Annotated in this window: 105 protein-coding genes, 1 tRNA gene and 1 pseudogene (1 of these 107 only partly in view); 63 read left to right on the plus strand and 44 right to left on the minus strand. The window is 45.9% G+C overall.

The features are described 5' to 3' along the window. From H8S84_RS11325 to hemE, 3 genes and pseudogenes are all read left to right on the plus strand, one after another. A protein-coding gene (locus H8S84_RS11325) for a MarC family NAAT transporter (protein ID WP_230407150.1) crosses the window boundary here: on the plus strand, positions 1-414 show its 3' portion. Its footprint begins 231 nt before the window's first position; 414 of the gene's 645 nt are visible here — the last part of the coding sequence; the start codon falls outside the window, past its left edge; the stop codon is at positions 412-414. Positions 415-764: 350 nt separating this feature from the next. Further along, positions 765-1,312 (plus strand): annotated as a pseudogene (locus tag H8S84_RS11330) (MarC family protein). A gap of 87 nt (positions 1,313-1,399) precedes the next feature. Beyond that, entirely contained in the window at positions 1,400-2,440 is a 1,041-nt protein-coding gene (gene hemE / locus H8S84_RS11335) for a uroporphyrinogen decarboxylase (protein WP_187067459.1), read from the plus strand. Positions 2,441-2,514: 74 nt separating this feature from the next. Here hemE and H8S84_RS11340 read toward each other — a convergent pair whose 3' ends face one another. The 6 genes from H8S84_RS11340 to H8S84_RS11365 form a co-directional block, all read right to left on the minus strand. Further along, the gene (locus H8S84_RS11340) at positions 2,515-4,314 is read right to left on the minus strand and encodes a TrkH family potassium uptake protein (RefSeq protein WP_187067460.1); all 1,800 of its coding nucleotides are present in this window, start codon (positions 4,312-4,314) and stop codon (positions 2,515-2,517) included. Beyond that, positions 4,295-5,314, minus strand: coding sequence for a bifunctional heptose 7-phosphate kinase/heptose 1-phosphate adenyltransferase (locus tag H8S84_RS11345; RefSeq protein WP_187067461.1), 1,020 nt, complete (start codon positions 5,312-5,314; stop codon positions 4,295-4,297). Before H8S84_RS11345 ends, H8S84_RS11340 begins: the two co-directional genes overlap by 20 nt. Next, on the minus strand, positions 5,314-6,528 hold the full coding sequence (locus H8S84_RS11350; protein ID WP_187067462.1) for a pyridoxal phosphate-dependent aminotransferase: 1,215 nt from the start codon (positions 6,526-6,528) through the stop codon (positions 5,314-5,316). The genes H8S84_RS11345 and H8S84_RS11350 overlap by 1 nt, the downstream gene beginning before the upstream one ends. A 25-nt stretch (positions 6,529-6,553) precedes the next feature. Next, on the minus strand, positions 6,554-6,724 hold the full coding sequence (locus H8S84_RS11355) for a hypothetical protein (RefSeq protein WP_187067463.1): 171 nt from the start codon (positions 6,722-6,724) through the stop codon (positions 6,554-6,556). A gap of 225 nt (positions 6,725-6,949) precedes the next feature. After that, positions 6,950-7,558, minus strand: coding sequence for a recombination mediator RecR (recR, locus tag H8S84_RS11360; protein ID WP_187067464.1), 609 nt, complete (start codon positions 7,556-7,558; stop codon positions 6,950-6,952). Positions 7,559-7,571: 13 nt separating this feature from the next. Next, positions 7,572-7,859 carry an ATP-dependent Clp protease adaptor ClpS gene (locus H8S84_RS11365; protein WP_187067465.1) on the minus strand — a complete coding sequence of 96 codons (288 nt, stop codon included), beginning with the start codon at positions 7,857-7,859 and terminating at the stop codon, positions 7,572-7,574. A gap of 256 nt (positions 7,860-8,115) precedes the next feature. On the opposite strand from H8S84_RS11365, the gene H8S84_RS11370 reads away from it, so the two are divergent. From H8S84_RS11370 to H8S84_RS11380, 3 genes are all read left to right on the plus strand, one after another. Beyond that, entirely contained in the window at positions 8,116-10,278 is a 2,163-nt protein-coding gene (locus H8S84_RS11370) for a S9 family peptidase (protein WP_187067466.1), read from the plus strand. Positions 10,279-10,380: 102 nt separating this feature from the next. After that, positions 10,381-10,992 (plus strand): hypothetical protein, encoded by a 612-nt coding sequence (locus tag H8S84_RS19990; protein WP_222621647.1) that lies wholly within the window; start codon positions 10,381-10,383, stop codon positions 10,990-10,992. Between the two features lie 3 nt (positions 10,993-10,995). Then, positions 10,996-11,541 carry a hypothetical protein gene (locus H8S84_RS11380; protein WP_187067467.1) on the plus strand — a complete coding sequence of 182 codons (546 nt, stop codon included), beginning with the start codon at positions 10,996-10,998 and terminating at the stop codon, positions 11,539-11,541. Between the two features lie 49 nt (positions 11,542-11,590). Here H8S84_RS11380 and H8S84_RS11385 read toward each other — a convergent pair whose 3' ends face one another. The 4 genes from H8S84_RS11385 to H8S84_RS11400 form a co-directional block, all read right to left on the minus strand. Further along, positions 11,591-12,355: a DUF6503 family protein gene (locus H8S84_RS11385; RefSeq protein WP_187067468.1), complete on the minus strand. Its 765-nt coding sequence runs from the start codon at positions 12,353-12,355 to the stop codon at positions 11,591-11,593. 120 nt (positions 12,356-12,475) lie between these two features. Beyond that, on the minus strand, positions 12,476-13,126 hold the full coding sequence (locus H8S84_RS11390) for a YceI family protein (RefSeq protein WP_187067469.1): 651 nt from the start codon (positions 13,124-13,126) through the stop codon (positions 12,476-12,478). A gap of 46 nt (positions 13,127-13,172) precedes the next feature. Continuing rightward, complete coding sequence (locus H8S84_RS11395) at positions 13,173-13,622, minus strand: MarR family winged helix-turn-helix transcriptional regulator (protein WP_187067470.1); 450 nt, start codon at positions 13,620-13,622, stop codon at positions 13,173-13,175. Positions 13,623-13,782: 160 nt separating this feature from the next. Beyond that, positions 13,783-14,772: an enolase C-terminal domain-like protein gene (locus tag H8S84_RS11400; protein ID WP_187067471.1), complete on the minus strand. Its 990-nt coding sequence runs from the start codon at positions 14,770-14,772 to the stop codon at positions 13,783-13,785. A 288-nt stretch (positions 14,773-15,060) separates the two neighbouring features. Here H8S84_RS11400 and H8S84_RS11405 point away from each other — a divergent pair, with 288 nt between their 5' ends. The 6 genes from H8S84_RS11405 to H8S84_RS11430 all read left to right on the plus strand — a co-directional run bounded on the left by H8S84_RS11405 (position 15,061) and on the right by H8S84_RS11430 (position 22,954). Further along, positions 15,061-16,500 carry a dicarboxylate/amino acid:cation symporter gene (locus H8S84_RS11405; protein WP_187067472.1) on the plus strand — a complete coding sequence of 480 codons (1,440 nt, stop codon included), beginning with the start codon at positions 15,061-15,063 and terminating at the stop codon, positions 16,498-16,500. 113 nt (positions 16,501-16,613) lie between these two features. Then, positions 16,614-17,837, plus strand: coding sequence for a hypothetical protein (locus H8S84_RS11410; protein WP_187067473.1), 1,224 nt, complete (start codon positions 16,614-16,616; stop codon positions 17,835-17,837). 215 nt (positions 17,838-18,052) lie between these two features. Next, positions 18,053-19,411: a M16 family metallopeptidase gene (locus H8S84_RS11415; RefSeq protein ID WP_187067474.1), complete on the plus strand. Its 1,359-nt coding sequence runs from the start codon at positions 18,053-18,055 to the stop codon at positions 19,409-19,411. A 42-nt stretch (positions 19,412-19,453) separates the two neighbouring features. Continuing rightward, a complete protein-coding gene (locus H8S84_RS11420) occupies positions 19,454-21,103 on the plus strand; it encodes a M16 family metallopeptidase (RefSeq protein WP_187067475.1) in 1,650 nt (549 codons plus the stop codon). 177 nt (positions 21,104-21,280) lie between these two features. Then, on the plus strand, positions 21,281-22,282 hold the full coding sequence (locus H8S84_RS11425; protein ID WP_187067476.1) for a c-type cytochrome: 1,002 nt from the start codon (positions 21,281-21,283) through the stop codon (positions 22,280-22,282). Between the two features lie 240 nt (positions 22,283-22,522). Further along, positions 22,523-22,954: an RDD family protein gene (locus H8S84_RS11430; protein ID WP_187067477.1), complete on the plus strand. Its 432-nt coding sequence runs from the start codon at positions 22,523-22,525 to the stop codon at positions 22,952-22,954. Here H8S84_RS11430 and H8S84_RS11435 read toward each other — a convergent pair. From H8S84_RS11435 to H8S84_RS11460, 6 genes are all read right to left on the minus strand, one after another. Beyond that, on the minus strand, positions 22,951-24,231 hold the full coding sequence (locus H8S84_RS11435) for a DUF389 domain-containing protein (RefSeq protein ID WP_187067478.1): 1,281 nt from the start codon (positions 24,229-24,231) through the stop codon (positions 22,951-22,953). The genes H8S84_RS11430 and H8S84_RS11435 overlap by 4 nt on opposite strands. Before the next feature lie 130 nt (positions 24,232-24,361). Continuing rightward, positions 24,362-24,949, minus strand: coding sequence for a SixA phosphatase family protein (locus tag H8S84_RS11440; RefSeq protein ID WP_187067479.1), 588 nt, complete (start codon positions 24,947-24,949; stop codon positions 24,362-24,364). Between the two features lie 45 nt (positions 24,950-24,994). Beyond that, positions 24,995-27,871 (minus strand): tetratricopeptide repeat protein, encoded by a 2,877-nt coding sequence (locus H8S84_RS11445; RefSeq protein ID WP_187067480.1) that lies wholly within the window; start codon positions 27,869-27,871, stop codon positions 24,995-24,997. A gap of 168 nt (positions 27,872-28,039) precedes the next feature. Further along, positions 28,040-28,732: a phosphatase PAP2 family protein gene (locus tag H8S84_RS11450; RefSeq protein ID WP_187067481.1), complete on the minus strand. Its 693-nt coding sequence runs from the start codon at positions 28,730-28,732 to the stop codon at positions 28,040-28,042. Between the two features lie 191 nt (positions 28,733-28,923). Next, a tRNA-Leu gene (locus H8S84_RS11455) sits at positions 28,924-29,005 on the minus strand. Positions 29,006-29,119: 114 nt separating this feature from the next. Then, the gene (locus H8S84_RS11460) at positions 29,120-29,833 is read right to left on the minus strand and encodes a phosphatase PAP2 family protein (protein WP_187067482.1); all 714 of its coding nucleotides are present in this window, start codon (positions 29,831-29,833) and stop codon (positions 29,120-29,122) included. A gap of 94 nt (positions 29,834-29,927) precedes the next feature. Here H8S84_RS11460 and thpR point away from each other — a divergent pair, with 94 nt between their 5' ends. The 7 genes from thpR (at position 29,928) to H8S84_RS11495 (ending at position 37,195) form a co-directional block, all read left to right on the plus strand. Further along, positions 29,928-30,473 (plus strand): RNA 2',3'-cyclic phosphodiesterase, encoded by a 546-nt coding sequence (gene thpR / locus H8S84_RS11465; RefSeq protein ID WP_187067483.1) that lies wholly within the window; start codon positions 29,928-29,930, stop codon positions 30,471-30,473. Positions 30,474-30,539: 66 nt separating this feature from the next. Next, the gene (locus tag H8S84_RS11470) at positions 30,540-31,034 is read left to right on the plus strand and encodes a CinA family protein (RefSeq protein ID WP_187067484.1); all 495 of its coding nucleotides are present in this window, start codon (positions 30,540-30,542) and stop codon (positions 31,032-31,034) included. 34 nt (positions 31,035-31,068) lie between these two features. Then, the gene (locus H8S84_RS11475; protein WP_187067485.1) at positions 31,069-31,722 is read left to right on the plus strand and encodes a class I SAM-dependent methyltransferase; all 654 of its coding nucleotides are present in this window, start codon (positions 31,069-31,071) and stop codon (positions 31,720-31,722) included. Positions 31,723-31,905: 183 nt separating this feature from the next. Next, positions 31,906-33,744, plus strand: a complete 1,839-nt coding sequence (locus H8S84_RS11480; protein WP_187067486.1) for a M61 family metallopeptidase — start codon at positions 31,906-31,908, stop codon at positions 33,742-33,744. Between the two features lie 94 nt (positions 33,745-33,838). Next, positions 33,839-34,489 carry a hypothetical protein gene (locus H8S84_RS11485; RefSeq protein WP_187067487.1) on the plus strand — a complete coding sequence of 217 codons (651 nt, stop codon included), beginning with the start codon at positions 33,839-33,841 and terminating at the stop codon, positions 34,487-34,489. A 143-nt stretch (positions 34,490-34,632) separates the two neighbouring features. Next, complete coding sequence (locus H8S84_RS11490; protein ID WP_187067488.1) at positions 34,633-35,649, plus strand: MBL fold metallo-hydrolase; 1,017 nt, start codon at positions 34,633-34,635, stop codon at positions 35,647-35,649. Between the two features lie 79 nt (positions 35,650-35,728). Then, complete coding sequence (locus H8S84_RS11495) at positions 35,729-37,195, plus strand: sodium:solute symporter (RefSeq protein WP_187067489.1); 1,467 nt, start codon at positions 35,729-35,731, stop codon at positions 37,193-37,195. Between the two features lie 45 nt (positions 37,196-37,240). Here the strand turns inward: H8S84_RS11495 and H8S84_RS11500 are convergent, their stop codons facing one another. Beyond that, positions 37,241-37,666 (minus strand): hypothetical protein, encoded by a 426-nt coding sequence (locus H8S84_RS11500; RefSeq protein ID WP_187067490.1) that lies wholly within the window; start codon positions 37,664-37,666, stop codon positions 37,241-37,243. 297 nt (positions 37,667-37,963) lie between these two features. On the opposite strand from H8S84_RS11500, the gene H8S84_RS11505 reads away from it, so the two are divergent. The 4 genes from H8S84_RS11505 to H8S84_RS11520 all read left to right on the plus strand — a co-directional run bounded on the left by H8S84_RS11505 (position 37,964) and on the right by H8S84_RS11520 (position 42,420). Then, the gene (locus tag H8S84_RS11505) at positions 37,964-39,781 is read left to right on the plus strand and encodes an ABC transporter ATP-binding protein (RefSeq protein WP_187067491.1); all 1,818 of its coding nucleotides are present in this window, start codon (positions 37,964-37,966) and stop codon (positions 39,779-39,781) included. Positions 39,782-39,923: 142 nt separating this feature from the next. Continuing rightward, positions 39,924-40,451, plus strand: a complete 528-nt coding sequence (locus H8S84_RS11510) for a hypothetical protein (RefSeq protein WP_230407151.1) — start codon at positions 39,924-39,926, stop codon at positions 40,449-40,451. A gap of 100 nt (positions 40,452-40,551) precedes the next feature. After that, the gene (locus H8S84_RS11515; RefSeq protein WP_187067492.1) at positions 40,552-41,421 is read left to right on the plus strand and encodes a DUF2911 domain-containing protein; all 870 of its coding nucleotides are present in this window, start codon (positions 40,552-40,554) and stop codon (positions 41,419-41,421) included. 96 nt (positions 41,422-41,517) lie between these two features. Beyond that, on the plus strand, positions 41,518-42,420 hold the full coding sequence (locus H8S84_RS11520; RefSeq protein WP_230407152.1) for a class I SAM-dependent methyltransferase: 903 nt from the start codon (positions 41,518-41,520) through the stop codon (positions 42,418-42,420). A gap of 549 nt (positions 42,421-42,969) precedes the next feature. Here the strand turns inward: H8S84_RS11520 and H8S84_RS11525 are convergent. The 3 genes from H8S84_RS11525 to H8S84_RS11535 all read right to left on the minus strand — a co-directional run bounded on the left by H8S84_RS11525 (position 42,970) and on the right by H8S84_RS11535 (position 47,456). Beyond that, entirely contained in the window at positions 42,970-44,670 is a 1,701-nt protein-coding gene (locus H8S84_RS11525) for a sodium:solute symporter (protein WP_187067494.1), read from the minus strand. Next, the gene (locus tag H8S84_RS11530) at positions 44,667-44,813 is read right to left on the minus strand and encodes a hypothetical protein (RefSeq protein ID WP_187067495.1); all 147 of its coding nucleotides are present in this window, start codon (positions 44,811-44,813) and stop codon (positions 44,667-44,669) included. Before H8S84_RS11530 ends, H8S84_RS11525 begins: the two co-directional genes overlap by 4 nt. Positions 44,814-44,912: 99 nt before the next feature. Continuing rightward, complete coding sequence (locus H8S84_RS11535; protein ID WP_187067496.1) at positions 44,913-47,456, minus strand: PIG-L family deacetylase; 2,544 nt, start codon at positions 47,454-47,456, stop codon at positions 44,913-44,915. A gap of 449 nt (positions 47,457-47,905) precedes the next feature. Between H8S84_RS11535 and H8S84_RS11540 the strand changes: the two genes are divergently transcribed. From H8S84_RS11540 to H8S84_RS11565, 6 genes are all read left to right on the plus strand, one after another. Beyond that, entirely contained in the window at positions 47,906-48,601 is a 696-nt protein-coding gene (locus tag H8S84_RS11540; protein ID WP_187067497.1) for a hypothetical protein, read from the plus strand. Positions 48,602-48,787: 186 nt separating this feature from the next. Then, on the plus strand, positions 48,788-49,453 hold the full coding sequence (locus tag H8S84_RS11545; protein ID WP_187067498.1) for a DUF2461 domain-containing protein: 666 nt from the start codon (positions 48,788-48,790) through the stop codon (positions 49,451-49,453). Next, on the plus strand, positions 49,450-49,830 hold the full coding sequence (locus H8S84_RS11550) for a DUF3221 domain-containing protein (protein ID WP_187067499.1): 381 nt from the start codon (positions 49,450-49,452) through the stop codon (positions 49,828-49,830). Before H8S84_RS11545 ends, H8S84_RS11550 begins: the two co-directional genes overlap by 4 nt. A 201-nt stretch (positions 49,831-50,031) precedes the next feature. Continuing rightward, positions 50,032-50,511: a hypothetical protein gene (locus tag H8S84_RS11555; protein WP_230407153.1), complete on the plus strand. Its 480-nt coding sequence runs from the start codon at positions 50,032-50,034 to the stop codon at positions 50,509-50,511. 105 nt (positions 50,512-50,616) lie between these two features. Then, complete coding sequence (locus tag H8S84_RS11560; RefSeq protein ID WP_187067500.1) at positions 50,617-52,101, plus strand: APC family permease; 1,485 nt, start codon at positions 50,617-50,619, stop codon at positions 52,099-52,101. 213 nt (positions 52,102-52,314) lie between these two features. After that, positions 52,315-53,691 carry an SPW repeat domain-containing protein gene (locus tag H8S84_RS11565; RefSeq protein WP_187067501.1) on the plus strand — a complete coding sequence of 459 codons (1,377 nt, stop codon included), beginning with the start codon at positions 52,315-52,317 and terminating at the stop codon, positions 53,689-53,691. A gap of 242 nt (positions 53,692-53,933) precedes the next feature. On the opposite strand, the gene H8S84_RS11570 is transcribed toward H8S84_RS11565, so the two are convergent. After that, positions 53,934-54,131 (minus strand): hypothetical protein, encoded by a 198-nt coding sequence (locus H8S84_RS11570; protein ID WP_187067502.1) that lies wholly within the window; start codon positions 54,129-54,131, stop codon positions 53,934-53,936. A 48-nt stretch (positions 54,132-54,179) separates the two neighbouring features. Continuing rightward, on the minus strand, positions 54,180-54,344 hold the full coding sequence (locus H8S84_RS11575; protein ID WP_187067503.1) for a hypothetical protein: 165 nt from the start codon (positions 54,342-54,344) through the stop codon (positions 54,180-54,182). A gap of 322 nt (positions 54,345-54,666) precedes the next feature. On the opposite strand from H8S84_RS11575, the gene H8S84_RS11580 reads away from it, so the two are divergent. The 6 genes from H8S84_RS11580 (at position 54,667) to H8S84_RS11605 (ending at position 58,664) form a co-directional block, all read left to right on the plus strand. Beyond that, a complete protein-coding gene (locus tag H8S84_RS11580) occupies positions 54,667-55,614 on the plus strand; it encodes an alpha/beta fold hydrolase (protein ID WP_187067504.1) in 948 nt (315 codons plus the stop codon). Positions 55,615-55,709: 95 nt separating this feature from the next. Beyond that, complete coding sequence (locus H8S84_RS11585; RefSeq protein ID WP_187067505.1) at positions 55,710-56,381, plus strand: alpha/beta fold hydrolase; 672 nt, start codon at positions 55,710-55,712, stop codon at positions 56,379-56,381. Further along, on the plus strand, positions 56,365-56,619 hold the full coding sequence (locus H8S84_RS11590) for a hypothetical protein (protein WP_187067506.1): 255 nt from the start codon (positions 56,365-56,367) through the stop codon (positions 56,617-56,619). Before H8S84_RS11585 ends, H8S84_RS11590 begins: the two co-directional genes overlap by 17 nt. Before the next feature lie 7 nt (positions 56,620-56,626). Next, a complete protein-coding gene (locus H8S84_RS11595; RefSeq protein WP_187067507.1) occupies positions 56,627-57,766 on the plus strand; it encodes an NAD(P)/FAD-dependent oxidoreductase in 1,140 nt (379 codons plus the stop codon). A gap of 341 nt (positions 57,767-58,107) precedes the next feature. Then, the gene (locus H8S84_RS11600; RefSeq protein ID WP_187067508.1) at positions 58,108-58,458 is read left to right on the plus strand and encodes a DUF2975 domain-containing protein; all 351 of its coding nucleotides are present in this window, start codon (positions 58,108-58,110) and stop codon (positions 58,456-58,458) included. Further along, entirely contained in the window at positions 58,458-58,664 is a 207-nt protein-coding gene (locus H8S84_RS11605) for a helix-turn-helix domain-containing protein (RefSeq protein ID WP_187067509.1), read from the plus strand. Before H8S84_RS11600 ends, H8S84_RS11605 begins: the two co-directional genes overlap by 1 nt. 67 nt (positions 58,665-58,731) lie before the next feature. Here the strand turns inward: H8S84_RS11605 and H8S84_RS11610 are convergent, their stop codons facing one another. The 4 genes from H8S84_RS11610 to H8S84_RS11625 all read right to left on the minus strand — a co-directional run bounded on the left by H8S84_RS11610 (position 58,732) and on the right by H8S84_RS11625 (position 62,505). After that, the gene (locus tag H8S84_RS11610) at positions 58,732-58,941 is read right to left on the minus strand and encodes a hypothetical protein (RefSeq protein WP_230407154.1); all 210 of its coding nucleotides are present in this window, start codon (positions 58,939-58,941) and stop codon (positions 58,732-58,734) included. Positions 58,942-59,134: 193 nt separating this feature from the next. Then, a complete protein-coding gene (locus H8S84_RS11615) occupies positions 59,135-59,830 on the minus strand; it encodes an OmpA family protein (RefSeq protein WP_187067511.1) in 696 nt (231 codons plus the stop codon). 242 nt (positions 59,831-60,072) lie between these two features. Further along, positions 60,073-61,731 (minus strand): dipeptidyl-peptidase 3 family protein, encoded by a 1,659-nt coding sequence (locus H8S84_RS11620; protein ID WP_187067512.1) that lies wholly within the window; start codon positions 61,729-61,731, stop codon positions 60,073-60,075. A gap of 159 nt (positions 61,732-61,890) precedes the next feature. Next, positions 61,891-62,505 (minus strand): deoxynucleoside kinase, encoded by a 615-nt coding sequence (locus tag H8S84_RS11625; protein ID WP_187067513.1) that lies wholly within the window; start codon positions 62,503-62,505, stop codon positions 61,891-61,893. Positions 62,506-62,701: 196 nt separating this feature from the next. Between H8S84_RS11625 and H8S84_RS11630 the strand changes: the two genes are divergently transcribed. Beyond that, positions 62,702-62,878 carry a hypothetical protein gene (locus H8S84_RS11630; RefSeq protein WP_187067514.1) on the plus strand — a complete coding sequence of 59 codons (177 nt, stop codon included), beginning with the start codon at positions 62,702-62,704 and terminating at the stop codon, positions 62,876-62,878. Positions 62,879-62,934: 56 nt separating this feature from the next. On the opposite strand, the gene H8S84_RS11635 is transcribed toward H8S84_RS11630, so the two are convergent. After that, on the minus strand, positions 62,935-63,576 hold the full coding sequence (locus H8S84_RS11635) for a hypothetical protein (RefSeq protein ID WP_187067515.1): 642 nt from the start codon (positions 63,574-63,576) through the stop codon (positions 62,935-62,937). 268 nt (positions 63,577-63,844) lie between these two features. On the opposite strand from H8S84_RS11635, the gene H8S84_RS11640 reads away from it, so the two are divergent. From H8S84_RS11640 to H8S84_RS11655, 4 genes are all read left to right on the plus strand, one after another. Beyond that, positions 63,845-66,286: a GAF domain-containing protein gene (locus H8S84_RS11640; RefSeq protein ID WP_187067516.1), complete on the plus strand. Its 2,442-nt coding sequence runs from the start codon at positions 63,845-63,847 to the stop codon at positions 66,284-66,286. Positions 66,287-66,564: 278 nt separating this feature from the next. After that, positions 66,565-67,365, plus strand: a complete 801-nt coding sequence (locus H8S84_RS11645) for a hypothetical protein (protein ID WP_187067517.1) — start codon at positions 66,565-66,567, stop codon at positions 67,363-67,365. Between the two features lie 139 nt (positions 67,366-67,504). Next, positions 67,505-67,726, plus strand: coding sequence for a CDGSH iron-sulfur domain-containing protein (locus H8S84_RS11650; RefSeq protein WP_187067518.1), 222 nt, complete (start codon positions 67,505-67,507; stop codon positions 67,724-67,726). Between the two features lie 11 nt (positions 67,727-67,737). Further along, positions 67,738-68,181, plus strand: a complete 444-nt coding sequence (locus tag H8S84_RS11655) for a putative signal transducing protein (protein ID WP_187067519.1) — start codon at positions 67,738-67,740, stop codon at positions 68,179-68,181. Positions 68,182-68,226: 45 nt separating this feature from the next. Here H8S84_RS11655 and H8S84_RS11660 read toward each other — a convergent pair whose 3' ends face one another. The 3 genes from H8S84_RS11660 to H8S84_RS11670 all read right to left on the minus strand — a co-directional run bounded on the left by H8S84_RS11660 (position 68,227) and on the right by H8S84_RS11670 (position 73,054). Continuing rightward, a complete protein-coding gene (locus H8S84_RS11660; protein ID WP_187067520.1) occupies positions 68,227-69,573 on the minus strand; it encodes a RagB/SusD family nutrient uptake outer membrane protein in 1,347 nt (448 codons plus the stop codon). A gap of 17 nt (positions 69,574-69,590) precedes the next feature. Continuing rightward, positions 69,591-72,560 carry a SusC/RagA family TonB-linked outer membrane protein gene (locus H8S84_RS11665; protein WP_187067521.1) on the minus strand — a complete coding sequence of 990 codons (2,970 nt, stop codon included), beginning with the start codon at positions 72,558-72,560 and terminating at the stop codon, positions 69,591-69,593. Between the two features lie 239 nt (positions 72,561-72,799). Then, positions 72,800-73,054: an acyl-CoA-binding protein gene (locus H8S84_RS11670; RefSeq protein ID WP_187067522.1), complete on the minus strand. Its 255-nt coding sequence runs from the start codon at positions 73,052-73,054 to the stop codon at positions 72,800-72,802. A gap of 153 nt (positions 73,055-73,207) precedes the next feature. On the opposite strand from H8S84_RS11670, the gene H8S84_RS11675 reads away from it, so the two are divergent. Beyond that, positions 73,208-75,415 (plus strand): S9 family peptidase, encoded by a 2,208-nt coding sequence (locus H8S84_RS11675; protein ID WP_187067523.1) that lies wholly within the window; start codon positions 73,208-73,210, stop codon positions 75,413-75,415. Positions 75,416-75,571: 156 nt separating this feature from the next. Here H8S84_RS11675 and H8S84_RS11680 read toward each other — a convergent pair whose 3' ends face one another. After that, positions 75,572-76,570 carry a quinone oxidoreductase family protein gene (locus H8S84_RS11680; RefSeq protein ID WP_187067524.1) on the minus strand — a complete coding sequence of 333 codons (999 nt, stop codon included), beginning with the start codon at positions 76,568-76,570 and terminating at the stop codon, positions 75,572-75,574. 117 nt (positions 76,571-76,687) lie between these two features. Between H8S84_RS11680 and H8S84_RS11685 the strand changes: the two genes are divergently transcribed. Together H8S84_RS11685 and H8S84_RS11690 are read left to right on the plus strand one after the other, a co-directional pair. Continuing rightward, on the plus strand, positions 76,688-77,203 hold the full coding sequence (locus H8S84_RS11685; protein WP_230407155.1) for a GNAT family N-acetyltransferase: 516 nt from the start codon (positions 76,688-76,690) through the stop codon (positions 77,201-77,203). A 69-nt stretch (positions 77,204-77,272) separates the two neighbouring features. Next, positions 77,273-78,040, plus strand: coding sequence for a peptidylprolyl isomerase (locus H8S84_RS11690; protein WP_187067525.1), 768 nt, complete (start codon positions 77,273-77,275; stop codon positions 78,038-78,040). Between the two features lie 66 nt (positions 78,041-78,106). Here the strand turns inward: H8S84_RS11690 and H8S84_RS11695 are convergent, their stop codons facing one another. Continuing rightward, a complete protein-coding gene (locus H8S84_RS11695; protein WP_187067526.1) occupies positions 78,107-80,185 on the minus strand; it encodes a M13 family metallopeptidase in 2,079 nt (692 codons plus the stop codon). Positions 80,186-80,322: 137 nt separating this feature from the next. Then, positions 80,323-81,009: a TIGR04283 family arsenosugar biosynthesis glycosyltransferase gene (locus H8S84_RS11700; RefSeq protein WP_187067527.1), complete on the minus strand. Its 687-nt coding sequence runs from the start codon at positions 81,007-81,009 to the stop codon at positions 80,323-80,325. Between the two features lie 101 nt (positions 81,010-81,110). Here H8S84_RS11700 and H8S84_RS11705 point away from each other — a divergent pair, with 101 nt between their 5' ends. Beyond that, positions 81,111-81,959, plus strand: a complete 849-nt coding sequence (locus H8S84_RS11705) for a zinc-dependent peptidase (protein WP_187067528.1) — start codon at positions 81,111-81,113, stop codon at positions 81,957-81,959. Positions 81,960-82,306: 347 nt separating this feature from the next. On the opposite strand, the gene H8S84_RS11710 is transcribed toward H8S84_RS11705, so the two are convergent. Next, positions 82,307-84,775, minus strand: coding sequence for a S9 family peptidase (locus H8S84_RS11710; RefSeq protein WP_187067529.1), 2,469 nt, complete (start codon positions 84,773-84,775; stop codon positions 82,307-82,309). Positions 84,776-85,114: 339 nt separating this feature from the next. On the opposite strand from H8S84_RS11710, the gene H8S84_RS11715 reads away from it, so the two are divergent. The 4 genes from H8S84_RS11715 to H8S84_RS11730 all read left to right on the plus strand — a co-directional run bounded on the left by H8S84_RS11715 (position 85,115) and on the right by H8S84_RS11730 (position 88,464). Next, positions 85,115-85,807, plus strand: coding sequence for a hypothetical protein (locus H8S84_RS11715; RefSeq protein ID WP_187067530.1), 693 nt, complete (start codon positions 85,115-85,117; stop codon positions 85,805-85,807). A gap of 58 nt (positions 85,808-85,865) precedes the next feature. Beyond that, on the plus strand, positions 85,866-87,425 hold the full coding sequence (locus tag H8S84_RS11720) for a M20/M25/M40 family metallo-hydrolase (RefSeq protein WP_187067531.1): 1,560 nt from the start codon (positions 85,866-85,868) through the stop codon (positions 87,423-87,425). 248 nt (positions 87,426-87,673) lie between these two features. Continuing rightward, positions 87,674-88,096, plus strand: a complete 423-nt coding sequence (locus H8S84_RS11725; protein WP_187067532.1) for a hypothetical protein — start codon at positions 87,674-87,676, stop codon at positions 88,094-88,096. Positions 88,097-88,173: 77 nt separating this feature from the next. Continuing rightward, entirely contained in the window at positions 88,174-88,464 is a 291-nt protein-coding gene (locus H8S84_RS11730) for a (2Fe-2S) ferredoxin domain-containing protein (RefSeq protein ID WP_187067533.1), read from the plus strand. A gap of 61 nt (positions 88,465-88,525) precedes the next feature. On the opposite strand, the gene H8S84_RS11735 is transcribed toward H8S84_RS11730, so the two are convergent. Both H8S84_RS11735 and H8S84_RS11740 read right to left on the minus strand, forming a co-directional pair. Beyond that, a complete protein-coding gene (locus H8S84_RS11735) occupies positions 88,526-89,059 on the minus strand; it encodes a ferritin (protein WP_187067534.1) in 534 nt (177 codons plus the stop codon). A 180-nt stretch (positions 89,060-89,239) separates the two neighbouring features. After that, complete coding sequence (locus H8S84_RS11740; protein ID WP_187067535.1) at positions 89,240-89,590, minus strand: hypothetical protein; 351 nt, start codon at positions 89,588-89,590, stop codon at positions 89,240-89,242. A gap of 103 nt (positions 89,591-89,693) precedes the next feature. Between H8S84_RS11740 and H8S84_RS11745 the strand changes: the two genes are divergently transcribed. Continuing rightward, the gene (locus H8S84_RS11745; RefSeq protein WP_187067536.1) at positions 89,694-90,065 is read left to right on the plus strand and encodes a cupin domain-containing protein; all 372 of its coding nucleotides are present in this window, start codon (positions 89,694-89,696) and stop codon (positions 90,063-90,065) included. A gap of 122 nt (positions 90,066-90,187) precedes the next feature. Here the strand turns inward: H8S84_RS11745 and H8S84_RS11750 are convergent, their stop codons facing one another. The 3 genes from H8S84_RS11750 to H8S84_RS11760 form a co-directional block, all read right to left on the minus strand. Beyond that, positions 90,188-91,237: a hypothetical protein gene (locus tag H8S84_RS11750; RefSeq protein ID WP_187067537.1), complete on the minus strand. Its 1,050-nt coding sequence runs from the start codon at positions 91,235-91,237 to the stop codon at positions 90,188-90,190. 206 nt (positions 91,238-91,443) lie between these two features. Then, positions 91,444-92,199 carry a LytR/AlgR family response regulator transcription factor gene (locus H8S84_RS11755; RefSeq protein ID WP_187067538.1) on the minus strand — a complete coding sequence of 252 codons (756 nt, stop codon included), beginning with the start codon at positions 92,197-92,199 and terminating at the stop codon, positions 91,444-91,446. 74 nt (positions 92,200-92,273) lie between these two features. Continuing rightward, positions 92,274-93,377, minus strand: a complete 1,104-nt coding sequence (locus H8S84_RS11760) for a sensor histidine kinase (RefSeq protein WP_187067539.1) — start codon at positions 93,375-93,377, stop codon at positions 92,274-92,276. A 490-nt stretch (positions 93,378-93,867) separates the two neighbouring features. Between H8S84_RS11760 and H8S84_RS11765 the strand changes: the two genes are divergently transcribed. The 9 genes from H8S84_RS11765 to H8S84_RS11805 all read left to right on the plus strand — a co-directional run bounded on the left by H8S84_RS11765 (position 93,868) and on the right by H8S84_RS11805 (position 103,756). After that, on the plus strand, positions 93,868-94,641 hold the full coding sequence (locus tag H8S84_RS11765; protein WP_187067540.1) for a PKD domain-containing protein: 774 nt from the start codon (positions 93,868-93,870) through the stop codon (positions 94,639-94,641). 184 nt (positions 94,642-94,825) lie between these two features. After that, positions 94,826-95,281, plus strand: a complete 456-nt coding sequence (locus H8S84_RS11770; protein WP_187067541.1) for an SRPBCC family protein — start codon at positions 94,826-94,828, stop codon at positions 95,279-95,281. A gap of 345 nt (positions 95,282-95,626) precedes the next feature. Beyond that, the gene (locus tag H8S84_RS11775) at positions 95,627-96,208 is read left to right on the plus strand and encodes a YceI family protein (protein ID WP_187067542.1); all 582 of its coding nucleotides are present in this window, start codon (positions 95,627-95,629) and stop codon (positions 96,206-96,208) included. A 7-nt stretch (positions 96,209-96,215) separates the two neighbouring features. After that, positions 96,216-97,511: a hypothetical protein gene (locus tag H8S84_RS11780; RefSeq protein ID WP_187067543.1), complete on the plus strand. Its 1,296-nt coding sequence runs from the start codon at positions 96,216-96,218 to the stop codon at positions 97,509-97,511. A 26-nt stretch (positions 97,512-97,537) separates the two neighbouring features. Then, positions 97,538-98,101, plus strand: a complete 564-nt coding sequence (locus H8S84_RS11785; protein ID WP_222621648.1) for a hypothetical protein — start codon at positions 97,538-97,540, stop codon at positions 98,099-98,101. A 431-nt stretch (positions 98,102-98,532) separates the two neighbouring features. After that, positions 98,533-99,081 (plus strand): RNA polymerase sigma-70 factor, encoded by a 549-nt coding sequence (locus H8S84_RS11790; protein ID WP_187067545.1) that lies wholly within the window; start codon positions 98,533-98,535, stop codon positions 99,079-99,081. Positions 99,082-99,200: 119 nt separating this feature from the next. Continuing rightward, positions 99,201-100,184, plus strand: coding sequence for a FecR family protein (locus H8S84_RS11795; RefSeq protein WP_187067546.1), 984 nt, complete (start codon positions 99,201-99,203; stop codon positions 100,182-100,184). 24 nt (positions 100,185-100,208) lie between these two features. Then, entirely contained in the window at positions 100,209-102,887 is a 2,679-nt protein-coding gene (locus tag H8S84_RS11800; protein ID WP_187067547.1) for a TonB-dependent receptor, read from the plus strand. 11 nt (positions 102,888-102,898) lie between these two features. Further along, positions 102,899-103,756 carry a DUF4249 domain-containing protein gene (locus H8S84_RS11805; protein WP_187067548.1) on the plus strand — a complete coding sequence of 286 codons (858 nt, stop codon included), beginning with the start codon at positions 102,899-102,901 and terminating at the stop codon, positions 103,754-103,756. Between the two features lie 45 nt (positions 103,757-103,801). Here the strand turns inward: H8S84_RS11805 and H8S84_RS11810 are convergent, their stop codons facing one another. Then, on the minus strand, positions 103,802-104,143 hold the full coding sequence (locus H8S84_RS11810) for an MGMT family protein (RefSeq protein WP_187067549.1): 342 nt from the start codon (positions 104,141-104,143) through the stop codon (positions 103,802-103,804). A 232-nt stretch (positions 104,144-104,375) separates the two neighbouring features. On the opposite strand from H8S84_RS11810, the gene H8S84_RS11815 reads away from it, so the two are divergent. The 5 genes from H8S84_RS11815 (at position 104,376) to H8S84_RS11835 (ending at position 112,765) form a co-directional block, all read left to right on the plus strand. Next, positions 104,376-105,455 carry an efflux RND transporter periplasmic adaptor subunit gene (locus H8S84_RS11815; protein ID WP_187067550.1) on the plus strand — a complete coding sequence of 360 codons (1,080 nt, stop codon included), beginning with the start codon at positions 104,376-104,378 and terminating at the stop codon, positions 105,453-105,455. A 246-nt stretch (positions 105,456-105,701) separates the two neighbouring features. Continuing rightward, a complete protein-coding gene (locus tag H8S84_RS11820; RefSeq protein ID WP_187067551.1) occupies positions 105,702-108,833 on the plus strand; it encodes an efflux RND transporter permease subunit in 3,132 nt (1,043 codons plus the stop codon). 50 nt (positions 108,834-108,883) lie between these two features. Further along, on the plus strand, positions 108,884-110,221 hold the full coding sequence (locus H8S84_RS11825) for a TolC family protein (protein WP_187067552.1): 1,338 nt from the start codon (positions 108,884-108,886) through the stop codon (positions 110,219-110,221). A gap of 100 nt (positions 110,222-110,321) precedes the next feature. After that, entirely contained in the window at positions 110,322-111,590 is a 1,269-nt protein-coding gene (locus tag H8S84_RS11830) for an MgtC/SapB family protein (protein ID WP_187067553.1), read from the plus strand. Positions 111,591-111,778: 188 nt separating this feature from the next. Then, on the plus strand, positions 111,779-112,765 hold the full coding sequence (locus H8S84_RS11835) for a porin family protein (protein WP_262890236.1): 987 nt from the start codon (positions 111,779-111,781) through the stop codon (positions 112,763-112,765). 16 nt (positions 112,766-112,781) lie between these two features. Here the strand turns inward: H8S84_RS11835 and H8S84_RS11840 are convergent, their stop codons facing one another. The 4 genes from H8S84_RS11840 to H8S84_RS11855 are packed head-to-tail and all read right to left on the minus strand — an operon-like array spanning position 112,782 to position 115,090. Continuing rightward, complete coding sequence (locus tag H8S84_RS11840) at positions 112,782-113,114, minus strand: hypothetical protein (protein WP_187067555.1); 333 nt, start codon at positions 113,112-113,114, stop codon at positions 112,782-112,784. A gap of 41 nt (positions 113,115-113,155) precedes the next feature. Continuing rightward, positions 113,156-113,878: a 7-carboxy-7-deazaguanine synthase QueE gene (locus H8S84_RS11845; RefSeq protein WP_187067556.1), complete on the minus strand. Its 723-nt coding sequence runs from the start codon at positions 113,876-113,878 to the stop codon at positions 113,156-113,158. Between the two features lie 18 nt (positions 113,879-113,896). After that, positions 113,897-114,571, minus strand: coding sequence for a 7-cyano-7-deazaguanine synthase QueC (queC, locus tag H8S84_RS11850; protein ID WP_230407156.1), 675 nt, complete (start codon positions 114,569-114,571; stop codon positions 113,897-113,899). Between the two features lie 39 nt (positions 114,572-114,610). Beyond that, the gene (locus H8S84_RS11855) at positions 114,611-115,090 is read right to left on the minus strand and encodes a 6-pyruvoyl trahydropterin synthase family protein (protein WP_187067558.1); all 480 of its coding nucleotides are present in this window, start codon (positions 115,088-115,090) and stop codon (positions 114,611-114,613) included. Positions 115,091-115,343: the final 253 nt, after the last annotated feature.

The following is a 115,343-nucleotide window of genomic DNA, read 5'->3' on the forward strand; positions in this document are numbered from 1 at the left end:
GACCTACGTATTGCCGGTGGTCTGATGATCATGCGAGCAGGTTTCGACTTGTTAACGCCTGGCGCCAATAAAAAGAAAATATCCCCGGAAGTAGTAGAGGAAGGGCAGCAGAAAGAAGACATTTCGTTTACGCCGCTTGCCATGCCCATGCTCTCTGGTCCGGGTGCCATTGCGATAAGTATAGGATTGTTTACTACTTCCCTGTCTTACCTCGACATGGTTTTTATACTTATCGGGATCATTATGCTGGCAATCGTAAGCTATATTATTCTGCGCTTCTCGCACCAGCTTACCCGCTATATGGGTAAATCCGGCCTGGCAGCCCTCTCCAGAATTATGGGCTTTATAGTGCTTTCCATTGGAGTTAATTTCATCGTCTCTGCCCTGTTTGCACTGTTCTTTACAGAGCGGTAATAAAAGAATAATCACCCTTCGTAGGGACAGGTCGCGACCTGTCCGAGCTATGGTCTGTAAAAGAAGTAAGGGCCTTTGATATGGCAGAATATCTATAACATTCATGTTAATCATGAAAATTCTGGTCCATCCCGCAAATCCTGATTCGGACAATGATTCATGCACGATTAGGACAGGTCGCGACCTGTTCCTACAAATTATTCACGACATATTTAACCAATCCACAACAGCAGCTTAACCCACAGATAACAGTAAGGCTATACTTTTGCCGGCGAGTACAGCATAAAACTATGGAAATCTTACTGGCCACTTTCTCGGCGCTCTTTACGGTGGTAAACCCTTTTGGCGCAATGCCGGTTTTTCTCACCCTTACCCACGACGGCTCCCCTGCCAGCCGCAACGAACAAGCCCTTACATGGCACTTATACTCTCTGTGTTCTTCCTTGCCGGGCAGTATTTGCTTAACTTCTTTGGCATCAGGTTATCGGATATTCGCATTGCAGGTGGTCTGATGATCATGCGTGCAGGTTTTGAGTTGCTAACCAGCAAGGCCCATCGCGGCAAAAGAATGTCGAAGGGAGTGCTGCGGGAGGGCCTGCAGAAAGAGGATATCTCGTTTACGCCACTGGCCATGCCAATGCTCTCGGGACCCGGCTCTATAGCGGTAAGTATAGGCATGTACTCCAGCACCCTCTCCTATACTGGTTTAAGCCTCATTATACTTGCTATTATACTTGTAGCCGCCGCCTCCTTTGTTATCCTAACTTTTTCTCACCAGTTGGTGTCGTATATGGGTAAGTCCGGCCTGTCGGCCTTGTCGCGTATCATGGGCTTTATCGTGCTTTCTATTGGCGTAAACTTTATTTCTACGGGCATACTTTCTTTACTTAACAGCTAACTTTCTACCCGCTACTAGCGTTCAGCCAGACTATTGATGACAACAATCATCTTCTGACTATCGGCAATTTTGTCTTATCTTTGCGCCATGCAATTAAAAAACGATCTTCTTATCAGAGCTGCCAAAGGCGAGGTGGTAGAGCGCACCCCGGTTTGGCTAATGCGCCAGGCAGGGCGAATTTTACCAGAGTACAGAGCAGTACGCAACAGCCTGAGTGGCTTTAAAGAGCTTGTAGAAACACCTGAACTGGCCGCAGAGGTTACCATTCAGCCAGTGGATATTCTGGATGTGGACGCTGCCATTATTTTCTCTGACATCCTGGTGGTGCCGGAGGCAATGGGTTGTACTTACGAGATGGTTGAAAAACGCGGACCATTGTTCCCAAAAACTGTTCGAAACGAAGAAGATCTGAAGCAACTGCGCGTTGCCGACCCGCACGAGCATCTGAACTACGTGCTGGAAGCTATTAAAGTAACTAAAAGAGCACTAAACGGACGTGTGCCGCTAATTGGCTTTGCCGGTGCACCCTGGACCATACTTGCCTACATGGTAGAAGGCAGCGGCTCCAAAACGTTTTCGCAGGCGCGTGGCATGTTGTACACCAACCCAACATTAGCACACCAGTTGCTGCGCATGATAACCGATACTACTACTGCCTACTTAAAAGCACAGGTAGAAGCAGGCGCCAATCTTATCCAGATTTTTGACTCGTGGGCAGGTATACTTTCTCCGGCGCATTACCGTGAGTTTGCTTTGCCTTACATCTCTGAGATTTGCGATGCTATTAACGAAGTGCCTGTAACGGTGTTTGCCAAAGGCGCTTTCTTTGCACTGGAAGACTTTAGCAAACTCAACTGCGAAACCATTGGCCTTGACTGGAACATGGATATAGCAAAGTCGCGCAAAGATGTAGGACCAAATAAAACGCTGCAAGGCAACATGGACCCATGCCTGCTCTACAGCTCGTTCGAGACCATTGAGCGTGAGACGAAAAACATGCTAAAGGAGTTTGGCCCTTACCGCCACATTGCCAACCTGGGCCACGGCGTTTACCCGGACACAGACCCTGAAAAAGTAAAATGCTTTGTACAGACGGTGAAGGAATACAGCCACACCATGAACAAATAGCTTTTACCGGCTGCATATAAAAAAGGAGGGCCTGCTATACTTTAGCAGGCCCTCCTTTTTTATACTTACACCTTTTATCCCACTGCCAGATGCGTATCAGGATATCTATGGTTAATAGATGGCGCTTTGGTACTAAGTGCAAGGGCCAGGGTTAGCGTACCTACCCTACCAATGTACATCGACATGATAATAACAGACTTTCCTCCATCAGACAAACCTGCTGTTATACCTGTACTTAGTCCAACTGTAGCAAATGCCGACACCTGTTCAAAGGCAAGACGCATAATATCAAACTGCGCATCAGTAATAGATAGCACAAATATGAAGAAGATATTAAGCACTGCCGCGAACGTGAAAATGGAGAAAGCCTTGTAAGACACATAGTGCGGAATAGTGCGGTGCCCAATTTCCATATTGCGCTTGTTCCGGATGGTGGCCAGCACCGAGATAAGTATAACTGTAAACGTTGTCGTTTTTATACCACCGGCTGTTGACCCCGGCGAGCCACCTATAAACATCAAGAAGATGAACATCAGCAGCGTAGGCACATTAAGTGCGGATATGTCTACACTATTAAAACCTGCTGTTCGGGTTGTTACGGATTGAAAGAATGAAGTAACCAGTGCCTCCGCAAAGTTTAACTCAGACAGTGTGTTGTAGTACTCCAACAGGAAAAAGCCTACTGTACCTAAAAAGATAAGAGCCGCAGAAGTATAAATGGTTATCCGTGAAAGCATCTTCCAGTTCTTCCAGGGAGCATTTAAGCGTTCCCGCATAGCTTTCGGCGACAGCACATCCAGTATGGTAGGGAAACCGATACCCCCAAAGATGATAAGCATAGCCACCACCAGGTGCAACACATAGGCGAATCTTACCGGCTCTGTATAAAGCCCCATCGGGTAAAGTGAGAACCCGGCATTACAGAACGCAGACACGGAGTGGAAAATTGAGTAGAACAGCTTTGTGCCCAGATTCTGAAATTCTGCCGATGGCCCCCAGGATGCGAAAATAACGGCAGCCCCGATAGCCTCTATGGTAAAAGTCAGGAAAATAAGCTTTTGAAGCAGGCCTTTTGTAGAGTAAAGCGACTCACTCTCCAGCAACTCGTGCATGGCTACGTGCTGCCTTACTCCCACTCCCTGGCGCATAAGCGAGGCAAAGAACGTGGCAAAGGTTAGAATACCCAAACCACCCATTTGTATGAGCATCAGCAACACCACCTGCCCGCCAAACGTGAAGTAAGTACCCGGATCAACAACTGCAAGACCGGTTACGCAGGAGGCGCTGGTAGCCATGAACAAGGCATCAATAAAACGCATCCCCTCCGGCGCATTCGTCATTTTGGGTAGCATAAAAAGGCCTGTACCCAGCAAAACAAGAAAGACAAAGCTTAGCAGGAACGTGATGGAAGGTTTGATCTGTACTGCCTTCAGGTGCACCCTTGTTTCGAGCAACTCTACGATCAGCAGCACCAGCATGTACAGCGATACCATTACCCGGTACAGCTCCACAGAAAGCGGAATACCTATACTTTCGAACACATTGTACACCACAGGTATACCCAGCATGTAGGTACCCACCTGGTTTATGAATACAATGGCCATCAGCATCCCTTCAAACCAGGTGCGTTTCAGGAACTTTACCCGCTCAAAAGCATAAAGTATGCGCAGGAAGTAGATAATAACAAAGATGGCAAGTATACCATCGATGGCATAGTACAGGTTATGTAACCTTACTGGGCTTTCTACCACACCGTGGGCATAGATAAGCAGGCCTACTGCCAGGAACGCCATCACATAGGTAGTGCGGCGCATAATGGCGTAGGCTGTTAGCTTACTGCCGTAAAGTATGCGGTTAAGCGTTTCTGTATTCATGCTTTTCGAAAAGCTGGATATGTTTAGCCTCCTCAAACAGGCGCTTTTTATCTACTGGTACCACCCCTACTTGTTCGCACACTAAGCCTCCGCCCAGGTTGCTAAGGCCCGCCAGAAACTGCGGAGATGTACCCAACGCCATACACAGTGCAGCTATACTTATTACCGTATCTCCTGCACCAGACACATCTGAAATGGCTCTGCGATGCGCTTCAATGTAAGTTTTTTCGTTGCCGTCGGCTATAAATACACCTCTTTCTGAAAGGGTTACCAATACCTGCTCGGTTTGCAAAGATTTCTGCAAAGTAGCTACGGCACTTTCAAAAGCATGCAGGTTTTCGTCGGCGAAGTCAACTTTAAGTCCTTCGCGCAGCTCTTTCAGGTTTGGTTTGAAAAGCGTGCAACCCACAAAGCTTAAGAAGTTCTTCTTTTTAGGATCTACCACACTTGGGATACTCTGCTCGTTGGCCAGTTCTATAAAGCGTTTTATGTTGGCTTCGGAGAATACGCCTTTGTCATAGTCTTCAAAAATCACTACATCAGCCTTTTCCAACAGCTGTATAAAACGTTCTTCCAGATGGCGTTCTTCGTGCTCTACCAGGTTGTGCTCTATCTCGGAGTCAACGCGCAGCAGTTGCTGTGCGCCTGCAATAATACGGTGCTTGATGGTAGTTACCCGCTCCGGGCTCTGTACAATGCCTTCCGTAGAAAGTCCTTTATCTTCCATTAACCGGATGTAGTCAGCACCATCCTGGTCGTCGCCGATAACAGAGCAAAGCAGCGGCGTAGCTCCCAATGCCTGAATGTTTAGCGCCACGTTGGCAGCGCCACCCAGGCGTTTTTCCCGCTTTACAACGTTTACAATCGGCACAGGTGCTTCCGGCGAAATGCGTGTAGATTTACCCCACAGATAGGAGTCAATCATCACATCCCCTACTATCAGAACTGTAAGCTTATCAAAGGCAGAAAACAGTTCTTCTATATTATTGATCTGATTCATTACTGAAGTTTTGCCAGGCTGTTTTTAATGCGGCGTAGCGCCTCAACCAATTTCTCATCGGAAGTGGCATAAGAAAAACGAATACACTGCGGAGCTCCGAAAGCCTCTCCGCTAACTACTGCCACATGCGCATCCATCAGGATAAACATGCTTAGGTCAAGTGCAGAGTTGATCACTTTGCCATCGTAGCTCTTGCCGAAGTACGCGCTTACTTCCGGGAAAATATAAAAGGCACCAGAAGGCACATAGGTTTTAAAACCCGGGATGTCCTGCATCAGGTCCAGCACCAAGCTGCGACGGCGACGATATGCCTCTGCCATCTCCAGCGAAGACTCATTGCCACCTTTTAATGCAGCAGCAGCTGCTTTCTGGGCAATGGAGCAGGTACCGGAAGTAATTTGGCTCTGCATTTTATCGCAGGCAGCGGCAATATCTTTGTGCGCTGCCAGGTAACCAACGCGCCAGCCCGTCATAGCGTAGCCTTTAGAAAATCCGTTGATAGTGATTACTCTGTCACGAACAGATTCGATGCTGGCTATACTTGCATGCTTGCCTTCAAAGTTGATGTACTCATAGATCTCATCAGCAATAACATATACGTTTGGATGCTTCTCCAGCACCTTACCAATCTCTTCCAACTCCTCTTTGCTGAACACAGCACCTGTCGGGTTGCATGGTGAAGAATACATGATCAGCTTTGTGTTAGACGTGATCGCTTTCTCCAGTTGCTCTGCTGTTACTTTGTAGTCGTTCTCAAGGCGGCCCATCAATGGCACCGGCGTACCTTCTGCCAACTTCACGATCTCCTCATACGATACCCAGTAAGGCGAGAAAATAATTACTTCATCTCCAGGATTTACTAGGCACAGCACCGCATTGGCTATACTTTGCTTGGCACCAGTTGATACCACAATGTTCTCCGGAGCAAAGTCCAGGTTATTATCACGCTTAAATTTCTTGGCGATCTCCTGGCGTAGCTCTGGGTAACCAGCTACCGGTGTGTAAAAAGTAAAGCCCTCATCAATAGCCTGTTTGGCAGCATCTTTTATGTATTGCGGCGTCTGGAAATCAGGTTCGCCAAAGCTCAGGTTGATCACATCATGCCCTTGTGCCGCCAGCTCACGTGCTTTTTTGGCCATGGCAATAGTCTGTGACTCCGACAAAGCAGAGATTCTATCTGAAAGTATGGTATTTACCTCTTCGAGTTCGTGCATAAGTAGTTGTAATTAAGCCGGCAATTTACTCATAAAGCCACAGACTTTCCAGAAAAACAACCGAAGCTTTGTTTTGGGTTGGGAATGGAGTAAAAGTGTTGGCTAAAGCCAGTGTTGATTTAATCTCAGTACCGGGTCCAACCACCCCTGGCCCCTCCTTATCCAAGGCGGGGAATAATGCTGTTAATACTTCCAAAGTATAAGCTCTGTGGCAACTGCTTAACCTCTCTTTTAATATTATTTTACTTAAAAGGGTAATAATAAAGAAGGACGGTTTCAACAAGAAGGGAAGGAGGAGTAGTAAGTAAAAGCTCCCCGCCTTGGATAAGGAGGGGCCAGGGGTGGTGGACCCGGTATACCAGAAAACAAAAAGGTGCAGCCTTACAACTGCACCTTTCTCAAAAGCTTCTTAGCTTATACTTTATACTTTGCCGTAAACAGTACGCTCTACTATACTTCGGCCAAGGGTTACTTCATCGGTATACTCCAACTCTCCGCCTACCGGCACACCGCGTGCGATAGTGGTAATGCGTACATTGTGGTCGCGGAGCTTACGTGTGAGGTAAAAAGCAGTGGTATCGCCTTCCATAGTTGGGCTGATGGCTAACAATAGCTCCTTTACCTCTGAATTAGGCAGGCGCTCCAGCAGTGAGTCTATGTGCAAATCTGATGGGCCAATACCCTCGATTGGGGAAATAACGCCACCTAGTACATGGTACAAACCTTTATACTGCGATGTGTTCTCAATTGCAATTACATCACGGATATCACTAACAACGCACAACAGGCTTCTGTCGCGGAGCGGGTTAGCGCAAATACTACAGATCTCGGTATCAGAAATGTTATGGCACTGTTTGCAGTGCTTTACTTCAGTGCGCATCTTCACAATGGCCTCAGCCAGAGAGAAGCTTTCCTCCGACTCTTCCTTGAGCAGGTGCAGTGCCAGACGGAGCGCAGTTTTTCTTCCTATGCCGGGTAGCTTTGCCAGCTCTTCCACGGCATTCTCAATTAACTTCGACGGAAAATTCATTTAACCTCCTAAACTATTCAATGTCCGCCGACAGTTCTTTTTGGTGCAAGGCGGTGCACATGCCTTTCAGCTCGTCAAAAGACCCTACTTTAACCGTGCATTTACCTTTATAGTGAATAAGCATCGTGCATTGCTCTGCCTGCTCTGCTGTGTGGCCGCATACTTTAATCAACGTCTCGATCACGTGGTCAAACGTGTTCACATCATCGTTGTAAACTACCAGGTTGCGCAGGTCTGTCGTTTCCTCCAGTAAGGCAACATCAAAATCTTCCTTATGTAAAATATCTGTCTCCCAATTCATAGCACAAAAATACGTAAAACAATGCACTTAACGAAGCAATACCCTAAGTATAAACCGTTTCTGCCGGCGGTGCCTCTACTTGCAAAAGGCATAATTATAAACAATCCTGCAGGGGGTATAATTCCTTACATTGTAAAGTAATTCAGGTGTGGTTAATGCGATGGCACAGGTGCTGAAAGGGCCCATTTTTTGCTATCTAAGCATATTCGTGCTTTCTTGCATGTTGTAAACGCTAATATTCAAACCCTCAAGCTAAATGATCATATCTAACCAACTAAAAAGGTTTGCTTTCTTGTTCGTGCTCGTGGCTGCGTCTCTGCAGGCACAGGCCCAGGACAAAATGCTGACCATGGAAGACGCCATCATTAACCCGGCGCTTCAGCCGGAAAACCTGCGCCAGTTAACCTGGATGGTAGGCTCCGACGACTATACTTACATCAAGCAAAACAACGGCGAGCAGGTGCTGATGCGCGGCAATGCAGCAGGAGGCAAAGAAAGCGAGCTGCTTGCCCTGAGCAAACTAAGCAGTGCACTTGAAGGTGCCGGCGCAAAAAAGTTAAATAGTTTTCCGCAGGTACAGTGGGCTGACGCCAACACCATGGTACTGAACACGCAGTACACTGTTTACCACTACAACCTGAAAACTGGCAAAGCAGAGGCTGTAACAAAGTATGATGCAGCTGCCGAAAACACGGAACTGGACCCAACCTTAAAGCGCATAGCCTACACCAAAGATTATAATCTGTATGTGTCTGCACCGGGTGCACCAGATGTGGCTGTTTCTACGGATGGCACGGTGGCATTGGTATACGGACAGGCTGCGCACCGTTCAGAGTTCGGCATTACCAAAGGTACATTCTGGTCGCCAAACGGCAAGCAGCTGGCCTTTTATCGCATGGACCAGGGCATGGTAACTGATTACCCCTTGGTAGACGTTGCCCCGCTTCCGGCAAAGCAAAATGCCATAAAATATCCGATGGCCGGAGGCAAAAGCCATCATGCAACTGTGGGTATCTACAACCTCGACACCAAAGCCATCACTTACCTTAAAACAGGCGAGCCGGCAGAGCAGTATCTCACAAACATTACCTGGAGCACGGATGGTAAGCAACTGTATGTGGCTGTGCTTAACCGTGACCAGAACCACATGAAGCTGAACCAGTACGATGCCGCTACAGGTAACTTTGTAAAAACGCTTTTTGAGGAGAAGCACGAGAAGTATGTGGAGCCGGAGCACGGTTTATACTTTGCACCGGGCAAAGACAATAGGTTTGTTTGGGTGAGCGAGCGCACCGGCTTCGACCATTTATACTTGTACGACACCAACGGCAAGCAAATCCGCCAGCTGACCAAAGGCAACTGGATGGTTACAGAAGTACTTGGCTTTAACAAAAAAGGTGATGAGCTATACTATACTTCCACTGCCGAAAGCCCGCTGGAGCGCCATATTTACAGCGTAAACCTCAACAACGGCAAAAGCAAAAAACTGTCGCAGGGTAAAGGCACGCACATAGCCAACCTCAGCCCTGATGGGAATTATATTATCGACAACTTTAGCAGCCGTGATGTTCCGCGCAAAATAGCGATACTGAACAACGACGGCAAAGTAACACAAACGCTTTTAACTGCCAAGAACCCGCTTACAGCCTATAAACTAGGCGAGACAAGTATAGTTACTCTTAAGGCAGAAGACGGAACGGTGCTTTATGGCCGCATGATCACACCGCCGAACATGGACAAGAGCAAAAAATACCCGGTGGTGGTGTATGTATATGGTGGACCGCATGTGCAGCTGGTAACGGATAGCTGGCTGGCAGGTGCTAACCTTTGGATGCATCTAATGGCACAAAAAGGATACGTGGTATTTACTTTAGACTCGCGCGGCTCCGGCAACAGAGGTCTTGCGTTTGAGCAGGCCATGTTCCGCCAGATGGGCACACCGGAAATGGCCGACCAGCTGAAAGGTGTAGAATACCTGAAATCATTGCCTTACGTAGATGCAAATCGCCTTGGCGTGCATGGCTGGAGCTATGGTGGCTTCATGACCACTTCCCTGATGACGCGCACGCCAGACGTGTTTAAGGTTGGCATAGCAGGCGGCCCGGTTATCGACTGGAAGTTCTATGAGGTAATGTACACCGAACGCTACATGGACACGCCGGAGCAGAACCCGGAAGGCTATAAAGCTGCCAGCCTGCTTAACTATGTTTCTAACCTGAAGGGCAAGCTCCTGATGATCCATGGCACTGTAGACGATGTGGTAGTATGGCAGCACAGCCTGCAGTATATAAAGACAGCTGTAGACAATGGAATACTGTTAGATTACTTCGTTTACCCGGGCCATCCGCACAATGTACGAGGCAAAGACCGCGTGCACCTGATGCGTAAAGTGACCCAGTATTTTGACGAAAACCTTTAAAATTCATACTTTTGCAGAGAGCCGCTCTTTAACGGAGCGGCTCTTTATACCTTTAGCTGCTTTTTACCGTAGGCTTTTTAACAGCCTCAGAAACGGATCGACATGAACAAAAAAGCAAGCTCCCCTCTGCCCCACCCGGCAAGCAGAGCGGTTAGTAAAAAACAACTGTCGGACAGCAATACTGATAATACGTATTGGCTTTCTCAGCCTCCGGCGGCCCGTCTGGCTGCCCTGCAACAGCTGCGAAACCAGTATAGACTACTAGTAAAGATGGAGCTGACAAACATTTTTGAAGATTTCGTTAAAGAGTTAAATGCCTGCCAGGCAGAGTACATGGTTGCAGGCGGATTTGCAGTAGCGCTTTACGGCTACCCGCGCTACACAGGCGATATTGATGTCTGGATAAACCCCACACCGGAGAATGCACAAAGTGTGCTTAAGGCCCTTAAGCAGATAGGTTACTCTGAACAGGACGTAAACCTGGAAGACCTAACTACTCCTGAGATTGTGGTGCAGTTTGGTTACCCTCCCAACAGAATCGATGTAGCTACTGGCTTAGCCGGGGTCGAGTTTAGTGCGTGCTGGAACAGAAAGTCCGTAATTCCGTTTGGTGATACGATGGCTAACTTTATCAGCCTCGACGACCTGAAACAAAATAAACAGGCTACAGCCCGGCAGCAAGACCTGCTGGATCTACAAAAACTTTCTGACTAACGTATGCCCGCAGTATCATCGGCCTTTCGCCAGGCAGTTAAAAAGCTAAGCGACAAAGAAAAAGAAGCCATCATCTTAAAAGCTGCCCGCCGCGATGCCGAGCTCTACGATCTGCTTTCCTATGAAATACTAGAAGAGGTTACGCTGGAAGAGGTATATGAGCAAAGCGCTGATAAAATTCATGAATTGCTGATACACGCCACCGGCCGCAGCCTTACAAAAGCTTTGGCAAAGGCGCTGCGAAAAGCGATAAAAGAGATTGCCCGCTTTAAACGCATCACCAAAGACCAGAAAGCAGAAGTAGACCTTCACCTCTATACGCTGCGCCTTATCTTCAGCAACTTCACCGGCCAGTTCGACAGTTACTACAAAGGCTTTTATACTGCCACTGCCCGATTGCTGCTGCGCACCATGCAGCTCATCCGCAAAAACCTCCACGAAGATTACCATCTGGAGTATAAATCTGAGCTGGATGAGTTTTTAGAGCAGATGCATAGCCGTAAAAAGCCATTGCCGGTTACTTTGCCACAGGAGTTCGAAGTGGAGTAAGTATTGATCCACAGATTAGATATCTTGCTGGTGTAGCCTATTCAGAATTCTACAGCTTACTAACCTTCACATCCTCCAGGTTTATCTCCGACACTTTCTCCAGCTTGCCAGCCTCAAAAGCCTTATCGAAGTTCTGCAGCGGGAATTTTTCTTTTGAAGTATAGTTGATGTAATCCTGAAACAGAACGTCTCCAACTTTTCTTGGATTAACAGCCTCCCGGAAGCGGGTGCCTCTGGAACCGTCTTCTTCCTTAAAGCTGTAGGCCAGGTAATCCATGGTGTGGTTTTTCTGATGGAACCAATACACGTATTCATCCTCATAGTCTTCGCCGCCGCCTTCCTGGGCAAACGTAACTTTAATTTTGTGGTAGGGCTCGCCCTTTAAGGTTGCTTCTCCTAAATACTCCTTTTGCACAGCAGCATCGTTCAGGAAGTATGGCAGCAACGCAAAGTATACCACACTGTTTATAGAAGAAGTGAAAGCCTGCTGTCGTTCCTCTGGCAGTTCTACCTCCACATCATTGGCAGTCCGCTTAAAGCCGCTGTTGCTCATTACATCGTGCATGCGCTGGCCTGTAGAGTCGTCGGTGAAGGTGCGGCTGTAAACGTAAGCGCCCTGATCGCGGAGTGCACGGTACTGTCTGTCTCTAAACTTAAAGGTAACAACGGCTTTATCAAGATTCTGTCCGCCATGCGCTGCAATAGCCTGGTCCACTAGCTGCTGTGTATCCGGTGTTTCCTTTTTTTCACAGGCACTCAGGAAAAGTATGGCAAGTATAAACGAAGTATAAAGCAGGGTCTTTAGATGTTTCATCGGTTTAATAGCTGTAAAGGCCAAAGGTATAAAAGCCAGTGCCAATAATAAACAAAAGCCGCTACAGGTTTAACCCTGCAGCGGCTTTTTATACTTTATATCTGAGCTATGCTCTCTTTATTACTGCTTTGCAGTTACATCAAGTGTTACAACAAAATCATCGTAGATAGCTTTGTCGCCCAGGTTATCGAAGAAGCTGTTAGAGCCGTAACGCACGTCATACTTGGCGCGGTTAATCGTTACATCACCTTTAGCAGACGCTACACCGTTTTTAACAGTGATTGTAGCCGGGAAGCTGACCTGGTTCGTGATACCTTTGATTGTTAAGTCGCCGGTTACAGTATGGTTTGGCTGGCCAGCAGCAGCTTTTGCTATTGGCTTAACACCTGTGATCTTGAAAGTAGCTGTACCATGCTTCTCTACGCTGAAGAAATCGTCAGACTTCAGGTGGCCTACAAGCTTCTGATTGTACTCTGCGTCTTTAATGTCAGTACAAGCGATAGAGTTCATGTCGATCACGAAAGTACCGCCAGTTACTTTATTGCCATCTATCAGCATCTGGCCGCTCTTCAGGCCGATAGTACCCATGTGCTCACCGGTCACTTTTTTAGCATGCCACTTCAGGTCGCTTTTCGCAACGTCAACTTTAAAGGTACGTGCCTTAGCAGGAGCAGCCACCTCAGTGGTTGCAGTAGCTTTTGGAGTAGTACCAGCTGTAGCCGCAAACATTACAGCTGAAGCCAATGATGCAAGAATTACTAACTTTTTCATATCTATACTTTACTATTATAATGGTAATTATTTAAATTCTGTATTGTTATCCCCTGACCTTATCCAGCAGATTGCTGAGTTGCATAGCCTCCTCTTCAGTAAGGTTTTTAATGCCGGTTACTTCGCCGCCTTCTTTGCCTTCCATTTGCTTTAGCAAATCCAACCCTTTGTCAGTGATAAGTACATCCACTGTTCTGCGGTCGGCGGGGCACTGCTTGCGTGTAACCAAACCTTTTAGCTCCAGCTTATCCACTATTCTTGATGCATTAGAAGTTTTATCCAACATGCGCTCAATCAGGAGGCTAATTGTTGCCGGCTCCGGATGCTGCCCTCTTAAAATGCGCAGGATATTAAACTGCGGGAGCGTAACTCCGAACGGCTTAAAAAATGCAGCCTGCTGCTGCTGTAGCCATCCCGAGGTATACACCACATTGATAAAAGCCTTCTGGTGCGCGCTTTTAAAAGCTTTCTGCTTTATCTCGTCTTCAATCTTCATAGAATTAAAGTCTATCATAATGCTGATGCAAATATATGTACATACATTTAATGTACAAACACATCAACAGAATTCATTTAAAAAAGTTTCAAAAATTTAAATAATTACCAAACCCTAAAGATAAGGATTAGTTTTAATTGCGGGCAAAAAGCTGCTGTGGCTATTTGAGGTAGAGGATGCCGTTCTGCTCTTTTACCAGCTTAAAGGGTTCTTCGGTTAACATCAAGAACCCGTCCAGGTTTGCAAAGTCGAAGCCACTGCTCAGTTGCATGGCGCACCAAATACCCAAAGAGGTTTCCACCATCGATCCGATCATGGTCATGAGGCCATACTTGCGGGCAAGGCGCAGCAGGCGCACCGCGTTCAGGTAACCTCCGGCTTTCATCAACTTAATGTTTACCCCATGAAACTCCTCACGCAGTAGCTCAAAATCTGCTACATCAGTTACGGATTCATCTGCAATAATGGGGATAGGTGTCTGGTTTTTGATATGGGCATAAGCATACCCCATAGAAGCAGGCATGGGTTGCTCTATAGAAACTACGCGGTCACTGTCCAGGGATTTAAGAAAAGACAGAAGCTTATCGGGGTCATTCCAGCTTTCGCTGCCCTCCAGCATTAGGGGCCGCTCTGAAGTATGCAGCACCTGGTTTACAAGTTCTGTGTCGGTATCTGGTGTAACTCTTAATTTAAGGCAGCAAAACCGGTTTACACGCTGCTCCTGCATAAATGTTAAGGCTTGCTCCGGCTCCATCGCCGGCAGCGAAATGCAGGTAGGCTGCTGGTGCGGTGGGCGTTGCCCCAGCAATTGGTTTACAGGTATGCTGTGCACCTGGCAGAAGTAGTGTAGGTAAGCCGCCTCCACGGCAAAGCGAAGCGAACTGACAGGCTGATGCTCCAGGAGCAGTTGCAGCAGGTCGTCCATATCTTTTACCTGCGCCAGTCCCGCCATCAGCAGCACCTTGTACTGCTGCAGCAAAAGCTCTGGCGTTTCTCCGAACCTGAGTTGCGGAGCAGCCTCTCCAAAACCGTTTAATGTACCATCCGACACCTGCACCAGAAAGTTGATCCTCTCCTGACCGGAGCAACCCGCTACCTTGGTGTTATACTTTAGTGTCAGGTGCAGCGCCTCTATGTGCCATGTTAGCATACATCTCAAATGTAAATTATACTTGCATACGTGTTTGGCCACAGAAAAACTACCCAAACAATACAATTTTAGCTGCTCACCTTGCCTGCCGGGTTAAGCCATTAAATTTAGTTTGTGAATAGGTATGGCAGCTATTTGCTAGTGTACATTTTGCTCCTATATTTGCTAAGTTATTAGAGGTGTGCACCTACGGCAGTTTTGTTTAACCAATGCTCTCTGAAAGGTCCGGCTACAATAGCGCTTTACCCGGCAGTCGCAGCTTTGCCACCCTGCCCATACTGTTTTTTTATGAAAAAATCTTTTTTACCCCTGGCTACGCTGGTAACCATTACTATAGCGGCCATCCTTACTGTACTGCAACAGTATAATATTATCTCTTTATCGGCTGATTTGCTGATGGCTGTGCGTTGGGCAGGCATAGGCGTTCTGTTGATGTACGGGGTGCAAAAGCGCTCTCTTACTACCTGGATCCTGATAAGTATGGTGTTGGGAGCTGAGATCGGATATGACTTCCCAAGCTTTGCCACGAACCTGAACGTGCTCAGCAAGGTCTTCCTGAAAATGATCAAGACCATTATCGCGCCGCTTATTTTCGCCACACTGGTGGTAGGTATTGCCGGCCATTCTAACCTGAAGCAGGTAGGAAGTATGGGGTGGAAAGCCATCGTATACTTTGAGATTGTAACAACACTTGCCCTATTCATTGGTTTGGCTGCGATCAACATTAGCAAAGCCGGCGAAGGCATCAGCATGAACCTAGCCGAAGTGAACGATGAAATTGCCCCTGTAGCCAAACAATCTGCCTCTGATATTATACTTCACGTGTTCCCGGAGAACGTGGCTAAATCCATAGCCGAAGGACAGGTACTGCAGATTGTGGTATTCAGTGTGCTGTTTGCAATTGGTCTTGCCATGGTAACAGAGAAAAAGCGCAAGCCGATGCTGGATTTCTGCGAGAGCCTTTCTGAAACCATGTTCAAGTTCACGAACATCATTATGTACTTTGCGCCTGTGGGTGTAGGTGCTGCTATTGCTTACACAGTGGGTCATATGGGTCTGGGTATTCTTGTAAATCTGTTCCAACTGCTTGCTACCCTTTATGTGGCGCTTATCGCCTTCGTGCTTCTAGTATTACTTCCGGTTGCCCTTATTGCACGCGTTCCAATCAAACGTTTCCTACAGGCGATTTCTGGTCCGGTTTCAATTGCCTTTGCCACAACAAGCTCTGAGGCTGCCCTGCCACGCGCTATGGAAGAAATGGAGAAACTGGGTGTGCCGCGTAAAATTGTTGCCTTCGTAATGCCAACCGGCTATAGCTTTAACCTGGATGGTACTACTTTATACTTAGCCCTTGCCTCTGTTTTCGTGGCGCAGGCGGCTGGTATTCCGCTTAGTTGGGAGCAACAATTAGTTATGGTGTTTACCCTGATGCTGACAAGTAAAGGTGTTGCCGGTGTGCCGCGTGCATCGTTAGTTATACTTCTAGGCACTGTTGCCTCTTTCGATTTGCCTGTTTGGCCAGTGTTTGCCATACTTGGTATTGATGAACTGATGGACATGGCCCGTACTTCTGTAAACGTAACCGGTAACTGCCTTGCAACTGCCGTAGTAGCACGCTGGGAGGGTGAATTTAACCCGACTCCTGAAATTGGCCTGGTAGATACAACTAACCCTGAGTTGGCAGTAGAAACTCCTGCAACAGAAGAGAGAGAAGCTGAACTAGTTTAAGCTTATACTTTTCATTAAAAGAAAGGCCGCAGTTAAATAAACTGCGGCCTTTCTTTTTTATAGCTTTGCAGATTATTTTATCTTGCAAGCTGATAGCCAACAAATTACCACCTATGAAAAAATTTACAATTATTTATTTGTGCCTCTACCTGAGCGTTTTTGTCGCCACTGCTCAACAGGTTCAGCTTAAGGATTACCATCATGCACTAAAGACAAAAGGTAAAGCACCGCAGGAGTATGCCCTCGATAAAATAAAGCAGCACGATCTCCTGATCTTTGATGATGCCAATCATGTAGCTCTGGAGCCTTTCCTGTTTTACCAAGATCTGCTGAAAAATGAGGGTTTCAGGCAGAATATTGACTATATCTTTATAGAACTTTTCAATATCAATAATCAAAAGCACTTGGATGCATTTCTGAATGCACCTACGTTACAACTGCAACTGTTAGCTCCTGTCTTTCAAAATGAGCTGAGTGGTTTCAGCAAAAGTTATCAAACTTATGTTGATCTGCTCACGACTGTATATAAAATAAACCAGAAATTGGCAAGGCCTGACCGGGTACGTGTGATCGCAGTGGGAAGCCCCACCTACTGGCCTCTTATACATGATGAAGAAGACCTGAACAACTTTAGGGTAACAACAGACAGCTATGACTACACCATGTACACTACCATTCTGAATTATCTCAACAACTTCAACTCAGGTAAAAAGGGTATACTTCTGACTAACACCCGCCACGCTTATAAAGGGTTAAAGGATAAAGATGGCCGGTACATGCAAAACTGTGCTGATTTTTTTACTCAGTATAAACCGGGTAAAACCTGTTCAATCAGGATACACAATGCAGTACTTCGGGCTATACCAAAAACAGAAAAAGAGATGGAAGGTGTTGCCAGAACACAGGAGGGCCTGGAGCGCTACCACATCGGTTGGGGCAGAGTAGACAATGGCAAGTGGGATCAAGCCTTTAAGGCCAACGGAAATAAGCCTATAGGTTTCGATATTAAAGACACCCCTTTTGGGCAGACCAAATTTGAAGGAAACCAGTCGCAGAAAGCACATTCCAGCATGCAGATGCAGGACGTAAACGACGGTATTGTTTTTCTGGCACCTCTGGAAAACTTACGAAAATCAGCCACTACAGATATTTTTATAACAGATGATTTTGTTAAGGAGCTGGAACGACGCATACTTATACTTTGGGGTAAACCTTATGTAGAGGAACAGGTGTCAAAGCAAGGTCTGAAAAACACGGAAGAATACCTCCGCGCTTTGCTGAAGCCAGAGCCTGTTATGCCTTTACCATCAGCTCAGGCAGCCGTAAAAGCACAGTAGCCTAACTATAATATTAAAAAATTCCTGTTAAAATGCCCTGCTGATGAAGCCGGGCATTTGCTTTTTATACCACCTCATTTAACGACACAAACCTTAGGTTAGCAGCAGTAAATCCCTTATTCAATCCTAATTTTGACTGAAACAGTAGTTTTTTGTAAATTCATGTATATAAAATTGCCTTTTAACAGTACACTACATCTAAAAAACGACAGCTTATGAAAAACAGAATAGTAGTACTCCTGCTGCTCTTCGTTTTTGCCATTTCACAGGCAATAGCACAGCAAAGCAGCCAGAAAGAAAAGATTCTTCCCTACCCTATCCACCAGAAAAAACTGCCCAACGGCCTTAATGTGGTAACGGTGCCTTACAACAGCCCGGGCCTTGCCGCCTTTTATATTGTGGTGCGCGCCGGCTCCAGAGAGGAGGTAGAAAAAGGGAAGACTGGTTTTGCCCACTTTTTTGAGCACATGATGTTCCGGGGCACCGATAAGTATAGTAAAGAAGCCTACGGCGATATTATGAAGGCCATGGGTGCCGCAGCCAATGCCAACACCTCTATCGACAGAACCGTGTACCACATGACTGGCAACGCTGAGATGCTGGACAAGATGTTCGAGATAGAGGCTGACCGTTTCCAAAACCTGAAGTATAGCGTGCACGACTTTAAAACGGAAGCTGGCGCTGTAAAGGGCGAGTACACCAAGAACTCGGCTAGTCCTTACCAGCAGCTGTATGAGAAGGTAGTAAGCACCGCGTTCCAGAAACACACCTACTCGCATACCACCATGGGCTTTTTTGATGACGTGGTAGATATGCCAAATCAGTATGACTATTCTCTCGTATTCTTCGATCGCTTTTACCGCCCTGAGTATACCACCATTGTGGTAGTAGGCGATGTAACTCCGGAGCGCGTAAACAACCTGGCGCAGCAGTACTTCGGCGACTGGAAGCGCGGCACCTACAAACCTGACATTCCCACAGAGCCAAAGCAGACACAGACACGCTATGCGCACGTGCAGCAGCAAGGCTTTCCGCCATACCTGAGCTTATACTTTAAAGGCCCGGCCTTCTCTGATAAAGACAAAGACCTGCCTGCTCTAAGTATACTTTCTACCATACTTTTCGCCGAAAACTCCGACTTGTACCGCAAACTGGTGGTAAACGAACAGAAGGCACGCTTTATAGCCGGCGGCCCACAGTTCTCCCGCGATCCTAACCTGATATCTGTATCAGCTTCTTTACTAAAGGCCGAAGACATGCAGTATGTCAAGGATGAGATGATGAAAGCCCTGAACGAGGCCAAAACCAAACCGATAGACGCGCAGAAAATAGCTGATACAAAATCCCGCATCCGTTACAGCTTTGCCATGAGCATGGACAGCCCCGACGCCATTGCCAACTCCCTTGCCCGCTTTATCTGGCTCACCGGAGACCCGGAGTCGCTTAACAACATCTACGGCGTGTTCGACTCCATTACAGCGCAGGACCTGATGAATGCAGCCAAGAAGTATTTTACCCCGGCAACCATGACAGTAGGCTCCATTGCCCCTACCGACAAAGCGCCAGTAAAGTAAAAATGCTGCAAAGGAATGTTTTTCAACAAGAAGTATAGAGACATGAAAAAATTAACTGCATATATCTTACCTGTTGTCTTGCTGGCAGTCGCGTGTGCCAAGCAGCCGCAGGTATCAGAGCAAACAACCACCGATACCTCTGCTCCTGCAACAGCAACTACAACTACAACACCTGCTGCCTACGACGCCAACATGGCCTTTGGCCCGGACAAAGTAGTGGAGCTAAAGCAGCCTGAGTCGAACAAAGTCATCATCAAGCTGATGTTCAAGAACGGGTCGATGGTAGATCCGGCAGGCAAAGAGGGCCTGACCTATGCCACAGCACGTATGATCACGGAAAGCGGCACGAAGGATATGACCGTCTCGCAGATAAAGGACAAGATCTTCCCGTGGGCTGCAGATTACTATACCAATGTAGACAAAGAAGTAACCGTGTTCACTTTCGCTGTGCACAAGGATTTTCTGAACGAGTTTTACCCGATCGTGCGGGGTCTGATGCTGAATCCTGCATTCGCAGAAGCTGACTTTAAGCGGGTAAAGGCCAATCAACTGAACTTCGTAGATCAGGTAATCCGGGCATCTTCTGATGAAGAGTACAGCAAGAAAGCCCTGGAGGACCTGCTGTTCAGGGGCACCAATTACCAGCACATGGTAGAGGGCAAAACAGCCAGTGTGCAGAACATTACCCTGGAGGATGTTAAGAACCACTGGCGCAACTACTTTACAAAAAATAACCTGCTGATAGGCATAGCCGGTAACTACAGCACAGATTTCCTGAACAAGTTAAAAGCAGACATGGCACAGCTTTCTGATGTAAAGCCGAACATTCCGCAAGCTGGCAATCCTAACAAGCCAAATGGTATCCAGGTGGAGATCATCAAGAAAAGTGACGCACTGGGCTCTGCCATCTTTACTGGTGCGCCTATGCCTGTAACCCGCTCTGCCGACGACTTTGCCGCCCTGATGGTAGCCAACTCCTTTTTAGGTGAACACCGCAAAAGCTATGGTAAGCTTTACGACAAGATCCGCACTACCCGCTCCATGAACTACGGCGACTACTCTTACATAGAGTGGTACGACAACGGCGGCTCTTTTCAGTTACCAAACCCCGGCGTGCCGCGCACCTCTAACTACTTTGCCCTCTGGATCAGGCCGGTGCAAATTGCCGAGGGGCTGCAAAAGCAATATGCTGAGTTAAAGGATATAGACGTAGGCCATGCTCACTTCGCAACCCGACTGGCTGTTAGAGAAGTTGACAACCTAATTAAGAACGGCATGACGCAGGAAGAATTTGAGCTGACACGCAAGTTTCTGCGCTCTTACATCAAACTATACATCCAGACACAGGAGAAGCAACTGGGCTACCTGATGGACTCACGTTTTTACGGACGGCAGGATTACATTCAGGAACTGGACAGGCTGTTGGCTAACCTAACGGTGCAGGAGGTAAATAATGCTGTAAAGAAGTATTGGCAAACGGAGAACATGTTCATCACCATTGTAACCGACGACAGCGAGGCAGAACCACTGAAACAGGCGCTGCTAAACAATACGCCTTCGCCAATGAGTTACTCCAACCTGGTAAGAGAAGGCTTGCCACAGGAAGTAATAGCCGAAGATGATAAAATAGCTAACTATAAGCTGAATGTGAAAGACGTAAAGATAGTAGACAGCAAAGAGACTTTTAAATAAGCGAGATCTCAGATATTTATACTTTGAGAGGCCGCAGGCAATATGCCTGCGGCCTTTTTTATACTACCTACTCTACCGCAGCACCTGCTCCCTAAAAATAATTCTCACATCTAAGAATAACTATTGACAATAATCATATTTATTCTTAATATTATTCATTAAAAGGAAATATAATCTATGAAAAAAGCCCTGAAAATTTTCGGCATTTTAGTAGTCGCTATTGTAGCTATTGCCGCCGCCGGTGTACTTTACATGCAGTACGCCTTTCCTAATGTAGATGCCGCTCCTGTCATTTCTATAAACAAGACTCCTGCCTTGGTAGAGCGAGGTGAGTACTTGGCAAACCACGTGGCTGTATGTGTAGATTGCCACTCAAACAGAGATTGGAGCAAGTATGCTGGCCCACCAATTCCAGGCACAGAAGGCAAGGGCGGTGACGTATTCGATCATGCTGTAGGTTTTCCGGGTGTTTTCTACGCCAGAAATATTACCTCAGACAAAGAAACAGGTTTAGGCAATTGGACAGACGGTGAAATTTACCGTGCAATGACCAAAGGCGTAAGCAAAAACGGCGACCCGCTTTTCCCGGTAATGCCCTACCACTACTATAACCAAATGTCTAAGCAGGATGCATACGCTGTTATCGCCTACATCCGTACATTAAAGCCTATCAAAAATAAGATTCCGGAGGCAAAACCTGACTTCCCGATGAACCTGATCATGAGAACTATGCCGCTGAAAGAAGATGCTCACACAGATGCAAACACCCTCACCAATGAGGTACTGCAGGGCAAGTACTTGCTAACCATTGCAGGATGCGCCGAATGCCACACACCACAAGACAAAGGCAAACCAGTAGAGGGGAAATATTTAGCCGGTGGCTTTGAGTTCAAGTTTCCTAATGGTGCCGTGGTGCGCTCTGTTAACATTACCCCTGATCAAAAAAATGGCATAGGCACATGGTCAGAGGATATGTTTGTGCAACGCTTTAAAGCATACAACAATACTGCTGCAGCAAACCAGAAAGTATCTCCTGAAGAAATGAACACAGTTATGCCCTGGACAATGTATTCTGGCATGAAGGAAGAAGATTTGCGCGCTATTTACAAATATCTTAAGACCTTGGAGCCAAACAATAATAAAGTAGAACGCTTTACTCCTGCCCCAAAAAAGTCTTAGCATCGATATACTTCTCGCATTTACAGCTAAACGCCACCTGCCATACAACAGGTGGCGTTTTTTATAACACCTTTCATAAGTAAACAGTAGCACAAGCTTCTCAGCCACAGCACCCTTTACAACTATCTGTTTACCAACAATATGCACAGCTAAAAAATAGCAGACATACTTTCAGATTTGTGCAACCAACCGGAGGTTTGAAAGTATAAGAAGGTGCGAAGGACTCTATAACTATACCATATGCAGGCAATTTATACGCAGACAGATAAGAAAGTTGAGCTTGCCGATTTAAGTAAACGCATCATCGCGTTTACGCTTGATTTATTGCTTTTGCTCTCTCTCATAGGGCTTATTGATTATTTAACCTACAGTAGCGACGAACAGGCTTACCTGTTTAAGCCGGAACGTATACTCGACTTCTCGCTGGGGTGGCTATACTTTGCAGGTATGGAAATTTGCGCCTGCCAAGCCACACTGGGTAAGTACCTGCTTGGCTTAAGGGTTACTAGTACTACCGGAAACCGCACCTCCTTTAAAAGCGCTACTATCCGCTACTTTGCAAAGCCTATATCTGTTGTGTTGGTGATTCTAAGGTTCATTTTCGGCATTTTCCCAATCTCGCGTAGAACTTTCCACGATAAACTAGCCAACACAATGGTGGTTACACGTTAAGGTTTGTCCTTTTCTCCGACATAGTCTAGCATGATGATATCGAACATAGGATCCGCATTCCAATTTTCTGCCTTTATGCGTTTAAATAATTCATACTTCAGTAACTGCTTTACCTGTTCATCTGTAAGCGAATCGCTTCGGTTATAGAGGTACATTTCACAAATAACCGGGTTTAGGTTTGGCAGCGTACCTCTTGTAAAGCGCGAGCTCACTTCGATTGTCTCTATATCCTTATATTCTTTTAAAGTGTTCTGAATTGTCTCAGTGATAGATGTGGCAAGACTACCTTTTTGCAGATTAGGCTGCTTGTAAAACTGCCAATACAGCAACACGCCCAACGCTAAAACAGATAATCCCATAGATACCCAGTAAATGTATTTTTTACCATCGGCAAAGCGGGCACCCTTGATCGTAACCTTACCAATATACCGGAACACTAGTGCAGCAGAAAGTTGGATGCCTGCTAGTTGTAGTACCAGTAAAAACACACCGCTTTGCACCATCTGCCAGTTACCGAAATGCATGGCCATGCCAACCAAGCCTGTGGGCGGAGCCAGCGAAGCTGCCACTAATACGCCAACGGCCGCACCGGGCACCAAACTGTCCCGCTCCGACTGCACTAAGTTTATGCCGCCAGCGAAACCTGCTACTAGCGGTAACAGCAGAGCCATTTGCGATATATGGCTTACATCTACCATAAGCGTTGTGGCGTGCTTCTGCCCAATTAAAAAAGAAAGTACAAATGTGATAAGTATGCTTAACCCTATAGCCAGTGCGTAACGGCCTAAACTTTGCAATAGCAGTTGTCCTTTACCTGCTGCAGCAGCCAAAGCTGCATTCATGGCAGGGCCCGCAAACGGCGACACCAGCATGGCCGCCACTAGCAGGAAGACAGTGTTTGTATAGAACCCTATCCAGACAAGTATACCTCCTGATACGGCATACCCCATTAAACCGAATTTTGACCCTACGCTTTGCAGACCGCCCATAAACACCTCAAAGGGGCTTCGATAGGTAACATCACTTACCTGGTCCGGAGCTTCGTCTTGGGGCGGGTAAAGCGCAATGATCCCACGCGGAACAAGTGTAATCTCAGCCTCATCTATGTGGTTGATGTTTCTGATAAACTCATCTACGGTATTGTTATTTAGATGTACCCTAACCAATTCTCCCGAATTAAGCTGCTCAACGCTTAGGTTTTTGCCATCCAGCTTCTCTGCCTCCTTCTTTACCTCCCCTCCTTTTCCGTTTGGTACTTTTACTGTTAGTGCGCGCATTTCATTTCTGTAGTTATACAATTAACTACGAAAATTCAAGGATAGGTTTGTCAGCGCTACTAAAAACAACAGCCCCTGCCGTTGCTGGCAGGGGCTGTTGTTTTTAGTATGCTATACTTTATACTTACTGTTAGTTTACAGCAGCTCCAAATTTCTTAGTCTCTACGGTTGCGGTGCCATCCGGGGCAACTGCAACTTTAAACAGGTAATCGTATTGGCTATCAGAGATATCAGATATTGGGCGTTTGCCTCCAAGGGCCTCAACTATAGGAAGAATCGTATTAGAATGGCCTGCCACTACTACTGTTTTTCCAGCATGCTGCTCTTTTATCTTTTGCCCCAATCCATTAAAATCATGTGCTTCATAGATCTGGACATCGAGATTACGTGCAGTAGCCATTGGCTTTAGCGTATTTTGAGTGCGTTTATACTTCGTGGCATAAAGTGCATCAATTTTCAGTCCCTCCAGTTCTGAACGAAGTGCCTCAGCCCGTGCTTCCCCTTCCGCTGTTAAGCCAGGGTCCTGGTCTGATGGGTTAGAGATATCTTTTTCAGCGTGGCGCACCAAATACACCGTTGTTGGTTGGGTTACAGCCTCGTCAGGTGCGGCATTGGCGATAGCAACTGCGCCTTCGTTTCCAGTTGGCATGTTGCGGCAAGCTGCAGTCCCCAAAATTAGCAGCAGCACCCACACGCGCAGGAGTAAAGTTAATTTCATAAATGTAGTTGGTTAGTTAAAGTGAAATTTGTTTGTGGTACATAATTACAATGTTACGGGTTTATAACCAAACTTAAACAGACCCGCTGCCTCGTTTGTTTTTCCTGCCTGCTGCAACAGATCAGCTAACCGGTTGCGCATTTCCAAGTGGTAAGGATGCTGCATTAAAGCGGTTCTATATGCTTTAACTGCTTTTTTGGTTTTTCCATTTGCCTCCAGAATTCGGATACATGCAAATTGCTGCTGTGCGAGTTCCTGCTGTGTTACCGGCTCAGGCTGTTTTTTCATAATCTCTACAGCTTTGGCTGTAAAACCCAGATCGGCATAAAGGCCAGCCAGCAAGTATGGTTCTCCTCTCAAGGTGGATTTACCATCCAGCAGCGGCTGCGCTGTTGCCATGGCGCCAGGCTTGTCCTGTTGCTGTAATTTATAATAAGCCATACGCACCATATAATCAGGGCGTGGAGTGCCGGCTGCACTAAGTATGCGCTGAGCCTCCTCTAAAGTTTCATAGGCCAGTTTATACTTACCCTGCGCGGCGAGCACATCGGCATATTGCCTGCGCAGCTCATAATTTTGCGGTTTTAGAGCTACGAGTTTGGCTAATGCTTGTACCGGTTCCTCGTCTTTCACAGATGTACCTTTTAACCAATTAGCAAAGGCAAGGGCCTCGTCGCGGCGATCGCGCAGGTAAGTTGACACAGTTGGTGCACCTTTTACATAGTCTTCTGAAACGGCAATAGCTTCCGGCACCATACCATAGCTATAGTAAAACTCCCGGAAACGCTGGTTGCCCAAGGCACGCATCAGCAGGTCGTCTTCCAGCTCAAGTGCTTTTTTGTAAAGCACTACCTGACTTTGCACTGCCTCCTGCTGCTTCAGTTTCCCGTCTCTTCGCTGCGCCTCCAGCAAATCTGCCTCTGCCAAATAGATCGGGGCATAGTTTGCATTCACCTGTTTTGCCTTCTGTAGCCATTCCTGCGCGGCACCATACTCTTTTTGCACCTGCTTTACACCGGCATAGGCAATTAAGGCAGGTTGATATTTTGCATCCCACACCAAGGCAGTATCAAGTAAAGCAGTAGCCTGCGTATAGTCTTTTTTGTTTTGCGCCTGCTCTGCCAGGTTCAGGTATACTTCGGCCCAGTTGCTGGCCATGGCCTGCTTATCGCCTGCCAGGTATGCCCGCTGCCGCTGCACCAGTTGGTCCAGAAAAGTATAAAGCTCAGGATCTTTAGCCTTCAAATCGGCAGTGGTGTTAATGGACTTGTGGTTGAGCGGATGCACTTTTACAGGCTCGAAATATGCCGGGTAAGTTTGGGCCAAGTACTCATGCTCGTTGTTGGCAGAATAATAGTCCAAAGTACGGCCCTCTTTCATGGCGTTATTGTAAAGGCGGCGCACGGCGCGGTTCTCGGCATCAGTAAACACACGCCCATGAAACAAATGCACATATTCATGCAGCACCACATTGCGCTCCAGGTAGGAGCCGCGCACCACATACTCGATACCGGCTGCCCCGCTACCTACACCACGTATATCCATCCATTGGCGGTTATCGAAAGTAGTGGCCTGCCGGAAGTATGTCGAACCCATGGCAATGGTCAGGTCTACATGCAGTGGCGGGATCACGAACTTTTCGCGCTGCTTAGACAGGAACGGGAAGTATACGATACTCTCATACAGCTGCGACCACACCATCTTCTGCACCTCATCGCCGGGGTAATACGTCACATCCGGAAACACCCTCGCAAAGTTTACCGGATCTTTGATAACGGTGGTATTGATGACATGCCGCAGCGAATCGTAGTTGTGCAGGTAAGGGAGCTGTTTTTGCTTTATAACAGCGGCCAAGGCATTGTGCGCCGGACCGTAATGTTTCTTTTTGTGGAGGATTCGCCTGAAAATAGCCTGTGCAGAGTCGAGGCGTGTGGCGCGGTCCATATCAAAAGCCATGTAGTAAGCAGAGCCGCGCAGCATCTGCGGCAGCACAGAGTTTTTATACTTTTGCTGTACTTTCCCGATCTCCTCCAAAGCCTGCTGCAGCTTGTTCTCCGATATCAGCTTATCTGCAGAAGCTAGTGCCTTACGCACCTCTTCATCTTCAGGCTGGGCATAATCGGCATAGGTGAGGTTGGTGTGGCCATTGCCCCAGTGCCAATGCGTTACATAATGTAGCGGATTCAGCTCCAACGCCAGTTCCCATTGGGCAGCCATATCATCTAGTTGCGTGGCATCTACACGGCGCCAGATAGCATAGCCGTAATTAAAGCGGGCATCGGGGTTAAACGGATCAAGGGTGAGGCTGGTAATCAGTGGCTTCTCGGCCAGTTCAGGCTTCTGGTTCCAAAAGTGCACATCCGATTCCAGCAGGTATGCCTGCGCATTTTTCGGATTCCAATCCTGTACTTTATTTGCCCACTCCAGCGCCTCGCCATACTTTTTCTGCAGCATCAGCACTCGCCCAATGGTCAGTGCGGCCGCTTCGTTCTTTGGCTCAGCCTGCAGTACCTGTTGTGCCGTTTTCTTTGCCTCAGGCAGCTCCCACGCCTGCACCTGCAGCTTCGATTTAAGGAGCAAAGCGTCCGAAGCTTTCTGATTATATTTTAATGCCTCCTCTACCAGTTTCTCTGCTGCACTAAAATTATTGTTAAGCATAGCCAGCTTTGCCTGCGCCAACTTTATGGCAGCTGTTGGTTTTGCCTGCTTCAGCACACTGCTGGCTTGCTGCCATTGGCCCAGTTCAAGTAGCCTTTCTGCCTGTGCGGCTGGGGCGGCACTAACCTGTTTAGCTGCCAGTTGGCGTTCCTGAGCCAACTTCTGGCGGATAGCCGGTATATCATCGGGGTGTTGTGCAAAAGTAGGCAGGGCCACTGCCAGGCCGGGCAGTAAGTATAAAATGCTTTTAAGAAGTTGTCGCATGTGCAGTGATAAAGGTTTTCAGCCAGTAAATTCCGTGTATTAAATTGGTAAGCGCTGGCTCATTTTTAAAAATAGCTACTAATCAGCTACTATAAAAGTATAACATTGCTAAAATGCAGCTTGGCAGAGCAAAACTATACTTACTGGGCAAATTGATTTTAAGATAAACTAGGCCTGTAGCTCAAACTTAGCCACATATATTTTCTCTAAGCGGCGCATGAGGTACACCGAAGCCATCAGCCAGAGTATACCCATCGCGTAACCCGCCAGCACATCGGTAGCATAATGTACTCTAAGATAGATGCGACTATAGCCAATCAGCAGGATTAGTGCCGTAAGCAATATTACCAGGATAAAACGCCATACTTTGTTAGCCACTGTGCGCCATACTATGTAAATAAGGAGGCCATAAAAAGCTCCACCGATCATGGCATGGCCACTTGGGAAGCTGAGGCCAGACTGGTGCAGCATGGCTATCTCTGGACGTGGCCGCTCAAAAACGTGCTTCATCCCCTGGTTTAGCACCGAACTGGAAAAGGAGATAATCAGAATCTTTAAACCGTACCACCGCAGGTCCTTGTAAAAGGAAAACAAAAGCACAAAAAGCGGGGGCACCACCATCAGGTACTCTACAGACGCAAAGTATGAGATAGCTTTCATGATGCGTGTATTTTGCTCGTTGGTATGAGTTTCGGCAAACTTAAACAGCGCAACGTCCAGAGCTGTGTCCTGCTCTATAAAAACTGTATTAGCCATGAACAGGAAGAGCAGCAGGCAACCGATAAACGCTGCCCAAAGCACAATCACCTCCAATGAAAGCAGTGCCAGCAGGCTGATAAATTTTTGAACGATCCGCTTCATGACAACTATGTCTTAATTACGGACCGGCTGTAGGTCTGTTTAATTCTCCATACTAGCTGGTTGCTAAGTAAATTGATTAGAGGCGGTGAGCTTTTCAGTGGTGGACACTGCCTGATGGAGTAACAGACTTGATATAATAAAACACAAAACGCCAGCCTCGTGAGAAGCTGGCGTTTTGTGTTAAGATAGTGTGCGCACGGGGAGAGTCGAACTCCCACGCCCGAAGGCACAGGCTTCTGAGACCTGCACGTCTACCAGTTCCGCCACGTGCGCGCTGGTCACTAAATTAAATAAGAATTCCCAAAACCCTTTAACCCTTGTTCATTGGGATCACAAAGATACGGCGGAATTTTTATCCTGCAATATATTGAATGAAAAATATTTACCTCAGGCTGGCGTTTCTTCTTCCACTACCGGGTCAATCTCCTTTTTGGAAATACGCTCTATGCGCCGAAGGGTACCGATCCCAATCACCACCCACAGGAAACCCGCTGCAAAGCCAGCCATCACATCGGTAGCATAATGCACCCGCAGGTATATCCGGCTAAACCCGATAAAGAAAACAAAAACCACCAGTAAGGCTATGATTGCGTTGCGCCAGACTACATTTTTAACGTTATGCCACACCAGATAGATCAGCAAACCATAAAACGAGGCTGCCACCATGGAGTGCCCGCTCGGGAAACTGAGCCCTGATGCTTCAACCAAAGGCATCATAGGGCGAGGCCTGTCGAAAAAGTACTTTAGCACCACATTTAAGGTAATACTACCCAGCGCCACCACCGGCACTTTTAGCGAATACCAGCGGTGCTTCCGGATAAAAAGAAAGTAACCCACCAACAACAACGCAGCCGGTGTTAAGAAATGGCGTGAGGCAAAAAAAGTAATAAATTCAATGAAACTGCTAAAGGCCGGACTAGAGACATCTTTTGCAAACGCAAATGCCGCCTGGTCTATACCCAACTCACCTCCTGATAATATTGCGCTGCTCAAGTATAAAAACACAATAATGCAGACCAGGAACAAAGCCCATACTATCAAAAGCTCAACTGTGAACAGCGCCGAGGCTGCTACTAATCTTTTATAAACACGTGATATCATATGTTATAGCATCAGTTTTATCCTCTTGGCTAAAAAGGATTCTACAATGTTGCATCTGGTACGTAAATCTTAAACCAGATGTAAGTATTTAACTATGAAAGACAATATCAGGTTGTTTATTGCGGCTATTTTGCCCGAATCCCTTAAAGACACACTGCAAGAGCAGCTCACAGTTTTCGAGCACCCACACATTAGGGTTATACCTAAACAAAACCTGCACCTTACTCTCTACTTTATTGGCAACGTGCCGCACTCTCAACTAGAAAGCATCAGGCAAACGATACAGGATGTAGCCAGACAGCACCAGCCGTTTACGCTTACATTTGCACAAACAGAACCTGGCCCAACTCAGCGCAAGCCCCGCCTAGTCTGGGCCAGGTTTGAACAGGATCCGGTTTTTGAGAACCTCAGCCAGCAACTCACAGAGAAATTATCGGAAGAGGCGGCACCTGCCAAGAAACCTATACCGCACGTTACCTTAGCCAGGTTCAGAAAAGACAAGCCTGCCCCCAAAGATCTGCCTGACTTTGCCTCTCAGCTGCCATTAGAGTTGCATGTAAATGTTATTGCCCTCTTTCAGTCGGAGTTGGGCACACCTCACCCAATATATTCTGTGCTGGATGCATACCCGCTTGGCTAAAACCTGCCACCGCATATTTAAGTATGATAGGCACGTTACCACACAAAGAGTATAACCAACAACACTATGAACCAAACGGAGCTGACTAAACTGATGATGGAGCTGAAGGATAATGAACTGACGGTGGCCTTTGCCGAAAGTTGCACAGCTGGCTTGCTTGCTTCAGAATTTGTAAAGGCCAAGGGTAGCAGCGATGTGCTGAAGGGAAGTTTAGTCGTGTATCAGCCGGAAGTAAAGCAGAAACTATTAGGTGTAAAAAAGGATACGTTAGAGTTGTACACCGCAGAGTCGCAGCAAGTGACAAACGAAATGGTCATGGGCCTGAAAAAACTGCTGAATGCCGACATCAGTGTAGCCACAACCGGCCTGGCCGGCGAAGGCGGTTCCGAAAACCCAGAGAAGCCAGTAGGTACCATGTTTGTTTCTATACTTTATGATGGCAAAGCTGAGGAATTCCGGGAGGTTTTTAAAGGCAATACCGAGTCTGTTCGGAAGCAATTGGTAGATTACATTTTTCAGAAGCTGCAGGGTATACTTGATGACCATTACAACAACCGATAAGTTTTATCTTTACCGCAGATAAAACAACGAAAACTTGCCTAAACTCCCTGACAGCGGCTTTGACCGGGTAGCCCCGTTTTATGACAAGCTAGCTCGCCTGGTATATGGCAGCTCCCTGCAAAAGGCCCAGCTTTACTTACTCCCTTTTGTTCCTGACAAAAGCCGTGTGCTCATCATCGGGGGAGGCAGCGGCTGGTTACTGCAGCAACTTATACTTACAGGTAAGCAGCTGGACATTTTATACTTAGACGCCTCTCCTGCTATGCTCCATCACGCAAAGTCAAAGTATAGCCAGCTCTCTTTTTCTCACTCCTGCAAAGTAGAGTTCCGGTTGGGTACAGAGGCTGCTTTACTACCCCACGATGAATTTAAGGTTATCATCACCCCTTTTCTGCTTGACCTCTTCCCGCCACAGCGCCTGCAGCAACTTATGCAACGCCTTTCTGATGCTCTTGCTTCCGGTGGTCAATGGTTATTCGCTGATTTCTGGCCTGTGCAACAGCCTGCGCGTTGGTGGCAAAAGGTTTTGGTTTGGGGGATGTATACTTTCTTTGGTGCAGTTAGTGATGTGGAAGCAAAAGAGTTACCTGATTATGGAGTGTACTTTAAGCAACTTGGATTGCAGGAGGTCTCAACTAAAAGCTTTTATGCCGGATTTGTGCAGGCGAAAGTGTTTGAGAGGAAGTGAGATTAGATCTTCGCTATCAGCAGTAGCAGCAAGTTCCATAGTATTTGATCAAACGAAAGGCTATTAAGATTTAGGAATGATGCCAGCTCGAAAGAAAGACAGCAGAATCAATCATCATAAATCACCTCCCTTGCTCCCCTCCTCCACAATCCTTATATTTAAAATCCAGAATATAACTCCTAAATGAAAAAGATAAAACTAACCATACTTGGCCTGGCCCTTGGACTGGCATCTACGCAAGCAATTGCACAGCAGAAAGTAGACTATAAGCTATCGTTCCCGAATGCGGTGCACCATGAGGCGGAGGTGCAGGTTACTTTCTCAGGCGTTAACACCGATACCCTACAGGTCCTGATGCCGAGAAGCTCTCCAGGCCGCTATGCCATTCATGAGTTTGCTAAGAACGTGTATAATGTACGCGCTACCGATGCACAGGGTAAGCCACTGCAGATCTACAGAGCCAACACCAGTCAGTGGAATGTGGTAAAGCCGCAGGGTAACGTTACCGTGAGCTATACTTTATTTGCCGACCATGCCGATGGCACCTATGCCGGTATCGACGAAACACATGCCCATCTAAATGCCCCGGCTACGTTGATGTATGCCAGAGGATTTGAAGAGGCACCTGCTGTTGTAAACTTCAATGTGCCGCAAAATAGCAATTGGAAAGTAGCTACGCAGCTTAAGCACGAGCAAGGCACCACCTACTCTGCTCCTAACTTCCAGTACCTGATGGACAGCCCAACAGAACTGAGCAACTTCGATTTTGCGGAGTGGACGGTAAATGACAACGGCAAGCAGAAAACGGTACAGGTAGCGCTACACCACACTGGCACCCAGCCGCAGTTTCAGGAGTATGTAAATAAAACGAAGCAAATAGTCGCAGAGCAACGTGCTGTTTTTGGCCAGCTGCCGGATTATGATTTTGGCCGCTATACTTTTATTGGCTGCTATATGCCGCAAGCTGTTGGCGATGGCATGGAACACCGCAACTCTACCATACTTACCAGCTCCCGCCCACTGGCTACGGCTATGGGGCCACAGCTTAATACAGTATCGCATGAGTTTTTCCATGCCTGGAACGTGGAGCGCATCCGTCCTAAGAGCCTGGAGCCATTCGATTTTCAGGAGGCAAACATGAGTGAGGCGCTGTGGTTGGCAGAGGGTTTTACCAGCTACTACGGCGACTTAACGATGGCTCGATCCGGTATTTATGATGTAAAGAAGTATGCTGCCGATCTGGCCGGTGATCTGAATTATGTGCTACTGTCGCCGGGACGTGAGTATCATAGTTTAGTAGAGATGAGCCAGCAGGCACCGTTTGTAGATGCGGCCCGCTCTGTAGACCCTGTAAACCGCCACAACACCTTTATCTCTTACTATACTTACGGCTTGGTTACTGGTCTGGCCCTAGACATGACGCTACGCCAGCAATACAACAAAACCCTTGATGATTATATGCAGGCACTTTGGCGCAAGTATGGCCAACCAGAAAAGCCTTATACTTTGGCAGACCTGGAGCAGACATTAGCAGAAGTATCAGGGGACAAAGCCTTTGCTAATCAGTTTTTCCGTAACAGCATTAATGGCAGCCAACTGCCAGAACTTGCCTCGCTGTTAACCAAAGCCGGTCTGGATCTGAGAAAAGCAAAGCCAGGTGAGGCCACACTTAAAATGGTATCTCTGGATTACCTGAAGGATAAGAGCGGAGCCAAAATCAGCAATAGCACATTCGTAAACTCCGGAGCCTACAAAGCTGGTCTGAACCGTGGAGATGTGATCCTGACAATGGATAGCCACAAGCTCAAATCAGAAAAAGACCTGAAAAAAGTGCTGGAGAAGCATAAGCCCGGCGACACTGTGCCTGTTACCTTTACTCGCCACGGGCAGACTCGCAACACAAGCATTGTACTGGACGAGAACCCGGCATTTGAGCTGGTTCCTTACGAAAGTATAGGCAAAGAACTAACACCAGAAATGCAGGCTTTCCGCACTGCCTGGCTTGGCTCAAAGACACAGTAAACCCAGAGACAACAAAGTATAGCAGCCTTCGTTTTTGCTTTTGAACTTAGTGTGCCTTAACTTAGTATAAAGAATTATACTTCAGAGATTTCACGTGAAAAATATACTTAGAACCATACTGGCAGTTAGCCTGCTCTGGGCCGGTCAGGCCGCAGCACAGGACACCAAGCAGAGCATAGACGCTGTACCGGTGCCTGCTACTACAGCTACACCTGTGGTACAACAAGCTGAGGCAAATGCCAAACCAGCCTGGACAGGCCCGAAGCTTAGCTATGGTTTATCGGCAGGTGCCAGCTTTAGCAACGGGTTTGGCAGTGCTACTTACCTCGAGCCATCTGTTCGTTACCAGGTGAGCAACCGCTTTAGGGTAAACACCAGCCTTTCATACATCAACGTGATGCCTTACAACAGCAGCATGGTTGGTCCGGAGGGAAATACGGTAGTGTATCGCAACAACGGCAGCAGCCATTACATTGCCAGCGTTGGTGTAGATTACCTTGCCAGCGACAGGCTTATACTTAGCGGCAACATCTGGAAAGATTTCTCGAACGTGCCGGCCAATAGCTTAAATTATAACCTATACAGCCCAGGCCGTATGGGTGCCGATTTCAGAGCTACTTATAAAATCACAGAGCATTTTTCGGTAACAGGCGGCATTCGCTATACTGATGGAGCTTCGCAGTTTGCCTCGCCGTTCTATGGTCCCGGTTTTGGCAGCCCAAGCCGCTTTGGTGTAGGATATTAACATAAGATAAAAGTACAGAGGCGCCTCTCCAGCAACGGAGAGGCGCTTTTTTTATATACAAAAAGCTCTTATACTTGCTAGAAACCATGTTCCCTTAACCAAATTCCCTGATTTCCGGTTAAAGTATCAAAACGACAGAAATTTTGCAGCAGAACAATAACCATATCCGCCACCATAAAAACGACCGCCTCGAGACTATAAAACCTGATTACAGGGGCAACAAGATCATTAAAGGCAAGTTTGCCAACGGGGATGAATTGTACTACCCGGACTTCAGTAAAGTGCTTAAGTGGCAGCTTACCCGGAATCCGCAGCGCGAGGAGAAAAAACGGGATGATTATGTACCTTCTGTAAAACATGGCTGCGATTTCATCACATCTAAAGAGGATATGGTAGTATGGTTGGGGCATGCCAGCTTTTTTGTGCGCCTGAAGGGTATCAACTTCATCATAGACCCGGTGCTGTTCAGTTTGCCGTTGGTAAAGCGTAAAACAGAACTGCCCTGCCAGCCCGAGCAATTGCTCAACATAGACTTTATGCTGCTCTCTCACGCACACCGCGATCACCTGGACCAGCAATCCATCAAAACTATTTTTAAGCACAACCCGCAGTTAAAAGCACTGATCCCTCTGGAAGTAGGTAAAATTCTGCGTAATACCTGCCGCCATTTGCCTTACCAGGAGGCTGGCTGGTACCAAAAGTATGACCTGGTGCCAGGTGCCGTAGAAGTATACTTTATGCCTGCCATGCACTGGCACCGCCGTGGCCTGAGCGATATGAATAAGATGCTGTGGGGCAGCTTTGTGCTTAAAACTCCGGAACTCAACTTATACTTTGCCGGCGACACAGCCATTGGTCCGCACTTTGAAGAGATTGCAGACCTGCTCGGACCGATGGATGTGTGTATTATGCCGATTGGTGCCTATAAGCCTTCTTTTCTGATGGCCAAGAGCCACCTGAACCCGCACGAAGCCGTGCGGGCCTACAATTACCTGCGCGGCGGCACCTTTGTCCCGATGCACTACGGCACATTCGATCTATCGGATGAGCCACCTAGCGAACCAGTGAGGGTAGTGCAGCAATTGGCAGCAGCCGGCGTTTTGCAGGGGCTAAAGCTACCAGCCATCGGAGAGCCTTTACTATTGAAAGACTTGCAGTAAGCACAAAAGAACAGGAGCTATACTTTTGCTATCTTTGCACACCTGACCTACAGGCTCAGACTTACGAACAGCATTTGCTATGTCTTCTACCCTTATACTTAGCTTAATTGCAGGTTACTTTTGCGTGCTTATACTTATCTCTTTCTTTACTAGCCGCAAAACCGATTCCGACACTTTTTTCCTGGCCAACAGAAAGTCGCCGTGGTACATCGTAGCCTTTGGCATGATCGGTACTACGTTGTCGGGAGTTACTTTCATATCTATACCCGGCATGGTAAAAGCTACTGGATTCACCTACCTGCAAATGGTGTTGGGCTATCTGCTGGGCTACCTGGTAATTGCTACTGTATTGATGCCGCTGTACTACCGCCTGAACCTGGTATCTATTTATACTTACCTGGAGCAACGTTTTGGCTACTGGTCTTATAAAACCGGAGCTGCGTTTTTCCTGCTGTCGCGTACACTGCTGGCCTCTATTCGTTTGTTCCTGGTGGCCGGGGTGCTGCAGTTAGCTGTTTTTGATGACTTGGGAGTACCCTTCTCTGTTTCTGTTATCATTACTGTGCTGCTGATCTGGGTCTATACTTTTAGGGGTGGCATGAAAACCATCATCTGGACCGATACTTTTCAAACAATGGCCATGCTGCTTGCCGTCATTACTACCATCTGGCTCATTTCTGACCACCTCAACTACAGCTTCCAGGGCTTGGTGACAACGGTTACGGAAAGCAACTATTCGCAGGTGTTTGTATGGGATGTGAAGGCTGGTAATTATTTTCTGAAACAGTTCTTCTCAGGCGCCTTTATCACCATCGCCATGACAGGCCTGGACCAGGACATGATGCAGAAGAACCTGAGCTGCAAGAACATCGGCGAAGCCCAGAAAAACATGTTCTGGTTTAACGTGATCCTGGTGGTTGTAAATATTCTTTTCCTGACACTGGGCGCATTGCTATACATTTATGCAGAGGCAAACGGCATGACGTTACCTGTAAAAGCCGATGATGTATACCCCTACCTGGCACTAAACCATTTTTCTGCTTTCCTGGGTATTGTGTTTATACTCGGTATCATCGCCATCACCTATGCCTCCGCCGACTCGGCACTGGCTGCTTTAACCACATCCTTCTGCGTAGATTTTCTCAATTTCAGGGAGAAAAGTGAGCATGAAAGGGTGAAGCAGCGTTACTGGGCACATGCCGGCGTATCGTTGGTGATGGTGTTGGTGGTTATAGCATTTGAGGTACTCAACTCTCAGAGCGTGATCAGTACCATGTTTACGGTAGCCGGCTATACCTATGGCCCGCTGTTGGGTCTTTACGCTTTTGGCCTCTACACCAAACGCGCCATCCGCGACAGGTTTGTACCCGCTGTTTGTGTAGCGGCTCCTATTCTCACCTACATCATCAGTTACAATTCAGTAGAGTGGTTCTGGGGTTATGTATTCGGTTTTGAGGTGCTTATTCTAAATGGATTTCTGACCTTTACGGGTTTGATGGCCTTGTCTAAAGGTCGGGTAGGCGAACTGGAGTTAGCGCAGAAATAACTCCTTAAGTTATGAAGTGTAAGATATCAGGAGGGGTAAGTATAACTATACGTTAGCTAGTTCCTGCTTTGCCTTAAGCCAATTTAGTGCCTCCTCTTTCTCGGTAAAGATCTTTACTTCGATGGTAGCACCAATTTTGCCCGTTTGCAATGCTTCACCGGCAAGTTCTCCGAATGAACTGGGGCGTGCTATATGGGCTAAATAACGTATTCCGGCTTCGTATGCTTTTGGCAACCACTCTTCTTCTAGCCAACTAACCGCATCTGCCCATGGTCCTGAAAAAGCTGTGTTGTCGTTTAACCTATAGGCACAGCGTGTCTCCTCATGCAACTGCAGTCCAACAACAAGCGCTTTTTTCAAGTCCTGCTTAGTGGTAAAGCCATACCATTCAGCCTGTATTATGTTAAGCTCTTCCTTGAACTCAATCTTGTAATAAACTTTCCCGAAGGCGTTTTCTACTCGTGCAAACATACCTTTAAGCTTGTGATAGCAATATCAAATGCAATGTAGCTATCTTACTTACTTTAACCTATTCTGCGATAATTTTAATTCCTTTTTAGATAAATCTTATCTCTGCTTAGAAAGAAACATGATTCCCAAATCTGTTGCAGGTACTTAATCTCTATAATATCCACCATAATACTTACCTTTGTAAGATTTTGCGGGAATGCGGCATTATTCTATCTCAATTGCTGTTATATCCCCGTCACCATAGGGCTGAAAAAAGTATAAAATCAGCCTAACTAGTATTTAAGCAGAGTTTCATTAATGGCAAAACGCGGATTCGGGCTAAACGGAGAGCAGGACAAAGAAGGCAGAAAGAAAATCACGAAAGAAAGCTTTCGCCGTGGCCTACGGATATTTAGCTACGTTCTACCTTACAAGTATAAATTTATTGTCGGATTAGCTTTCCTAGTGCTTTCGAGCCTCACCTTCATGGCCTTCCCGTACCTGGTGGGCAAGCTATTTGACTCCTCTACCGGTAATGCCAGCGGCCTGATGGAAGACATCAACATGATCGCCATTGGCTTGTTCCTGATCATACTGGCACAGGGTATTTTCTCTTTTTTCAGAGTATACTTCTTTGCGCAGGTAAGCGAAAATGCCGTAGCCGATATTCGCCGCGACCTTTACAGCAAGTTTGTGCAGTTACCCGTATCTTTTTACGAAAAGAGACGGGTAGGCGAGATCACCAGCCGCATTACAACTGATGTAGCCCAGGTGCAGGATGCCATGTCTATTACCCTGGCAGAGCTTTTCCGCCAGACTACCACGCTTATTGTAGGTGTAGCCATCATCATGTGGACCTCCATTAAGCTATCGCTGTTTATGCTGGCTACTTTCCCGGTGCTGGTGGCGCTGGCGCTGGTTTTTGGCCGCAAGATTAAAGGCCTGTCCAAGAAAACGCAGGACGAGCTGGCAAACACCAATGTAATTGTAGAAGAGACGCTGCAGGCAATCAATACCGTGAAAGCTTTTACCAATGAGATGTTTGAGGTGGCACGCTACAGAACAACGTTGGGCAAGGCCGTTAAAACTGCCTTATCTGCAGCTTATTACCGTGGTGCTTTTATTACGTTCATCATCGTTGGTCTTTTCGGAGGTATTATACTTGTGATCTGGTATGGTGCTACACTGGTAGCAAACGGTGATATCGAGCCTGGTAGCCTGATTTCGTTCGTTTTGTATACTGTCTTTATTGGTGCATCTGTTGGTGGCCTGGGCGATTTGTATGGTAAAGTACAGTCGGCATTGGGAGCTACAGAGCGCATACTGGAGATACTGCAGGAAGAGGAAGAACCAACTGATAAGAGCCACAAAGCACTTAGCCAGATCAGAAGACTGAACGGTGATATTGCCTATAATCAGGTTGCCTTCTCCTACCCTACCCGCACCGATGTGCAGGTGCTGCGCGATATTAACTTTACTGTAAGAGCAGGCGAAAAAGTGGCTTTGGTTGGACCAAGCGGTTCCGGTAAATCCACTATCATACAGCTGCTGATGCGTTTCTACGATGTTACCGGAGGTGGCATTACTGTAGACGGGAAAGATATCCGCAACATGGATCTGACTACGCTGCGCGCCAACATAGGCGTGGTGCCGCAGGAGGTGCTGTTGTTTGGAGGCACTATCCGCGAGAACATTGCTTATGGCCGCCCTGAAGCCACGGAGGCTGAAATTATGGAGGCAGCGCGCAAAGCAAATGCTTATGATTTCATTGTGTCCTTCCCGGAAGGGTTTGACACACTAGTTGGTGAACGCGGCATTAAACTTTCCGGTGGCCAGCGCCAGCGTGTAGCTATTGCCAGAGCCATACTTAAGAACCCAGCCATACTTATACTTGACGAAGCTACCAGCTCCCTCGATTCTGAATCGGAGCACCTGGTGCAGCAGGCTATGGACGAGCTGATGAAAGGCCGTACTACTATTGTGATTGCGCACCGCCTGGCTACCATTCGTAAAGTAGACAAAATATTAGTAATTGATGGTGGCGAGATTGTGGAAGAAGGCTCACACGAATTGCTTTCTATGAGCCCGGATGGAATTTACGCTAACTTACTGAAGCTACAGTTCGAGCTAACCTAAGTATAGGTTACTTTCAAAAGTATAAAATCCTACCGCTACTACAGGGGTAGGATTTTTCATTTTATCCATATACTTTGTCATATATTTTACGTAAGCTGTCCAGAACTGCCTGTCTCTACAAAGGGCTGGCACCAACGCACCTATGCCGAAACACCGACACCGCACCCTACTCCTGCTGCTTTTTGCTCTGTTACTGCTACCATACAGGCTCTTTGCGCAGTACAGAACCGTAGAGAACTTTAGTGCCATGAACGCGGCATATTTAGAAATAGCAGGCAACGGTGACACTTATTCCATCAATTTTGAGCGGTTGTTTTTCCAGCAGGCAGAGTTTAAGACCGGGCTCAGGATTGGAGTTGGTACGAACTTCTTCTTTTTGCCAGAGGAAACTACAACTTACCCCATAGTACCCGTAGAAGCTATAGGTTTATTTGGCCGCCGCGAAAAACATTTTGAGTTTGGCCTCGGTTATACGCGCAGATTTACCGACGATCCAGATCTGCTACAAAATATGTACTTCGGCAGGCTCGGTTTCCGCTACCAGCGGCCGGAGGGTGGTTTGGTGGTTAGAGTGGCTCTTACACCGTTTCTCTCATCAGAGGCTAATGTACGAACACCTGGTGTGGCACTGGTGCCACGCTTTGGGTTAAGTGTAGGGCGCAGCTTTTAGTTTGTCGAAAATGTATTTATTGGGCTGTGGAAGGCTGGCCAGGTATTTAAAGAATTGTGTAATATTACATCACTATACATACTACAATAAACTATCAATCATGAAAAAGACAGTATTAGGTTTTATGCTTTCAGCGGCTCTGCTATTTGGAGCAGGCGCAACGCAGGCACAAGGCATTAAAATGCCAGCTCCGAGTCCGGCCCAAAAAGTGGAGCAGGCAGTAGGTTTAGGCACTATTACAGTAGACTACTCCCGCCCTGCAGTTAAAGGTCGTACCATTTTCGGCGATCTGGTGCCTTATGGCAAGATCTGGAGAACAGGTGCAAACGCCTCTACTAAAATTAAATTCTCTGACGACGTTATCATTGAAGGTAACAAAGTGCCTGCCGGTGAATACGCACTATACACCATTCCAAACAAAGATGAGTGGACGGTTATCATCCATAAAAATACCAAACATTGGGGTGATGGCGGACCAGAATATAAGCAGGAAGAAGATCAACTGCGTTTTAAAGTGAAGCCACAGCAAAATCCGCGCAAGGCAGAGTCGTTTACCATCAACTTCACGAACCTGAAGGCAGATGCCGCGGATGTAGAGATTCTTTGGGACAAAACTATCGTGCCTTTCACAGTTAAAACGGATGTAGACACACGTGTAATGGCCCAGATTGATCAGCAGGTAATGAAAAATGCGAATGCAACTCCAGGTTTATACGCTGCTGCAGCTAATTACTACTACGAAACAAACCGCGATCTGAAGCAGGCGCATGAGTGGATGAAAAAAGCGAACGAAAAAGATCCTAAGTTCTGGAATCTGCATGCTCAGGCTAAAATCGAGGCTAAAATGAAGAACTATAAAGAAGCTATCAAAACTGCCGAAAAGTCTATGGAAATGGCTAAAGCTGCCAATAACGCAGACTATGTTAGCCTGAATGAAAAGGCTATCGCCGAGTGGAAAAAGATGAAATAAAGCTACCTTTGCTTTTACCGTATAATAGAGCCTCCGGAGGTATACTTCGGAGGCTCTGTTTTTTTACCTAAAGTATAGAATCTGTTGGAAGAAAAAATGCACTCAGAAGAGCACCTGGGCCCGGCCCGGGAGTACTGGTGGAACGAGGATTACCTGGAGCTGCTGGCCAAGCGCCTATATATCGACTATTGCCAGACGCTGGTGGACATTGGCTGCGGCAAAGGCATGATGGGCTTCAAGTTTTCACGGTACATGCCAGCTGGTGCTACGGTGTACGGGGTAGATTACGAGCCGGGGCACATTGCCGACGCCAGGCAGCGGGCACAAAGTGAGTTTGGCCGCAACAACATTAACTATGAGTTTAAAGTAGGTAACGCTACTGACATACCTTTACCCGATAATATTGCCGATGTAACGCTTTGCCAGACGCTGCTGATCCACGTGAAAAATCCGCAGCGTGTAATTCAGGAGATGATCCGTGTTACTAAACCCGGCGGTTGGGTGTTGGCCCTGGAGCCGAACAACCTTGTGCCCAACCTCATGTTCGACCGCTATGGCGAAACAGATTTTAATGTAGATGGCATGCTGGATGTTCTGGAGATAAAGCTGCGCATTGAAAAAGGCAAAAAGAACCTCGGCGAAGGTTTTAACTCACTTGGCGATGTAGTACCTGATCTGTTCCTGAAGGCAGGCCTGAAGGATATTAAAGTATGGATCTCGGATAAAGCATTAGCTATCATTCCGCCTTACGACACACAGGAGAAGATGCTGCGCGTAGAGCAGATGCTGCAATGGATTGAAACCGAAGCCATGGGCTATGATTACCAGGACAACCTGAACTACTACATGGCAGGAGGCGGCAACAAAGAGAAGTTTGATGCTTACTGGCAGACATTGCTGTACAATAAGATTACCATGAAGCAGAAGTTATTGAACGAAGAGTATGTGTCGGCTGGTGGTAGTTTGGTTTATATTGTTGCAGCGCAGAAGCCGCGGTAAATGAATTTGACCTCCTGCTAATCTTAGTTGCTGGTTTACTTCCATAGTTTTGGAATACGCTGCTTTTCTATCTAGCTACTTTTCATCCTCAGTCCTACTTGCCTATACTTTTACCTCAGGCTTTGGTGCGCTCATGGCCTCGTTCCTCTGCATCGTCGCCGTGTTACCTCCTGCGCTGACGCGCTGCCCTAGCGGGCAACTAATCTCACAAGACGGCTCTTTAAAGAGGGACCTTAACCCCACAGAGAAACTGGGATGGACACTTCTTGGCCAAAGGCTTATGCAACAGGTGAAGACTTGTAGGGACAGGTCGCTAACTGTCCAAATAACAGCTAAGACTATGACACTATACTTCAGCTAAGACAAAGGCCGAAAGTCCCCCTTTGAAGGGGGCATAGGGGGATGTTCAACAACTGCTATAGCGCTAAATCTTCCGCAAATAGTAACAGCAGAATTCCCCGCCTTAGATAAGGAGGGGATAAAGGGGTGGTTGGACCCGGTACTGCAGAAACAGTGCAACGCAAATCAAACCTATTAACCCCTCAAGCTCTACACATCTAAGCTTCGTTTCTCTCCAATTAACCCCTGCAGCACGAACCCAAATACAATCACGCACACACAGCCAATCACGTTAAACCACAAGAAAGCAATTTCGGTGAAGTAGTAGCAGTATAGTACAACCGCCTCAGCAAGTATAGCCGCAAAGAACACGGCATTTCCCTTAATCCGCTTGAAATAAAATGCTACCAGGAAGATACCAAGTATAGTACCGTAGAAGATAGAGCCGATAATATTTACTGCCTGGATCAAGTTATCCAGCAAAGACGCATATGTAGCGAAAAGTATGGCTATCAAGCCCCAAGCTACGGTAAATAGCTTTGACGCATTAAGATAATGTGTAGCGTCCCCATCCTGCTTTACAGAGCGTTTGTAGATATCGACGACAGTGGTTGAGGCAAGTGCGTTTAACTCGGAGGCTGTTGACGACATAGCCGCAGAGAAAATTACTGCTAGCAGCAAACCGATCAGACCAGTAGGCAGGTATTTCATCACAAAAGAGATAAAGACGTAGTCGGTGTCTTTCGTCTCCGCGTCAGGGGCGGCTTTTTTGATCAGGCCTTTCACCTCTTCGCGCACCTCTTTACCGGCAGCTGTTAATGCTGATACCTTTGCCTGTGCCGTTGTGACAGCGGCATCGTCCTCAGCTTTTAACGCAGTAACCATACTTTGCACGGCCTGCTGCTTCTGCTCGAAAAGGGCTGTATGCTTATCCTCCAGCTGCTGCAATTCTGCCTCGTAAGCGGTTCCATATACTTTGCTTTTGGCTGCTTCATTGAAAAACACCGGCGGCTGGTTAAACTGGTAGAACACAAACACCATTACCCCGATAAACAGGATCAGAAACTGCATTGGTATCTTGAGCAGGCCATTAAATAATAAGCCCAGTCGGCTCTCTCCTATCGATTTTCCACCTAAATAACGCGCCACCTGACTTTGGTCAGTGCCAAAGTATGAGAGTGCCAGGAATAGGCCACCTGTCATCCCGGACCAGAAGTTGTAGCGGTCATCCCAATCAAAAGAGAAATCTACCACGTTCATCTTGCCCAATTTACCGGCAACCTCCACCGCATCACCAAAACTAACATTAGCCGGCAGGTAACTCACCACCATAATACCGGCAATAATCATCCCGCCCATCATCACTGCCATTTGCTGCTTCTGCGTTACACTTACCGCCTTGGTGCCCCCAGACATCGTGTAAAAGATTACCAGTACGCCAATAACAAGGTTAGTAATTGTAAGGCTCCAGCCTAACATAGTTGAAAGTATAATGGCAGGAGCATAAATGGTAATGCCAGCTGCCAGTCCACGCTGAATCAGGAAGAGCAAAGCTGCCAGTGAACGGGTCTTCAAGTCAAAGCGGCTCTCCAGGAATTCGTAGGCTGTAAATACATTAAGCCTGTAGAAAATAGGAATGACTGTGATAGAGATGATAACCATCGCAATGGGCAGTCCGAAGTAAAACTGCACAAAGCGCATCCCGTCTTCATATGCTTGCCCCGGCGTAGAAAGGAAGGTGATAGCACTGGCTTGTGTAGCCATGATGGACAACCCTATAGTCCACCATTTCATGCTATTGTCGCCTTTCAGGTAGCCTTCTATGTCTTTGCTGCCGCGTGTTTTCCAGACTCCGTAGATCACGATAAAGCCCAGTGTGCCCAGCAGCACGATCCAGTCTAGTGGCTTCATTCGTAAATTTTAGTAAGGGTGTAAAACAGGATGATCAGGAACGCAAGGTTACCCAGCACGAGCCAATACATGCCAGCCCAGCTTTTAAAAAACGGGGGCTTCGAAATGGGTGCTTCTTCGTCGACAGGGTGAGTGTCTTTCATAGTTGTTGTGTTTTTGACAAATGTTTAGTTGACAAAATACAAAGGACGCTCTAGCAGCATGTCCTTTGTATTTTGCGCAATACTGTATTGTCTAAAAAATTAATTAACGGAATTCTGTGCTTTGCCTCCGGCTGCCTGCTCTCCTTTTCCCAAAGAAATCATGTTAGCAAACAGGCGGTAAGCACCGGGCACACCAGCCGGTAACTCTCTAAACCAGGAGTAGCCAGTGTAAATATAGTGTCCTTTGCCATACTTGGCCACCAGCAAACCACCGTTACGCGCAGGCTCGCCCGGATCGTTAGACGAAAGTATAGCCGTATACTCTTCGCTCCACTCGTTCGGGAAGTATAAACCACGCTCCTGCACCCAACCCTCAAAGTCTTTTTTAGTGATCTTGTTAGGAGTGTTCAGTACCGGGTGGTTTGGCTCTAGGAAACGGACTTCGGCATCTTCTACGGTTACTCTGTCGCGGGAAAGCTTGAGCGGATAAGGACCTACGTTCTGTAGTACCAGGCTATGGTTGGTATTGTACTGCACAATCAGGTTACCGCCATTCTTCACATACTCCATCAAAGTTGGCTGGTGGTGCTTCAGGCGATCTACGGTGTTGTAGGCACGCACGCCAAGTATAATGGCATCGAACTGCTGCAGGTAGTCCAGGCGCATATTTTCGTCTTTCAGCAGAGTTACGTCATACCCGATCTGCTGTAAACTGATCGGCACATCGTCGCCTGCTCCCATCAGGTAGGCTACTTTCTGTCCTTTCTTCTTCAGATCGAGTTTCACAATTTTAGCGCTTGCCTCTGGAAAAGTAACCTGTGCAGGTATGTGGCTATAGTTGATCTCGTTCAGTCCGTGCGTGTAGTTTTTGCCATCCACAGTGGCAACAGCTTTTAAAGCTGCTTCCTGCTGACTTTGCGGCGCGTGCACCGTAAACACAACGTTTTGCTCAGCTCCTTTTGCTTTCAGGTTAAAAGGCACAGAAGCAGGCTCTACTTTCCAGCCTTTCGGTACATCAAGCTTTAAAGTACCGTTCACATCTGTTTTACCAGACTTTACACGCACCTGCACCTGCTTTGGCGCACCGTTGGCAAACATGTATACTTTCTCAGCTACGTTCACAAACACAGGGGGCGTAACTACAAATGGGCGGTATACTTCGCCCTCTACTGGGTCAGTGCGCTTATAAACCACCGGCACTGTTACTTGAATCGGATCTCCGGCAACTGTCAAGTTAAAAGCTACCTGGGCAGCTGGTGCATTTTCAGGCATTCCTACTAACTGCTGTTCGGCAACGGCAAACATACCTAGCGAACCCGGCTTGCGTAGCCAATAGGGCTGCGATGCCTCTGTAGCGGCAGGTAACATAACTACTTTACCAAACTTTACAGGATCGTTGTTTTGAAGCTGCTTGTTTAGTGTAGTGTCTTTGGAGGCAAAAGTATAAGCTACACTTTTCAGAGACACAGGCACAGAAGATCTGTTTATCACCTCCACCTGTACCTGTACCGGCTCACCGGGGGCAGCAGAATAATCGGCAGCGGTAGCCTCTAAGTATAAACCTAAAGCATGTTGCATTACATCCTGAAGTTCCTCCAGCTTTACTCTTTTCCAGTAGCTGTCCGGTAGTTTGGCAAGCTCTTTTTTGGCTTCGATAAGTATAGGCACCACGGCAGCTGGTTCTGCTGGCTTGTAGCTCTCAATTGCTTTCTGGATGATCTTCTCTACTTTTTCACCACCCTTCACGCGTGCCCATGTAGTATTTATACCTTCAAATAATTCTTTACTGGCTTTTTCGCCTTTGGTGTGCTGCAAGTACTCCAATGAAGTGCCTCTGCTGCCTGATGCACCGAAGCCTTGGCTTTTGTGCATGCTGCGGCTCTCGGCGGCCACCTCACCGTAAGATTTTCCAAGCAATGAATTATAACCACCCACATCCACTTTCAGCAGCTGGTCTACATACTTTTCAAACTCTGCCTGGCTCCCAAAAGACCAAACGCCGGTATTCCATAGCAAGCGCTTTGGCTGCCATACTTCCACATACTTTAACTGCTCCGGAAACCGCTTTGGATTGCCTGCTGCCTCAAAAGCCTCTTCTGCAAGTACAGCCGATGCTGCGTGCTGTCCATGTCCGGCACGCTCATCAGGCGGAAAGCGTGTGATCATCACATCTGGTCTGAATTTACGGATAACCCACACCATGTCGGCCAGCACCAGCTCTTTGTCCCAGATGTTAAAGGTCTCTTTGGCGTCTTTAGAGTAACCAAAGTCGTTGGCGCGGGTAAAGAACTGGCGGCCACCGTCGGTGCGGCGGGCCTGTAACAACTCCTGTGTGCGGATGATACCCAGGTTCTCGCTGATCTCCGGTCCTATCAGGTTTTGCCCTCCATCGCCACGTGTGGCCGAGAGGTAGCCAGTGTTATATAGCTTCTCATTAGCCATATGAGCAATCAGGCGGGTGTTCTCATCATCCGGATGCGCGGCCACATACAGCACTGAACCTAATACGTTCAGTTTCTTGATGTCCTGCAGTATTTTAGCGGCCGATGGTTTAACTGGCGCTTGTGCCTGCAGCGGCTGCAGGTAGGTTAACAAGCTTAACGCAACAAATATGCGACCCAAGCCTGTGATAATGTTTCTCATAGTGTTGTAATTTCTTTGAAAACGAGCAAGATAAAGTGTACTATGTAAAGCTATAAAAATTAATAGAGCAAATAAATTTCTTTCTGACACCTTCAGACATAAAGTATGTTATGGCTGATAGACAGCACATCAGTACTTGGACGCAACAATAAATCTATTTATTTGAATAGTTCGTATAAGCTATACTTAGTTAAAGTAACGGTGATATATCATTAGATGGTGTAGATTGTAGTAGCGATTTTATAGTATAATAAATCCATGAATATATTAGGATTAATATCTATATGTATTTATGTTTGTAGTACTGCAAACAGTACATAACGTACTGGTAAAGCAGATTATTATCGTATAAACATATTGGTTTAATAACAGTTGTGTTCACACGTTCTGAATGAGCCAATAAATATTGCCTCCTAAATTTCCGTAGACACTATTTAAGCTAATGTGGTATGCCTAACCCTCAAGAAAGCAAGATAGAAGACTTCGCATTCGATTACCTTCAAGGGTACTACACTTCTCAGCAGGGTGCTAAGAATGTACTCATTAGCCGATCGGAAAAAAATAAACAAGGTATAGAGGTAGAAGGCATGTTTACTTTTAAGCATCCTGACAACACTATTTTCCTGGCAACTGTCACTTTCAAAAATTCTCAGAAACTGACAGACCTTTTAACAGCTTACAAAAAGCAAGGATTAAATAAACTGCGGTTCTTAACACCAGTCTTACTTTTAATGCTCGGCGTTTACGCTAGTGTACAGTTTAAAGGAGGCATTGTAGGCTTAGCAGTGACATGTGTAGCAGCTGTGGCAGGTTTTATTCTTCACACTTATCTTTTAAAATATTACCTTAAGCGACGAGTTAACAACCTGCTGGATGTACTGAAAATGCACCAGTCAAATGAACAATGGCTAGGCCTCTCCATCAGCAGTCTTGTTTTCAGAAACAATAACCTGGCGTCTTACTTTTTAAAATTATGCCAGCGACGTGGTATTGGTGTGATTACAGTTGGTAAAAGAGCCAAAGTGGTACTAATGCAGGAGCCGCGCACCAATGTAAGCCGAAAAGGAGACTTCCTTTCCCACTACGTTTCTGAGCACAGCATTCGCAAAGCCATCCAAGACAATACGATTCTGCGTGTAGCTTAACCGATATTTAAAAAAGAAGAGCCCATGCTGCCACTACTGTGCAACATGGGCTCTTCTTTTTAGTACAAGTTATAAAACAGACTTATAAAAAATGACGCTTATAATCATCATTATACTTGTTATCGTCTTGATTATTGGTGCTATCTGGTTATACTCTAAAACACCAAAGCACTAAGAGCACCAGCTATGGATATACGCCTGATTCTTGATTTCCTGCGCGAACTGCAGCAAAACAACAGCAAAGAATGGATGGACAGAAACAGGGAGCAATATACCAAAGCTAAAGATGAGTTTTATAAAGTAGTAGCGTACTTGCTGGAAGAGTTGCGCCTGTTTGACAAAGACCTGTACCGTGTTACTCCGAAGGAATGCATCTTCAGAATAAATAAAAATGATTTTTCCAAAAAGGGAGAGCCTCCGTATAAAGACCATTTTGCTGCAGGCATTTCTCCTGGTGGCCGTCATTCGCCTTTTGCCAATTATGTGCTGGTGCTATCGCCTGGTAACAGCAGAGCCGGAGGCGGCATGAGACAGCCACAGCCAAAACAACTAGAGCTGATACGCGAGGAGATTGACTACTGCCCGGGAGAACTGGAAAGCATACTGAACGCTCCAGATTTTAAAGAAAGCTTTGGCAACTTAAGAGGCGTGCAACGTAAAATGGCACCAAAAGGCTATAGTAAAGATCATCCGGCTATAGATTTGATCAAGTGTAACGGTTACCAGGTGCTGCACTACTTTACAGACGAAGAAGCATGTGCCCCTGATTTTACGGAGAGGCTGTTGGCGCTCTATAGACAAGTAAAACCATTACACGACTTTCTAAACCGACCTTTAAACGAACAAACGTGAAACAATCTGTACAAATTATTTTCTCTGCGCTACTTATACTTGTATTAGCCAGCTGCCGTGGCGGTGAGCCCAAGCGCATGCCAGACACCTTACCAGATGTGCATGGCTACATATCAAGTATAAAAAAGACCAACGGAAAGTCTGACGGATCGAAAGCGATAGTGCTGGTAAAGGCGCTTGATGGAATTAAAACAACCTATACAGAAGCCAACATTAGCATTGATAAAAACACACTTATAGAAACACAGAATGGTGAAGAACTAAAGGTGGAGCAATTACGGGAAGGGCAAGAAGTAGAAGCTTGGTTTGAAGGGGAAGTAATGGAGTCAATGCCGGTGCAGGGATATATCAAAGCACTTCGGGTAACAACAAATTAATGCCGCAGTAAATCACAACCCAACAGCCAAAGCGATTCCAGCTTACGAATTAGCCACATCACTCCCTCCAGTTGGGCTACTGGCAATCTTCTATATTACTACAAATTGGCGCAATGCAGGTTTACATTCCTGCGTTTTAACCGTATAAGTATGGAAATCAATCGGTAGCCTCCCTGTTTACCGCATACTTATTGTTGATTTATGAGTACTTACTTTTGTGAATATAGTGATCTGGTAGCTGTTTGGCCGCATCCTGTTCTGCTAAAGCACGAACAGGGCGATGTATTTCTTATGTTTACCTATAAAAAGAAATATATCGAAGCCAAATGGTTCGGGCATATCACAGCCGATGATGTAGTAACAGCGGCAAAAGTTTACCTGGAACTGATCAGGAAGAAACCTCACACGAAATTACTGAACGACAAATCACTGGCAAGTGGTGACTGGCAGGATGCAAACGATTGGTTGGAGTATGAGTGGCTGCCCCAGGCAATGGAAGCTGGCTTAAAGTGTTTTGCCCATGTGTACTCTTACAACATGTTTAGTAAACTCTCAGCAAGAGATCTATACCTTCGCATTATACCTGATCTGCAGATGGAGAATTTTTTGAGCCGTCGCAACGCCAAAGCCTGGCTAGAGGCTTGCAGCGAACAAAAAAACACCACAGAGCCTACATCTTAAATTGGGTAAATTACTGCTTGTATCAGCTAAACACTCACTAAAAGCTTGCGTCTTTCTCTTAAAATGGCTCAAAAATGACTTATTTTTGCTGCTCATCTTATACTTATGCAAAAAACAGATACTGCAACAGAACCTGAAGTACAGAATACTGACACTGGTTTTAAGCGCGAGATAAAGCTCTTTGATGCCATCATGATTGTAACAGGCGGCATGATTGGCTCAGGTATCTTTATCGTGACCGCTGATATTGCCCGCACCATGGTGTCGCCGGGGTATATGCTGCTGGTTTGGGTAATATCCGGGTTCCTGACTATTGTGGGTGCCATCAGCTATGGAGAACTATCTTCCATGTTTCCGAAGGTGGGCGGGCAATATGTATATTTAAAAGAAGCCTATAACAAAATGGTGGCCTTCCTGTATGGCTGGACACTGTTTCTGGTAATACAAACTGGCGTGATAGCAGCCGTAGCCGTAGCCTTTGCTCGTTTTACAGGGGTTATCTTTCCGTGGTTCAGCGAAAGTAACGTGCTATTAAGTGTTGCTGGTTTTGATTTTACTTCAGTTCAACTGCTAGCTATACTTAGTATCGTATACCTTACCTACATCAACTCTAGGGGTGTCAAAAGTGGAAAATTAATCCAGAACATCTTTGGCAGCACGAAACTGGTGGCGCTATTCGGTCTTATACTTTTTGGCTTCCTGTTGGGCATAAACGAAACCGCTATCCAGGCTAACTTCACCAACTTCTGGGGCACTACACAATCAACGTCCGGCACCGAACTGATTCCTCCGGCCGGCTGGGCCCTGATCTCAGCAGCTGGTATAGCCATGGTGGGTGCACTTTTCTCTGCCGACTCTTGGAATAACATCGGCTTCTCCGGAGATGAGATCGTGAACCCAAAACGTACCATTGTACTAAGTATGGTTATTGGCTCTGCGTTGGTTACAGGCATTTACTTGCTTATAAACTTGGTGTACCTGCTGGTGCTGCCTATGAACGGCGACCCAAACGGCACAGATGTAATGGCTCTTGGTATTACCTACGCCGACAATGATCGTGTGGCAACAGCTGTGGCAGAGGTGATAGGCGGTTATAAGGCAACTATAGCTATTGCCATACTTATCATGATCTCAACGTTTGGCTGTAACAACGGCGCTATACTTTCGGGTGCGCGTGTATACTATGCCATTGCCAAAGACGGACTATTTTTTGAGAAACTGGGCCACCTGAACAAGAACGGCGTGCCTGCCGCTGCGCTTTGGCTGCAGTGCATCTGGGCATGCCTGCTCTGCCTTTCCGGCACCTACGGCAACCTGCTGGACTATGTAATTTTTGCTGTAATGCTCTTTTACATATTAACCATTATAGGCGTGTTTGTACTGAGAGTGCGCAGGCCAGAGTTACCCCGCCCTTACAAAGCATTCGGCTATCCTATACTTCCGGCCATGTACGTTATCTTGGCTTCAGCAATCTGCGTTATCCTGCTTATTTACAAGCCTAATTATACCTGGCCAGGCTTTATTATTGTGGGTTTGGGCATACCTGTATACTATTTCTTCGGCAGCAATTTTAAGCGGCACGCAAAGTAGCGACATAATCAATAAGCGAAAACATAAAAAAGCCTGCAGCACCAGTTGCAGGCTTTTTTGTTACACAGCCTTATGCTAAAGGTCTTTGCAGAACGTACAAATGCTGCTAACGTAGTAAATGTTTAAACTATATAGGAAGAGTGCCTGACTGAGCTTTTTGTGCAGGGTTCACACTCTACTTAAACAGAACATTAGACCTAAGTACGGCAAAATATGGACCTAACTTTCAGCAATCTCTTCTTTGTAAAGAAGGAGATGTTCCCACAGGAGAAGCAGCTAGAGCACGAGGAGCACCACCAAAGAACAGGTTGGGTGTATTACTGCACATTAGTGCTGGGCCTCTGGCTTATTGCTAACCCTCCCACCGCTGATTACCAAGTTCCGGCAATGGTGTGGAGCGATGTTATATCTGGGTTTCTGCTAATAGGCCTGAGTTACTTTGCGCTTAAACCCTATAAACTTTGGGCACAGTGGGCTATCGTTTTTATTGGTGTTTGGCTTTATATTGCCCCCATGGTTTTCTGGACGGAGAAAACTGCCGGTTTATTGAGCGGCTATTTAATAGGAACACTTGTTATAGCCTTCGGCATTATCATACCCAGGCAGCCTGGCATAAAATTGTTCGCCCAATCAGGCCCTAACATACCCGGAGGCTGGTCCTATAACCCCTCATCGTGGAGCCAGCGGATACCGGTTCTGTTTCTTGCCTGGCTCGGCTTTTTTGTAGCACGCTATATGGGAGCTTTTCAGTTAGAACACATAGACACCGTGTGGGACCCGTTTTTTGGAGATGGCACCCGGAAAGTTTTAACCTCTAAAGTATCTGAGTCTTTTCCTGTGTCGGATGCTTTGCTTGGAGCCTTCTCTTATATTATGGATGTGGTCTTTGCCTATGCAGGAGGCACCCACCGCTGGCGAACCATGCCGTGGGTTGTGATTATTTTCGGTATTCTAATTATACCCTTAGGTGTAGTTAGTATTACACTGGTTATACTCCAGCCAGTATCTGTAGGCTACTGGTGCACCCTCTGCCTTACAAGCGCTACCATATCATTGATCATGATTCCTTTTACTATTGATGAGGTGCTTGCTACCCTGCAACTGATGCGACATGAAAAAAAAGCCAGAAATACTTCCTACTGGAAAACACTTTGGTTTGGTGGCACCATGGACGGTGAAACTGAAGAGAAGAAAAGTCCAGAAATACTGTTAGAACATACAGGTAGAGTTGTTATTGAAGACCTATTGCGCACACCTTGGAATCTGGTTGTTATTATGGCTATTGGCGCCTTGCTTATGCTGGCGCCGGCATTACTGCAATACAGTGGCACAATGGCAGACAATCACCATGTAACGGGTGCGCTTATGATTACATTCGTCATTATTGCCATGTCTGAGGTGGCTCGCCCGCTGCGTTACATCTTTATCCTGTTTGGCATCTGGCTTGTTGCATCGCCCTGGATACTTGGTTCAGGAGAAGGCGCAGCTATGTGGAGTAGTATAGCCTCTGGGGTTCTCGTAATTGCCCTGTGTTTCCCTCGCGGAAAAATAGAGGACAAAAGAGGAAATTATGATAAGTACATCATCTGAGGTAATAGTAACAGAAACTTTGAATGCTGCAGCACAAAGGGAGCCTGGCATATAATCGGCTGCCAGTGCTGTGACTGTAGTATATCTGAAACCAGCTTATCGCTGTTCGGAACTAGGCTGAGGCTGAAAGTTGTGCTGCATCATAGTACTCAACAAAATTACAAACAACCTGGGTGCAGGAGGATTTTAAAACCAATATTTGGCACCTACGCCTACTGTTAAGATCAAGAATGTGATCGCTGTTAGATGCCAGCGATCACGTCTTGTGAGCTCACTGCAATTTCTACTGTATCCAGTAAAACGTTCAAAACAGGTGCCTCCACTTCTTCGGCTACCTTAGCAGTGGCTATTTCTTTTTCAGTTGCCTTTACGCTTACAGTTTCTTTAGTTGCAAGTCCGAAGGCTAAAAATGCGGCGAATAACAGAACAATAATTTTCATGGTTTTATTTTGGACTAATGGATATACTTTAATTCTTGGTTTATCAGATTACTGCTTCTCAGCAACAATCTCCACTTCTGGCAGCAGGTTTGGGTAAGATTTATATTCGTTTAACTCTGTTCTCTGCTGCATCTTTTTCATGTCGTCAGCAGATTTTTTAACAGTGGCTCCAAAACCGAATAAAAAGGCGAATAACAAAACGATAATTTTCATAGTAGTAAGTTTTAATGTTTTTATGACTGATTGATGTTACAAAGATATTATATAGTACTTTGTTATACAAGGTACTGTTGTCTATATTACTACCTTTTTATACAAACACCCTTATTTTGTCCGTGAACTGCTTGCATCTAAGGATGAACAACGGTACCTATTTTTGGAGCTTTTAGGCTCATAATCAGCAGAAAGACACTGCAATAAGTCTAAAGGCTGCAGTCTAAATTAGTTTTATTTAAAATTGTTTGCCGCCTGCACAACGTATGCTAATAATCCCTATTTTAGCATCTTAATTACCGCTACCCATAAACTAAAAACTATGAAATTCAGAAAAAAGCATGTGGCTTTAGCCGCTGTACTTACTATTGCTGCTGCTACATCACTTCAAATCCGGCAAGACATTCCCGCTGAAGAACTCAATACAAAGTATACTACCCCTGCCTCTAAGTTTATAAGTATAGCCGGGGCCAACCTGCACTACCGCGACGAAGGCCAGGGTACGCCTATTATACTTCTACACGGCACCGCTGCCTCGCTTAACACCTGGGACGGCTGGACAAAAGAGCTCAGCAAAACACACCGTGTACTGCGCCTCGACCTGCCAGGCTTTGGTTTAACAGGCCGCAACCAAACCGATACCTATTCTATTGCCTATTACTCAGAGCTGGTACAGCAGTTTATGGATGAGATGGGTATTGACAAGGCGCATATTGCCGGCAGCTCACTGGGCGGGCAAATAGCTTACGACTTTGCAGCCTCGCACCCGGAGCGTGTGCAAAAGCTTATACTTGTATCGCCTACAGGAGTAACCAACGCAAACGACAAAAGCATTTCCATGCCGTTCCTGATGGCACAGACGCCCCTGCTAAAGGAATCATTGAAGTATATTACCCCACGTTTCATAGTTGAGAAAAGCCTAAAGGAAGTATACGGTGATGACAGTAGACTAACCGATGAGGCCATCACCCTAAGTCACGACCTGCTGCTACGGGAAGGTAACCGCGAAGCATTTATACTTCGAATGAACACAGTGGATGAGGATAACCTGGCCAAATTAACTCAGGTAAAAGCTCCCACACTTATACTTTGGGGAGAGGCAGATGCGTGGGTTCCTGCTCATAACTCCTCACGTTTCTTAAAAGACATCAAAGGATCTGAGTTAAAGACATATGCCGGTGCCGGCCATATCCCCATGGAGGAACTCTCACAGGAAACGGTGCAGGATGCCCTGGCCTTTCTGGGAAGCGAGATCGCAGCAAACAACTAAGCATCAGCTACTGCCAATCCTATAGTACACAAAATGGCAGTAGCTGATTCCTTTTTTCTTAAAAACCCTTCTCCCGCGTTGCGTACAAGCATACCATGAGTAAAGTATACTTTATCAGTGGGCTTGGGGCAGACTGGCGCATGTTTCAGTTCCTGAAGCTGCCAGACCACATAGCGCAGTACCAGGTAAAGTGGCTGGAGCCATTAAGCTTTGATGAGCCACTGGATAGCTATGTAAAGCGCCTGTTGCCACAGATCGAAGATCCTAACCCTATTCTTGTTGGTTTCTCGTTTGGAGGGTTGGTAGCCATTGAACTAGCCAAAATTATCAAACCAATCCGAATCATTGTCATATCTAGCCTGGCTACCAGGTACGCATTGCCTTGGTATTATAAGTTGGCAGGGAAAGCACTGCTGCACAAGTATGTGCCATTTAAGGTAATGCAGAACACCTACCCTATTGCACCTTTTTTCTTTGGAGCTCAAACCCCTTATGAAAGAAGGTTACTGAAGTCTGTGTTTTTTAGAATAGATGAGAAGTTTTTACGCTGGGCACTGGCCAGGCTGCTCGACTGGAAACAAGAAGCCATGTCTCCCGGGCTCATACAGATCCACGGCACTGCAGATAAAGTTCTTCCTTTTGTAGATGAAGCACACACTATCAAAATTAATGATGGAGAACACCTGATGGTGATACATCGTGCCGAAGAAGTTAGTGCTGTTTTAAGCCGAATTTTACTAGATTGCACTCATGACGGACAAGAATAAATTTATAGTTACCACCACCAGCGGTGAGACTGCAGATCTCACAAATGCAACTACATTAAAGAGTAACAACCTATACCCTTTTGGCAGACATAACTACTCTGTTTATGAGACACCAGAAGGCCTGTTTGTGCGTGGCCTGAACAGCGGCGAACGCGAAACTATGCTCACCCACTTCGAAATGCTGGACGAGGCAACGGCCCGCAACTACAAACACGAATACACCCGCGAAGACGATTAAGCAGCCTATGCAACTCAGTTTTTGGGAAAAAGACACCTACTTTAGCAACATTGATGTACTGATTGTAGGCAGCGGTATTGTTGGCCTAAATGCAGCGCTGCATCTGAAAACTGCACAACCCAAGCTAAAGATATTGGTGGCAGAGCGTGGCTTGCTTCCTACGGGAGCAAGTTCTAAAAATGCCGGTTTTGCATGCTTTGGCAGCCCCTCTGAGTTGCTCGATGATCTTAGCCACCACACCGAAGATCAGGTTTTTGGGTTAGTAGAACGGCGCTGGAAAGGACTGCAGCGCCTGCGCCAGAACCTCGGCGACACTGCCATCGACTACCACCGCTGGGGCGGCTACGAATTGTTTGTGGATGCCCAGGAGGAACTTTATACTTCCTGCCTCGATAAACTGCCCTACTTTAACAAGCAACTTCAAAGTATAACCGGTGAGGCGGATACTTTTCAGCAGGCAGATCATAAAATAAGCGACTTTGGTTTTAAAAACCTGTCGCACCTGCTGCTAAGCACAGCCGAAGGCCAGATAGACACCGGCAAAATGATTCTGGCGCTCACGCAGAAGGTACAGGCTTTGGGAGTGCTTGTGCTAAACGGACTGGAGGTGCAGGAGCTTCACGACGAAGGCTCGGGCATTACGGCCACTACCACTCAAAGTATAAATATAAAGGCAAAGGCTGCTCTGGTAGCTACCAATGGTTTTGCCCAAAAGTTACTTCCTAATGTGGCAGTGGTACCGGCGCGGGCACAGGTACTAATTACCAAACCTATAGAAAATCTAAAATTCAAAGGCACCTTCCACTACGATTGTGGTTATTACTACTTCCGCAACATTGGCAACAGGGTCTTGTTTGGCGGTGGTCGCAATTTAGATTTTAAGACAGAAGAAACCACTGAGCTTGGATTAACTGAGCTGGTGCAGCATAAACTGGAAGAGCTCCTGCACACAGTTATACTTCCTGATACTCCTTTTGAAGTAGAGCACCGCTGGAGTGGCATTATGGGCTTAGGCAATCAGAAAACAACAATTGTAGAACAGGTGTCTGAGCGGGTGAGCTGCGCTGTGCGCATGGGTGGAATGGGAGTAGCTATTGGCTCTTTGGTGGGAGAAGAAGGTGCAGAACTTGTTCTTCAGCAAGTATAAATCACATCAAGAGTATCAATAATTATTTATCGATAATCAATAAATAATCATTGCATATCACCCAACTATTTCTATAATTGTCTAAACTAATGTAGAAATCGATGGAAAGGATCAAACTACTTACAATTGCTCTGACTGTTAGTAACATATTCAGAATATTGCTCATAGCCTTTATTACTCTGTTAACTTTTGTTTTTATTCACTGGCATATCAATCCGGAAGCATACAGTACAGTAAAATTGTCTGGTTTTGAGCATAGTAACACTACAAGTCTTTACACTACAAGCTTTACTATTACTTCTACTACTGCAACTAATGTAGGCAATGCAGAAGATAAGGTTATGTTTCTTCAGGACATAAGCCAGTTGTCTCTTTATCTATTTTATTTACAATCCGTTGCAATACTCATCATCTGGATATTCATCCTTCAGCAAATCAGTAAGCTGATCAGATCGGTGCGGGAGTTACAGACTTTCCGTAATAGTAACAGCACCACACTTCGGAGAATAGGCCGTTATTGTTTCCTGATTTTTATACTTACTGCTTTTAGATGGGCTGAGACAGAAACTGGTTCATTTATCGGAATTTACATCAACTACTTGCCAGTCCTGTTTATGTTAGGCGCCTTTATACTTGCCGAAATTTTTGAGGAAGGGAATAAACTTTACGAAGCAGAGCAACTGACAATATAATGGCAATAGTCGTGAACCTGGATGTGATGCTGGCCCGTAGGAAAATGTCACTATCAGAACTGGCCGAAAAGGTTGGTCTTACCCTTTCAAATCTCTCTATTCTAAAAACAGGTAAAGCCAAAGCAATTAGGTTTTCTACTTTAGAGTCTATCTGTGAAGCCCTTGATTGCCAACCCGGGGATATTTTGGAGTATCAGCCGAATTAAGTCTGAACTAAAAGGGCAAACAAGTTAGCTTGTTTGCCCTTTTAGTTTAAATACTTGATATGTGTGATTAAACTGATATCCATCTACTTGAAGTTTGGTATAACATAGGTCTGGCGCGTTTAAGGGCTTCCTGCTCAGAGGCATAAAAAGCCTGATACTCTTCCTCACTCATTTCTTCACGTAAGGCAATATGAAATCTGGCTAATTCGGGATAAAGTTGGTTGCGCTCCCGGCGTTCTTCGGGACTGTTTCTGTTAAAGTCAAAAAAGCTTTTCATGATAAGTTTCAAGGATTAAACAATTGATTTCTAGCTGATTCAGCAAAGATAACATACTCCATAGCGTAGCTTTTTGTTCAGCTATTTTTCTGCTGTTGCTCCAAAAATGGCCTGTTATCGCTTCTTTCGCTAAAAAAAAACTGGCTGCACCAAAATGATACAGCCAGTTCACTAATAAACAAGTGATCTTGTGTTATATCTGTCCTTTTTCGGCAGCTTTCTTGAGCTTCTCATTAGCAAAGATAGCCACCTCAACTCTTCGGTTCTGCTGCATACCTGCTGCAGTACTATTACTTGCCACTGGCATCGATTCGCCAAAACCTTGTGCAGTTACACGTGTTGCAACTACACTGTTAGCTGTAAGCTGGTGGTATACAGAACTTGCCCTGCGCTCTGATAAGCTTTGGTTATGAACATCTGTACCTCTGGCATCAGTGTGACCCTCTACTACCACATTGGTGTCTTTATACTTATTAAGGGTTTTGCTAAGCTCCGCAATATTATTCTGCGCTGTATAGCTGAGTCTATCTGAATTGGTATCGAAAAGAATGCCTGAGTCGAAGGTGATCTTTATGCCCTCTCCTACGCGCTCTACTTTTGCATTAGCTAATTCTCGCTGCAGTTCCTCTGCCTGCTTATCCATATAGCGGCCAATAACGGCGCCTGCGGCTCCACCCACGGCAGCACCTACAATGGCACCAGCGGCAGTGTTCTTATTTTTCTTACCAATAAATCCACCGGCTACACCACCTACCACGGCTCCAATTACGCCGCCTTTTACGGTTTTGCTTACCGGTTTTCTGGTTGTTGTCTGTGCACTGGCAGCTATTGTCCCTAACAAGAAAACCACCACCAATAAATAAGCTATAAATGTTTTACTACTTTTCATGTCACTTCAAATTAAATTGTGCGGTCAGCCTTCCTTTTTACCTTTCTCTTTCGGGGTTGCTGACAATCGTACAATTTCAACTCTCGTGCCAAATTTTAAAAAAGTCAACAAATCACGCCTAAAGCACTATTTGTCAACACTTTTAAAATTAACCACGATTATTACACATTAAATCCAAGTGCCACACAGCACAAAAAAACCCGGCTATAAAGGCCGGGCTTTTGATGCTTATTTTAAAAGAACTATTTCAAACCAAGCACATCCACACCCTGCTCAAATACAATATCAACAGGTATGTTTGCTTTGGAAAGCCTGTCTAGGTCAGCCTGCAACTGCGGACTCACCTGCCCCTGGTTGTTTAGTAGGTTGCCTACGCCGGCATAGTCGCCTTCGCCTTGCAGGGTAAGTATCTTCTCAGAGAGCTTATTCATGGCTTCGCGCATCTTCTCGTAATTCACTCTATACTTTCCTGTCTGCTCGTCGCGCTCAAAAGCACCGTTTTCTTTAAAGAAGTTAAAGCGCACCATGTTGGCCTTGCCGTGTGCACTAGCCGCTCCAAAACGAACCGAACGGAAAATACCAGCCAGGAAAGTCGTATAGTAATCTTTCAAGTCACCTTCAAGTTCACCCTTCTCCTGCAGTTGCGTGATCATGTATAAGCCCAGGATATCAGCTTTGCCTTCTTCCAGAGCAGAGGCATGTTCTTTTAAAGCCTCACGCACAGTGCCTTTGTTATTGACGGTATTTTTGATACCCAGACCGTGCGCTACCTCGTGGAACATAGTGTTTGCAAAGAAGGCATCAAATGTTACGTGCTTCTGCTGGTCCTCCACAATTAATTCATCCGCAATAGGCTCCATAATCTTATCGAACTTGGCACGCATGGCATTTTTCAATTGCAGACGGCGCGTTCCTTTTTTCAACTGCACTTCCTCGTCGTTTGGCAGGTTAATGGCAATTGTTTTACTACCTGCGTTGCTATCGCCGGCATAGTAAACTACATCGTAAGCATTCAGGTCGGAGTCGGTGCCCGGAGTCTCGGTTTTAAACTTAGCAGGCACAGGTAAACCACGCTGCAACTCCGGCAAAAACGCAGCATACTTTGCCAATCGCTGACTCCACTCCATATCTTTTACTAGTACATAAGCCTCATGCGCCGCTTTGTAACCAAATAGTTTATCCTCATAGGTTTCTATCGGTCCAATCACCACATCAATCTTGTTGTTCTTCATGTCCATCCAGGCCAGGTCGCTTGGCTGGTAGTTATCTGTAAGCACGGCCTCTGCACGCAGGTTCAGGTATTTCTTAAGGCCCGGCTCCTCAGCAAGGGCAGCTGCCTGCTTTAACAAATCTGACACGCGCTTAACCTGGTCTTTAAACTGCACATGGTAAGGCACTGTGATCAGTTTGCCATTGGCATCGCGGCGCAGGAAAGTATACTGGCTGGTTTTATCTTTCAGGTTAGCCTGCTCAAACTCTTCTTTGGTCATGTCGGCAGGGTAAAAATTAGCGGCATCTGGCTTTGGTCCAACACCCGGCACAAAAGGCTCGTTGTTGTTTAATCTATCCCAAGGGCCATAGTTTATCTGCACAAAGCGCTTCAGTTGATCGTCGTTAAGCGCAGTCATCAGAGAGTCTCTTTTACCATATGCCTCATACCAGAAAAGTCCGTTCATGATATCGCCGGCCTCTATCAGCAAGGGGATCATCTTGCGCTCATTCTCGCTCAAGTGGCTCAGGTCAGACGTCAGGCGAACAGTAGTATACATATCCAGCTTCTGTTTCATGCTGTCGCTTGCTTCTACTGCCGTGGTAGCAGTATCGCCTTCAGTTGTTTTGCTTGTACAGCCAAAAGTGGCCGCCGTTATAGCCGAGGCAAACAGTATGTGCTTTCCTTTCATTATGGTTTTATAGGTTAGTTGCAGGTATGAATATAGTGATTTTTATGTTGAGGTGAAATAACGGGTAGTTGTAAGGTGAGGTTATGTTTGAGTGTGTCTAAAAACAAAAGAGGCAATGCATCCGGTGCATTGCCTCTTCGAAACAAAATATTTTATGCTTTAAAACAGGCCGAATAGCTCTACCTGCACCTTCTCTATGATACTGCCCAGATCTTCTGGGTTAGCTACAAAGTCAAGGTTATTTACATCGATCACCAGCAGTTTGCCCTGATTGTAGTTACTCATCCAGGTATTGTAGTGCTCGTTTAGATTGCGCAGGTAGTTTATGCTGATGCTGCTTTCATAATCGCGATTGCGCTTTTCAATCTGCCCTATCAGTTTAGGTAGATCCGCCTTCAGGTAAATCATCAGGTCTGGCGCCTTGACCATGGTAATCATCGACTCAAATAACGCAAAGTAGTTGTCGTAATCGCGGGTGGTCATTAAGCCGGATTGGTGCAGGTTTTTAGCAAAAATGTGTGCATCTTCGTAGATAGTGCGGTCCTGGATTACACTGCGGCCATTTGTCTTGATCTGCTGTACCTGGTTAAAACGGCTATTCAGGAAAAAGACCTGCAGATGGAAAGACCAGCGCTCCATATCTTCATAAAAGTCTTTCAGGTACGGGTTGTTCTCAACCGCCTCTAAGTATAAATCCCACTTAAAGTGTTGCGACAGCTTGGTGGCCAGGGTGGTTTTGCCAGCGCCAATGTTGCCTACAATTGCAATATGCATGATAATCTGAGGTTTTTAGTAAAAGCCGGTTACAAAAGTAGTTTTTTTTGCTTAGATGCAGCCCCCCGTTTTGATTAAAATACCCAAGAGTTATCCACATCCTGAAATGTGCAAAAAAGCTTGCCCACACATTTACTTTTTAACTAACAGGCAGGCTTGCCGTAAGCTTATAGTACAAACCAAAAGAAAACAAGCTATGACAAAAGGACATAATCAAGACCGAAACAAGCAGAGTAAGCCTGAGGCAAGGGATAAAAACAATGTTAAAGAAAACCGTCATTTAACCGATCAGAAACAGAATAAAAGCCCAGACCAAGGCCGCAACGCTAATGAAAAACAGTCTGGCGGCACCAAAGGACAAAATGCCATCTAAAAAAATAGCCCCTGCAGCTTCTAAACTGCAGGGGCTATTTTTTTATACTTTATACTTTAACGCTGCTCTTCACGCATTTCCTGATACCTGTCTTTGGCTTCCCGGCTTTTTTTGAGGGTGGCAAACTCTACCTGCAACGCAGCAATTTTAATTTTATCGCCGTTATTTAGCTTCTCCAGCACCTCAGTTTTACGGGTGTTTAGCTCCCCTACCACAAACTCGGCGTACTCCCAATCGCTTAGACTCCAGCTGCGCCTGTGCTCGCGGGTAACTGTCAAGGCCAGTTCAAAAGCTTCGCGCAGGTTTGCAGGCTTTATACTTGCAATGCGAGTTGTGGCGGTCATGATCTTCTCCCAATGCTCCAGCTTTTCCCTTTCCAGGGCAACAGGCTTGCGAGTTTCATTACGCTCTTCCCACTCCTTGTACTGCGATTTCATTTCTCCATATTCCTCCCTCGACTTATCCGACATTTTTCGGGTGTTCTGGTCCAGGGAATACGTAAGCTGCCTGTACTCCTTTTTTACTGTAGGCCACTCTTTGCGAATGGTACTATCGGCAAGGCCAGCTTTATGCTGCATCCAGCTCCTGAACGCGGCAAGGTCTTTTTCTAACTGAGTGGTTGCTTGTGCCTGGGCACCGAAAGCCATCACGGAAAACGCAATGGCAAAGGCCCATTTTGTAAACGTACTTCTGATCATAGTCAAAGCTGTATTGGTTGCTGTATAACTCTCCATTACAGTAAATATTATGCCAAAGATATATTTTAACTACAGGCTTAAAAAGAATTTCTTGTATGATTATTCTGAAAGTGCGCGAAATCAAATCATAACATAGGCTTAATCAAAATTGCACTATCTTTTAGCTAAAACTTTCGTTAATAGGCATAAGAGACTTTTACAAGTGTCGTTTTTATAACATTCAAGAGAGTACGCAGGCACCCTTAATCTGCAATTTGCACCTAGGCCCATGAGCAGACAACATAAAGGCAGTTTTCACGAAACAGTTGTTTCCATTACCAATAATGATGAGATTATTCTTAGCGTAGATGAATTCCCATTCGAATCTGCGCTAAGCCTGTCGCCGTTGATTGCCTACTGGGAGGATAAATTAATAAGTGACCCTAACTGCAATGCATCCAAGATAAGCGAACTAGCCGGCATGCTCCGCCGGAAGTCTGACCTTATCTCCCCCATTCATGATGTTTCGATCATAGACAAGCACATCGACACCGTTGATTTGTTGATGGAGGATATTTTTGCGGGTGCACTCTGGGAAAATGATTTAAAAGCAGTAGTGGCGCCGTTCCACTTTGAGAGCTTTTATGCCACTCCAAAACTGGAAGAGCTGAAGCTATTGGGCGGCAACAATTACTCCGAAAAACTGAACATTGATAAAAAAACACTGCTTTTCAGGCTTACGCTGTCGGCATACACAATCATACTCGATAAGTTTTACAACGCCAACTTCTACATCGACGAGCCTTTTATTTTTACCATAAAGGATAAATTTACTAACCTTGACCGCCACTATAAACTTACCATCGACCTGAAGTTTATGGAGGTGAAGGCTAAAGGAGAAGTTAAAAAGCTTAAGGCGCAGGAAATAAACTTCCTGATTAACCGCTACAACAACCTGGACCTCTGGATGCAAAAGCTACCGCCAGAGAACTTTGAGTTTTCTGGATTCGCCATATACGACTTTACAGATGTTACCATTGAGGAGACGATATCCTCGCTAAGGTACGAGTTGCTGGATCGTGACTCTGTAGCAACCGAGGAAGGTTTTGATATACTGCAGCAAAAGCTAAGGGTGCTGTTCGGGTTGCCTGGCATTAAACTCGGTTTTGCCTCCTGCCCTGCCATGCGTGAGTTCGACACCACCTATGCCCGCAAAATCTGGAACGGCCTTGTACTTACCCATGGCTCCGACTTAAAACTGGCAGACCTAAAAGGCTCTATTTACGAACCCGTTATTAAAAAAGGACACACTGTAATTGTAGAAGACCTGAAAGTGCTGCCCGAGCCTACTAAAATTGAAGATCTTTTGCTGGAACATGGGGTACGCAACCTTATTGTAGCGCCACTGGAGTACGAAGGCAGAATAATAGGTTTGATGGAACTGGCCTCGCCTATACCCGGTGAATTGAATGCGCTTTCCACTATCCGTTTGAAAGAGGTTCTGTCGCTCTTCGCCCTGGCCATGAATCGTGGCTTGGAAGAGTTGCGCAGCAGCATACAGAACATCATAAAAGAAAAGTATACAGCCATACATCCTATTGTAGAGTGGCGCTTTACGCAAGCCGCCATCAACCTACTAGAGAAAATGGAGCGCAATGCCACCTCCGAAATAGAGCCTATCGTGTTCCGAGACGTTTACCCACTTTATGGCTCATCAGACATACGAGGCTCTGCAATAGAACGCAACAAGGCCATACAAGGCGACCTGCTGGAGCAACTCGTGCTGGCTAAAGAAGTTATACTTGCCGCAAAAGACAACTTGCCGCTTACTATACTCGATGAGTTGATTTTTAAGATTGATAAGCTGTCGCAAAACATTGTGCAGGACCTTGCATCCGATGAGGAGTCTATTATACTTGGTTTTTTGAGAGAAGAGATAGAGCCGCTGTTTGAGCATTTCACAAAGCAAAACCCTGCCGCCGAACGTGCCATCCAAGTATACCGCACCGCAATTAACAACCCTTACAAAGTGGTTTATAATAAAAGGCGGGCATACGAAGAAAGTATGTTCATGATCAACGAAACAATCTCTACGTTCCTGGAGCGAGAGGAGGAAAAGGCACAGCAAATCTTTCCGCATTACTTTGAAAAGTATAAAACCGATGGCCTGGAGTATAACATCTACATCGGATCATCGCTACTGAACAACGGTAACTTTCAACCGATTTACTTAAAAAACATGCGTTTGTGGCAGCTTATGCTCACCTGCGAAGTAGCCCGGCGCATCCATAACCTGCGGGCAAACCTTAAGCTCCCGCTGGAGATAACGCAGCTTATACTTGTGCACAGCGATCCCATCTCGATCCGTTTCAGGCTGGATGAGAAAAAGTTTGACGTAGAAGGCGCTAATAATATCCGCTACGAAATCATCAAAAAACGTCTGGACAAAGCTACTGTGCGCGGAACCGAAGAGCGCCTCACGCAGCCAAACAAAATAGCCATTGTGTACACACAGCAAAAAGAAGTAAATGAATATATACGTTACATTGAGTTTCTGCAGTCTGAGGGATACATTGGCAAGCACATCGAACGTTTGGAGTTGGAGGAAATGCAGGGTGTACAAGGGCTTAAAGCACTTCGCATAGAAGTTAGCTTCAACGAGCATCTCCGCCACGACATTGACGCAGGAGACGAGTTGCTTAGTATAGCCCAAAATGCAAGTTTAAATTAGCTTTATCACAAGCATAAAAATATATTTAATCCTATATTTAAGCTTGATCTAAATTATTTTTAAAATTTTTAGCGATAGCAACCATCAATAATTAGCATTGATTTTCAATTACTTAATACATCTAAAAGTATAAGTATTATACCCTGCCATTGCCCTCCAAAGAAAAATTATCTAACAAAGTGCAATTATTCTTCAGCTTCTTCCGTTTTCACTGAAACCTAACGGCAGCAGGTGCCGTAACGGTCTAATTTTTTTCAACTTTTTCAACTTTTAGCCAAATGAAATTGAAAAACAGATTTTTACCTGCCATGCTTTTATTCGGTGTGGTAGCGCTAAGCTCTTGTGAGAAGAGTGAGCAGGAAAGTGTAACGCCGGAGTTTGAGCAAAACACTATCTCACAAGTATTAGCAGATTCATCAAAAGTTACTTCCTACAATTTTGCAGGACAAACCGTAACCCAGGTCAACCACTACGACAAAGAGAGCGGAGAAATGGAAACTTATGAGAGGTTTGAACGAGATGCGAAAGGCAAACTAACCAAAGTAACAACACACGCTGGCGCCAACCACGCGGTACTGTCGGTACAAATGTATGCTTACTCAGATAAAGGTAATCTTGCAAGAACCACTTCAACTTACTACAACAACGGCAACGTAGAGTATACTTCTTACGCTACTTACAGCTACAAAGAAGATCAGACACTAGAGAAAAAGTCTGTTTTTGAAGGAACAGGCGATAAAGGAAAAGCCAAATCTTATACTACGTATGAGGTTCTTCCGAACGGAAACTACACCCAGGAGCAGCAGTATGTTATAGATGATAAAGGCACCGCCAAGCTTTTCTCAACTACAACCTATTCTTACGATACAAACCCGAACCCATTCTTTGAGTTTGCCGAGCCAGGCACTGCAAGCAGCCCGAATAACATGATTGCAGCCAGCACAACCGTACATGGCACAAAAAAGACATACAAGTATACTTATTCTTATACATATGATGAGGCAGGTTACCCTGTTAGCCAGACGGTTGTAAAGCCAAACGGCAAACGCGAAACCTATACTTACGTGTACAGCAAATAAGCTTACATTCAGCAACATTAGTTTAGGCCAGCTCCGGATTTATTCGGGGTTGGCCTTTTTTGTATGGTACAGATCTGTTCACCGCTGCATACATACTTTTATTTCGTTATATTTGTATATACCTAAAACATACATACCAATGGCGAAAACCAGACTAACTGTAAATAACAACGGCTCTCTGCGCGTAGAGGGAGATTTTGAAATAGTTGACAAAAATGGCAATGTATATGGCCTTGGCGGAAGAGAACTGGTTTCTATCTGTCGTTGCGGTTTGTCTAAAAACAAACCTTTCTGCGACGGCTCACATAAAGGACACTTCGAGCACGAAGCCGAGGCGTTTGATTTGCCTCCTAAAAAATAAATTTTGCATGTATGGCTGAGCGCCTGATAACAATTGCCACGTTTAACGATGTAACTGAGGCCCATATATTAAAAGGGCGCTTAGAAGCAGAAGGCATACTTTGCTTTTTAGGCGATGAAAACATAGTAGGCGTGCACCCTTTTTACGCAACTGCAGTTGGCGGGGTAAAGCTAAAAGTGCCTGAAACAGATGTGATGGAGGCCAAAGCCATACTTAACCGCATACAGGAAGGCAATACCGATTTTGATTATGACACCATTGAACTGGCACCACCCATGCAAGAGCACGTGGAGAGCACAAAATGCCCCAACTGCGGATCTGATAATGTGGAGCAGCAAAAGTTTAATAAAACGGTCTTCTCTATCAGCTACCTGTTTCTAGGGTTTCCGTTGCCGTTTCTGAATCGTAAAAAGTTTGTGTGCCACGAGTGTGGCCATACTTGGAAGTCAAACTAAAAGAGGGGCCTTTCAGCCCCTCTTTTAATCCATATTACCAAATTATTATATTCCTTCGTTAAACGGAATCGGGAAACTAACCCACACATCATCTCCTGGGCGATCTATTGGCAGCTGGCCAAGCCTATTGTAGCGGCGCAGATCAATCCAGCGATGGCCTTCAAAGAACAGTGAATAACGTCGCTGCCGGAGCATTTCTGTAATCAGAGCATCTTTCGTAACCAATCCACTGTAAGGCAGCAGTCCGTGGCCTGTGCGAATAATGTTAAGTGCACTTACAGCATCCAACAATGCACCTGTCTGTATCTTGGCCTCCGCATAAATCAGAATCAACTCCTCGTTCCTGATGATTGGCACAGGATCAGTGTTGGAGCTAAATACTGTTATATCATACCGGCTGGTCAGGCCGCTCTGTGTTGCCGGCTCATCACGTAAAGCCACCTTCGACAGGCGATCGTCACCTGGAGTAGCATCAGCTACAAAGCTAGGATGAGCAAGTCGCAACTCTCCTTTAGCATTACGTCCAATAAAGAGCGGATTCACAATATCCCCGGATGCATCACTAAAAGTATAATATACTCCTTTGTTGAAGTTTGTATTCAGCTCCAGAAATGATCCTTGAAGTGCCTGCAGTGCGCCACTAAAGTTTTCGCGATACACAGCAACACGAGCAGCAAGAGCACGGTTAAACTCTAAGAAATCATCTGGCCCAAAAGGGTCCTTAGGATCAGTGTTAACCAAATCCTCATAGCCACTAGATAAAGAGAATGGAAAAGTTTCTCCGGCACCCTGTAAGTGCGCCTGCGCCTCGTCCAATAATCCGGCAATAGCTGTTAGAGCTGCTGCCCTGTCAACAACTGGCCCTAGATTTTCTGGGTCATCTACATTAACCCGAATTCCATTCTCATTCATCAGTGTCAGGTTCATGAGCAACTGATGTGCTTTTATTGTTTTGGCGAATCCTAAGTAGCCCTGCTTCTGCTGCTCAGTGATTTGATTTGTGTTGTTTGCAGAAGCTATCAGAATGTTAGCGTTTTTCACCGCCCTATACCTTGCGTTCCATGGACGCGTGGTGTAAAACGTGTTGTTATCTAGCACAGCATTGCCAGCACCAAGCAGATCGGAGGTAAAACGCGGATCAGCGCCAGAAAAGCGATAGTACTCACGCCCTACTACACCCACGTCATCATAGTAAGTGCCAATATCGATACGCATAGCTGCCTCTGTACCTGTAACCAAGTTGTTTAGAGATGGGATGCCTGCATTCTCCAGCACCGACTCTATGGTTGGGTTATTTGGATCAGGAATGTCTTCTATTTCGCAGGACGGAAAGACAAGCGAAAGCGCTATGGCACAAATGCCAAACTTATACTTTGTTATATAATTTTTCATGTCTGAGTCTAGTTAGGTTAGAAGCCAATCATAAAGTGGAAAAACATTCTTCTGGATGCCGGGAACGGTGTCACATCCACGCCAGTTGACAGGCCATTGGCTCCAAAATTGGATACTTCCGGATCGTAGCCACGGTAATCAGTTATCACAAAAACGTTATTTGCTGATACACCCACCTTCAAGTTTCGAACAATAGACCCAAAAATATTACGGATTGCTGGCTCTGGCAGATCATAGTATAACCCTATTTCCCGCAAACGTAGGTAAGTAGCATCCTGCACAAAAGGCTCAGCTGAGTTTCCTAGCGCATTGATACGCTCTTGTGCATTAGTAACGCCATCACCATCGTCGTCGTCGTCAAAGTCAGGTGATGTGCCTCCTAAGTCAGTTAACAGTTCCGTCAGGTTGATGTTGTCTCCGCCCTTCTTCCAATGCAATAAGAATGAGAAAGTAAGGTTTTGCTTTACTGTGATAAAATTGTGGAAGTTCATCTGGAAGTCAGGCTGGGCATCTCCGAGTTTCACTACCCCCTGGTCTCCTCTTATACCTTTAATCTGTGTAGCAGATTCGCCCTCTTCTATAAAAAAGGTACCAAGTGTTGTACCGAAAGCACCGAGCGGGAAGGCTGGAACATTAAGCTCTGTAATTTCGGAACGGTTAAGCCAGTAGCTGATTCTAGAATTCCATTTAATAGAAGGTGTTTCAAAAGGAATTGTGTTTAGAGCAAGTTCAACTCCTCTGTTGCGCAGCTCTCCACCGTTTACTACACGAGTTGTAAATCCGGATGAGCCAGGAACGTTCTGGAAAAGAATCAGGTCTGTTACAGTTTTGTTGTAGACAGTTCCTTCAAAGATAATCTTATCACCCCAAAGCGATACGTCTAAACCAGCCTCCAACTCTTTCTGGCGCTCCTGCTTTATCTCGTCGTTGCCTCGCTGTACAGCTGGTATCAAACCAGGTAAGCCGCCGGTGTTAAATGGCACAAATGAAGTATACTTTGCTCCAAACGGCGGAAAACCACCAGACTGACCATAAGCTACACGCAATTTAAATAAATTGATCGCCTCCATTTGCCAGAAATCGAAGTTTGCCAAGTTAACAGCTAATGATGCCTTCGGGAATGCCTGGAACTCATTTACATCAGCATTGTCAGACGATTTGTCGAGGCGTAAGCCTGCCGTTGCAATAATGCGGTCTCTGTAGTTTATCTCCTCCTGAAAGAATAAGCCCTTGTTACGGGTGATCAACCTGTTTTGCGAAACGCTTACAGCGCCAGACTGATCCAGATTAGTTTGATCACCTATTAGGCGGGTTGCCACGTTCAGAATCTGGTTCTGGTTGAAATTCTCTCGTGTTGCGCCCAGTGTTGATGTAAACGTGAGGTTATTATCTGCAAGCGATAGATTGTTTACAATGAACGCGGCATAGTTTGTATTTAAGTTGAAAGCATTACCCTGAATGGATGCTCCTTGTGTAGCCGATGGCCCCTTTATCTGGAACTGCAGCACACTTGGGAAAATAGCAGTTGTTCGGAGGTTGTAGAAGTCTAACCCGCCGCGGATAACGAGTCTTGTGTTGCTCGTTTCACCTCTTTGTAGCTGGGTATTTAATGTAAGACCTCCAAGAAATCTATCTGTAGCTTCTCTGTTTGTTATAAGATCACGCGTTTGTAGAAAGTTTGATCCTGCAAAAGGGTTTTCAGGGTATACCCCATCCGCATTTGGGCGCAGGTCTATAAAACTAGGCGTAGAGGATAATGCTACACCAAAAGAAACACCAGCATTATCATTATTTGTTAGTCCACGATCACTTTCTGAGTTGATATAGTTGGAAGTAAGGCTAAAGTCGAACCGGTCTGATAGAATGTGGTCTAGGTTAAAACGAATAGATTTTTTTTCATAACCAGTTTTCTCGACAATTCCCTCTTCATCCTGAATTAGGCCACCAACAAAAAAGCGGGTTTTCTCTGTACCACCACTTACGTTTAGTCTTGAGTTCAACAGCAAACCGGTGTTACCGTACAGTTCATCCTCATAATCAATAAACCGGTTCTGTTGTTGTGCTTCCAGAAAAAGCGGCACCGCTGCAGCTCCAAAAGATTTTCTTACTCTTTCTTCTGTATAAGTGCGCATGCCAAGTGTATTGGCGATACGTGTAATACCTATATCCTGAGAGAAGTCTACTAGTGTTTTGCCTACTGCGCCTCGTTTTGTGGTAATTATTACCACACCGGCAGAAGCAAGCGACCCGTAAATGGCCGCTGCGGAGGCACCCTTCAGTACTTCTATGCTTTCTATATCTGCAGGGTTGATGTCGGCAATACGGTTAGAGGCATTGTCCTGATTAGAAGAGCTTCCACCACCTGCAGCGTTGGTAACAGCATTTAAACCCGCTGAAATGGATGAGTTATCGATAATGATACCGTCTACTACAAACAGCGGCTGCGCATTGCCAAAAATTGAAGTAATACCCCGAAGCTTCATAGCCATACCTCCACCTGGTGCACCTGAGTTTGCTACAATGTTAGCGCCTACCAGTTTACCACTTATCGCGCCATCAACTGTTTGAGGTGTAGTAATACCCGTAATTTCGCGTGTATTAAGTGATGATACTGCATTTGCCGCGTTGGTTCGCTTTACAGTGGTGGCCAATCCAGTGATAACAACCTCGCTGAGGTTGGTTAGCCGCTCCTTTAACTCAATGTTAAGCACATCAACCGCAGGTGTTACATCTACTGTCTGAGAGACAAAACCTAAGTAAGAGAAGGTAAGCTTACCTGATGCCGTTGGTAGTTGTATACTATAGCGGCCTTCAGCATCTGTGGTAGTACCCTGTGTAGTTCCAACTACGACAACACTTACGCCTGGCAGGGGAATCCCTTTTCCTGCATCTGTAACTGTTCCACGCACAGTGGTCTGGGCATACAGCACCATTGGCACCATCATGAGCAGCAGTAGCAGCAGCCTGATTAGATAAAAGTTCTTCATATTATGTGATTTGAGGTGAGAAATGCAAGCGTTTATAATACACAGCACTTATACGGCCTCAATACATAAAATGTAATTTTTATCATTATTTTTTTAACAAATGGTTAAATTTTCTCAACCTTTACTCCCATAAAACATTAGTTACCTCAATTAATTATGTGATTGTAAGTTAAACTTAAAACCAAAAAGGCTTCCTCATTTACTGAAGAAGCCTTTTTGGTTCTGCTACGAATTTTAAATTACGATGCCAGCCTGTTTACCAGTTCTACATACTCTGCGCGGGCGTCATCTTTGCTCTTGCCCTCCTGCTTTTTCCAGGCATCCCACTTGGCAATGTTCTTAAAGTCGAAACCGCCAGGACGCTCTGTATTCACGTCGCCTTCAGTCGCTTGCTTAAATAGTGCGTATAATTGCAACAGTACATCGTTAGAAGGGCGTTCAGTTAAAGTTTTTGATCTTTCAACTGCACTTTCAAATTCTTCTTGCGTAGCCATAAATTAGGTCGTTGATAAGGTGAGAACCAAAAATAAAAATAAATATGCTGCATGCATAACTTTTGTTTTGTTTTTATTTGCTGCGTTAGCCTCTACCTGTTAATCGGCTCCTGCACTTCTGATATTAGTAAACTTAACTCCATATAAAGTAATATGAAGAAACCTCTGAACTTTGGACCTACGGCAGTTATACTTGCCACTTTACCACTCTGGATCTTCAGCAGTTGCTCCACAAGCAGTAGTACCTCAACAGGCACTACTACATCAGAACAGGTAGCCAGTGCACCAGCTGCCGAGCCGGCAACCCCTCCAACACCACAGCCTCCTATTGCCAAAAAAGTACCGAAAGAGTTAACTGTACATGGAGACACCCGCATTGATAATTACTATTGGTTAAACCAACGGGAAGACCCGGAGGTAATCGCATATCTGGAGGCAGAGAATGCCTACACAAAAAAGATGATGGCTGGCACTGAAGACCTGCAGCAGAAACTTTACCAGGAAATTGTTGGGCGAATAAAGCAACAGGACGAGTCGGTGCCGTTTAAAGATGATGGCTACTGGTACTACACCCGCTACGAAGCCGGAAAAGAATATCCGATTTATGCTCGCAAAAAGGGTAGCTTAACTGCCCCAGAAGAGATAATGGTTAATGCTAACGAGCGTGCAGAAGGACTGAACTACTATGCCGCAGCAGGCATGAATGTAAGCCCGAACAATAAACTGCTGGCTTTTGGCGAGGATACTGTTAGCCGCCGCAAGTATACAATCCGGTTTAAAGACCTTAGCACCGGGCAGATGCTGAAAGACAGAATTCCGAACACCACCGGCAGTGCTGTTTGGGCCAATGACAATAAGACGGTTTACTATACTGTAAAAGACCCGTCGCTTCGCTCCTATAAAATCTTTAAGCACACTTTAGGTACTCCAGCCTCGCAGGATAAGGAAGTATACCACGAAGCCGATGAAACTTTTAGCACGTTTGTCTTCAAAACCAAGTCCGACAAGTATATCATTATCGGCTCCGGCTCCACACTCTCAAATGAGTACCGCTACTTAGACGCCAGCAACCCTAACGGCACGTTTAAGGTTATTCAGCCACGCGAGCGTGGCCTGGAGTATAGCGTTGACCACTTTGGCGATAAGTTCTACATTGTGACAAACAAAGACGGGGCTACTAACTTTAAACTGATGCAAACGCCGGTAAGCAAGCCTGGCAAGGCCAACTGGAAAGAAGTTATACCGCACCGCGAGGATGTACTGCTTGAGGACATCGAAATCTTCAAAGACTACCTGGCGCTGCAAGAGCGTAAGAACGGCCTTACTCAGATCAGGGTAAAGAAGTGGAACGACCCGAAAGTTGATTACTACATTGACTTTAATGATGAAGCCTATACCGCTTACATAAGCACCAATCCAGATTTTGACAGCAAAACACTGCGCTACCAGTATAGCTCTCTTACCACGCCAAATTCAGTGTATGACTATAACATGGAGACAAAACAGCAGGAGTTGAAAAAACGTGAAGAAGTGGTAGGTAGCTTTAATCCGGAGAACTACGAAGCAAAACGGATTTACGCTACAGCCGACGATGGCACAAAAATCCCTATCTCACTGGTATACAGAAAAGGTACCAACCTAGATGGCAGCAACCCAACCTTGTTATATGGCTACGGATCTTACGGTAACAGCATTAACCCAGGCTTTAGCTCTGTACGCCTAAGCCTGCTGGACCGAGGTTTTGTGTATGCTATTGCCCACATTCGAGGTGGCCAGGAAATGGGCAGAAAGTGGTATGAAGAGGGTAAAATGATGAAGAAGAAAAACACTTTCACTGACTTTATAGATGCTTCTGAGTTCCTGATTGAGCAAGGTTATACTAACCCGAACAAGCTTTTTGCCATGGGTGGCAGCGCAGGAGGATTGCTGATGGGTGCTGTTATAAATATGCGTCCGGAGCTTTATAAAGGTGTAATTGCAGCAGTACCTTTTGTAGATGTAGTTACCACCATGCTAGACACAAGTATACCGCTTACCACCGGCGAGTTTGACGAATGGGGTAACCCTGCCGACAAAGCATCTTATGACTATATGCTTTCATACTCGCCATACGATAACGTTAAAGCACAGGACTACCCTAACCTATTGGTAACTACTGGCCTCCACGACTCGCAGGTACAGTATTGGGAACCAGCCAAATGGGTAGCCAAGCTCCGCAACATGAAAACGGATGACAATAAAGTACTTCTGCACACCAACCTAGAAGCAGGCCACGGAGGTGCATCCGGTCGATTTGAGCGTTATAAAGAAACAGCGCTTCAGTACGCGTTCTTGCTAAGCCTGCTAAACCAAAACCAGTAAAACCACAGACTTAGTTGCGTTAACTAACCGGATTGATTATACAATTAAATGAAACGGCCGCTGCTAAATTAGCAGCGGCCGTTTTTATACTTCGTAATTGCTTTATACTACTGAGCAGAGATCATACTAATCTGTAAAGCTTCCTTCTTCACCAGTCTAGCTAACAGTTATTACAATTTTGCCGAATTGCTTGCCAGCTTCCATGTAGCGCATGGCTTCTTCTGTTTTCTCTAGTGGGTATACAATATCAACTACAGGCTTGATACCTTTCTCGTCCACTAGCCGCACCATTTCGGCAAAATCCTGGGCAGTACCCATGGTGCTGCCATGTATAGAAATCTGCTTCCAGAATATTTCGGCTGGGTTTAGCTGCCCGATCATACCTGTTGTGCCACCATACATACCAATGCGACCACCAGGTTTTGTAAGCTTTACCAGTTGCACGAATCCTTCTCCGGCTGCACCGTCAACAATCACATCAAAGCCACCAGATTTAGCTTTTAGCTCTTTACCCCAGTTTTCGCTTTTGTAATTAACACCGCCTTTGGCACCTAAATCCATGGCTAGGCCTATTTTTTCGTCGGAGCCTGATGTTACCCACACTTCGGCGCCTACGGCTACAGCAAACTGTATGGCAAACAAAGCCACTCCTCCTCCTGCACCTGTTATCAGCACCCTGTCTCCCTCTTGTAAACCGCACTTGGTAAACATAGCACGGTAAGCAGTAACTCCTCCAAGTGGCAGGGCCGCCGCTTCTTCAAAGCTAAGGTGCTCTGGCTTTTCGTAGAGGTTGGCAGCCCGCACTTTTACATATTCTGCAAAAGCTCCATCTTCTGGCATGCCAAGTACTTTAAAATTCAGCCCCTGTGCCCTCGGGTTATCACCCCAGTCAGAAGACGGGTCTACGATCACTTCCTTCCCAAGCCAGATATTATCTACTCCTTCCCCTACCTCGGCTACAATACCGGCACAGTCGGAGCCAAGTATAGTTGGGTACTCTTTTGTAAAGTAACGGCCATACTGTATCCAAACGTCGCGGTGATTTAAGGCGGCAGCTTTTACCTGCACAATGGCCTCTCCGGGTCCGGCTACTGGTTTTTCTTTGTCTATCAGAACAAAAGGTTTGCCAATGGCCTCAAGATATATTGCTTTCATGATTTTTCTTTTAATTAGGTCAAGCGCTTTGCTTACAAAGTTAACATTTATGGCAAGAGCGTAAAGTGCAGCCGTGATTGGCTTTTGATAAACACAGCTTTTATCTTGCAACAGAACATGACGCAGGTACACATGCAAATCAGCACAAGTATAAAAGAAGCTACTACTGAAGACATCCCGGTTTTGATAAACCTTGCAGAGGCTACCTGGAGCCCGACCTATCGTGCTATACTTTCTCAGGAGCAGATAGATTATATGTTTGATGTGATTTATACGAAGGAGGCGCTATTGCAGCAGATGCAGGAGGGACAGCAATTCTTCATTATGTATGAGGGCAGCAGACCCGTTGGATTTGCCTCGTACTCTGTGAAATACGCACCAGAAAAAGTGTACAAGTTAAACAAGATATACTTGCTGCCCGAGTGCCAGGGAAAAGGCTATGGCAGGTATTTACTTAAAGCCGTAGAGAAAAAAGTAAAACAAGCAGGCGGCGCTATACTAGACCTGAACGTGAACCGCTACAATAAGGCTAAAGACTTTTATGAACGCTGCGGCTACCACGTGCACCAACAGGAAGATATCGCCATTGGCCCCTATTGGATGAATGACTTTGTAATGCGAAAGTCCTTGTAGCGAACAAGTATCCCCAATAGTATGGGTAGAATAAATTTTGTAGTTTAGTAATACATCAATAACCGAAGCATGAACAAAAACATACTTATAAAGCAAGTTTCTGCGGCATTGCTGGCAGCTGGCTCACTTTTGTTTACAGCAGCTTGTACGCAGGATAAGACAGAAGCTGCTGACACTGAAGTTGAAGAAGCTGACAAGGGACTAGCCATCTCAAAATCTACCTCTGAGACAATTGTAGACGACTTAACCAAGTATGGGGAGCAGCACCAGGACAGCATTGCTGTTATCAGCACCCGCCATGGCGATATTAAAGTGCGCCTATACAAGGATGTACCATTGCACCGCGCAAACTTTGTGCGTTTAACAAAGGCTGGTTTTTACGATCAGGGCGAGTTTTACCGTGTAGTTAAAGGCTTTGCCGTACAAGGTGGCGACTCAGACAACCGCACCATGAAAATGGGGAACTACAAAGTACCGCAGGAGTACAATCCTAAGTACATCCACAAAAAAGGGGCATTGGCAATGGCCCGATACGGTGACGAACGCAACCCCGATAAGGAATCGTCATCACATAACTTTTACATTGTGTTGGGAGAGCCACGTGATGCTGGGCAGCTGGCAGGCTATGAGCAGCAGCACAACATGAAGTATACGCCTGAACAAAAGGAGATCTATAAAACAATTGGTGGTGAACCTGGCTTGGATTCAGAATACACTGTATTTGGAGAAGTAATAGAAGGTATGGATGTAGTGGAGAAAATTGCAGAAGAGCCTGTAGACTCTCAGGACTGGCCAAGGCAGGTGGTGAAGCACACGGTTAAGATGACGAATAAGTAGAATAGTAAGTATAAAAGGGAAGGGCTGCAGTTAACTGCAGCCCTTCCCTTTTATACTTACTATACTTTACCAGATATTAATCCTATTTGCCTCTGCCTTAAACATTGGATCGCCCTGATCGCAGCCAAATGCTTTGTAGAACTCCGGCATGTTAGATACTGGCCCATTGGTACGGAAGCGGCCTGGCGAGTGCGGGTCCGTTAAAATCTGGCGGTTCAGGTATTCGTCGCGGGCATTGATACGCCAGATCTGCGCCCAGGCCAGGAAGAAACGCTGCTCTGGCGTAAAACCAGCTATTTTACCTGGATTGTTCTTTTCCAACGCCTTTTGCAGCGCAGTGTACGCGATGTTAAGACCACCAATATCAGCAATGTTTTCACCTAAGGTAAGGCGGCCGTTCACGTGCAGGTTATCTAACACAGTATACTGATCGTACTGGCCAGCCACCAGGTTTGCACGTTCATTAAACTTTGCCAGGTCTTCTTTGGTCCACCAGTCTTTTAGGTTACCTTCAAAGTCATACTTGGCTCCCTGATCGTCGAAGCCGTGGGTAAGTTCGTGCCCTATCACAGCGCCCATGCCACCGTAGTTTACCGCATCGTCGGCGTTAGGATCGAAGAAAGGCGGCTGCAGAATACCCGCCGGAAAAACGATCTCGTTCATACTTGGATTGTAGTAAGCATTTACTGTTGGCGGCGACATAAACCACTCAGTGCGGTCGATGGGTTTTCCTATTTTGCCTATGTTGTCTTTGAAAGCAAACTGGCTGGCGCGCATCACATTGGCCACATACGAATCGCGGTTTACCTCCAGTCCTTTGTAGTCTTTCCACTTGTCAGGGTAACCGATCTTAACGGCAAAAGCACCCAATTTTTGCAGAGCCTGCTGCTTTGTTGCTTCGCTCATCCAGTCCAGCTCACGCACGTGCTCTTTAAAAGCCTCCTGAAGGTTATTCACCATTTCAACTGCTTTCTTCTTAGCCTCCGGCGAGAAGTTTTTCTGTACATACAATTGTCCCAGGGCCTCACCCATAGCGGCATCCGTAGCTCTTAGCACACGTTTCCAGCGTGGCTGCATCTCTTTTGCACCGCCAAGCGCTTTGCCGTAAAAGTTAAAGTTCTCCTGCACGAACTGCTGGCTTAAGTACGGTGCTGCAGTACGGGCAAGATGCCATTGCGTGTACGTTTTCCAATCCTCAACCGGCACACTCTTCAGCATGCTGTTTAGCTCTTTAAAGAAATCTGGCTGGCCTATAATAACCTCCTTTGCAGCCTGTGCCCCCATACCGGTTAACAGCTGGCTCACTTTCAGGTTAGGGTTCTTGCTGGCAAACTCCTGGATGGTCATTTTGTTGTAGTTGGCGTATGGGTCGCGCAGGTCTACGCGTGCCCGGGAGGCTTTGGCAAGCCGCGTTTCGATGTCCATTACAGTCTTGGCTTTCTTCTGAGCAGTGGCCTCATCCTCACCCATTAACTTAAACATGTTCTGCAGATGCGACATGTAAGCCGTGCGTATGCCTTTGGAGCGTTCGTCTGTTTTAATGTAATAGTCTCTGTCTGGCATCCCCAATCCGCCTTGCGATGCTTGCAAAGCATATTTGGTGCTTTCTTTATCATCCTGAGACACATACATCGTAAAGTATCCGCTCACGCCTTTTGTCTTCAGGTCGGCAACGGTCTTTATCATATCGTCGGTTGTTTTAACGGCAGCTATTTTATCAAGCTCCGGCTTTATCGGCGAAATACCCGCCTTGTTAATGGCTACAGAATCCATGCCTGCTGCATAGAAATCACCTATCATCTGGGCAGCGGAGCCTTTGGGTGCCGTGGTGTTTGAAGAAGCCTCCCGCAGAATCTCACGCAATACAGCGTTGTTTTTATCAGCCAGTTCGTTAAATGAGCCCCAGGCACTTTCTGATGCTGGAATAGGGTTATTTTTTATCCATCCCCCATTGGCATACTGATAAAAGTCTGTACAGGGATTAACAGTGGTATCGAGGTTAGCCAGCTCAAGGCCACGCCCCATGTTGGCTTCTACTGTTTGCGTGGTGGTAGTAGTATCCTCGGTTGTAGTAGAGGAACTGCAGCCTGTCAGCAGAAACCCCGCTACCAGTGCGGTGTAAGAAAACAGATGTATGTGTTTCATAATACAGTAGTATGAATGGTTGGAAGTATGGTATAAACTAAGCACTTACACAAGACAACTTACCTTGCCAGCTATCTCAGGTTATACTATGTTGCTAAAGCGGTTGTTACGATGCCGCAACTGCACTTAAAAGCATACTACCCCTTCACCAGCCATTTATACACCCGCACCAGCTGCTTTTGTGAGAGCCCTAACCTGTATAATCCATAAATCAGAAAGTAGCCTCCCTGCAACCAGTACACACCCACCTGTTTATACTTTCTGGCAGACGTGGTAACATACTTGCTCAAAACTTTAAAAGGCGCCATGCGGCGTAGTCTGCTGATTATCTCCTGATCTTCCAGCAAGTATAGCCGCTCATCAAAACCACCCGCCTGGGCAAACACTTCTTTCTTCACAAACAGACTTTGGTCTCCAAAACGAATCGCATCCAGATCAAAGCGGGTAAACCAGGCATTCAGCCTCAGGAACCAGTGCATGTCATCAAACTTCAAACGAAAACAGCCGCTTCCTACCCCTTGCCCGATAGCCTGACTTATACTTTGCTCAAATTGCGGCGGTGGAAAAGTATCGGCATGCAGGAAGTATAAGACATCTCCGGAAGCTGCCTGTGCACCCTGGTTCATTTGTGCGGCACGGCCTCTGCAGTTGCAGCTTAAGACGGTTGCCCCTGCAGCAGTAGCTACACTGCAAGTAGCATCGGCACTACCTCCATCTGCCACAATAATTTCTGTGCTGTTGCTGGAATGTTGCCGCAGGTAGGCCACTAAACTTGCTATTGCATTTTCCTCGTGCAGGGTGGGTATGATGATGCTTAGCTTCAAGGTGGCTATGGTTTACAAAAGCAGAGTGGACTATAGACTTTCCACTGCTTACGACTTACAGCTAAAAAGTTTTATCTTTCGGAAGTATAAACCTACGCTCCTTGGACCTTTTTACTTTTACCTTTCTCACGTTACCCCCGCTGTGCTTCCGGTATTCGGGTAAGTCACTGGCTCTTGCAGAGCTAGGCCCCTGGCAGGCGCTGTTAGCTGTTGCAGTAGTTTATACTTTAATTGAACTCATACGATACAGTGCAAGGCAGTGGCGGTTCAGGCCGTTTATACACGAACTGCGCCGGCAGCAACCGGCCTATTATCTGTCGCTGCCAGCAGCGCAGCAAAAGGAGTTTGAGAAGCGGCTGGCTCAGTTTATACTTCAGAAAAACTTTGTGCCACGCGGAGAGCGTTTTGAGGTAACCCTGGCCATGAAAGTTCGCATAGCAGCCTGCGCCACACAACTAACCTTTGGCTTGGGCCCTGTTTACTTGTCACATTTCAAAACCATACTTATTTATCCTGATCGCTACTACTCTACTATATCTAAGCGCTACCATTGTGGCGAAGTAAATATGCGCGGACTTATTGTGCTGTCGTGGCGGGATTTTGAGAGCGGATATGATAACTACACCGATGGCTTAAACCTGGGTCTGCACGAAATGGCACATGCTCTGCACCTAGAAAATGTAATACAAAACAACGAGCACAGCTTTCTGGACAGACAGCATTTACAAACATGGGATAAGCTGGCAAAAACAGAGATAGCCAAAATGAGCATGGTACCCGCAAGCTTTTTAAGGCAGCAGGCCTGCGATGATGAGCATGAGTTCTTTGCTGTTTGCGTGGAGTCCTTTTTCGAGCGTCCTCACGATTTCAGGCTGTCAAACCCGGAGCTATACGAGGCGCTAAGCCAGCTACTGCAGCAGGACCCTGCACGTGGAGTTTACCAGTTGTAATTGGCATTGCAGTATTTGAAAAAACGTAGTCCAACCACCCCTGCCCCTCCTTATCCAAGGAGGGGAGCTTTTATTTACTTTTTCAACTGCCATCACAATAGCTTTTGTCTTCCTTGTTGTCCTGTAAATGAACTTGGCAGAAAGGGAGGTTAAGCAGAATCTACAGAGCAATATTTTTGATAGAGTAATGCCAGAGTTCCCCTCCTTGGATAAGGAGGGGCAGGGGTGGTTGGACCAGGTACAGAAGGCAATCCTGTCCATCCATTAATTCTGTAAGTCATGATCCAAAAGCAAAAGCCCCGGCTAAAGTATAGCCGGGGCTTTTGTAAAGTACAAAGTATGATTTTCTATTGCACAGGGCGGTTCTTCACGTAAGTATTCAACCACTGGTCCATCTCCCACAACATGTGCATGATAGACTCTTTGCCTCTGTAACCATGCGATTCAGCTGGCAGGAACACTAGTCTTGTTGTAGCGCCGTGGCCTTTTAATGCATTGTAGAAACGCTCACTCTGAATTGGGAAAGTACCGGAGTTGTTATCGGCCTCACCGTGGATAAGCAGAATTGGAGTCTTCACTTTATGAGCGTAAGAGAACGGCGACATCTGGAAGTATACTTCCGGAGCCTCCCAGTATGAACGCTCTTCCTGCTGGAAACCAAATGGCGTTAAGGTACGGTTGTAGGCACCGCTACGCGCAATACCGGCTGCAAAAAGATCGGAGTGCGCCAGCAGGTTAGCCGTCATAAAGGCTCCGTAGGAGTGGCCGCCTACTGCAATACGCTTGGGATCAACAACACCCATACTTACTACTTTATCGATAGCGGCCTTAGCACTTGCCACCAGCTGCTCGTTATATGTGTCGTTTGGCTGGGTATCGCCTTCGCCTACAATTGGCATGTCGGTTCTGTCAAGCACAGCATAACCCTGCGTTACCCAAAACAACGGAGATCCGGAGCTGATGCGCGTAAACTCGTAAGGAGAGCTTTTCACCTGGCCTGCGGCATCAGCGTTTTTGAATTCACGCGGGTAAGCCCACATCAGCATCGGAAGTGGCTTGTCACCTTTTTTGTAGTCTTTTGGCAAGTATAAAATGGCAGTCAGCTTCACGCCATCGTTGCGCTCGTACTGCAGCATCTCCTTCTGCACGCCTTCCAGTTGCGGAGTCGGGTGCGGGAATTTCGTTACCTGCGTCAGCGATTTTTTGTTAAGGTCGCGCACGAAGTAGTTTGGCGGGTCGTTCTCAGACTCTCTTCTGGTGATGACCTTCTTGCTGCTCAGATCAATGATGTCCACCGGACGCTCATAATATGGTGCCTCAGATCTCCAAAGGATTTTACCTTTCTTGCTCTTCAGGTTAAACTCGCTTACAAAAGGCCTGTTACCCTCCGGCGAACCACCCTCAGAGATCATATAAATGTTCTGGCCTTTCTTATCTGTTAAAAGTACGTTGCGGCCATACTGGTTTTTAGTATAAACCGGCGAGCCCGGATCGTTGTAGCCATCCTCGTAAGAACGTTCGATAAGCACTACAGCTGCTTTAGCTGGGTTGTTTGGCTCGATCAGGCTGGCACGCTCTGCTCTGGTTTTCCACCAGCGCTCATTAACGATTGCCATGTTGTTCTGGCCCCACTGCACACCTCTGTAGCGGTATTTTGTAGAGGCTATTTCAGTTGGTTTAGCAGCAAACGGCGCATCCAAAGTATAAACCTTATCTCTAACGGCTACCTCTTTGTTTGCATCGCCACCGTCCTGCGCCTCTGCCCAGTATAAGCTTGCTCCTTTATCAGGGCGCCAGTTGTAGCTGCGTGGGCCTTTGGCTACGGCGTCAAATGCAATCGGAATATCTTCAGCTAATGGCAGTTTGGCAAGCTCTTTCACTACTTTACCATCACGGTTCCATACTTCTACGTTGTACGGGAAGTAGTAAGAAGGCACCAGGTAAGAGTATGGTTTTTGGATTGTCTCAACTAACAAATACTGGCCGTCCGGCGACATGCTAACACTCTTGATGACACCAGCTTTGCCGATTGGCTGCTGCTGTCCGTCCAGTGTTACCATCTTTAACTGGGTAGCCATGTAGTAGTCGAACAGGTCTTCATCGTAGCGGTTTTTCAGAAGATCCTGGTATGTACGCGACGGCCTTGCTTTGCCAATGTTCTGCTGAACGTTCGGGCCGGCAGGCACATAGCTATACTTTGGCATTTCGCCGCGCTTTTCATCAATAAACTTTACCAGCAGCGATTTGCTGTCAGATGCCCACTCAAAAGGGCGTCCGCTGTAAGCGTCGTTCACTACAGCATTCGTCAGCTTCTTCGCCTGCTTCGTGCTTAAATCTGCTATCCAAAGCTCTATACCATTGGCAATGGTGTTAGTAAAGGCAATGTGCTTCTCGTCTGGCGACCAGGTAACGTAAGAAATCTGTGCATTGGCTGGCAGGCCTTTGATATCGAACTCCTGGCCACCGTTCACCTGCTTCAGCTTTAAGCCATTGTAGTAGTTACCGCGGCTTTGCCCATTGGTGGCAGGGTTAATGCGAAGTCCGGCAATGCGGCTCTCCGGTGCCGAAACCTCTTCTATACTTGGGTAGCCGGCGCTCTCCAGCAGCAGCATCCAATCGCCTTTGGCGCTCAGGCTTACAGATGGCGTGGCAGGCGCCTCGATGATATCGGCCATAGCCTTTGGGGGCTTCTGGTAGCCAATGTTGGTATCCTGCACTTTTTGCGCAACAGCAACCGGTGCAGCACCTCCCAACAGCAGCAGGTATAGCAACGAGGATGCTACCCTTTTTGCAGTTCTGGTTTTAGTAAGGTTCATGTAAAGTATAGATTAGTTTTAGTTTTATCTGTAGACTAAAGATAGGTAATATGGTTTAAATTACGTCTGGGGCAGGCTCTGTTTTTCATCAAACTTTATCCTGCAGTACATGCTATAAATATAGGATATTTAAGTTTTTTTACTTAATCTTAAAGTATAGATTTACAGCAAGTAAGCGTTACTTCTACTGTTATACTTACACTTAGGGCACCAAGCAATAGTCATCTATCCTACCCAAAAATGAGAACATCCCTCAACTTACTACTTACTGCAATTACAATTTGTACTAGCCTCTGCATTGTTACAGCTGCCTCAGCTCAGGATCGCATATCTAAGCTCGTGATCACAGAAAAGAAAACTTACTTTGTGGGAACTGACAACACGCTTAAGGTGGATACATTAGTAATGCAAGACAGGGCAACGATTCAATTTGATCCTAAAAAATTCGGTACGCTGGAAGCCAAAGTTGCTTTTATTGGGGATAAATGCCTGGTATCTTCCAAAGGAGCAGATGGGAAAAGAGGTACGAAGCTAAAGCAGGGAGAAAACGGCGAAAATGGTGGCAGCCTGAGTATTATACTTAACTTTGAGAGCCTTGGCAAATTAACCATAGACACAAGTGGCGGCACTGGAGGTAACGGAATAAATGGGCAAAACGGTAAGAAAGGGATTCCGGAAAGAAAAGAGACGAAGACCATCCGTGATGCCAATGGCAATCCACAAACAATTGTAGTTGTTATACCTGGCGAGCCTGGCACTGACGGCACCGATGCAACAGCAGGTGGCAATGGCGGCAACGGAGGCAATCTGATGTTTATGTATAGCACAAACGGGTTTATTCCGGTATTTAACCATGCCAACAGAAACAGCAATAGCATTGTCATTCTGCAGGAAGGCGGTAGTGGTGGCAGAAAAGGTGAGCCTGGCAAAGGAGGATTGCAAAGCATAGACGGCAATGTTAAACATTTCACTAACAGGCAGAGCAACGATGGCACCTTAGAGTTAATTAACCTGAACGCTGCCTCTAAATAATTTCACAATAAGCTAAACTTATTTAAGACTATTATTAACCACTTATACTAACTAAACTATGTTTAAAAAACCTCTACTTTTAGCAGCTGTTGCACTGCAGTTTGCCTTTGTAGCGCAGGCCCAGCAGGAGCCTGTAAACCTTGATGTAGTGCACCGCATTAAACAGGAAGGCCTGAAAAATTCTCAGGTAATGGAAACAGCTTTTTACCTGACAGATGTATCCGGACCACGCTTATCTGGCTCTCCGGGTCTGGATAGAGCTAACCAATGGGCAAAGAATAAGCTTACAGAATGGGGCCTGAAGAACGCGCACCTGGAAGAGTGGGGTGAGTTTGGTAAGGGCTGGGAGATAGAGAAATCTTACATCGCCATGACGGCACCTTACTACCAGCATCTGATCGCTACACCCAAAGCCTGGACACCCGGTACCAACGGCCCTGTAAAAGCAAAGGCTGTACTTGTGGAGATAGAGAAAGAAGAAGACCTGCAAAAGTATAAAGGTCAGCTGGCAGGCAAGATCATACTTACCAAACTTGACAGCGAGGCTAAAACCAGCTTTGAGGCCGATGCCAAACGCCACTCACACGATGACCTGGAGAAGCTGGCCATGAGCCCCGAAGCAACCGGCAATACCAACAGCAGCTGGACTCCAGAACGTATTGCCCAGTATAGAGCACGCATGGCGCTGCGCAACAAAGCAGCTGAGTTCTTTAAAGCAGAAGGCGCTGCTGTTATACTTAGCTCACGTGGCGGTATACATGGCACCCACTTCACCAGCAACGGAGCGCCTTACGCCAAAGATGCTGCCCCTGCCCTGCCCGAACTGGAAATGGGCTTAGAGGATTATGGCAGGTTAGTACGCTTATTAGAGGCAAAGCAGCCTGTAGAACTAGAGGTAGAAACAAAGACCAAATTCCATACAGATAACTTGAAAGGCTACAACATAATTGCCGAGATACCGGGCACTCACAAAAAGCTGAAAGATGAAGTTGTTATGCTGGGTGGCCACATTGACTCATGGCATGCAGCAACCGGCGCAACCGACAATGCAGCGGGCGTAGCCGTGATGATGGAAGCAGTTCGTATACTTCAGGCGATGGGCATACAGCCAAAGCGCACCATTCGTATTGCATTGTGGGGCGGCGAAGAGCAGGGACTGCATGGCTCCAGGGGATATGTTAAACAGCACTTCGGCGATCCTGCTACCATGAAACTAACTAAAGAGCATGAAAAGCTATCTGCTTATTATAATCTTGACAACGGCACTGGCAAAATCCGTGGCGTATACTTGCAGGGCAATGATGCTGTAAGACCCTTGATGGAAGCCTGGCTGGCGCCTTTCCATGACTTGGGAGCGACAACAGTAACCATCAGAAACACAGGAGGCACCGACCACCTTGCTTTTGATGCGGTAGGTTTGCCTGGTTTTCAGTTTATTCAGGATGAGATAGAATATGACACCCGCACGCACCATACTAACCAGGATACTTATGAGCGTCTTCAGGCAGATGACCTGAAGCAGGCAGCGACTATCGTAGCATCTATAGTTTACCATACAGCAATGCGTGATAAACTAGTACCTCGCAAGCCACTGCCAAAACCAAGACAGGCGTCTTAACAGTACTTTTTTTACTGTACTCAAATCAAAAGCCCCATCATTTGTGAAAATGACGGGGCTTTTGATTTACAAGCAACTGTATCATTATCAACAACTTAAATAAATAGTAACGAAAAATATTTAAATATTTAGCTAAAAAATGATTAATATATGTAACCTTTAATATTGATTTCTTTACTCCGATAGAACTAAGTTTGACTCTTTAAGGTTTTAGTTGATAGTAAGTCAGTGTGAGGGCTATGAAAAATATGAGAGAGTTTAAGAGTGCTACTGGTAAAACTTTCCTTACCATTAACTTCGACAGTAAGAATAACCTTATTTATAACAATTGGATCGGATATGCTTCCTCAGAGAATATAATGCAAGGAGCAACGTCTTTTCTGGAGGTGTTACAGGAGACTAACTGTGCCAGCACTATAACAGATAACAGCGAGTTTGTCGGTCCTTGGGAAAACTCTATAGAGTGGCTTTGCGAAAATTGGATTCCATCAGCCAGAGCGGCCGGTCTTAAATTTTATGCTCACATAGCCAACAAAGGCTCATTTGCCGATGAAGCAGCCAGAAAACTGGCAAACTGCGTTGAGAGTGCATTTGAAATGAAGGTTTTTGAAAGCCTGATGGATGCACAGGAGTGGATTAAAAGCAAAACTCAGGTAACTGTAACAGTTTAACTGTTTCATTAGTTATTTTGCTTGTTCTCTTTTAAACAGTCCTTAAAACAAGGTTATACTAGAACCTATACCCCAACATGAGTAAATCATTCAACACTCCGGATAAAGTAATATATGTGTGCACAGGCAGCAAGTGCAAAAAGAAAGGCGGCAAAGACAACGGAAAAACTCTGCGCTCTTTGATAAAAGAATCCGGTTTAAAAGGGAAAGTAGAAATAATTAAAACTGACTGCACCGACCGCTGTGACTTTGCTCCAGTAATGTGCTTTCAGCCTGAAAACTACTGGATGCACCATGTAACAGAACAGCAGGCCAAACAGGCTTTCGATGCACATATTCTAAAACTTGATTCAGCACCACAAGAATGAAACAAAAAGCCTTTGGTTCTCTACCAAAGGCTTTTTGTTTAAGCATTAATTAGCCAGCAGCTTACTCATACTTATCTTCGTATTTGATCTTAGGCACACGTTTATCGATTTCGTAGTGCCCGGTGCCTTCTTCACCAATTATCTCAAATAGTTCTAGGGCACGGCGCGCCACATACTCTTCTTCGATCTGCTCTTTCAGGAACCATTGTAGAAACGTGAAAGTAACATAGTCTTTTGCTTTCTGGCATTTATCTGCCATGCGGTTAAAAGATTGTGTTACTGCAATCTCCTGCTGCAGTGCTTGCTCAAAAACGCTTCTAAAAGAGTCGAATTCAATCTGCACGTTGGTTACATCAGGAGAAACTGCACGCCCTCCCATATCCGACACGTACTTAAACAGGCGCAGCATGTGCTCCCGCTCCTCATCCGATTGATATTTGAAATACCCGGCACTAAAGTCGAAGCCGTTGCGGTCGCACCAGCTGCTCATTGCCAGATACATGGCCGATGCCTCTGCCTCCATTTTAATCTGGTCGTTCAGGGCTCTTTCTATATCCTCAGTAAGCGAGGTTCTTAATCTAAGTAAATCCTTCATTGGGTTAGAGTAGTTTGGTTTTTGCAAAAAGACTCTTACGCAAAGAGCCTCCTATTACATACCTATTATACTCAGAATTGTTGTAATCCCCATAACCAGGGCACAAATATGGAAGTAGTCTAAATAAAAAAGCACAGCGGTTACACTGTGCTTTAAAGACTATGTAATATAATTTCGATTTTAAACGATTTGGGTGCAAAGGCATTCGTGCAGCATACTGTTAAGGTCTAACGTGAACTTAGCCTCGGCTAACAACTCTTTAAAGGCATACAACTGAGGCAGCGTAAGCACATAGCATTTGTCGCATCCACACACTGATACTATCTCAAAATCAGAAGCCCTGTCTGTGCTGGCAGCCATTTGCTCAAGATCTATACTATCTACAGCATTTTTTAAACGCAGAAAAGCATCTACTTTTAAAACCGCTAGCGCACCTGCGAAATGAACCAGAAGCCTGTTTCGGCGATCACACTGGTAAACGGCTCCTGTCTCAGAAGTATAAATATCGGTTAATTGTATGGATGATTGCATCTTATCTCCTAACTTAGCTATAGCTGCCTGCTTTTATTGATACAAAGCTACATGCTATTTAGAATAAGTCCAAATAAATTTAACTGATATTCGTCACTAAAAGATGCAAACAATAGAAAAAATTAACCTGGCAGAAAAATTCGGCTTGATAAACGACTACTGGAACCCACGCATAGCCGGCGAACTGAACGGGCAACAAGTAAAGATCGCAAAGTTTAAGGGCGAGTTTGAGTGGCACCACCATGAGCATGAAGATGAGTTTTTCCTTGTAATCAGCGGCCAATTTGAAATGCACCTGCGTGATAAAATGGTAGTGCTTAATCCAGGTGAGTGCATAGTAATTCCGCGCGGTGTGGAACATAAACCTGTAGCCCCTGTAGAGGCAGAGGTGCTGATGTTTGAGCCTGCGAGCACAGTAAACACTGGCAACTTAGAGAACAGCGAACGCACCAGAACTAATTTGGAGAAGCTATAATTCTTGCAGGAGCTAATTATTACTTACTGCTGCTTTAGCTGATCCTGGCCTCTGCAGATGAGATCATCTCACTGCATTGAAAATAGTAACCTAGCCCTTAATTAAAACCGATATCGCCAAATCTATACTTTACCTGCAGCTATTTTAGGCACTTTAATAAGTATGGTTTTGAGGTTGAGCCGTACAAGCTCACCCATACACTTACACTTCAGGAACTCATCTGATTGATGATGTTCGGCGAGTTCACATCTAAGCTGGTCTATTTTTTCGGGAGTGGAAATAGTGTCCTGGCGCATAGAGTCGATCAGGTCTTTTAGCCGGTAACGCGCAGACCTGAGTCGGCGAAACATAAGCGTGCGTTCCTCGTTCTGGTACTGCTTTACTACATCGGGTTTCAGCAACTGCAGCACTAGCTCCACTATCACGTTATTATCTTTAAAGAACTGCGGCAGGTACATGGTTTTCTTACCCTCATAAGACTGCTGGTCGAAGTCGATTGGCCTAACACGGTACTGCTCGTCTTCAAAATCGGGAGTAACATCCACTACATAATTGTAGGAGCGCATATCCCCAAGCAAACGTATAAAGCAGCGCTCGTTAAACTTCACAAACTCCTTGGCAATACGCACCTTATTTGAGGTTTTCCGGTTCACGTAATCTTTGATGAAGGCATCGCCGGGTATCCCTGCAATGTGCTCCTCTATCAGCGTGTCGCCTTCTACCAAATAGTTAATGCGACTCGGCGAAAGTATATGCTCCAACTCCAGCCCATAGATACGCGAAGCGTCAGCGCGTTTTACATAAAAGTAGTCGTAGTTGTCGTTAAGCTGGTTCATGATCTGCACCCTAAAAGGGTTAGAGTTGCCAAAGGTGCAGTAGTCTATCCTGGACACGTACAAGTGCTCCATCACCGACATGTCGCCATCTGTCTTTAGCAAGGCATAGATCATCGTCAGGCCTCGGTTTAGTTCCTGTTGCACTTGCTGATCGTACATCACCGTCTCCCACAGCGTGTCGTGCCCTTGCTTATCGTAATATGGGAATGCATCGGAGTAATGCAGCAGGTCCTCATACATTACAGGTAGTTGTGTTTCGCGGTCGTAAGTGCGCAAGTACTTGCGCAGCCCCTTAGAGATCGGGTAAAAGTGCTTCTTTTTGGAGATGGTGTTCAAGGGGATTATAAATTAAAAATTATGAATTAGAAATGTGGGCTTAGTTGAATGCTATACTTTAAAATACTGCTTTGAGTTAATAGCAGTCTTATCTTACTGCATTTACATTAAAGTATAAATTTTCTGTAAGCAATAGAGTTTGAATTATGTTGCAGCCCCTATTACACTTACGCCAATTTTTAATTTCTAATTTATAATTGAAGCCGTCAGGCTTCCAGCAGGTTATTCTGGTTAAGTATCTGCAGCACCTCGTTTTTATAGAACCTACCAATTGGAATCTCAGTTTTACCAATGTCTACGGCCGTTGCTGAGAATGCCTGAATTTTATCCAAGGCTACAATAAAAGAACGGTGGATACGCAGAAACTTATCAGTTGGTAGCTTCTCTTCCAGAAAAGAGATTTTTTGATATGATATAATCTCTTTACTTTCCGTTTTTACGCGGATATAGTCTTTCAGACTTTCGATGTAAAGGATATCTGCCAACATCACCTTCACCATTTTCTTGTCTGCCTTAAGGTAAATAAAGGCTTCTTTGTAATCCTGCCCGGAAGTAGTAGCGTTAACTGGTGCAACAGCAGGAGTTGGAGCAGCTACTGGTTTAGGAGCCTCGGCAGCCGTAACTTTAGAGACAGCTTTCAGAAAGCGTTCAAAAGCGATAGGTTTAAGCAAGTAATCCACTACATTTAGTTCGTACCCATCTAGAGCATAGTCTCGGTAAGCCGTAGTAAATATAACCTTAGGCGGATTAGCCAGTGATTTCAGAAAATCAATACCTGTGAGTTTGGGCATTTGTATATCCAGGAACAGCAGGTCCACTTCATGGCTTTGCAGGCAGTTATAGGCCTCCAAAGCGTTGCTGCAGCGACATACCAGTTCCAAGTTATCTACCCTTTCGATAAACGTCTCCAGCACATCCAGTGCTAGGGGTTCATCATCTACTATCACACATCTGATTTTCATGGTTGTTATTTTGCGTGTTTAACAGGAGCTGGTTTTACTAAAGGCCTGTTTATACTTTGTACGTAGCTCTTTTTCTAATCAAGTGTTACTTCCAGCCTGGCTGAGTAGCTGTCTGCTTCATCCTCTATCTCCAATTCATACTTGCCATCATACAGGAGCTCCAGGCGGCGCTGCAGGTTTTTAAGCCCGATGCCGGACGCAATATCGCGCGTGCTAGTGCTGGCTTTTACGCCACATTTGCAGTTCTCTACGAGCAGCACCAATTGCTTACCGGTTACTTTTAGATCAATGCGCACCCAGGCATTTTCTGTTTCGGTAGTTACACCGTGCTTAAAGGCATTCTCCACAAAGGGTAGCAGCAACATAGGCGCAATCTGCTTACCGGCTATACCTCCGGATTCAGTAAACTGAACATCTACCCTGGTACCATAACGCATTTGCTCTAGGGCTACATAGTTTTTGATGTATGCCAGCTCTTTATCCAATGGCACTTTAGCGGCATTAGCGTCATACAGCATATAATCCATCAGGCTAGACAGTTTCAAAACCACTTCCGGAGCATTATCTGACTTTTTAAGTGTGAGTGAATACAGACTGTTTAGCGTGTTAAATAAAAAATGAGGATGAATCTGCGCCTTCAGTACTTTAAGTTCAGCCTCCAGTTTATCCTGTGTAAGGTTTTGGGCGGCCTTCTGGTGCCGGTACCAGTTTTTTAAGAGGGCAATAAGTGCTGTAATGGCTACAACATAGCTAATGTTAACACCATTCTTAATAAAGCGATAAAAGGTAAGGTTATCGTTTGTACAGGTAGTGGGGCAGAAAAGCGGGTGTATCAGGAAAGGCATCAACACATACTGCAGCATGGCTGTAATTACCCCCATCAGCAGGAGCAAGTACACAAAAAATTCCAGGTAACGTCTTTGCAGCAAGAAACGCGGCATCAGGTAATACATGTTAAAGTATACCAGCACCATCTTAAACGGCAACTCTACCAGCTCAATCATAAAGGCATTGTAGTAGTCGTCGATGTAGCTACCATACAACAACCCAAAAAATGTCACATAAGCCGCCCAAAACAGCACGTGCAGCATCAGGCGGTTCTGCGTAATATCACGCACCTCTGATAAGCTCCAGGCCTGCGGCTCCAGTGTTCTTGCTGTACTTAACTTTAGCTCCATACTACAAAGTTATATTTTATAATGCTGTGTGCTAGCGCCCTATACTTAGTTTTAGACAATTAGCTTAAGTTATACCCTAAGCTACAGGCTTTGCAGGTCTAACAGCTATATTATTACAGTTACTAATAATTCTATCCTGAATATTTCGGATTTTATCTAGTGTACCTCCACAATGCGAGCGTTTTGCTAAACTAACAACATATTGCCTTAAAAGATTTTATATGTATGCTGAACAATAAAAGTATAGGGCTAAATCGGCTTTAGTTGAATATTCAGGGCAACACTTAACATTAGGTAACTGCGTGATTTTATGAGTCTACCTCTGCATTTAATAGCTCTGCTAAGTTCTTTGATATTAGGGAAGATTACCTTTAGCAAGATCGTATAAATTTACATGGACCTACAGGTGAGTTACACATCAAGAATAATGATCTGTACCTAGTTATAAGCATGCACTTTATGTGTCTATTCAGTTTTAATACCAAGGAGCATGAAAAGAAGATTTCATTCCTTGACAATGACAGTGTTCATTTTCTTGCTGATACTTGCAGCTTGCTCAAAAGAAGAAGATGTTAGTCCTCTTCAACCTAATCAGCCAATTATTCCACCGCCTACTGCACCTACCCCACCTCCTCCAGGTCCACCAACACCACCTGTTAACCATACAGCACCAGTTGCACATGCTGGCAGCGACACAACCATTTTTGTTCCTTTTAGCACTTATACCTTAAACGGAAAAGCCAGTACAGGCAGCATCGTCACTTATGAATGGAAATTGATTAAAGGCCCTTCTCTACAAGAAGTAATAAATTACGGCACTGAAAACAAACCTAATAAATTTGTAGACAGACTTATAAAAGTTGGTGTGTATGATTTTGAGTTGACTGTAACTGATTTCTACAATCTATCAGCGGTTGATACGGTAAAGATCACTGTTGCTGAACCTAACTGTACCACTGCAAACAAAGAAGTAATTCTAAAGGACTTAAAGTGGATACATCCCTGGTACACGCAAATCAGCATCTCTAATGTTTTTTCATACGTGCCAGCAAATAGCTACATCAAGAACTTTTACATCAAAAGAGACGCATCAGACAAATGGGAGTTAGTACTTCCTTGGGACTACAATTCTTCTATTTACAACGGACAACATACATGGGATCATGTGGAATATGTTGAAGACGGCATCTGGGTATTATCTATCTACCCTGGTAATAACATGACAGATGACACTCCTGATGTAAAAATAGAATACTGTAACTAAGTTATTTCTAAACCTTTCAATGCAAACCTGAAACTGTCAGGACCTTCATCTGTAGCTTAGTTACAGAAGAAGTTTGATGTGTTTTAACTAAAACTCCTTAACCTGATTTGATAGTATAAGTGTAGGTTACTAGGTTTATACTTTAAACAGGCGCTACCTGAACTTACCTTCCACTTAAACACCAATGGCTGTAGATGTAACCACCGAAATCATTATCCAAGCCCCTAGGGAACAGGTTGCAAAGTACGCCTCCAACCCAGATAATGCCCCGGAATGGTATATTAACATCAAGTCTGTGGAATGGATGACACAGAGACCGTTACAGCTTGGCTCGCAGGTAGCATTTAGGGCGCGGTTCCTGGGGCGCGACCTTGCCTATACTTATGAAATCACAGAATATGTGCCTAATAAGAAACTGGTGATGCGCACTGCCAATGGGCCTTTCCCGATGGAAACTACTTATGCCTGGGAAACAGTAGAGCATAATCAAACCCACATGAAGCTAAGAAACGCAGGGCAACCTTCCGGTTTTTCAAAGGTGTTAGCTCCTTTTATAGCCTCTGCTATGCGTAAGGCCAGCAACAAAGACCTGCTTCGACTAAAACAAATACTAGAAAGTAAATCGCCTAATCAGAAATAGAGCTTCTGGCCGTTTTCATTTCTCCCCTACTTAGCCTTTTGCCTTTAGGCACCTGTTCAGGCGAACACAGTGTATTCATTATCCATCTTCGGCAGGAGTTAAAGCATAAGTCATTAGGCCAACATACTGGTTCTGTAGAACTATACTTCATCCGCTTCCTAAGCGTGTTATGGTTCCTGCATTTCTGCCCTATGCAGCAACACTACAATGTAGCTATGTAGATGCCTGCCACACCCTTCTGCAATAAGTGCCTAACATCATTTAATGTAGTGATTAAGCTCATACTTTCCGCTGCGTTCGGCCAATACCTTTGTCACAGATAATTCAACTAAAGCAGCCGGAATCATGAACATACCTAAAATTTTACGCTTCGCATTTGTGCTGGCAGCCGTGCTTTGTATGAGTCTTACAGTAAGCGCACAGCGTGTATACCAACTGGCCGGGAAACCAGACCTTAAGGTAAGCGGCGGATCTACTTTACACGACTGGGAAATGGTTTCTACCACGGCAAGTGGCAAAGCAGAAATAACTGTTGATGATCAGGGCATAGAGGCAATAAAGCTAGGCGAAGTTACCATGAAGGTGAACACGCTTAAAAGCGGCAAAGGCCAAATGGATGACATCGCTTACAAGGCACTAAAAGCAGACAAAAACCCCAATATCCACTTCAAGCTTACTTCTTTTAAAAATCTGGGTGGCAACAAGGCAACGATAACAGGAGACCTTACCATAGCCGGCACTACAAAGCCAGTAACATTCCAGGTGCAAACAATGGCAAAAGGCGATGTGATTGAAATTAAAGGGGACACCTCTTTCAAAATGACTGATTTTAACGTGTCGCCTCCTACAGCAATGTTTGGCACTGTTAAAACAGAAGATAAAGTAAGAATATCATTTAAAGCGAATTTTAAACTTCTTAATTCATAACAACATCATGAAAAAGCTTCTACTTTCTCTTGGCTTGCTTGCTGGACTCCAGCTTAGCGCCAGCGCTCAGGTCACATTAGGTGATTTGCCTTATTGGAGACCTTACGATCAACGCGGACTTAACGTATTCGAAACCAGCAAGAAGGATACAACGGCCTTCGACGGCATCAAAGTAAGAATTGGAGGTAGCTTCGCGCAGCAGTTCCAGGGCCTGGAGCACAGCAACACAGCTACAGCCAAGTATGATGCCAACGAGAAAAACGTGAACAAGCTCATTGAAATTGGCAAGAGCTTTAACCTAGCCACAGCCAACATGAACATGGATGTGTTGCTGGCAGACGGTGTTCGCCTGAACCTTGTTCTATATCTATCATCTAAGCACCACCCTGAAACTTGGGTAAAAGGCGGCTACATGCAGATCGACAAACTGGCCTTCCTTAATAGCCCAATGGCTGATAAACTGATGGAGAACCTGACAGTTCGCGTTGGTCACATGGAAGTTAACTACGGCGACGCACACTACAGAAGATCAGATAACGCTCAGGCATTACAGAACCCATTCGTAGGTAATTACATCATGGATGCCTTTGCCACTGAAATCGGTGCAGACGTAACATTCCAGAAGAGCGGCTTCTTAGCAGTGGCTGGTGTTACAGGTGGTGAGATACAGGGTGGCCTGACAAAACCAGGTGAGCGTGCTCCTTCTTACGTTGGTAAGATCGGTTATGATAACTACATGACTGACAAACTAAGACTGCGCCTGACAAGCTCTGTATATACAACCAACAGTTCTGTAAGAAACACACTTTACGGTGGCGACAGAGCAGGCTCTAGATACAACCTGGTACTGGAAAACGAACAGGCTACAACTGCTGCTCAATTCACATCTGGTCGCTTTAACCCTGGCCTGACAGACAACATCACAGCAGTAGTGATCAACCCATTCGTGAAATTCGGCGGCCTGGAGTTCTTCGGTAACTTTGAAAGAGCTAAAGGTAAGGCAGGCAACGAAAAAGAAGACAGAACCTGGGATCAGATCGGCACAGACTTACTGTATCGCTTCGGACCAAGAGAAAGCTTCTACGTAGGTGGCCGTTACAACAAAGTAAGCGGACCAATGGCCGGAACAGGCACAGAGGTGAACATTCAGCGTACAGCGTTCGGTGCAGGCTGGTTTGTAACCAAGAATATCCTTGCCAAAGCAGAGTATGTAAAACAGGAGTATAACAACTTCCCTACAAACCACATCTACAACGGCGGCGAGTTCAATGGTATAATGCTGGAAGGTGCGATCTCCTTCTAAGTTGAAAAAAGCTAAAGTATAAAGTGATGTTACTAGTGCAGTTAATGTTGGCGATGCTGACACTCTTATCAGGCGGTAAAGCGAAAGAAGCTTACCTGGTGGTACAGGGAGAACGCATAACAGTGGAGGCAGCAACCTCGCTGGGCAGCATTAACTGCACTTACACTGGCAACAGGTCTGGCGACACCTTATACATAAATAAGCAGACATTAAAAGGTGAACGCCTCGTGCTAAGCCTACCAGTAAAAGACTTTGGTTGTGGCAACCTGCTGCTTAACCGCGATTTCCAACGCACACTTAAAGCAGGAAATCATCCGCTGGTGCGGGTAGAGGTGCTAGAGCTAACGCAACAAACACAGCAACTAATTGGCACTTTACGCCTGCAATTGGCAGGCAAAACACAGGTGCTGCGCGGTGTCCGCTTCTGTAACCAACCCGGGCAGAAACTAAGCACTACCCTTTGCCTGAGCTTCTCTGATTACGAACTGGCTACCCCCAACAAACTGGGAGGGCTGGTTAAGGTAGAGGAAGAGCTCCAGGTAAAAGTAGAGTTACTGCTGGCACAGCAAAGCAACATAACTTTTAAATAGTACTCCTCTTCTGATCTTTCAGAAAGTGATTTAGATAATGTTAAGGTGGTTGATTTAAGTCTGACAGGCGCTGCTGATTATGGTAGCGCCTGTTCAGTTTTTATGCATCTAGATCAATTCTTTTGCCGGGTCCCAGAACAGTTTCTCAAAATTCTTATAATCCTTCCCTTGGCACTATTTGGCTAATACGAAACAGATAAAGCAACGATAGCAGAAATACTTTGTCATACTACATGATTATCCCTGTATAGTTACCTTATTCAATTGTTCAGAAATTGCTTCCGTAGATTATGGGTTCTAAAACTGAAAATACTATGAGATTAATCAAAATATGGAAGTAACATCACATGAACAAAAACAAGGAGCAAGTAAGGCTTGGAAATCTTTAATTTTTATACTTTTATGCTTCATACAATAATCAATCTGGCATTATGCCTGACGAGCAGAACAAACTTAAAGCATACGAAAGCCTCTTCCGGAGTAATTATAAAAAGCTGTGCAGTCGGGCCTGCCGCATCACAAATGACATGGCTGCTGCGGAGGACCTTGTGCAGGAAGTATTTGTAAACTTCTGGAACAACACAGAGCGTCAGTTTATAGATACTCCCGAAGCTTATCTCTACACCGCAGTTATTAATAAGGCATTAAATTATACTACTAGTCAGAAACGCCGGTTAGAAATAAATGCAAAGTACCTGGAGTTTCAGCCTAAGGCCGGCAACAGCATTGAGCAGGAAATGCTAGATCAGGAGCTCCAGCAAAAGATTCAACAATCAATAGAAGCTTTGCCCCCTGTGTGCCAGAAAGTATTTTTATTGAGCCGTTATGAGGAAATGAGCCATAAGGAAATTGCGGATTTCCTTAACATCTCCCCTAACACCGTGGACAATCACATCAAAAAAGCGCTTGCCATACTTCGGAAAGTGCTCCTGAGCGTGTTCATAACACTATTTGAAATTTATTTTCATTTTTTTTCATGAGAGAGTAGCGGTAAAGAAATTCTCACCTGTCATCTCTATGAATAACACGAACTATAAGGTGCCCCTGGCGGAAGCCTCCAAGCTAGAAACAAACTTTTATAAACCAAGCGCTATCAGATATGGAGGGTAAATATTGGGACATTGTAACTAGACAACTGGCCGGTAAGGCCAGTGCGTCAGAGTTACAGAAACTTGAAGACTGGTTAGCAGAGTCGCCGGAGCATAAGGCCGATTACCAGGCGCAAAAACGCCTCTGGCAGTTAACACCTCCTTCGGAGATAGCTGATACAGACGTAGAGGCCGCCTGGAAAAAAGTAAAAAGCCAGCTGGTAGATAAGCAACCTGCTAAAGTAATCTCTATTTATCAGAATGTTTGGCGTGTGGCTGCTTCTATCATTTTGTTAATTGGCGTATTGTGGCTGGCTAAGTACTTTCTATTCCCGCACTTTGGTATGGAGGTAGTCGAGTCAGGTAACAGGCGAATAGCAGTTGTATTACCCGATAATAGCCAGGTATGGCTAAACAAAGGCAGTAAGCTCATTTATGATAAGGATTTTGATAGAAATGAACGGAACGTGCAGTTAGAGGGTGAAGCATTCTTTGAAGTAAAACGTGATGTAGAGCGTCCTTTTATTATTCATTCAAATGAAGCACAAACAAAAGTACTAGGCACCTCTTTTAACTTGCGTGCCTATCCGGATGAACCGCTGGTTGAATTGGCTGTGGCAACAGGAAAAGTTGCTTTTAGCTTAAAGGAACAGAAGAAAGAGGTTATTGTAACACCAGGATTTGCGGTACAACTTAATACTCTGAGCAACGAGTTAAGAAAAGAGGAGATTCCAGGAGAAAATGCATGGGCCTGGAAAACAGGTAAGCTTCAATTCGCAAATGAGGAGCTAAAGAACATACTGCCTGTCTTGGAGCGATATTATGACACAGAAATAGAATTAAAGAATAGTGCATTAGGTACCTGCCGTTTTACTGGCACTTTTCAGCAGGCTGATCTTGAAGAGGTTTTACAGGTATTGACAGCAACTATGCAGTTAAAATACATTGAGCAGGATAAGCAGGGTTATTCCTTAACCGGACAAGGCTGCAAATAACAAACGTAACAGATTTATTAGCCAATGAGTAAACATTTACTATGCTTCAGCGTGGGGTGGCTCGCCTTTGCCCTTTCTGTACTGGCTCAGACTTCCGTGCTGGACCAACGGGTGACGGTACACCAGCGTAATGCCACCATTCAGGAGGTACTCGCAGAACTTTCAGAAAAGTATAAGATCAGCTTCTCCTACAGCAGCAATTTAGTGCCGGTACAAAAAAAGGTAAACCTGCAAACCGGACAAAGACCGTTGCGGCATGTACTGGATGAGTTATTGCGCGGCACTAATACAAACTATAGCCTGATCGGGGGCCAGATTATTCTTCAACCGGCAAAGCAATTGCCTGGCAAAAAAGAGAAAGAGTGGTATACTATCAGCGGATATGTGATTGATGAAGCCTCTGGCGAGGCCCTGGCAGGCGCCACCATAACAGAGGGTGTAACAGGAACCTCCAGTAACGCTTATGGCTTTTACAGCTTACAGACGACCGCAGGGCAGCCACAACTACAGATCCGCTACTTAGGATATACACCACTGCAAATACAACTTGCACCTATTACCCAGGATACGGTTATTATATGGAAACTGCAGGCGAATGCAAACCAGCTAAGTGAGGTAGCAGTAACTGCCGAAAAAATAACTGACCTGCAGCAGGCAAACCGCCTCTCTATGCGCAGCCATGAGATAAAGCAGCTGCCCCGATTTATGGGTGAGGCCGATGCCATTAAAGCGCTACAGCTTATGCCTGGAGTACAGGAAGGCCGGGAAGGTTCTTCTGACCTCATCGTACGTGGCGGCAGCCCCGACCAGAACCTGATTCTGCTTGATGGAGTGCCTGTATACAATGTATCGCACTTGCTAGGCACCTTTTCTGTCTTCAACCCTGATGCTATCAAAAATGTGGACCTGATTAAAGGCGGGTTTCCTGCCCCTTATGGCGGCAGGTTATCTTCAGTGATAGATGTGCAGCTGAAAGAAGGTAATAATAAGCATTTTGCAGGCGAAGGCGCTGTTGGTCTTATCTCCTCTAAACTACTTCTGGAAGGCCCGATTAAAAATGATAAAACTTCTTTTCTCATTGCAGGCCGCCGTACCTATCTCGATCTGCTTGCTATGGCAGCAGCAGCCATGAGCGGAGAATCAATACCCCACTACAACTTCGGAGACCTAAACGCAAAGGTAAACCATACTTTCTCTGCTAAAGACAGAATATACCTGAGCCTGTATGGTGGCCAGGATAAATTTAATGACAACTATTCCTTTGAGCGGTTAGCCGAGAGTGAAGAACAGAAGTTTAATATGCGTTGGGGCAACACTACCGGCGCATTACGTTGGAACCATGTCTACGGCCCCAGGTTGTTTAGCAACATAACCCTCATACACAGCCGCTACAGCTTCAGACAGGTCAGCGAAGTGGAGCGAAAGCAGGTTGATAATACTACATCACGTACAACTAACTACTCCTCCAGTATAAAAGACTGGGGGGCCAAGGCTGATTTTGATTTTGCAGCCACAAACAGGCATAAAATACGATTTGGAACCAGCTACACCTACCATAATTTCAGGCCGGAATCTGTTCTACTGCAGACTGATACCTTAACGCTTACATCAGATTCCTTTTCAAAAATAATAGCTCATGAGTTTTATACTTATGCAGATGACCAAATTCAGTTAAGTGAGCGTCTACAGGCAATCCTGGGACTACATTTTTCAGGATTCACTGTTAACGGCCGGACCTTTACGTCGCTGCAGCCGCGCCTCGGCCTGGGTTATACATCTCCAAAAGGATTTAGCATCAGGGGCTCCTTTGCTACCATGGCGCAGTACATGCACCTCCTCAGCAATACATCTACGGGCACTCCAACCGATGTATGGGCACCTTCCACCGATAAGGTTAAGCCACAGCGCTCGTGGCAAGCCACCTTAGGTGCAGCTGCGCTACTAAAGCAGGATCAACTGGAGCTTACATCCGATCTGTACTATAAAGAGATGAAGGATATAGCTGAATTCAAAGATGGTGCGGATTTTATAACGGACTTTATGCGAAGTGGGCCTAAAACCAATTTTGCTAATTTTGTTGCCCCGCCCTATGAAACCCGAATAGTTAGCGGCAGAGGATGGACCTACGGCTCTGAATGGATGCTGCGCAAGCGACAAGGAAAAACCACAGGTTGGGTCAGCTATACTCTGGCCTGGTCGTGGCGCCAGTTGGATAGCATCAACTTCAATCAGAAATACCCTTACACCTACGACAGCCGGCATAGCGGCTCTGTGGTTATCAACCACCAGTTCAATGAGAAGTGGAGCATTGGAGGAAGCTGGATATACCGGACAGGTTATATGACAACACTGCCTCTGACCCGCTATAAAGCTTACAACGAGTATAAGGACCCACCTGGCTCAAGTTCATCTTACATCGCTAACGTGGACCATGTAGGAGAGCGGAACAACTACCGCATGCCTTCTTATCACCGTCTGGACCTGAGCCTAACCCACACAAAAAAGAAAAAATGGGGAGAGCGTTACTGGAATTTATCAGTGTACAATGCCTACAACCGACAAAACCCATACTTCCTGCAGCTAAGTGAAAACAGCAGAGAGAGCACTGGCAACGATGGTAGCAGTTCTTCACGAACACGCTACTTATATCAAACTTCCTTGTTACCGATTCTGCCTTCCTTTAGTTATGGCTTCAAATTCTAGTTCTTGCAATCATGAGAAAAAGCACATTTAACCTATGCCTGTTGTTTAGTTCTGCACTTTTGCTGTGGAACTGTACCAATGTAATAGAACTTGAACTACCTGAGCATAAGCAACGCCTTGTAGTAAATGGCGTCTTTAACCCGGACAGCACCTGGAGCATTGATATTAGTGGCAGTCAGAGTGCTCTCTCCAATAAGCCTTACGAGCAGGTACAACACGCAACGGTTGGCGTGTACCAGGGCGATAGATTTTTGTACAACCTGCCTCATATAGGAAACGGAAAGTACAAAGCTCAAGAAACTACGCCAAAAGAACTTGAGCATTACACACTCAAAGTGTCAGCGCCAGGTTACCCGGAAGTTCAGGCCTCAGGATTTGCTCCCGCCAAGCCTGCTGTTAGCTATCTCAAAGGTAAAATAATTAACACTTCTGATGGTTCACGAGAAGTAGAGTTAACCTTTGTGCTGAATGACGTGCCCGACTTGCAGAACTATTACTTTATTAGCGCCTTTTACAATGATACCAGTTATTATAATAACCAGGTCTACAAGCACTACACAAGCATAAGCTTTGAGGCACCTGTCGAGCATGAGTTCAGCCTAGGCTGGCTCTATTTTTTCAGCGATAAATTGATAGATGGAAAATCTGTTCCGCTAAAGATACGCACCGGATACCCTGGGAAAGGAAAACTTTTATACTTTAACATAGCGCAGGCTAGCCCTGACTATTACCATTATGTAAGAACACTAACAAAACAGGCTACTATTGATAGCTTTTCACACTCGCCTACCGCGGTACATAATAATATCCAGAACGGTTACGGGGTTTTCGCTGGCCATACTATCCACACTTTCCGCATCCGGTTTTAGAGGTACGACTTGAACTCCTGAGACAAATTTTGCAACCTTTACGTACTACATCAGTTCCTTCGCCGGGTCCCAGAATAGTTTCTCAAAGTCCACTATCTGGTTATTTTCCACCTTTACCCCGTCCTGCTCCAGGCGTTCCTGCATGGCATTGGGCGCATCAAAGTGCTGGCTTCCCGTCAGCATCCCTATCCGGTTCACTACCCGGTGCGCCGGAATTTGGGTCATAGGGTGCGAGGCGATCAGGGCCCAGCCAACCATGCGCGCTGAGCCCTTGGAGCCCAGGTAGCTGGCAATAGCACCGTAAGAGGTAACCCTGCCTTTCGGTATCAGCTTCACCACTTCGTACACATCCTGGAAAAAATTTTTCTTCTGACTGTTTTCGCTCATAGCGGGACTAATTTCTTCTCCTAACTGTTTAAACACAGAAAGTAGTTGTCTGTCGGGCAAAACTACCTATTAGTAGAGGACTAAACCCGACTGTTTTTGTTTAACCCTTCTTGTAAGTAACTTTAAACGTTTTCTTGTTTACCTAGTCTAAGACAAGGGATCTTGTAGCTGATGCATTACTCCAGGACTAGTAAATATAACACATTACCTATAAAACTCTGAAACAATTTAGATGAGCAAACCTGTTAAATCCATTCTTATACTTGTAGCCGTTGTAGCTGTTGGCTACCTGCTCTACTCCAAACTATTAGCAGGCGAGGACAAACCGGCAGCAGGCGGCGGGGGTGGTGGCCCGATGGCTCAGAAAGTAGCTGTAGACGTTTTTGTGGTCTCTCCCACTGCCTACCAGAACAATATCGCCTCTACAGGCACCGTGCTTCCGAATGAGGAGGTAGAGCTGCGCAGCGAAGTAGCAGGTCGTGTAACTAACATAAATTTCCAGGAAGGCAGCCGTGTACGCAAAGGCCAGTTACTGTTTACCGTTAATGCTGCCGAAATGCAGGCGCAGCTGCAGAAGCTGCAGTCTAATCAGAAGCTTTACCGCGATATGGAAGAGCGCCAGCGTACACTGCTGGAGAAAGACTACATCAGCAGACAGGAGTATGACCAGGTTAGCAACCAGCTTGCAACTGCCACTGCCGATATACAGGCCTTGAAAGCTTCTCTTGCCAAGGCTTATGTAAGAGCTCCTTTTGATGGTGTTATTGGTTTGCGCCAGGTAAGTGAGGGCAGTTACGTAACAGCCTCCTCGCCTATTGCACAAATAGTAGACATCAGCCCGGTAAAAATAGAATTCGCTGTACCGGGCCGCTATAGCCAGCAGATAAAAGAAGGTGACAAAATTACCTTTACCGCAGAAGGCAGTCCTAAAGAATATGAGGCTACCATTTACGCCACACAACCCATCATAGATCCTGCTACCAGAACCATGCAGGTACGCGCCCTTTACGATAATAAAAATGAAGAAGTGAAGCCGGGTGCCTTTGTTAAGGTAAATCTTGGCCTGGAAGAAGTAAACGAAGCTATACTTATCCCTACAGAGGCAATTATACCGGAGGCTACAGGCCATAAGGTATTCTTAGCCAAAGGCGGTAAGGCTGTACCTCAAATGGTAAAAATCGGACAGCGTTCTGAGCGTTTTATCCAGATTCTGGACGGTCTTGCTCCCGGTGATTCTGTTATACAGTCTGGTGTGCTGCAGGCGCGGCCTGGTGCCGACCTGACGATCAGGAAAGTAAAAACAGGAGAATAAGCGACTAAAGCTGACCCGTTTACAGAACAAGTACGGTTCACTGCTGTTTTATCCCAGCAAGTATATTTGTAGCCTTCTGGTGTAAAGTATAAGCTATCTCTCTAAGGCTGCACCCGTTGCTGAGCTTTGGGGTATCAATTGAAGATTAAATGCGCAGTTCTGCTGCTCCCGCTCTCTGCAAAGGATAAGCACTTTTGCAGAGATCAGCAAAAGACAAACTGCAACTACTGAATACTAAACTAATATATGGCAAGCTTATCATCCATAAGTATAAAACGCCCGGTACTGGCCATCGTGATGAGTATCACGATTATTGTGTTCGGTATCATTGGAATTTCCTTCCTGGGCGTGCGTGAGTATCCCAGTGTAGACCCACCTATTGTAAACGTATCAACGAGCTACACCGGTGCTAACTCCGAAACGATCGAATCTGAAATCACAGAGCCGCTGGAGGAGTCTATCAACGGTATTGCCGGTATCCGTACGCTTACCTCTAGCAGCCGTGAGGGTAGCAGCAACATTACCGTAGAGTTTAACCTGGGTGTAGACATGGAGGCCGCCGCCAACGACGTTCGTGACCGTGTGGCCCGTGCGCAACGCAGGCTTCCTGATAATGCCGATCCTCCCACTGTGTCTAAAGCCGATGCAGATGCCAACCCTATTATTTTTGTGGGTATAAAAAGCCCGACTCGTTCGTTGCTGGATATCTCTGCCATTGCCCAGGACGTGTTCAAAGAACGTTTGCAAACCATACCTGGCGTAAGCTCCGTGGATATATGGGGTGAGAAACGCTATTCTATGCGTCTGTGGCTGGACCCGGACAAGCTTGCAGCCCTTAACGTTACACCAATTGAAGTACAGAATGCCCTGGTGCGACAGAACCTGGAGCTGCCATCGGGTAGAATAGAAGGCTCTACTACAGAACTTTCGGTTCGAACGATGGGCCGAATTTCTACGCCAGAGGAGTTTAATAATCTTATCGTGCGGGAGGATGCTGACAGGCTGATACGTTTCAGTGACATCGGCCATGCGGAGCTTGCTCCTGAAAACGAGAAATCTATACTTCGCCGCGATGGTATACCAATGGTGGGTGTGGTGCTTATTCCGCAGCCAGGTTCCAACCAGGTTGAGATCGCCGATGAGTTTTACGTGCGCCTGGAGCAGATCAAAAAGGATTTGCCTGAAGACCTGGAAGTAGTAATCGGTTTTGACAATACGCAATACATCAGAGCCTCTATTTCCGAGGTAAAAGAAACTATTTTCGTTGCCTTTGGCCTGGTGGTTATCATCATCTTCCTGTTCCTCCGCGACTGGCGTTCTACAGTAATTCCGGTAGTTGCTATTCCGGTGTCACTCATCGGTGCCTTCTTTATCATGTACCTGATGGATTTCTCTATTAACGTACTGACGTTGCTGGGTATCGTGCTTGCTATTGGTCTGGTAGTGGATGATGCCATTGTAATGCTGGAGAACATCTATGCCCGGATTGAGGCCGGCCAGCAGCCGATGAAAGCTGCCAAGAAAGGCTCGCAGGAAATATACTTTGCCATTATCTCCACTACTGTTGCTCTGGCAGCAGTGTTTATGCCGGTAATCTTCCTGGAAGGTATAACCGGACGCCTCTTCCGTGAATTTGGTATTGTAGTGGCTGGCTCTGTAATCATCTCGTCTTTCGTATCGCTTACGCTAACGCCAATGATGTGCTCGCGCATGTTAAAGCACCGCGAAAGGCCGAACTGGTTCTACCGTAAAACAGAGCCCTTCTTTACATCTCTTACCAACGGGTACCGCAGCAGCCTCGAAAGCTTTATGCGCGTACGTTGGGTGGCCTTTGTGATAATAGTAGTAGCGGCAGTCGCCATTTACCTGTTCATGACTACCTTACCATCTGAGCTTGCTCCAGACGAAGACCGTAATGGCCTGCGTATCAGCGTAACCGGACCAGAAGGTGCCTCTTACGAGTTTATGGACGATTACATGGGAGAGCTGACGCAGCTAGTCAACGATTCCATTAAAGGTATAGACAACATGGTGGCCATGACATCTCCTGGTTTTGCAGGCGGTGGCTCCAACTCCGGCTTCCTGCGTGTTAAATTGGTTGATGCCGATAAGCGCAGCCAATCGCAGCAGGAGATTGTAGAGGAAATTGGCAGATTAACAAACCAACTGACAGGAGCTCGTGCGTTTGCATCAGGCGATAAAGGCCTTGGTGGTGGTCGTGGTGCCGGTCAGCCAGTGCAGTTCGTGGTGCAGTCTCCGGACGGATCAAAGCTACGCGAAATTGTGCCTCAAATAATGGACCTAGCCCGTCAGGACCCTACTTTTGGCTTTGTGGATGTAAACCTGAAGTTCAACAAACCGGAACTGCGCGTAGAGATCAATCGTGAAAAAGCGCAGGCCATGGGTGTTAGTGTGCGCGATGTGGCTCAAACACTGCAGGCTGGCCTCAGTGGGCAGCGTTTCGGGTATTTTATAAAAGACGGCAAGCAATACCAGGTAATTGGCCAGGTTGCCCGCGAGAACCGCTCTGCCCCGATAGACCTTCGCAGTCTGTATGTTAAGAATAATGCAGGGCAACTGATCCAGTTAGATAACCTGATTGAACTTAGTGAGGAAAGCGCTTCGCCGCAGCTTTACCGTTTTAACCGTTTTGCTTCTGCCACTTTTAGTGCCTCACTTGCAAAAGGTAAAACAATCAGCCACGGTATTGAGGCCATGGATGCGATTGCCGATAAAGTACTAGACGATACCTACCAGACTTCACTTGCAGGCCAGTCCCGTGACTTTTCTGAGAGCTCCAGCAGTTTACTATTTGCCTTTATACTTGCACTAGGCCTGATTTATCTGGCGCTTTCAGCTCAGTTTGAGAGCTTCCGCGATCCAGTGATCATCATGTTTACCGTACCGCTTGCCTTGGCAGGTGCACTACTCAGCATTTGGTATTTTGGGGAAACACTTAACATCTTTAGCCAGATTGGCATGATCATGTTGGTGGGTCTTGTAACGAAGAACGGTATCCTATTAGTGGAATTTGCCAATCAGCGCAAAGAGGCAGGGCTTACAAAACTTGAGGCAGCCACCGATGCAGCTGTACAGCGTTTCCGACCAATCCTGATGACCTCGATGTCTACTATACTTGGTACCTTGCCAATTGCACTGGCCTTGGGAGCAGGTGCAGAAAGCAGAGTTTCGATGGGTATTGCTGTAGTGGGTGGCCTTATTTTCGCAACCGGCTTAACACTTTATGTTATTCCGGCTGTTTACTCCTTCTTCTCATCTGCTGAGGCAAACGTAGCCCGCATGGCTGACGACGACGACGCGGAGGATGAGGAGGCACCAAAAGTCACACATCAACCTGAGCCTGCCTACATCAAATAAAGTATAAACAGAAAACTTTTGTTTAAGAACCGACCTTGGATAAACAATTAATGTCTCCATTAAAAACAGCAGCGCTTCTACTAACCGTAGTAGCGCTGCTTTTACCAGCCACCTCGTACAGCCAGGACCAACTTACGCTTCAGGAAGCGATTCGTATTGGATTAGAAAAGAACTATGACATACGGATTGCCGATAAGCAGGAAGATATAGCCGAAAACAATGTAACGCTTGGCAATGCTGGCTTTCTGCCCAATGTAGATGCTCGTGCAACGCGCCTTTTTAGTGAAAACAACTCCAGGCAGGAATTTCAGGCAAGGCCACCCGTTATTCGTACCGGCGCCAGCTCCAATAATATCAACTCCAGTGTAAACCTCAACTGGACTATTTTCGATGGTATGGGCATGTTCATCGAACTGGACAGGCTAAGAGCTCTTGAAAAGTCTGGTAAGCTGTTTACCCGGCAGGTAGTAGAAAACACGGTAGCCGATATCTCAGATGCATATTATGAGGTAGTGCGCCAGAGCCGTAGAATTCAGGCGTTGGAGGATGCGATAGCCATATCGCAGCAGCGCATAGACCTGGCACAGGCACAGTACGAGGTAGGTGTTAGCGCCAAGGTAGAGATCCTGCGTGCCCAAGTAGATTACAATGCCGACCGCTCGGAGCTGCTAAGACAGGAAGAAGCATTGCAAAACGCTAAAATAAACCTGAACCAGCTATTGGGTAGAGAGCCTAATATAGCTTTTTCCGCCATAGATTCTATTCAGGTGGATCACTCGCTAAACTATAGCCAGGTAGATAACGGCTTGGTTTCGTCTAATCCGCTACTGCAACGCCTGCAACTTAACCGCGACATTGCCAGCCTGGATGTAAAAGCAATGAGAGCCAGCCGCTTTCCTACGATAGGAGTAATAAGCGCTTATAACTTTTCACGCTCGGAGGCTGAGCCGCTAAACGAGTTCCAGGCGCAGTTTAACAGAAACCGTGGCTATAACTATGGTCTTGCTGTAAGCCTGCCGATTTTTAATGGCTTCAACATTAACCGTCAGGCTCAAAATGCCCGCATTGCCCTAGAGACTAGTAACCTGGAGTTTCAACGGGAACAAAACAGGCTACAATCTGAAGTTGCAAGGGCTTATAGCCAGTATGCCAACAGGATTAAGTTACTGGAACTAGAAGAGACGAATGTGAAGCTGGCACAGGAAAACGCTGACATTGCTTTAGAGCGGTATAGGCTTGGCTTGCTTACAGCTATTGAACTCCGCGAAGCACAGCGTAACCAGCTGTTGGCAGAGAACAGATTGATAGACATTAAATATGAGGCAAAAACCGCGGAAATAGAACTAAAAAGACTTAGCAGCAGCCTTTTGCAGGAGGTTACACCATAGCAGCCGCTGCACACATATAACAGCATCTAAGTATAAAAGTATAGCCATAGCTATACTTTTATAGTTTCAGGCAGTATAAACTGATTACTTTAAATAATCTATGGAGTCAGAGCTCTTCCAGAAACTAGGTATATCACTTGGCCTTGGCCTACTTGTGGGGCTGCAACGGCAGCACGAGAAGTCTGAGCTGGCAGGCATTCGCACCTTTCCGCTTTTCACACTTTTCGGGTCTGTAGCAGCCCTCCTCTCCCAGTCAATTGGCGGCTGGGTACTTGCAGCTGGGTTACTTAGTGTGGCTACCCTTGTTGCAATCGCGAATATCCTTAAAAGAAAGAATCCTCATTTCGATCCTGGTTTAACAACAGAGGCTGCAGCCTTGCTTATGTTTGTAGTAGGGGCCTATGTTATTTTAGGAGACGGTACAGTTGCCATCGCCATCGGAGCCACCACAGCTGTGCTCCTCCACCTGAAAGAAACGCTGCATCGCATTGTAGAACGCATTGGCGAAAAAGACCTGAAAGCGATCATGCAATTCGTAGTTATACTGCTGATCATACTTCCGATACTGCCAAACGAAACCTATGGCCCCTATGATGTTCTAAACCCGCATAACATCTGGTTGATGGTAGTGTTGATCGTGGGGATAAGCCTTTTGGGGTACTTTGCATACAAAATATTCGGAGGCAGGGCCGGAACAATACTGGGAGGTATACTTGGTGGCCTCATATCAAGCACTGCTACCACTGTAAGTTATGCCCGCCGGTCTAAAGACAGCAACACAAGCACGAGCCTTGCCGCCACTGTAATTTTTATTGCTACTTTCGTTTCAGTTGCACGCATTATCACCGAAGTTGCTGTTGTAGCCCCAGATACGGCGTCTGTTGTGCTTCCCCCTCTAGCTACTTTACTTATACTTATGCTGATTGTAGGGCTTATAACCTACCTGTTCAGCAAAAAAGTACATGACACCATGCCTGAGCAAGGCAACCCTGCTCAATTTAAAGCCGCACTAGTTTTTGGAGCTGTGTATGCTCTGGTTATACTTGCCACAGCTTTTGCCAAAGACCAATTAGGCAACAAAGGACTGTTCATTGTTGCCATTATTTCAGGTCTTACAGATGTCGATGCGATTACGCTTTCAACGGCTCGCCTCATGAACATCGGAAACCTTGATATGCAAAACGGCTGGAAAGTTATACTTGTCGCCGCTTTATCTAACTTAGTTTTTAAGGGAGTTCTGGTTGGAGTTTTGGGCAATTCCAAAGTATTTGCCAGGGTAGGCGTTTTATTTGGCATCGTACTTATAGGAGGCCTGCTGGTACTCTGGTTATGGCCTGCTGAATTTAATCTATCAGCTTTTTTAAGCTGAACAGCAGTAAGAAAACACACCTTATACATAGCAGTTTCTGCTGTTCACTCAAAACTGCTTTCATGCTATTGCAACTTGTTAATATAACTTTATCTTTCTAAAGTTTTATAACAGTTTCTGTTAGTATGAAGAAAACACTTCTGTTGCTACTTTTGCTTTGTTGCATCAAACATGCTTTTACGCAGAGTATGCCAGGAGTGCGTTTTGGTGGGAGTATGAGCAAGATTAATGGCATAAGTACTACCAAAGGCAGCTATGACTGGCTAAAACAGTTTCATGGAGGAATAGTGTTAGCGCATAAGATTGGAGACAAGCTTTACCTGCAGCCAGAACTAATATACTCTCAAAAAGGGTACAGTTTCGAGATTGCAAGAAATAACAAAGGCGTATTTGGCGACACAATCCTGTACCACGAAAAAAACAAGATCAACTACTTAGACTTACCAATACTGGCAAAGGTAGGTACCAAAGGGCTATACTTTGAGGCAGGGCCGCAGTTCTCATTTTTGTTAGACGGCAAACGCACAGAAACCCGTACAACAAGTACCAATGGCTCAACTCAGGAACACGAGCATGCACGTGATTTATTTTCAGTAGTAGAGAAAGTGGATATAGGTTTCGCAGGCGGCTTTGGCTATCAGACAGAGACTGGCCTAGGCTTGGGCTTTAGATTTAACCAGAGCTTTAAAGAAGTTATTGATCAGGAAAACTGGAAGAAGAATATAGCGCTTCAGTTATCTGCTTTCTATTTACTTGGTAAAAAGAAAGAAATAAGAAATATACTACCTCCCCCACCTCCAGTAATCGCCGCACCAGATGTTGAATACTACGACAAAAGAAAAGCTTCGAAAAAAGGATACAGCATTGTTAGTAGTATGAACATGGGCCGTGTTACCTTTAGTAAAGTGGCTGACTCAGAACAAACTCATGTAGAATACAAGATTATATCAACAAGTGGCTTTGCTCCTCAGGATGTGATGATAGCAGGCTCCAGCGGCACAATTCAAGACACAGGCATTGTTAAAGGGTACCGCGATGTTGTTTACCCATTTCAGGGGAGTATACAGTTTTCAATTCCGGCCACAATGGGTACCTCGGCGCCGGCACAAAGCAGAATGGAGTACGAAATAAAGGAGCCAGGCCACTGGCGGATTACAATTACAATTAGTCGTTAGTTAATAGAGTATATGATTAATTCCTGTTGATGCGGAGAAAGCCTTTGTTGTATACCTTCTTCCCTGTTTCTTCATCTACACCATACCAAACATCAACAAGGTATTCTGGTGTATTATAAGTGGTAGCAAACTGACTAATTCCGTCAATAGTTTTATAGTCTGTTACCATTTCATACCCTCTTTCTAGTGCCTTGTAGTAAGCCTCGTCATCATCATCGTTTTCATCCAAAAAGCTGTTATATACCCGGTGGTAACTTTCAGTAACCGCCTCATAAAACCGTTGCAGCTGCGAGGTCTCAAACTCCATGTAGCCTTCTTCGTCTTTTGTCCACCAGCCTTGCAAATCCATACTCTCGGGATTTATACTTTTATTTGAGATGTGGAGTGTGCTTACTCTACGTTCAATATTTTATGTGTCTGCACCGATACACGCCATTCAGGGTTATCTAGTGCGTAATTAATAGCCATTTGCGTGGCCTGATGCAGTCTATCTCCGTCTTCCGGCTGTAGCCACAGCAATGGCAACTGGTTATTCTGCACTTCGTTCAGGCGCTGTCGCTGTGCGAAATCACTATACTTTGCAGGATGGTAATCTGGAAGCACTAGCTTCAGTTCATCAAAATACTCCAGCGTCAACTGTTCCTGCGGCAGCTTCGGGCTGCACACGATCCAATCAGGAGCCTCCAGTCTATTCTCTTCTTCATTCCAGCAGGCTTCCTGCAGCGATACAGTACCGTTTGTTTCGATAGCAATAAAGAAACCTGCCTGGTGCAGCGCCTCCACTAATTCTGCCTTCAGGTGCAGCAGTGGTTCGCCGCCTGTTATAACGCAAAACCTTACATCGCCGCCTACACTGCGCATTTCCTGAGCCAACTCTGCCGCTGTGTAAGCTCTACTACCTTCTTTCGTAAAATCAGTGTCGCACCACATCGGGCAGTTAGCGCCAGTGCGGGCGGCATCACGTTCTCGTGTGTCTGCGTAGCCAGACCACAGGTTGCAGCCTACCATGCGCACAAACACAGCCGGACGGCCTGCAAACAAACCCTCTCCCTGTAGTGTTTTCCAAACTGATTTTACTCTGTATGTTGTCTCTTTTACAACGTTAAATTCCATCTTCTGATTCTCCTCTTCTTATCCTAACCAGCCTTTTGCTTTTGCCTCTTCATAACCCTTAGCTCTAAGTATAGATGCCGGGTTATCCAGCTTTCCGTAGCCCCACTCGTTGTAGGTGCTGCGGTCGCCGTTGTAGTCTGTATGCGACATATCGCGCACTATATCCAGCACTCCCAAGTCATGGGCAAGCTTCCATGCCTCTGCCTTGCTCTTGTACATAAGCGGCGTATGTATTCTTACATCCTTGTCCAATGCCAGTGACATTGTTGTCTGCAGCGAGTCGATGAACACGCGTCGGCAATCTGGATAGCCAGAGAAATCAGCCTGACACATACCTCCTACAATGTCGGTGATATTTCTGGTAAAGGCATGACTGATGGCGATGGTAAGAAAAACAGCGTTCCTGCCCGGCACAAACGAGGCCGGCAGCTCTTCGTTCAGCTCATGCGGTGCCGACATATCCTTGTCATGCTCGGTAAGGGCCGACCCCTGCAGCATACCGCTAATGTCGATTACCTTAAAAGGCACCTGCGCTTTCTCAGCGATCAGCTGTGCCTGCTTTAGCTCCACCTCGTGCTTTTGGCCATACTTAAAGCCCAGTGCTTCCACATTTTTAAACTGCTCCTTTGCCCAGAACAGGCATGTGGTAGAATCCTGACCTCCTGAAAAAAGAACTAAAGCGGTATCTGTCATAAGTGACATAATGGTTTTTGTAGTTTTATATCTGATAGGTTATAGAGCTATTGCCCTTTCAACACGTTTCTCTTCTCTCTCTGACAGCAGCGCAGCTATACTTACCTCATGTTCGGCATAGCAGGTTTCTGTTTCCTGCAGCTTCACATATACACTTTCGATATTGTATTGCAACATTATATCAAAAGCATGCTGGCCAAGATAATCGATCACGTACAGGCAAATGTTTTCGGAAGTGGTATCGAAGGGCAATGTATAATGCTTGGATTTTAACAGCTCCATTGCCTGCAGCAGTTCGGCATCTGTCTCGGCAACCAACACGCCGTGATCCCAGGCTTTTACCAGCGGTGCCAGCACTTTCTTGATTTCCTTGAAGTCGATCAGCATCCCGTTTTTACCGGCTGGCCCGCTAAGCTCTACCCACATCTGGTACGAGTGGCCGTGCAGGTTCTGGCATCCGTCTGTATGCCAGGGTAAGCGGTGCGCCCCTTCCCATCTAAATCTTTTGGCTACTTTCATTTTAACTTTACTAATACTGGGGCAACAATGCCAAACAAACACCTCTGTGTCCCAGAACCAAACTCAACTGTATTCAGGCAGTGCTAAACCCTCTATTGCAAGCATTTCAGCAGCAAAAGCGATTGCGCCATAAACCCCGCAAGTTACTCATAAAATAACTCTGGTAATTACACTTTCATTCCTTAGGCCGATATATTTATACAAATAGCACCAATTAAGTACTAACTTTGTTGCACCAAAAAATCATGCATAG

This window comes from Pontibacter cellulosilyticus, assembly GCF_014306105.1.
GTDB lineage: Bacteria > Bacteroidota > Bacteroidia > Cytophagales > Hymenobacteraceae > Pontibacter > Pontibacter cellulosilyticus.

Coding starts and splice junctions, on each gene's coding strand:
- hemE (WP_187067459.1), top strand. CDS start 1,400: ATGCAATTAAAAAACGATCTTCTTATCAGAGCTGCCAAAGGCGAGGTG.
- H8S84_RS11340 (WP_187067460.1), bottom strand. CDS start 4,314: ATGAATACAGAAACGCTTAACCGCATACTTTACGGCAGTAAGCTAACA.
- H8S84_RS11345 (WP_187067461.1), bottom strand. CDS start 5,314: ATGAATCAGATCAATAATATAGAAGAACTGTTTTCTGCCTTTGATAAG.
- H8S84_RS11350 (WP_187067462.1), bottom strand. CDS start 6,528: ATGCACGAACTCGAAGAGGTAAATACCATACTTTCAGATAGAATCTCT.
- recR (WP_187067464.1), bottom strand. CDS start 7,558: ATGAATTTTCCGTCGAAGTTAATTGAGAATGCCGTGGAAGAGCTGGCA.
- H8S84_RS11365 (WP_187067465.1), bottom strand. CDS start 7,859: ATGAATTGGGAGACAGATATTTTACATAAGGAAGATTTTGATGTTGCC.
- H8S84_RS11370 (WP_187067466.1), top strand. CDS start 8,116: ATGATCATATCTAACCAACTAAAAAGGTTTGCTTTCTTGTTCGTGCTC.
- H8S84_RS19990 (WP_222621647.1), top strand. CDS start 10,381: ATGAACAAAAAAGCAAGCTCCCCTCTGCCCCACCCGGCAAGCAGAGCG.
- H8S84_RS11380 (WP_187067467.1), top strand. CDS start 10,996: ATGCCCGCAGTATCATCGGCCTTTCGCCAGGCAGTTAAAAAGCTAAGC.
- H8S84_RS11385 (WP_187067468.1), bottom strand. CDS start 12,355: ATGAAACATCTAAAGACCCTGCTTTATACTTCGTTTATACTTGCCATA.
- H8S84_RS11390 (WP_187067469.1), bottom strand. CDS start 13,126: ATGAAAAAGTTAGTAATTCTTGCATCATTGGCTTCAGCTGTAATGTTT.
- H8S84_RS11395 (WP_187067470.1), bottom strand. CDS start 13,622: ATGAAGATTGAAGACGAGATAAAGCAGAAAGCTTTTAAAAGCGCGCAC.
- H8S84_RS11400 (WP_187067471.1), bottom strand. CDS start 14,772: ATGCTAACATGGCACATAGAGGCGCTGCACCTGACACTAAAGTATAAC.
- H8S84_RS11405 (WP_187067472.1), top strand. CDS start 15,061: ATGAAAAAATCTTTTTTACCCCTGGCTACGCTGGTAACCATTACTATA.
- H8S84_RS11410 (WP_187067473.1), top strand. CDS start 16,614: ATGAAAAAATTTACAATTATTTATTTGTGCCTCTACCTGAGCGTTTTT.
- H8S84_RS11415 (WP_187067474.1), top strand. CDS start 18,053: ATGAAAAACAGAATAGTAGTACTCCTGCTGCTCTTCGTTTTTGCCATT.
- H8S84_RS11420 (WP_187067475.1), top strand. CDS start 19,454: ATGAAAAAATTAACTGCATATATCTTACCTGTTGTCTTGCTGGCAGTC.
- H8S84_RS11425 (WP_187067476.1), top strand. CDS start 21,281: ATGAAAAAAGCCCTGAAAATTTTCGGCATTTTAGTAGTCGCTATTGTA.
- H8S84_RS11430 (WP_187067477.1), top strand. CDS start 22,523: ATGCAGGCAATTTATACGCAGACAGATAAGAAAGTTGAGCTTGCCGAT.
- H8S84_RS11435 (WP_187067478.1), bottom strand. CDS start 24,231: ATGCGCGCACTAACAGTAAAAGTACCAAACGGAAAAGGAGGGGAGGTA.
- H8S84_RS11440 (WP_187067479.1), bottom strand. CDS start 24,949: ATGAAATTAACTTTACTCCTGCGCGTGTGGGTGCTGCTGCTAATTTTG.
- H8S84_RS11445 (WP_187067480.1), bottom strand. CDS start 27,871: ATGCGACAACTTCTTAAAAGCATTTTATACTTACTGCCCGGCCTGGCA.
- H8S84_RS11450 (WP_187067481.1), bottom strand. CDS start 28,732: ATGAAGCGGATCGTTCAAAAATTTATCAGCCTGCTGGCACTGCTTTCA.
- H8S84_RS11460 (WP_187067482.1), bottom strand. CDS start 29,833: ATGATATCACGTGTTTATAAAAGATTAGTAGCAGCCTCGGCGCTGTTC.
- thpR (WP_187067483.1), top strand. CDS start 29,928: ATGAAAGACAATATCAGGTTGTTTATTGCGGCTATTTTGCCCGAATCC.
- H8S84_RS11470 (WP_187067484.1), top strand. CDS start 30,540: ATGAACCAAACGGAGCTGACTAAACTGATGATGGAGCTGAAGGATAAT.
- H8S84_RS11480 (WP_187067486.1), top strand. CDS start 31,906: ATGAAAAAGATAAAACTAACCATACTTGGCCTGGCCCTTGGACTGGCA.
- H8S84_RS11495 (WP_187067489.1), top strand. CDS start 35,729: ATGTCTTCTACCCTTATACTTAGCTTAATTGCAGGTTACTTTTGCGTG.
- H8S84_RS11500 (WP_187067490.1), bottom strand. CDS start 37,666: ATGTTTGCACGAGTAGAAAACGCCTTCGGGAAAGTTTATTACAAGATT.
- H8S84_RS11505 (WP_187067491.1), top strand. CDS start 37,964: ATGGCAAAACGCGGATTCGGGCTAAACGGAGAGCAGGACAAAGAAGGC.
- H8S84_RS11510 (WP_230407151.1), top strand. CDS start 39,924: ATGCCGAAACACCGACACCGCACCCTACTCCTGCTGCTTTTTGCTCTG.
- H8S84_RS11515 (WP_187067492.1), top strand. CDS start 40,552: ATGAAAAAGACAGTATTAGGTTTTATGCTTTCAGCGGCTCTGCTATTT.
- H8S84_RS11520 (WP_230407152.1), top strand. CDS start 41,518: ATGCACTCAGAAGAGCACCTGGGCCCGGCCCGGGAGTACTGGTGGAAC.
- H8S84_RS11525 (WP_187067494.1), bottom strand. CDS start 44,670: ATGAAGCCACTAGACTGGATCGTGCTGCTGGGCACACTGGGCTTTATC.
- H8S84_RS11530 (WP_187067495.1), bottom strand. CDS start 44,813: ATGAAAGACACTCACCCTGTCGACGAAGAAGCACCCATTTCGAAGCCC.
- H8S84_RS11535 (WP_187067496.1), bottom strand. CDS start 47,456: ATGAGAAACATTATCACAGGCTTGGGTCGCATATTTGTTGCGTTAAGC.
- H8S84_RS11540 (WP_187067497.1), top strand. CDS start 47,906: ATGCCTAACCCTCAAGAAAGCAAGATAGAAGACTTCGCATTCGATTAC.
- H8S84_RS11545 (WP_187067498.1), top strand. CDS start 48,788: ATGGATATACGCCTGATTCTTGATTTCCTGCGCGAACTGCAGCAAAAC.
- H8S84_RS11555 (WP_230407153.1), top strand. CDS start 50,032: ATGAGTACTTACTTTTGTGAATATAGTGATCTGGTAGCTGTTTGGCCG.
- H8S84_RS11560 (WP_187067500.1), top strand. CDS start 50,617: ATGCAAAAAACAGATACTGCAACAGAACCTGAAGTACAGAATACTGAC.
- H8S84_RS11565 (WP_187067501.1), top strand. CDS start 52,315: ATGGACCTAACTTTCAGCAATCTCTTCTTTGTAAAGAAGGAGATGTTC.
- H8S84_RS11570 (WP_187067502.1), bottom strand. CDS start 54,131: ATGAAAATTATTGTTCTGTTATTCGCCGCATTTTTAGCCTTCGGACTT.
- H8S84_RS11575 (WP_187067503.1), bottom strand. CDS start 54,344: ATGAAAATTATCGTTTTGTTATTCGCCTTTTTATTCGGTTTTGGAGCC.
- H8S84_RS11580 (WP_187067504.1), top strand. CDS start 54,667: ATGAAATTCAGAAAAAAGCATGTGGCTTTAGCCGCTGTACTTACTATT.
- H8S84_RS11585 (WP_187067505.1), top strand. CDS start 55,710: ATGAGTAAAGTATACTTTATCAGTGGGCTTGGGGCAGACTGGCGCATG.
- H8S84_RS11590 (WP_187067506.1), top strand. CDS start 56,365: ATGACGGACAAGAATAAATTTATAGTTACCACCACCAGCGGTGAGACT.
- H8S84_RS11595 (WP_187067507.1), top strand. CDS start 56,627: ATGCAACTCAGTTTTTGGGAAAAAGACACCTACTTTAGCAACATTGAT.
- H8S84_RS11600 (WP_187067508.1), top strand. CDS start 58,108: ATGTTTCTTCAGGACATAAGCCAGTTGTCTCTTTATCTATTTTATTTA.
- H8S84_RS11605 (WP_187067509.1), top strand. CDS start 58,458: ATGGCAATAGTCGTGAACCTGGATGTGATGCTGGCCCGTAGGAAAATG.
- H8S84_RS11610 (WP_230407154.1), bottom strand. CDS start 58,941: ATGAAAAGCTTTTTTGACTTTAACAGAAACAGTCCCGAAGAACGCCGG.
- H8S84_RS11615 (WP_187067511.1), bottom strand. CDS start 59,830: ATGAAAAGTAGTAAAACATTTATAGCTTATTTATTGGTGGTGGTTTTC.
- H8S84_RS11620 (WP_187067512.1), bottom strand. CDS start 61,731: ATGAAAGGAAAGCACATACTGTTTGCCTCGGCTATAACGGCGGCCACT.
- H8S84_RS11625 (WP_187067513.1), bottom strand. CDS start 62,505: ATGCATATTGCAATTGTAGGCAACATTGGCGCTGGCAAAACCACCCTG.
- H8S84_RS11630 (WP_187067514.1), top strand. CDS start 62,702: ATGACAAAAGGACATAATCAAGACCGAAACAAGCAGAGTAAGCCTGAG.
- H8S84_RS11635 (WP_187067515.1), bottom strand. CDS start 63,576: ATGATCAGAAGTACGTTTACAAAATGGGCCTTTGCCATTGCGTTTTCC.
- H8S84_RS11640 (WP_187067516.1), top strand. CDS start 63,845: ATGAGCAGACAACATAAAGGCAGTTTTCACGAAACAGTTGTTTCCATT.
- H8S84_RS11645 (WP_187067517.1), top strand. CDS start 66,565: ATGAAATTGAAAAACAGATTTTTACCTGCCATGCTTTTATTCGGTGTG.
- H8S84_RS11650 (WP_187067518.1), top strand. CDS start 67,505: ATGGCGAAAACCAGACTAACTGTAAATAACAACGGCTCTCTGCGCGTA.
- H8S84_RS11655 (WP_187067519.1), top strand. CDS start 67,738: ATGGCTGAGCGCCTGATAACAATTGCCACGTTTAACGATGTAACTGAG.
- H8S84_RS11660 (WP_187067520.1), bottom strand. CDS start 69,573: ATGAAAAATTATATAACAAAGTATAAGTTTGGCATTTGTGCCATAGCG.
- H8S84_RS11665 (WP_187067521.1), bottom strand. CDS start 72,560: ATGAAGAACTTTTATCTAATCAGGCTGCTGCTACTGCTGCTCATGATG.
- H8S84_RS11670 (WP_187067522.1), bottom strand. CDS start 73,054: ATGGCTACGCAAGAAGAATTTGAAAGTGCAGTTGAAAGATCAAAAACT.
- H8S84_RS11675 (WP_187067523.1), top strand. CDS start 73,208: ATGAAGAAACCTCTGAACTTTGGACCTACGGCAGTTATACTTGCCACT.
- H8S84_RS11680 (WP_187067524.1), bottom strand. CDS start 76,570: ATGAAAGCAATATATCTTGAGGCCATTGGCAAACCTTTTGTTCTGATA.
- H8S84_RS11685 (WP_230407155.1), top strand. CDS start 76,688: ATGACGCAGGTACACATGCAAATCAGCACAAGTATAAAAGAAGCTACT.
- H8S84_RS11690 (WP_187067525.1), top strand. CDS start 77,273: ATGAACAAAAACATACTTATAAAGCAAGTTTCTGCGGCATTGCTGGCA.
- H8S84_RS11695 (WP_187067526.1), bottom strand. CDS start 80,185: ATGAAACACATACATCTGTTTTCTTACACCGCACTGGTAGCGGGGTTT.
- H8S84_RS11710 (WP_187067529.1), bottom strand. CDS start 84,775: ATGAACCTTACTAAAACCAGAACTGCAAAAAGGGTAGCATCCTCGTTG.
- H8S84_RS11720 (WP_187067531.1), top strand. CDS start 85,866: ATGTTTAAAAAACCTCTACTTTTAGCAGCTGTTGCACTGCAGTTTGCC.
- H8S84_RS11725 (WP_187067532.1), top strand. CDS start 87,674: ATGAGAGAGTTTAAGAGTGCTACTGGTAAAACTTTCCTTACCATTAAC.
- H8S84_RS11730 (WP_187067533.1), top strand. CDS start 88,174: ATGAGTAAATCATTCAACACTCCGGATAAAGTAATATATGTGTGCACA.
- H8S84_RS11735 (WP_187067534.1), bottom strand. CDS start 89,059: ATGAAGGATTTACTTAGATTAAGAACCTCGCTTACTGAGGATATAGAA.
- H8S84_RS11740 (WP_187067535.1), bottom strand. CDS start 89,590: ATGCAATCATCCATACAATTAACCGATATTTATACTTCTGAGACAGGA.
- H8S84_RS11745 (WP_187067536.1), top strand. CDS start 89,694: ATGCAAACAATAGAAAAAATTAACCTGGCAGAAAAATTCGGCTTGATA.
- H8S84_RS11755 (WP_187067538.1), bottom strand. CDS start 92,199: ATGAAAATCAGATGTGTGATAGTAGATGATGAACCCCTAGCACTGGAT.
- H8S84_RS11760 (WP_187067539.1), bottom strand. CDS start 93,377: ATGGAGCTAAAGTTAAGTACAGCAAGAACACTGGAGCCGCAGGCCTGG.
- H8S84_RS11765 (WP_187067540.1), top strand. CDS start 93,868: ATGAAAAGAAGATTTCATTCCTTGACAATGACAGTGTTCATTTTCTTG.
- H8S84_RS11770 (WP_187067541.1), top strand. CDS start 94,826: ATGGCTGTAGATGTAACCACCGAAATCATTATCCAAGCCCCTAGGGAA.
- H8S84_RS11775 (WP_187067542.1), top strand. CDS start 95,627: ATGAACATACCTAAAATTTTACGCTTCGCATTTGTGCTGGCAGCCGTG.
- H8S84_RS11780 (WP_187067543.1), top strand. CDS start 96,216: ATGAAAAAGCTTCTACTTTCTCTTGGCTTGCTTGCTGGACTCCAGCTT.
- H8S84_RS11785 (WP_222621648.1), top strand. CDS start 97,538: ATGTTACTAGTGCAGTTAATGTTGGCGATGCTGACACTCTTATCAGGC.
- H8S84_RS11790 (WP_187067545.1), top strand. CDS start 98,533: ATGCCTGACGAGCAGAACAAACTTAAAGCATACGAAAGCCTCTTCCGG.
- H8S84_RS11795 (WP_187067546.1), top strand. CDS start 99,201: ATGGAGGGTAAATATTGGGACATTGTAACTAGACAACTGGCCGGTAAG.
- H8S84_RS11800 (WP_187067547.1), top strand. CDS start 100,209: ATGAGTAAACATTTACTATGCTTCAGCGTGGGGTGGCTCGCCTTTGCC.
- H8S84_RS11805 (WP_187067548.1), top strand. CDS start 102,899: ATGAGAAAAAGCACATTTAACCTATGCCTGTTGTTTAGTTCTGCACTT.
- H8S84_RS11810 (WP_187067549.1), bottom strand. CDS start 104,143: ATGAGCGAAAACAGTCAGAAGAAAAATTTTTTCCAGGATGTGTACGAA.
- H8S84_RS11815 (WP_187067550.1), top strand. CDS start 104,376: ATGAGCAAACCTGTTAAATCCATTCTTATACTTGTAGCCGTTGTAGCT.
- H8S84_RS11820 (WP_187067551.1), top strand. CDS start 105,702: ATGGCAAGCTTATCATCCATAAGTATAAAACGCCCGGTACTGGCCATC.
- H8S84_RS11825 (WP_187067552.1), top strand. CDS start 108,884: ATGTCTCCATTAAAAACAGCAGCGCTTCTACTAACCGTAGTAGCGCTG.
- H8S84_RS11830 (WP_187067553.1), top strand. CDS start 110,322: ATGGAGTCAGAGCTCTTCCAGAAACTAGGTATATCACTTGGCCTTGGC.
- H8S84_RS11835 (WP_262890236.1), top strand. CDS start 111,779: ATGCCAGGAGTGCGTTTTGGTGGGAGTATGAGCAAGATTAATGGCATA.
- H8S84_RS11840 (WP_187067555.1), bottom strand. CDS start 113,114: ATGGATTTGCAAGGCTGGTGGACAAAAGACGAAGAAGGCTACATGGAG.
- H8S84_RS11845 (WP_187067556.1), bottom strand. CDS start 113,878: ATGGAATTTAACGTTGTAAAAGAGACAACATACAGAGTAAAATCAGTT.
- queC (WP_230407156.1), bottom strand. CDS start 114,571: ATGACAGATACCGCTTTAGTTCTTTTTTCAGGAGGTCAGGATTCTACC.
- H8S84_RS11855 (WP_187067558.1), bottom strand. CDS start 115,090: ATGAAAGTAGCCAAAAGATTTAGATGGGAAGGGGCGCACCGCTTACCC.